We start from the raw sequence: 113,946 nt of genomic DNA, 5'->3' as shown, positions 1-113,946 counted from the left end.
GTCGGCTACGGGCAGCTCGCCTGGTCGCTCCAGTGCGACGACCGGGTCACCGTCAAGGACCGCACCAACGTCCGCGAACTGACGCCCGAAACCCTCGGCGGCGAACGCGTCGACCTGGTGGTGGGAGATCTGTCGTTCATCCCCCTCGGACTGGTGCTGCCCGCGCTGGTCCGCTGCACCGTGCCGGACGCCGATCTGGTGCTGATGGTCAAACCGCAGTTCGAGGTGGGCAAGGAGCGGCTCGGCAGCGGCGGTGTCGTCCGCAGCACCGAACTGCGCAAGGAGGCCGTGCGGACCGTGGCGGCACAGGCCGCGGCCCTCGGACTGGGCGTGCTGGGCGTCACCGCCAGCCCGCTGCCCGGACCCTCAGGGAACGTCGAGTACTTCCTCTGGCTGCGGGCCGGGGCGCCCGAGCTGGATCCGGCGGACGTCGAACGAGCAGTGGCGGAGGGACCTCGTTGACCACAACAGGGACGACCACAGCAGGGACGACCACAACGACCGCGGCAGGGACGGCCACGGCGGATGCGGCAGGACCGGCCGCACCGGGCGAACGGACCGTCTTCCTCCTGGCGCACACCGGACGGAAGGCCGCCGTCCGCAGCGCCGAACTCGTCGTCCAGGGCCTGCTCCGCAGCGGACTGCGGGTCCGGGTGCTGGAGGCCGAGGCGGCGGACCTGCCGTTGCCCGCGGCCGTCGAGACCGTGCCCGAGGCCACGCCCTGTGCCCTCGACGGCTGCGAACTGATCGTCGTCCTCGGCGGTGACGGCACCCTGCTGCGCGGCGCCGAGTTCGCGCGCGCCTCCGGAGTGCCGATGCTCGGGGTCAATCTGGGGCGGGTCGGCTTCCTCGCCGAGGCCGAGCGCGACGATCTCGACCGGGTCGTCAACCGGGTCGTCGACCGGGCCTACGAGGTCGAGGAGCGGATGACCATCGACGTGGTGGTGCACCGCAACGGCGATGTGGTGCACCGGGACTGGGCGCTCAACGAAGCCGCCGTTCAGAAGGTGTCGCCGGACCGGATGCTGGAGGTCGTCCTGGAGATCGACGGCCGCCCGGTGACCGCCTTCGGCTGCGACGGCATCGTCTGCGCCACGCCCACCGGCTCCACCGCCTACGCCTTCTCGGCCGGCGGCCCGGTGGTATGGCCGGAGGTGGAGGCGCTGCTGATGGTGCCGATCAGTGCCCACGCCCTGTTCGCCAAGCCGCTGGTCACCTCGCCGACCTCGGTGCTCGCGGTCGAGGTGCAGGAGCACACCCCGCACGGGGTGCTCTGGTGCGACGGGCGCCGCACGGTGGAGCTGCCGCCGGGGGCGAGGGTGGAGGTCCGCAGGGGAGCCGTTCCGGTACGGCTGGCGCGGCTGCACCACGCGTCGTTCACGGACCGGCTGGTGGCGAAGTTCGCCCTGCCGGTGGCGGGATGGCGGGGGGCGCCGCCGGCGCAGTAGAGCGAAATGGGGGTCAGCCTCCGACGGCTGTGCCGCCCACCAGCATCCCGACGGACGCCGCCAGCACGACCAGCCCGAGCACGACGGCGAAGGTCGCGAAGGACTCCTGGGGGCCGGTGACCGAGGCGAGAGCGGGCTCTTCCGGGTCGTAGACGACGAGGGTGGACCCGGGGAGCCGCTCCTTCTCCCACACGGTCCGGAGGGACACGACGCCCTGGAACTCCTGCCCGTCGGCCGTCGTGAAGTCGAGCAGGGGGAAGTACTGGGCGTCGAAGCGGACCGCGCGGTAGCCGCTGATCCGGCCCCCGACCGTGATGCCGCGGCGCCGCAGCCGCCGCAGGGAGCGGGTGCGGCGGGGACGGCTGCGGGCCGGTATCCCCGTGAAGAAGACCCGGCAGCCCAGCGGGGCGGTCCAGAGGGACTGGAAGGAGAGGACGGCGGTCGCCCAGGGGCTCTCCGTCCGAAGGGTCACCGTCAGGACGACCGAGAACCAGAGCAGCCAGGCCGCGGCGCACAGGACCCGGGTCCGGTCGACGGACCGGCGGATCCGCTCCGGCCCCGACGGCTGTACGACCACCGTGACCAGGATCTCCGCCGCGTCCACCACCGGGGCGGCGGCCACCGCCCCGGCCACCGCGGCCCGGAACGCCTCGGCGGCGTGCGCGTTCCGCGCCGGCAGAAAAAGAAGCGGAGAGCTTCCTTCCGGAAGGGATATGCCCGGCCGGAGGCGGATCGTGACGCCCGGACGCGGACCCGGTCCGCCCGTCTCCGCCGTCAGGATCGCCGTCGCCGGGACCTGCCAGGTCGTCCGGCCGTGTACGAATGTCAGACCGCGGCCGTGGAGACGCGCCGACGCTCCCGAAGCGGCGATCACCGGTTCCGGTGAAGTGTTTTCCGGCATCTGCGGAGCATAAGGGCGTACGGACCCGGTAGTACCAGGTGATGACGGTGATATCGGCACGGGGTCCGCGTCGCGCGCCGCCCGGGAAACCTCGTATGGTCGTGTCCGTGTTGGAGGAGATGAGGATACGGTCCCTCGGGGTCATCGACGACGCCGTCGTCGAGCTGTCCCCCGGGTTCACCGCGGTGACCGGCGAGACCGGAGCGGGCAAGACCATGGTCGTCACCAGCCTGGGGCTGCTGCTCGGCGGACGGGCCGACCCCGCGCTGGTGCGCATCGGCGCGAAGTCGGCCGTCGTCGAGGGGCGGATCGCCGTCGGCAAGGACGTCTCCGCGGCCCGGCGCGCCGAGGAGGCGGGAGCCGAGCTGGACGACGGGACCCTGCTGATCAGCCGGACCGTGTCCGCGGAGGGCCGTTCCCGGGCGCACCTGGGCGGCCGGTCCGTACCCGTCGGACTGCTGTCGGAACTCGCCGACGACCTCGTCGCCGTCCACGGCCAGACCGACCAGCAGGGACTGCTGCGGCCCGCCCGGCAGCGGGCGGCGCTCGACCGCTACGCGGGCACCGCCGTGTCCGGGCCGCTCGCCGACTACACCACCGCCTACCGCAGGCTGCGGGCGCTCACCGCCGAACTGGCCGAGCTGACCACCCGGGCCCGGGAGCGGGCCCAGGAAGCCGATCTCCTCCGGTTCGGACTGAACGAGATCGCGGGCGCCGGACCCCGCCCCGGCGAGGACACCGAACTCGCCGCCGAAGCGGAACGGCTCCGGCACGCCGAGGCCCTGGCCTCCGCCGCCGCGGCCGCACACGCCGCGCTCGCGGGCCACCCCGAGGACCCGGAGGGCGTCGACGCCACGACCCTCGTCGCGGGCGCGGGCCGGGCGCTGGACGCCGTACGCTCCCACGACCCGGCCCTGGCCGCACTCGCCGAGCGCATGGGCGAGATCTCCATCCTCCTCTCCGACGTCGCCGGGGAACTCGCCGGATACGCGGACCGGCTGGAGGCCGACCCGCTGCGGCTCGCGGCCGTGGAGGAACGTCGGGCCGCGCTCACCGCGCTCACCCGCAAATACGGCGAGGACATCGCAGCCGTCGTCGCCTGGGCCGAACAGGGCGCCGCCCGGCTCACCGAACTCGACGGCGACGACGACCGCATCGGTGAACTCACCGCCGAACGCGACACCCTCGGCACCGAGCTGGCCGGGCTCGCCCGGCGGCTCACCGACGCCCGTACCGAGGCCGCGGCCCGCTTCGCCGCCGCCGTCACGGAGGAACTGGCGTCGCTGGCGATGCCGCACGCCCGGGTCTCCTTCGCCGTCGGACAGCAGGACGACCCGGACGGCGTCGACATCGGCGGCCGGACCGTCGCCTACGGGCCGTACGGCGTCGACGAGGTCGAACTGCTGCTCGCCCCGCACCCCGGGGCCCCGCCGCGGCCGATCGCCAAGGGCGCGTCCGGCGGTGAACTGTCCCGGGTGATGCTCGCCGTCGAAGTCGTCTTCGCCGGTACGGACCCCGTCCCCACCTACCTCTTCGACGAGGTCGACGCGGGCGTCGGCGGAAAGGCCGCGGTCGAGATCGGCCGGCGCCTCGCCAAACTCGCCCGCTCGGCCCAGGTCGTCGTGGTCACCCATCTGCCGCAGGTGGCCGCCTTCGCCGACCGCCAGCTCCTCGTCGAGAAGACCAACGACGGCACCGTCACCCGCAGCGGCGTGACCGTCCTGGAAGGCGAGGACCGGGTCCGCGAACTGTCCCGGATGCTCGCGGGCCAGGAGGACTCCAGCACCGCCCGCGCCCACGCCGAAGAGCTGCTGGCGGCCGCCCGGAGCGACGGGTGAGGGCCCGGGCGTTCGGGACCGCCTTCGCGGTCGGAGCCGGGGTGTACGGGGCGCTGCGCCGCGGCGGCCCCGCCGCGCCCGGCGGTCTCGGCGCCCGCTTCCGGCGGGAGAACCGCGCGGGCCGGGCGGTCACCCTCTTCGCCGGGCCGGCCGTCGCCGCCGGGGCCGCGGCCGGGACCGGTGGCGTCACCGCCGTGACGGTCCTCGCGGCCGCCGCCTGCGGAGCCTTCGACGACCACGCCGCCGCGGACGACCCCCGGCGCGGCTTCCGCGCCCACCTCGGTGCGCTGCGGAACGGCGAACTCACCGGCGGCGGGGTGAAACTGCTCGGCATCGGGGCCGCCGGACTGGCCGCGGGCCTGCTCCTCAAGGAGCGTCCCGTCGACCGAATCCTCGCCGGAGTGGTGATCGCGGGCACCGCACACCTGGTCAACCTGGTCGACGTCGCCCCCGGCCGGGCCGTGCTCACGGTCCTCGGCGCCGGTGCGCCCGGACTGCTCCGCGGCGGCCCCGCCGGGGCTCTCACGGCCGCCGCGATGGGCGCGGCGGCCTCGGTCGCGGTCGCCGACCTCACCGAGGAGACCATGCTCGGCGATACCGGCGCGCATGCGCTGGGCGCCGCGCTCGGGACCGCGATCACGGCCGCCAACGGGCGTGCCGGACTCGTCCTGCACGCGGCGGGCGTCGTCGCGGCAGCCGTGTACGGGGAACGGATCGCCGCGGTTGCCCGGGACGAGGATGCGGCCGGGGACGTGGAGACTCACCCGGGCGGGTGAGGTACCGCCCCGGTGGTAGCGGCCCCGTACACACACATTGCCGTAACGGCCGTACGGGCTGGCATCCTTGGCGGGTGACACAGTTGCGTACGGTCCAGGTGCTGGGCGGCGGCAGCGCGGGGAGCGGCACGCACGTCCGGTCACTGGCCTCGGGGCTGGTCGCGCGGGGCGTGCGGGTGACCGTCTGCGCCCCGGCGGGACCGGCACACGCCTATGACTTCCCCGGTGCCGGTGCCGACTTCGCGCCCGTCCCGCGGCGCAGCGACCCCGTCGCGGTCGGCGCGCTCCGGGCGGTCTGCCGCGGCGCGGACCTGGTGCACGCGCACGGGCTGCACGCGGGGGTCCGGGCCGCGATGGCGCTCGGCGGGCTGCGGGTGCCGCTCGTCGTCACCTGGCATACCCGGGTCCGGGCGGACGGCGCCCGCGGCCGTGCGGTGAACCTGCTGGAACGCCGGGCCGCCCGGGCGGCGGCCGTCGTCCTCGGCACCTGCTCCGAACTCGTCGACCGGGCCCGCAGCCGGGGCGCCCGCGACGCCCGGCTGGCACCCGTCGCCGTACCCCTGCCCACGGCGCTCACCGGGGCGGAAGCCCTCTCGCCCGACAAGGCACGGGCCGAACTCGGCGCCGTCGGACGGCCCGTGGTGATGTCGGTGGGCAGTCTCGTACCGCATCAGGGGTACGGAATCCTCCTCGACGCGGCCGCCGGCCTGCGGGAGAGCGGTCCCGTGCCGGGGCCGCTGGTGCTGATCGCGGGGGAGGGCCGCGAGCGGGCCGCCCTCCAGCGGCGCATCGACACCGAGGAGCTGCCGGTGCGCCTGCTGGGGAACCGGGACGATATCGGCGATCTGCTGTGCGCCGCCGACGTGGCCGTTCTGCCCAGCCGCTGGGAGGCCCGCTCCGCCCTCGCCCAGGAAGCGCTGCGGCGCGGAGTGCCGCTGGTCGCCACGGCCGTCGGCGGTCTGCCCGAACTCGTCGGTGACGCGGCGGAACTCGTCCCGTACGGCGATGCCGCCGCGCTGGCGGAAGCGGTACGCGGCCTGCTCGCCGCGCCCGGCCGCCGGGCCGAACTGGCTGCGGCGGGCAGGGCGCAGGCGGCGACGTGGCAGACGGAGGACGAGACGGTCGCGCAGATCCTGAGCATCTACGACGAACTGGTCCCCCCGCTCCGCCGGGTCGCCTCCCGCTGAGGGGCCTCGCGCCGGGGTTCCCGGGGTGCCCGTTTCCCGCGGGCGCGCCTCCGGCGTCGGGCCCCGCGCCTACCCCACGGAGCGACGGGACTCGACCACGAGAGAACCCGCACACCGCACGGGCGGCAAGGACACGCACCTGGGGGCGCGAGGAACTGCGCGACCAGCCCCCACCGGCCCGCGGCCGGACACGCAACCCCAACCACCAACGGCGCACCCCACCCCCCGTCAGGGCAGGTGGCGGCGGGCGCGCAGGGCCAGGCTCAGCGTCAGTACCGACTGCGGGTCGTCCAGGTCCGTGCCCAGCAGGTCCGAGATCCGGGCCAGCCGGTTGTACAGCGTCTGGCGGTTCAGATGCAGCTCGCGCGCGGTCTCCGCCTTGCGGCCCGCGTGCGAGAGGTACGTCTCCAGCGTGGGCAGCAGCGGCGGGCGGGCCGTCGCGTCGTACGTCCGGAGCGGGCCGAGCGCCCGTTCCACGAACGCCGCCAGATCGGGATCGTCCCGCAGCCGCCACAGCAGCAGTTCGATATCGAGGCGGCGCGCGTCGTACCAGGGCCGGCCGGTCAGGCCCTGCGCGGCGGTCGCCGTCTCCGCGGCGTGCCGCAGACTCGCCGGGACCGCGCTCCAGCCGCCCGCGCGGCCCACGACCACCACGGGCGGACGGGCACCGGCCCGGTCCGCGCCGGCGCGGGCCACCCCGGCGCGCAGCGCGGCCGCGACCCGGTCGGCGACGGTCTCCCGCTCCTCTTCGGCGCGCAGCCCCACCAGCAGCGGTACCCGGCCCTCCACGGGACGCACCCCGAGCAGCACCGGCACCCCGGCGGCGGACAGTTCCTCCTGGAGCGCGTGGGCCAGCGGCGCCCAGGTGCAGCCACCGGGAGAGAGCCGCATGACGACCGGCAGCAGAGGTCCCGAACCGGGGCGGAAGCCGAGCACCTTCGCCTGGGCGGGGGCGTCCCCGGCCGCGATCCGGCCCTCCGCGAGGTCGGTGAGGAAGTCCCCCCGGCCGCGGGCGGCCAGCTCCTCCTCCTGGCGGGCCTGCATCAGGACCACCGCGAGCAGTCCGGCGGCCCGCTCCGCGGCCATCCGGTGGACCGTGTGCGGCGGAGTGCCGACCGGGGGCAGCACCAGTCTGGCCCGGACCGACGCGGCGCCCTGGCCACCTCCGGGCACGTCGACGAGGACCGTGCCCGCGGGCGGGGAGAGCCGGGTCTCCCGGGAGCCCCGCAGCCCTTCCCACACCTGGAGCGGATCGGCCGCGCTGTCCGCGGTGCCCGGCCCGGCCGCGTACAGCAGCTCCCCCTCGGCGGTCTCCAGAAAGACCGGCCCGGCCGCGAACTCGGCCAGGATCCCCAGCACCTGCGGGATGCCACCGCCCCCGAGGAGCACCTCCGTACAGCGGCGGTGGACCTCGTCGGCACGGCGCAGCAGGGCGTAGTGCCCGTTGACGATCTCGGTGTGGATCTCCTCCGTCACCGAGACGAAGGGCACCTCCCGGTGGAGCTGCACCAGCGGCAGCCCGCTGGAGCGGGCGGTGTCCACGATCGCCGACGGCAGCTTGCTGAACCGCGGCCCCAGCTCCACCACGAGGGCGGCGATGCCCCGCTCGGCGAGCTGCCGGACGAAGACGCGCTGCTCGGCGGGTCTGGTGCCGAGGCCCAGACCCGTCGTCAGCAGCAGCTCGCCGCCCTTGAGGAGCGACGCGATATTCGGCACCTCGCCCGCGTGGACCCAGCGCACGGTGCGGTTCAGCTTCTCGGCCCCGGCGACGACCTCCGGCAGGCCGGACCGCAGTCCGGGCAGTTCGAGCGCCCTGCGGACGGTGATCCCGCCCCGGGGCTCTCCTCGGATCTCCACGGACGTGCCGTCCCTATCCGCCGTAGGCGCCGGAGGCGGTCAGCCGCAGCGCAGTGTCGATCAGCGGGACATGGCTGAAGGCCTGGGGGAAGTTGCCCACCTGGCGGCCGTTCTTGGAGTCCCACTCCTCGGCGAGGAGCCCGAGGTCGTTGCGGAGGGCCAGCAGCTTCTCGAAGAGCTTCCGGGCCTCGTCGACCCGGCCGATCATCGCCAGATCGTCGGCCAGCCAGAACGAGCAGGCGAGGAACGCGCCCTCGTCGCCCTCCAGACCGTCGACCCCGGCGTCCTCCCCGGCCGTCGGATAGCGCAGGACGAAGCCGTCCTCGGTGGACAGCTCGCGCTGGATCGCCTCGATGGTGCCGATGACCCGCTTGTCGTCGGGCGGCAGGAAGCCCATCTGGGGGATCAGCAGCAGGGAGGCGTCCAGCTCCTTGGAGCCGTACGACTGGGTGAACGTGTTGCGCTCCCGGTCGTAGCCCTTCTCGCAGACGTCCCGGTGGATGTCGTCGCGCATCTGCCGCCAGCGCTCCAGCGGTCCGTCGACGTCACCGGCCTCGATGAGCTTGATGGTGCGGTCGACCGCGACCCAGGCCATGACCTTGGAGTGGACGAAGTGGCGGCGCGGTCCGCGGACCTCCCAGATGCCTTCGTCCGGCTCCATCCAGTGCTTCTCCAGGTATTCGATCAGCTTGAGCTGGAGGAGGGAGGCGTAGTCGTTGCGGGCGAGTCCGGTCATATGGGCCAGGTGCAGGGCCTCGGTGACCTCGCCGTAGACGTCGAGCTGGAGCTGGTGGGCGGCGCCGTTGCCGACGCGGACGGGGGTGGAGTTCTCGTACCCCGGCAGCCAGTCCAGCTCCGCCTCGCCGAGTTCCCGCTCCCCGGCGATGCCGTACATGATCTGAAGGTTCTCCGGGTCCCCGGCGACGGCCCGCAGCAGCCATTCGCGCCAGGCGCGGGCCTCGTCCCGGTAGCCGGTGCGCAGCAGGGAGGAGAGGGTGATCGCGGCGTCCCGCAGCCAGGTGTAGCGGTAGTCCCAGTTCCGTACGCCGCCGATCTCCTCCGGCAGGGAGGTGGTGGGCGCGGCGACGATACCGCCGGTGGGGGCGTAGGTGAGGGCCTTCAGCGTGATCAGCGAACGGACCACCGCCTCCCGGTAGGGGCCGTGGTACGTACAGTGTTCGACCCACTCGCGCCAGAAGTCCTCCGTGGCCTCCAGCGAGGCCTCCGGCTCGGGCAGCGCGGGCGGCCGGTGGTGCGAGGGCTGCCAGGAGATGGTGAAGGCGATCCGCTCACCGGGGGAGACGGTGAAGTCGGAGTAGGTGGTCAGATCCTTGCCGTAGGTGTCGGTGGGGGAGTCGAACCAGACCGAGTCGGGGCCGGCCACGGCGACCGTGCGGCCGTCGACCTTGTGGACCCACGGCACGATCCGGCCGTACGAGAACCTCATCCGCAGTGCGGAGCGCATCGGGACCCGCCCGCTGACGCCCTCCACGATCCGGATGAGCTGCGGGGCGCCGTCGCGCGGCGGCATGAAGTCCGTCACCCGGACCGTGCCGCGCGGGGTGTCCCACTCGGATTCCAGGATCAGGGAGTCGCCCCGGTAGCGGCGGCGGTCGGCGGCCGGGGGCTCGGCTCCGGCGGCGGGGGCGGGCCCCAGCCTCCAGAAGCCGTGCTCCTCGGTGCCGAGCAGTCCCGCGAAGACGGCATGCGAGTCGAAACGGGGCAGGCACAGCCAGTCCGCCGTGCCGTCCCGGCAGACCAGTGCTGCGGTCTGCATGTCCCCGATGAGTGCGTAATCCTCGATGCGCCCGGCCACGTGCATCTCCAGTCGAACGGCCACGTCCGCCCCGTAGGGCGCTTGCTGTGGTCGGGGCCGCGTACATCACCGGTACGGGGCCCGGACGAACTGCGGAAACACGGCTGTGAACCGTCCCGACGCCATCGTCGCCACCCTGCTCCGATGCGCTCCGCGCGCCCCTCGGCATCGCTCAGAAGAGCGAGTGTCCGAGCAGGATACGACGCGACACAGCCATCCGCGTGGCGCTCTCGACAACGTGAGTCATCCGAACGAGTGAGCCATGGGTGAACCGCTGGTGAGGGGTGGTGTCAGTGTGGTGTAAGCGCAGAAAAACGGGTGCTGCGGCAGCCGGGACGGAGGAGGCGGAGAGGGGTCCGGGGGATCAGAGGGAGGGACGGGAGCGCGTGTGGCCGGAAGCAGCCTCCCCCTGTCGCTGATACCCTGGTACCCCGTGGACCGGTGGCATGCCTGTCGAGAACAGGCGCCCCGAAACCGCAGCGACGGCACCCCCCCGAACCCCTTCCGGGCCTCGGTACGGGCTGTCGGAACGCACCTCACCTCGCGACCACGGGAGCCCCCTCTTGGCGATGCCGCCCAACACCATGACGACCAAGCACATCTTCGTCACCGGGGGTGTCGCCTCCTCCCTCGGAAAGGGCCTGACGGCCTCCAGCCTGGGTGCGCTGCTGAAGGCCCGGGGACTGCGGGTCACGATGCAGAAGCTCGACCCCTATCTGAACGTCGACCCCGGCACGATGAACCCCTTCCAGCACGGTGAGGTGTTCGTCACCAACGACGGCGCCGAGACCGACCTGGACATCGGCCACTACGAGCGTTTCCTCGACGTCGACCTCGACGGCTCGGCCAACGTCACCACCGGCCAGGTGTACTCGCAGGTCATCGCCAAGGAGCGGCGCGGCGAGTACCTGGGCGACACCGTGCAGGTCATCCCGCACATCACCAACGAGATCAAGAGCCGGATCCGCCGGATGGCGGCCGACGACGTCGACGTCGTCATCACCGAGGTCGGCGGTACGGTCGGCGACATCGAGTCGCTGCCGTTCCTGGAGACCGTCCGCCAGGTCCGCCACGAGGTCGGCCGGGACAACGTCTTCGTCGTCCACATCTCGCTGCTGCCCTACATCGGTCCGTCCGGCGAGCTGAAGACCAAGCCGACCCAGCACTCGGTGGCCGCGCTCCGCAATATCGGCATCCAGCCCGACGCGATCGTGCTCCGGGCCGACCGGGAGGTGCCGACCGCCATCAAGCGGAAGATCTCCCTGATGTGCGATGTCGACGAGGCCGCCGTAGTCGCCGCCATCGACGCCAAGTCGATCTACGACATCCCCAAGGTGCTGCACACCGAGGGCCTCGACGCCTATGTGGTGCGCAAGCTCGACCTGCCGTTCCGCGATGTCGACTGGACGACCTGGGACGATCTGCTGGACCGGGTCCACAACCCGGCCCACGAGGTCACCGTCGCCCTCGTCGGCAAGTACATCGACCTGCCCGACGCCTATCTCTCGGTGACCGAGGCGCTGCGCGCCGGCGGTTTCGCCAACCGGGCCCGGGTCAAGGTCAAGTGGGTCACCTCCGACGACTGCAAGACCCCGGCCGGGGCGAAGAAGCAGCTGGAGGACGTGGACGCGATCTGCATCCCCGGCGGCTTCGGCGACCGCGGTGTCAGCGGCAAGGTCGGCGCCATCCAGTACGCCCGGGAGAACCGCGTTCCGCTGCTGGGGCTCTGCCTCGGCCTCCAGTGCATCGTGATCGAGGCGGCCCGCAACCTGGCCGCGATCTCCGAGGCCAACTCCACCGAGTTCGACGCCGCCACCGCCCACCCGGTGATCTCCACCATGGAGGAGCAGCTGGCGTATGTGGAGGGCGCGGGCGACCTCGGCGGCACCATGCGGCTCGGGCTCTACCCGGCGAAGCTGGCCGAGGGCTCCATCGTGCGCGAGGTCTACGGCGACCAGCCCTACGTGGAGGAGCGCCACCGCCACCGCTACGAGGTGAACAACGCCTACCGCGCGGAGCTGGAGAAGAAGGCGGGCATCGTGTTCTCGGGCACCAGCCCGGACAACAAGCTCGTCGAGTACGTCGAGTACCCCCGCGAGGTGCACCCGTACCTGGTCGCCACCCAGGCGCACCCGGAGCTGCGGTCCCGTCCGACCCGCCCGCACCCCCTCTTCGCGGGTCTGGTGAAGGCCGCCGTCGAGCGGAAGTCCGGCGCCTGACGATCAAGGCGTTACGGTTGACCGGGGTACGGGCCCGAGAGGCGGCCCGTACCCCGATCGACTTTCTGCGGGAGGGCCGGGATGGGATACGAAGCGACCGGGACGGCGGCCGGAGCCGTCGCGGACACGCCGGAGGAGTGGCGGGTCACGGCGACGGTCACCCCCTTCCGGGGCGCCAAGACCAGTGTCCGCACCGACGATGTGGTGATGCCCGACGGTTCGGTGGCCCGCCGCGACTACCAGGTCCACCCGGGGTCGGTGGCGGTGCTCGCCCTCGACGCCGACGACCGGGTCGTGGTCCTCCGCCAGTACCGCCACCCCGTACGGCAGAAGCTGTGGGAGATCCCGGCCGGACTGCTGGACGTGCCGGGGGAGAACCCGCTGCACGCGGCCCAGCGGGAGCTGTACGAGGAGGCCCATGTCAAGGCCGAGGACTGGCGGGTGCTCACGGATGTGTACACCACCCCCGGCGGCTGCGACGAAGCGGTACGGATCTTCCTCGCCCGCGATCTCTCCACGGCCGAGGGGGAGCGGTACGAGGTCTCCGAGGAGGAGGCGGACATGGAGCTGGCCCGGGTGCCGCTGGCCGATCTGGTCCGGGGTGTGCTCGCCGGGGAACTCCACAACAACTGTCTGGTGGTGGGGGTGCTGTCGGCGGTCGCGGCCCGGGCGGGCGAGGGCTTCGACGCACTGCGTCCGGCCTCGGCGCCCTGGCCGGCCCGTCCCTTCGAGGCCTGAGGGTTCCCGCCGGACGTGCCGCCGCTCCCCGGTGGCACGTCCGGCTCCCGTTGCGGGGTTCCCGCGCCGTGGTGCCCCTCCACCGGAGCTATTCATCATCCAGTCTGATGATCTGTAGATATTACTGATCCGATCAGGTGATATATCGGGGCTGCGCGTACCGGATCGTCGCAGAGAGTGAACTACGCTCGGAACGCCCGTGCGGATTCCCTTGCGGGCTCGGCGAGTGCACGGACTGGACGGGAGCGTGGCCCGTGACGGATCAGGCGACGGATCAGGCGGTGGGCCGGGTCGGCCGGACCGGTGCGTCCAAGGGATCCGGAAGGTTGTTCTCCGGCCGTCAGCGGGAGCTGAAGACCCTGCTGGCCGATGTGGAACGGGCCGGACTCGACACCATCGCGGGCCGGGCCGCCGCCCGCGCCCGGGTGCTGCTCATCGCCGGCCGGCCCGGCGCCGGACGGAGCGCGCTCGCCGCCCGTCTCGTCGAAGGGCTCGCCGAGCGGTATCCCGGCGGAGTGCTGCGGGCCGCCCTCACCGAACCCGGCGGCCGGGCCGTTCCCACCGAGGAGACCGCCCGGGAGCTGCTCGACGCCCTCGGGGCGGCCTCGCCGCCCGGCGCGGACGGGGACGAACTGTCGCAGCTGCTCCGCGAGAGCCTCGCCGGGCGCCGCGTCCTGCTGCTGCTCGACGACGCCGCCGACGCGGAACAGGTCGATGCGCTCCTCCCCGACGACCCCGGATGTCTGCTGGTGGTCGTGGGCTCGGGCCCGCTGACCGGTATCCCCGGGGTCCGGCCGTGCACGGTCGGCGGCCTCGACCCCAAGGCCGCCATCGAACTGCTCACCGCCTTCACCGGCTCCGTCCGGATCACCGTCGACCCGCAGGCCGCGGAATCCGTTGCCGAGGAATGCGGCGGACAGCCCGCCGCGCTGGTCATGGTCGGCGGCTGGCTGGCCGCCCGGCCCCAGGCGTCGGTCGCCGACGCGGTCCGGCGGCTGCGGGCGCTGCCCGAGGACGAGGAGGTGCCGCAGGCGCTGCGGCCGGCCTCCCGGGCGTTCCGGCTGGTGCACGGCTCGCTGCCGACGGGCGCCGCCCGGCTGCTGCGGCTGCTGGCGCTGGCGCCCGCCGGGATCGTGGATCCGCAGACCGCTTCGGCGCTCGGGGCCTGCTCTCCGGACGAGGCGCACAGCGCCCTGGAGGGATATGTCGCCCTGGGGGTGCTGCACCGGCGGGGCGAAGGGCTGTACGCGGTGCCCGGAGTCCTGGTCCCGCTGATGCGGGCGCTCTCCGAGGCGCACGACAAGCCGGGCGAGGTGCAGCTGGCGCGGGCCCGGATGCTGGAGCGGGCCGTCCGCCGGCTCCAGTCCTGCCGGGCTGCCACCGAGCCGGAGGGGTCGCCCGCCCGGACCGCCGTGGAGTCGCTGCCGCGCTCGCTCCGCTTCCCGGACGCCCCGGCCGCGGCCGACTGGCTGCGGATCCACCGCCCCGGGCTGCTGGCCGCCGCCCGGCTCGCGGTCGGCGACGGCGATCTGGACACCCTGGCGAGACGCCTGGTCGCGGCGCTGGTCCGAGCGTTGGCGGCGCATCGGGGCACCGATGCGGCGGCCCCTGATCTCTACGGACTCCATCAGCTCGTCCTCGATGTCGCCGAACGCCGGGGGCTGCACCGGGAGGCCGCCGCGGCCCTGCTGAACCTCGGTGATCTGGACGCCGAGACGGGCCGTACCGAGGACGCGCTCGCCCGCTACCGGGCCGCGCTGGACGCCGGACGGGCCGCCGACGACCCCTATGCGATCAGCCGCGCGATGGAATCCGTAGGCGGTGCCTGGCAGGAGCTGGACGACTGGCAGCGGGCCGCCGACTGGTACGGCCGGGCGCTGGCCCGGCGGCAGACGAGGGGGGAGCGGGCGGACGAGGCCCGGCTCTACGGACGGCTGGGCACCGCCCACACCTATGCCGGGCGGTACGGAGAGGCTCTGCGCTGCTGGCGCGCCTCGGTCGCCGGATACCGGCGGGTGGGCGATCTGCCGGCGCAGGCGCGGGCCCTCAGCGAGGCGGCCCGGGTGCAGGAGTACGCGGGACGGCCCGAGGAGTCGCTGCGGACCTGCCGGGAGGCGGTGGAGTGGGCGCGGCAGGCCGGTGATGTACGGCTCCAGGCCGCGCTGCGGCTGCGGCTGGCCGACACCCTGGACCGGCTGGGCGATCCGGCGGCCGCCCGCTTGCAGCGGGCCGGCGCCGAGCGGCTGCTGGAGACCGCCGACGGCACCGGAGAGGGGGCCGGTCCGGACGGTACCGGGGGTCCGGCGGATACGGCAGAGCCGGGGGAGGCTCCCGGGAGCCCCCGCGGCCACGGTGAGGACGAAGGTAAGAAGCCGGGTTCCACCTACGAAATCCGTAGTGGTGCCAGACGAGAATAAAGGTTTGTAAGGCTAGACAGCGGGAAACCCTTCATTAATACTGGCTCCATCGCGTTATCTCGCGGTGTGTACCCCTGCGCCCTGTGTGTCCGGGTTTATCTGTCAATACCCTCCTTATCCCCTGAGCCAAGGACCGTGATCGACGTGAAGGTCGGCATCCCCCGCGAGGTCAAGAACAACGAGTTCCGGGTGGCGATCACCCCCGCCGGCGTGCACGAGCTGGTGCGCAACGGTCACCAGGTCTTCATCGAGCAGAGCGCCGGCCTCGGCTCCTCCATCACCGATGTGGAGTTCGCCGCCGCCGGGGCCGAGATCCTCGCCACCGCCGACGAGGTCTGGGCCGTCGCCGACCTGCTGCTCAAGGTCAAGGAGCCGGTTGCCGAGGAGTACCACCGCCTCCGCAAGGACCAGACCCTCTTCACGTACCTCCACCTGGCCGCCTCCCGCGAGTGCACCGACGCGCTCCTGGAGTCCGGCACCACGGCCATCGCCTACGAGACGGTCGAGACCGCGAGCCGCCAGCTCCCGCTGCTCGCCCCGATGTCCGAGGTCGCCGGGCGGCTCGCCCCGCAGGTCGGCGCCTACCACCTGATGCGCTCGGCGGGCGGCCGCGGTGTGCTGCCGGGCGGCGTCCCGGGCACCCGTGCGGGACGCGCGGTCGTGATCGGCGGCGGCGTCTCCGGCTGGAACGCCACCCAGATCGCCGTCGGCATGGGCTTCCACGTCACCCTGCTCGACCGCGACATCAACAAGCTGCGCGAGGCCGACAAGATCTTCGGCACCAAGGTGCAGACCGTCGTCTCCAACGCCTACGAGCTGGAGCAGGCCGTCGTCGAGGCCGACCTCGTCATCGGCGCCGTCCTCATCCCGGGCGCCAAGGCCCCGAAGCTGGTCACCAACGAGCTGGTCGCCAAAATGAAGCCCGGAAGTGTCCTTGTCGACATCGCCATCGACCAGGGCGGCTGCTTCGAGGACTCCCGGCCGACCACTCACGCGGAACCGACCTTCACGGTCCACGGTTCGGTCTTCTACTGCGTCGCCAACATGCCGGGCGCGGTGCCCAACACCTCGACGTACGCGCTCACCAACGCGACGCTGCCGTACATCGTCGAACTCGCCAACCGCGGCTGGGTCGAGGCGCTGCGCCGTGACCCCGCTCTCGCGCTCGGCCTCAACACCCATGACGGAGAGGTCGTCTACGGGCCCGTCGCCGAGGCCCACGGTCTGCCCCTCGCCGAGCTGAGCGCGCTCATCGGCTGACCCCCTCCCGACAGCCGCGGACCCGCGGACCCCTTGGCGCGCCCGGCCGCGACACACGGTCCCCGCGGGTCAACGGAGACCGTCAACTTCGCGCCCCCGGCCGGATCTTGCTCAGCAAGGTCCGGCCGGCGGCGTATCTCCCCGTGCCGCCGGCGGCCGTCCGGTACGTGGTCGTTCAACACGGCACCAACGCCGCTCGTCAGTGGACGCGCCCCTTCCGAAAACCAGTGGGGCGGATCACACTCCGGTGGCCGCGCGCTCTTGACACCGCGGTGTTCCGTTGCCGACACATCGGGCCGGGTCCGGTGGATTGTGTTGCTGCGGAGCGGTGACACGCCATAGAGTCGCCAACCGTCGGCATGATGCCACGCTGACCTAGTCGATAAAGACAGATGAAGCCCCGACCGCGGCCGAGGAGGTAAGACGACTTGTGAATGAGTCGACATTTACTCCCGGGGGCGGTTACTCGGGAACGCCTTCGACGCTCCCGGCCCCGCCCTTCGGGCGGGTGACTGTCGGCTTCGCCGGAACCTCCGGCACCGCCGGTCCCGTCGCTGCGCGGACCGCCACGGCACGCCGGGGCGCCCCGCACACCCCGCACATGACGACAGCCCACACGATGACGATGACGGACGGCCTACACGTGAACGCCACGGCAGGCGACGAGAGTGGCCGAGAGTCCACGCACTTCGCCGCCTACGAGGAACTCCCCGAGGGGCACTTCTACGACCCCGACGCCGAATACGAGCCCGACCCCGAGTACGCGGCCACGCTCGCGCCCGACGCGGCGCGCCAGCGCCGTGAGCGCATCGGCCCCACCGGCCGCCCGCTGCCGTACTTCCCGATCCCGGGCCCGCTGACCGACCACGGCCCCGCGAAGATCATCGCGATGTGCAACCAGAAGGGCGGCGTCGGCAAGACCACGTCGACCATCAACCTGGGCGCGGCACTCGCGGAGTACGGACGGCGTGTGCTGCTGGTCGACTTCGACCCGCAGGGCGCCCTCTCGGTCGGCCTCGGCGTCAACCCGATGGAGCTGGACCTGACGGTCTACAACCTGCTCATGGAGCGGGGCATGTCGGCCGACGAGGTACTGCTGAAGACGGCCGTGCCCAATATGGACCTGCTGCCGAGCAACATCGACCTGTCCGCCGCGGAAGTGCAGTTGGTCAGTGAGGTCGCCCGGGAGTCCACGCTCCAGCGGGCGCTGAAGCCGCTGCTCTCCGACTACGACTACATCGTGATCGACTGTCAGCCCTCCCTCGGTCTGCTCACCGTGAACGCGCTGACCGCGGCGCACAAGGTGATCGTCCCGCTGGAGTGCGAGTTCTTCGCGCTGCGCGGTGTCGCCCTGCTGACCGAGACCATCGAGAAGGTCCAGGAGCGGCTCAACCCCGAACTGGAGCTGGACGGCATCCTCGCCACGATGTACGACTCGCGGACCGTGCACAGCCGTGAGGTGCTCGCCCGGGTGGTCGAGGCCTTCGACGACCACGTCTACCACACCGTCATCGGGCGGACGGTCCGCTTCCCGGAGACCACGGTCGCCGGTGAGCCGATCACCACCTACGCGTCGAACTCGGTGGGCGCCGCCGCGTACCGGCAACTGGCCAGGGAGGTGCTCGCCCGGTGTCACGCCGAGTGAGTCTGCCCGGAGCCGACGAACTGTTCCGTACGACCGGGGGCATGGCGCTCCAGTCGTCCTCGCCGCGGCGTGCGGCGAACGGCGAACCGAGGGTCCCCGCCCCCGCCGGGGAGAGCGATCCGCTCGACGCCGCCGCTCTCCCGCCGTCCTCGTCGCAGGAGCACACTGCGGCCGAGGCCGAGGGCGGCACGGAAGGGCGCAGCCGGGCGGAGGCGCCCGATACGCCCGTCCCCGGGGTATCGGGCAGGTCCCGCCGTTCCCAGGCCGCCCAGGAGGCCCCCGGGGCCTCCGGCGCCGCGGCGCCGCGGCGCCGCGGCCGGGCCGCGAACCGCCGGCCCAGCGGCCGCGAGCGCCACGACGAGAAGATCACCGTCTATGTCTCCGCCGAGGAGCTGATGGACCTCGAACACGCGCGGCTGGTGCTGCGCGGCGAGCACGGGCTGGCCGTCGACCGCGGCCGGATCGTCCGCGAGGCGGTCGCGGTGGTCCTGGCCGACCTCGAACAACGCGGCGAGGCGAGCATCCTCGTCCGCCGGCTGCGCGGACGCTGAAGGTAGCCTCGCGCTGCCCTGCCCCCGTTCCGCACTCCTGGACCGCCCATGCCCCCGGCCGCTCCGCCGCCCCGTCCGTCCCGCCGCCCCCTGGGCCGCGGCCCGGCCACGCCCTCGCCGCCCTCGCCTCCGGTTCCGGACCACCATGCGGGGGAGGGGGTCCCCGACCGCTCCGGTGCCGGCCCGGACACGGAGGGGGTTTCCCCGGCCCCCGGAGGGGCGGACGGGCCGGAACTCCCGGCCTCCGGGGCCGTCCCGGGAGAGCGGGAAAGCGTTCCGGAGACAGGGACGACGGGTGCCTTGAGTGGCGCTGGGGGTCCCCCCACGCCGCAGGCGTGGGGGCGGAACTGCGCGACAAGCCAACGCCTCGGCGCGGACGCCGTATCACCGCACCTGGCCGGACGGGAGGCGTACGGACCTGTGCGGGGCGCCGCGGCGAATGCCGGAGTGCGGCCGGGGAACCGAGCGGATCCCGCGGAAGCCACGGACCCCGCGGAATCCGCTGAATCCGCCCGTACCGTGCGGGATCCGGCCGCCGCGGCCCCGGACTCCCCGCGGGACCGGGCCGCCGCCCCGGAGACCCCGCCGGGGGCCCCGCCCCCCGCCGACGGGCGGTTCACCGTGCGGCTCACCAACTTCGAGGGGCCCTTCGATCTGCTCCTCCAGCTGATCTCCCGGCACAAGATGGACGTGACCGAGGTCGCGCTCTCCAAGGTCACGAACGAGTTCATGGCCCATATCCGCGCCATGGGGGACGACTGGGACCTCGACCAGACGACCGAGTTCCTCGTCGTCGCCGCGACCCTGCTGGATCTGAAGGCCGCCCGGCTGCTGCCCGCCGCCGAAGTGGAGGACGAGGCGGATCTCGCCCTGCTGGAGGCGCGCGACCTGCTCTTCGCCCGCCTTCTCCAGTACCGGGCGTACAAGCGGATCGCGGAGATCTTCGGCGAGCGGATGGCGGCGGAGGCACTGTGCCGGCCCAGGACCGTGGGCCTGGAGGACCGCTACGCCGAACTGCTGCCCGATGTGATGATCGGTATCGGCGCCGAGGGCTTCGCGCGGCTCGCGGTGAAGGCGATGCAGCCCAGGCCAAGGCCGCAGGTGTACGTGGACCATATCCACGCGCCGCTGGTGAGCGTGCGGGAGCAGGCGGAGTACCTCGTCGCCGTGCTGCGGGAGCGCGGTGAGACCGGATTCCGGGAGCTGACCGCCGACACCACGGACACCCTGACCGTCGTCGCCCGCTTCCTCGCACTTCTGGAGCTGTACCGCGACAGGGCGGTCGCCCTGGAGCAGGAGGAGGCCCTCGGGGAGCTGCTGGTCCGCTGGACCGGCGGGGACGCGGCGCCGAAGGTCACCGACGAGTTCGACCGGCCGGCGCCGCAGGCGGACCGGCAGCACGGCAGGAAGACGGAGGTCACGGCGTGACAATCCCCGAGAACGGAGCGGAGGCCGGGGCCCCCGCCGCGGACCTGGCCCTCAAGCCCGCACTGGAGGCCGTGCTGATGGTGGTCGACGAACCGGCCGCCGAGGAGCATCTGGCCAAGGTGCTGGAACGGCCCCGGCGGGCCGTCGCCGACGCCCTGCGCGAGCTGGCCGACGAGTACACCGCACAGGGCCGTGGCTTCGAGCTGCGCCTGGTCGCCGGCGGCTGGCGGTTCTCCACCCGGGCCGCCTACTCCCCGGCCGTCGAGCGGTTCGTCCTCGACGGCCGGCAGGCCCGGCTCACCCAGGCGGCCCTGGAGACCCTCGCGGTGGTCGCGTACCGCCAGCCGGTCAGCCGTTCCCGGGTCTCCGCGGTCCGCGGGGTGAACTGCGACGGCGTGATGCGGACCCTGCTCCAGCGGGGTCTGGTCGATGAGGCGGGCGCGGAACCCGAAACAGGTGCGATCCTGTACAGGACGACGAACTACTTCCTGGAGCGGATGGGCCTGCGCGGCCTGGACGAGCTGCCGGAGCTGGCGCCCTTCCTCCCCGAGGCCGAGGCGATCGAAGCCGAGACGCAGGAGGGCGTGCCGTCGTTCGATCCGGACGCTCCGGAACCGGACTCACGGTCCGTACCGGACGAAGATGACAAGACGACGGAAACTTGATGCGAAGCAGCGGCAGCGGCAGGAACAGCAGCGGTAAGAGCGGCGGGCGCGGTAACTTCCGCGGCGCGGGCAACGGCCGCGACGACAGGCAGAAGCGCGCGGGCAAGCCCCGTCCCGAAGAGCGCCGCTACGACGTCGGCGGTTCCGGTGGCGGTGCCGGAGCGGGCGAGGGGCCGAAGCAGGGCCGCGGCAGTACGGCGCGCGGCGGCGCCAAGGGCGGTCCCCGGCAGTCCCCGAAGCAGGACCCCCGCGGCGGCCGTGGCGCGCCCGCCCGCTCGCGCGAGTACGACGCCAGGACCGAGGAGCGCAACCGCGAGCGGTATGCGAACAAGCCCGAGGTCCGCACCCCCAAGACCTTCCCCGGCGCCGAGCAGGAGGGCGAGCGGCTGCAGAAGGTGCTGGCCCGCGCCGGGATGGGTTCGCGGCGGGCCTGCGAAGAGCTGATCGACCAGGCCAGGGTCGAGGTCAACGGGAAGATCGTCGTCGAGCAGGGGCTCCGCGTCGATCCGCAGAAGGACGAGATCAAGGTCGACGGCCTGACCGTGGCCACCCAGTCGTACCTCTTCTTCGCGCTGAACAAGCCCGCCGGTGTGGTCTCCACCATGGAGGACCCGGACGGCCGCCAGTGCCTCGGGGACTATGTCACCAACCGGGAGACCCGGCTCTTCCACGTCGGCCGGCTGGACACCGAGACCGAGGGCATCATCCTGCTCACCAACCACGGCGAGCTGGCCCACCGTCTCACCCACCCCCGGTACGGCGTGAAGAAGACCTATCTGGCCGCCATCCAGGGGCCGCTCCCGCGCGAGCTGGGCAAGCGGCTCAAGGACGGTATCCCGCTGGAGGACGGCTACGCCCGCGCCGACCACTTCCGGGTCGTGGAGAACACCGGCAAGAACTACCTCGTCGAGGTCACCCTGCACGAGGGGCGCAAGCACATCGTCCGCAGGATGCTCGCCGAGGCGGGCTTCCCGGTCGACAAGCTGGTCCGTACGGCCTTCGGCCCGATCGCCCTCGGCGACCAGAAGTCCGGCTGGCTGCGGCGGCTGACCAATACGGAGGTCGGCATGCTGATGAACGAGGTGGGTCTGTAGTAGCCCCGGCTCCTCCTCGGAGGGGTCCCGTTGTACGGCTCCGAGGGGCCCGCGGCGCAGGTGCGCCGCGGGCCCCTCTCCGTTTCCGCGCCCTGGAGGCCTTGTGCCGTCCGTCACCCTCTGTTTATAGTCAGAGTGACTATTGGAGGGCGGGGGCTCGCGGTGTACGGGAACGAGGCAGCGGCAGCCGACCGGCGGGCCGGACCGGAGGACAGGGGCGGCCGCCCCGCCTCCCCACCGCCGCTGCCCGTCCGCCGTACCCGATTCCACGGAGCACCGCTGATGCCCCCCGCGCCTGAAGCCGCCGCCTACGACCCGCGCGCTTTTCCGCCCTTCGCGGTCACCGTCGATCTGGCCGTCTTCACCGTCCGCGACGCACAGCTGAACGTCCTGCTCGTGGAGCGCGGCGAAGACCCCTACCGCGGCGACTGGGCGCTGCCCGGGGGCTTCGTCCGGCCCGGCGAATCGGCGGGACAGGCCGCCCGGCGGGAGCTGGCCGAGGAGACCGGGCTCTCCCGCGAGACCGTCCACGGCCTCCACCTCGAACAGCTCCGCACCTACAGCGAACCGGACCGGGACCCGAGGATGCGGGTGGTCTCCGTCGCGTACACCGCGCTCCTGCCCGATCTGCCCGAACCGCGCGGCGGCGGCGACGCGGCCGCCGCCCGCTGGAAGCCCCGCGCGGACACCGGCCCGCTCGCCTTCGACCACGACCGCATCCTCGCCGACGCCGTCGACCGGATCCGCGGCAAGTTCGAGTACACCGGGCTCGCCACCGGCTTCTGCCCCGCCGCCTTCACCCTCGGAGAGCTTCAGGAGGTCTACGAGAGCGTCTGGGGCGTCCCGCTCGACCGGCCCAACTTCCGGCGCAAGGTCCTCGCCACCCCCGGCTTCGTGGAGCCGGCCGAGGGCCCCCCGCGCCGCACCGGCGGCCGGGGCAAACCCGCCGCCCTCTACCGCGCGGGCACCGCCGCGGTCCTCCACCCGCCCCTCCTGCGCCCGGAAGGACGCCAGCCATGACCATCCTCGGGACCACCCGGGCAGGCACGAACCGGACCCGTATCCGGCAGGCCGCCACCGGCTCGCTGATCGGACTCGCCCTCGGGGACGCCCTCGGCTTCCCCACGGAGTTCAACGACGTGCCGCAGATCCTCGCCAAATGCGGCCCCTGGCGCGAGATGCGCCTGCCCCGCCCGGCGTACATCACCGACGACACCCAGATGGCCCTCGCCGTCGCCCGCGCCCTGCGTGCCGCCATGGACCGCGGTGCCCTCGACGCTGCCCGCTTCGTCCCGCCGCTGCGCGCCGAGTTCGTCTCCTGGTACCACTCCCCGGAGAACAACCGCGCCCCCGGCCGCACCTGTCTGGACGCCTGCCGCCGCCTCGACGACCCCGGACTGCCCTGGCAGTACGCCGGAACCGTCGAATCCAAGGGCTGCGGGGCCAATATGCGGGTCACGCCCGTCGGGCTCGCCCCCGGCCTCAGCACCGAGCAGCGCGCGGGCGCCGCCCAGCTCCAGGCCGCCCTCACGCACGCCCACCCCACCGCGCTGGCCGCCGCCGACCTCACCGCCCACGCCGTCCACCTCCTCGCCGGCGGCGCCGAACCCCTGGGCCTCGTCGGCATGCTGCGCTCGTACGCCTACGAGAACCGCTCCCGCTACCACGACCGCTGGCTGGGCGATCTCTGGCAGCGCGCCGACGACCGCACACCCCAGGCCTATATCGCCCGCGGCTGGGACGAGTGCCAGGAGATCCTGCGGCGGCTCGCGGGCGTCCTGCCCACCGCCGACCCGGCGGACGACCCCTGTCCGACCACCGGCGACGGCTGGATCGCCGAAGAGGCCCTCGCCACCGCCCTCCAGTGCTTCCTGCTCTTCCCCGACGAGCCCCTGACCGCCCTGCGCCGCGCCGCCTGCACCCGGGGCGACTCCGACTCCATCGCCGCCCTCACCGGCGCCTTCGCCGGTGCCCGGCTCGGCGCCGCCGCCTGGCCCAGCAGCTGGGCCGACCATGTCGAACACCGCGGCGACCTGATGACCCTGGGGGCCCTCTGGGACGGCTGACCCGCCCGACCCGCCCGCCGGGCCCCGGTGGGCGCCTGCGATCCTTGGCGACCGTGGACCTCGAACAGTTCGATCTCGCCCCCGTCGTCGCGGAACAGCCCGACCCGCTGCTCTTCGCCACCGTCTCCGGTGCCCATCTGTACGGATTCCCGTCCCGCGACTCGGACGTGGACCTGCGCGGAGTGCATCTGCTGCCGGTGGCGGAGCTGATCGGCCTCGACGAACCGGAGCAGACCAGGACCCGGATATGGGACCGGGACGGGGTGGAGATGGACCTCGTCACCCACGATCTGCTGAAGTTCGCCGGACTGATGCTCCGCCCCAACGGCTATGTGCTGGAGCAGCTCCTCTCCCCGCTGGTCGTGCACACCACCGAGGTCCACGCCGAGCTGACCGCCCTCGCTCCCGGGGTGCTCACCGCCCGGCACGCCCACCACTACCGGGGGTTCGCGAAGACCCAGTGGGGGCTCTACGAGAAGACCGGGGAGCTGAAGCCGCTGCTGTACACCTTCCGTGCGCTGCTCACCGGTATCCATCTGATGCGCACCGGCCGGGTGCTGGCCTCGCTGCCGCAGCTCCTGGACGGGATACCGGCCCCCGCCTTCCTGCCCGAACTGATCGCCGCGAAGGCGGAGGCCGAGCACGGGACGGGCGCCGGGCTCGTCCCGGACTCCGCCGCCGACGAGGTCGCCGCGCTCCACGCCGTACTGGATCTGGCGCAGCGGGACACCGGTCTGCCGGAAACACCGTCGGCCCGTGCGGCCCTCGGGGATCTGGTCGTACGGGTCAGACTCGCCGGCTGAGCGGCGGGAGCGGCCGGAGCAGCGGGAGCGGGCCGAGCGGCTGAGCGGGCTCAGGCCCGCGGTCCGGGCGTACCGGCCGCGGCGCGGCGGGTCCGGACCAGGAAGTCCTCCACCCGGGCCCGGTCCGCGGCCTCCGGGAGCGGGGAGCGGGTCAGCGCCGCATCGGTCTCCGCCACCAGCTCCGCCAGCCGGGCCTCCACCCGCGGCCAGGGCACCTCGCCCCGCCGTACCGCCAGCAGCCCCTCCCGCTCCTCGCCGACATCGAGCACCAGCTCACCCGAGCGCAGCAGATCGCGGCAGCTCAGCAGCAGCCGCAGCAGATGCATCGCCGGTTTCCAGCGGGGCTCGTGGCCCGGCCGCAGACTGGCCGCCAGTTTCCGGTGCTGCCCGTGCGCGTACTGCACGAAGGTGCGGTGGACCTCCCGCGAGACAAAGGCGCCCCGCAGTGCCAGCAGCTCCCGGCCGGTGTCGTCGATCCGCTCCACCAGCGGGGAGTGCAGCACCTCCAAGATATTCGGATTGGCCCGCAGACCCAGTTCGCAGAAGCGTTCCAGCTCCCAGGAGAACTGCTCGGGCAGCGGGCCCTCGGCATGCGCGGGGGGCTTGTCGAACCGCCAGAACAGCGGGGTCGGGGCGAGGAAGACGCCCCGGCGGTCGGTATCGCTGTCGTCGGTCGCGAGCCCGAAGGCCCGCGATCCCATCACACAGGAGTAGACCGTGTGGTCACGGACGAGCTGTTCGGGTGCGGGGCCGCGGTACATGGCGGTAAGGCTAAGGGCCCGCCGCGGCGGGCGGAGGGGCACCCTCAGGAGAGCAGTACGGCGTCCCCGGTGACCGTGATCGAAGCCGGTGGCAGCGGGCGGGTGGCCGGTCCGTGTTCGACCGATCCGTCCGCGATCCGGAAGCGGCTGCCGTGGCAGGGGCAGTCGATCGTGCCGCCGGCGACCTTGTCCACCAGACAGCCCTGGTGGGGGCAGACCGCGGAGAACGCCTTGAACTCCCCGGCCGTCGGCTGGGTCACCACCACCTTCTCGGCGGTGAAGACCTTCCCGCCGCCGACCGGGATCCCGGCCTTCTTCGCCAGCTCCTTGCCGAGCGACGGGCTCCCGGACGGGACCGCGGTCGCGGTGCCCGTGGCGGAGCCGCTCTCCGGGGCGCTCGCGGCGGGCGCGGCCGGACCGCCGCCCCCGCCGGAGCAGCCCGCGGCCAGACCCGCGGCCGTCGCCGCCCCGGCCGCCAGCACCGTCCGCCGCGCTGTGCCCATCGCCGTACTCCTTCGAACGCTCTCGAACGCCCGGCACCCGGCCGGGACCGCGCGGCGTGCATTCTGTCACCGCGGCCACCTGGCGCGGCGGACCGGACACGCCGGTACGCCCCCGCCGACGGGCCCGCCCGCGGCCGGGCCCGTCTCGCCCACCGGCCGCCGTGCTGCCGTCCGCGCCGGGCTGACTAGGCTGGCGACCAGGAGCAGGCGCAGACGAGAGGCAGGAGCGGGGACGTGGCGGTACGAGCGGTCCGCGGGGCCGTCCAGCTGGAACGGGACGACGCGGAGCATATGGACGAGCAGGTCGGCGAGCTGCTCACCGCCGTACTGGAGCGCAATTCCCTCACCGCGGACGAGCTGATCAGCGTCTGGTTCACCGCGACCCCCGATCTGCGCAGTGCCTTCCCGGCCGCCGCCGCCCGCCGCCTCGGCATCACCGATGTCCCGCTCATATGCGCCCAGGAGATGGACGTCGAGGGCGCGATGCCCCGGGTCGTCCGGATCCTGGCCCATGTCGAGACCGGGCTCGGCCGGTCCGCCGTCACCCATGTGTACCTCGGCGGCGCCGCCGCCCTCCGCAAGGACATCGCCCAGTGAGAACCGCCGCCGTCATCGGAACCGGACTGATCGGCACGTCCGCCGCGCTCGCCCTCGCGGGCCGCGGCGTCGTGGTCCATCTGGTGGACCACGACGCCGAACGGGTCCGTACCGCCACCGCTCTCGGCGCGGGCACCGAGGAGCCCCCCGAGGGCCCGGTCGACCTCGCGATCGTCGCCGTACCCCCGGCCAGGGTCGCCGGGGCGCTGGCCGGGGCCATGGAGGCCGGGCTGGCCCGCGGCTACCTCGACGTCGCCAGCGTCAAGGGCGGGCCCCGCCGGGAACTGGAGGCCCTCGGCCTCGACCTCTCCGGCTACATCGGTACGCATCCGATGGCAGGCAAGGAGCGTTCCGGTCCGCTGGCCGCCAGCGCCGACCTCTTCGAGGGCCGCCCCTGGGTACTCACCCCCACGCCCGAAACCGATACCGAGGTCCTCAACCTCGCCCTCGAACTCGTCGCCCTCTGCCGGGCCGTCCCCGTCGTGATGGACGCCGACGCCCACGACCGGGCCGTCGCCCTGGTCTCCCACACCCCCCAGCTGGTGTCGTCGATGGTCGCCGCCCGGCTCCGGGAGGCCGACGAGACCGCGGTACGGCTCTGCGGGCAGGGCATCCGCGACGTCACCCGGATCGCCGCCTCCGACCCGCGGATGTGGGTGGACATCCTCTCCGCCAACCCCGGGCCGGTCGCCGAGGTGCTCGCGGCCATCGCCGCCGACCTCGACGAGACGGTCAGGGCGCTGCGGTCGCTGGAGTCCGCCGGGACCGCCGAGCGGCGCGACGGGGCCTCGGGCATCGAGGACGTCCTGCGGCGCGGCAACGCAGGCCGGGCCAGGGTCCCGGGCAAGCACGGCGCCGCCCCGGCCGCCTACGAGATCGTCGCCGTCCTGATCAGCGACCGGCCCGGCGAGCTGGCCCGGATCTTCGCCGACGCCGGCCGGGCGGGCGTCAATATCGAGGACGTCCGGATCGAACACGCGACCGGCCAGCAGGCGGGCCTGGTGCAGCTGATGGTGGAACCCGCCGCGGTCACCGTCCTCAGCGCCTCCCTGCGCGAACGCGGCTGGTCGGTCCGTCCCTGACCGGCCCGCGTCCCGGGCCGGCCGCCCCCGGTCCGGGCCGTCGGGGCGCGCCCCGGGCGGCGCCCCCGGCCCGCCCGGTCCCTTCGCAGGTCGGCGGGGAAAGGGCAGGGCCCGGCAGTCGGTAACCTGGTACGGGACTCCCGCCAGCGGAGTCCGCCGCCCCCGCCCCGCGGGAAAGCCGCCCCGCGCCCGCGGGAACCCCGGAACGAAAGGTGTCCGCCACCGTGGAATCCGCCGTGATCGTTGCCATCGACGGCCCCGCCGGCACCGGCAAGTCGAGCACGTCCAAGGCGGTGGCCGCCGCCCTGGGGCTGCGCTACCTCGACACCGGCGCGCAGTACCGCGCGATCACCTGGTGGATGATCACCAACGGAGTGGACACCGCCGACCCCGCCGCGATCGCCACGGCCTCGGGGAAGCCCGTGATCGTCTCCGGCACCGACCCGGCCGGCCCCACGATCACCGTGGACGGCGAGGACGTCTCCGCGCCCATCCGCACCCCCGAGGTGTCCGCCGAGGTCAGCGCCGTGAGCGCGGTGCCCGAGGTCCGGACCCGGATCACCGGCCTCCAGCAGGCGATCGCCGCCGCCGCTGAGACCGGCATCGTCGTCGAGGGCCGGGACATCGGTACGACGGTCCTTCCCGACGCCGATCTCAAGATCTTCCTCACCGCCTCCGCCGAGGCCCGCGCCGCCCGCCGGGCCGGCGAGCTGACGGGCGCCGACGTCGAGGCCACCCGGCAGGCGCTGGTCAAGCGGGACGCGGCCGACTCCGGCCGGGCCACCTCGCCGCTGGCGATGGCCGCCGACGCGGTCGAGGTCGACACCACCGAGCTGACCCTCCAGCAGGTCGTCGACCGGGTGGTGGCCCTCGTCGAGGAGCGCCGGACGGCCGCCCGGTGACCACCCTGCCCTCCGCCGCGGGCGCGGCCGTCGGCCGCCGGATCGGCATCGGTCTGATGTACGGGCTGTGGCACCCCCGGGTGCTCGGCGCCTGGCGGGTCCCCGCCGCCGGACCGGTGATCCTCGCCGTCAACCACTCCCACGCCGTCGACGGACCCATGCTGATGGGCACCGCGCCGCGACCCGTGCACTTCCTGATCAAAAAAGAGGCCTTCGTCGGCCCCCTGGACCCCTTTCTGCTGCGCATCGGCCAGCTGAAGGTCGACCGGTCGGGCACCGACCGCGCCGCCGTCACCAACGCCCTCGGGATCCTGGAGCGCGGCGACGTCCTCGGGATCTTCCCCGAGGGCACCCGGGGCGAGGGCGACTTCGCGTCCCTCCGCGCCGGTCTCGCGTACTTCGCGGTACGGTCCGGTGCCCCGGTGGTCCCGGTGGCGGTGCTGGGAAGCACCGGGCGCCGCGGACGGTTGATCAGTGCGCTGCCCCCGCTGCGCGGCCGGATGGACGTCGTCTTCGGCGACCCCTTCCAGGCGGGCGACGGATCGGGCCGCCGTACCCGCACCGCGCTGGACGAGGCCACGGTCCGGATTCAGCAGCGGCTCACCACCCATCTGGAAAACGCCAGGCGCCTCACCGGGCGCGCCGGGTAAGACTTGACCATCCGGACCACCCGAACCCGGGACAGGGTCCGGTCGAGACACGAGGAAACGGACTTCATGAACGACCAGCACGACCACGGAGCGCTCGGCGACGCCGAGTACGCGGAGTTCATGGAGCTTGCCGCAGTCGAGGGCTTCGACGCCGAGGACGTGGAGGAGGCCATCGACGAGGCCGGTCACGGCCCGCTGCCCGTCCTCGCCGTCGTCGGCCGCCCCAATGTCGGCAAGTCGACCCTGGTGAACCGGATCATCGGCCGCCGTGAGGCGGTCGTCGAGGACCGGCCCGGTGTCACCCGCGACCGCGTCACCTACGAAGCCGAATGGGCGGGCCGCCGCTTCAAGCTCGTCGACACCGGAGGCTGGGAGCAGGACGTCCTCGGGATCGACGCCTCCGTCGCGGCCCAGGCCGAGTTCGCCATCGAGGCCGCCGACGCGGTCGTCTTCGTCGTGGACGCCACCGTCGGCCCCACCGACACCGACGAGGCCGTGGTGAAGCTGCTGCGCCGGTCGGGGAAGCCGGTGGTGCTCTGCGCCAACAAGGTCGACGGACCCAGCGGCGAGGCCGACGCGGCCATGCTGTGGTCCCTCGGACTCGGCGAACCGCACCCGGTCTCCGCACTGCACGGCCGCGGCACCGGCGATATGCTCGACGCCGTCCTCGACGTCCTGCCCGACGCCCCCGCCCAGACCTTCGGCACGGCGGTCGGCGGGCCGCGCCGGATCGCCCTCATCGGCCGTCCGAACGTCGGCAAGTCGTCCCTGCTCAACAAGGTCGCGGGCGAGGAGCGGGTGGTCGTCAACGAGATGGCGGGCACCACCCGCGACCCGGTCGACGAGCTGATCGAGCTGGGTGGGGTGACCTGGAAGTTCGTCGACACCGCCGGTATCCGCCGCCGGGTCCACCTCCAGGAGGGCGCCGACTACTACGCCTCCCTGCGCACCGCCGCCGCCGTCGAGAAGGCGGAGGTCGCGGTGGTCCTGATCGACGCCAGTGAGTCCATCAGCGTCCAGGACCAGCGGATCATCACGATGGCCGTCGAAGCGGGCCGCGCGATGGTGATCGCGTACAACAAGTGGGACACCCTCGACGAGGAGCGCCGCTACTACCTGGAGCGCGAGATCGAGACCGAACTCGGTCAGATCGCCTGGGCGCCCCGGGTCAACGTCTCCGCAGCCACCGGCCGCCATATGGAGAAGCTGGTCCCGGCCATCGAGACCGCGCTCGCCGGCTGGGAGACCCGGGTCCCCACCGGCCGGCTGAACGCCTTCCTCGGTGAGATCGTCGCCTCCCACCCGCATCCGATCCGGGGCGGCAAGCAGCCGCGGATCCTCTTCGGCACCCAGGCGGGCACCAAGCCCCCGCGGTTCGTGCTCTTCTCCTCCGGCTTCCTGGAGCACGGCTACCGCCGTTTCGTGGAGCGCCGGCTGCGGGAGGAGTTCGGCTTCGAGGGCACCCCGCTGCACATCTCGGTCCGGGTCCGCGAGAAGCGCGGCCGCAAGAAGTAGGCCGGTACGCGAGCACCGGCGAAAAGCGCGCCGCCCCGGCCGGGATCATCCGGCCGGGGCGGCGCGCCCGTTCTCGTACCGCCGCTCGTCCCCCTCCGGGGTCAGGGGCTGCGGCGCGGTGCCGGAGGCAGGGCCGCCGGATGCTGCCGTACGGGATACGGCTGCCAGCCCGCGCCCGCGTACGGCAGCTGCCCCGCGCCCCGGGCCGTGGCCTGGGTGGAGAACGCGAGGAAGCCGAGGTGCTCCTCGCCCGACCGGTCCCCGGGCAGTGCCCGGAACGACCGGCGGTACTCCGAGTACAGCGCATCGAAGATGGGCGTCAGGGAGAAGCCCGAGGCTGCCTCGTACGCGGGGCGCATACCGGGGATCGGACTCGGATACGGCTGGCGGCTGGGCTCGTAGGTCTGCACGTACCTGCAACGATCCACAACCCGGCCCGTCACTGCCGGGCCGGGGGAACCACCCGGCCGTCCCGGCACGACCCGGGGGGAGAACGCCCGGACGGCGCTCTCCCCCCGGGGCCCACGGACTTCCGGAGGACCGGAGGTCACCCGGTGGCGGACCGGGTCAGGTGCCCGCCAGCGGCATCGCCGCGGCCACCAGACGGCCACCGGCCGCCGCCTTCTCCAGCGCGTCCCGCAGCAGGTCCTCCCGCGGCTGCTGGCCGATCGAACCGACCGGGGCGCAGAACACCAGCACCGTGTGGGACTTGTTGACCGCGGTCCGCCAGCCCTCCGTGACCTGGAGCGGCTGGTGCGCCTTCCACCAGGCCACCGCGCCCGGCTGGAGGATCGCGTGCAGCTGGCCCATGGCGAGCAGCACCGACCAGCCGTCGAGCGCACCCGGCCGGACGTTGACGTCGTGGACCGGAGCGAAGCCCTGCTCGATCAGCAGGGGCAGGAAATCGTCCCCGCCGTCCCCCGTGGTACCCGGGCGGGCGATCGGCGCGGTGGGCTCCACCACCAGGGCCGGGTGCAGATCGCCGTCCACCAGGATCAGACCGCTGGTGACGCCGAGCACCGCCTGACCGGGGGAGGCGTTCAGGGAGGTGGGGTCGGTGGTCATGGGCACAGCGGGCTCCTCGGTACCGGTGATGGATTCCACGGCTCCCGCGAGCTGGTCCTCGGCGAGCCGGACGACCTGCGAGGGGATGCAGGTCGCATGGGCGAAAGCGAGGACGGCCGTCTCCTCGCCGACGAACAGCAGAGTGCTGGTCCGCTCCTGCTCGGGGTCGCCCGGGGTGCGGCAGGAGGCGCAGGCGTAACTGGCCGGGGTCTCGGAGTCGCCGGCGACCAGCCGGTCGGCTTCTTCGTTGCCGAGCTCGGCGCGTACGTCCGCGCTGACGTCGAGCATGCGGGGCACGGATGGCTCCTCGTCCTGATATCGCTTGATGCGTGATCGCACTGGGCCGGGCTGATCCCGGCTCACCCTGGTTCAACGGACGATGCAGGCCGGGGTCACGCGCGGACGGCAACCGGAACGGCGGAGCCCCCGGGAAGCACAGCAACCCGGTCCTGTAAGGCATCTGACGGCCAGTAGAGTCTGGTCCGACCACTTCATGATCCGACCATTCATCACGAGAGACGCATGCGCATCTCCTTCCTGCTCCACAATGCGTACGGCATCGGGGGAACGATCCGTACCACCTTCACCCTGGCCGAGGCCCTCGCCGAACGGCACGAGGTCGAGATCGTCTCGGTGTTCCGGCACCGTGAGACACCCCGGATGGGAGCGCCGAAGGGCGTCGCCCTCCGCGCGCTCGTGGAACTCCGCAAGGACAGCCCGGAGTACGCGGCCGACGATCCCGAACACGCCAGGCCCGCACGGGTGTTCCCGCGCGGCGACGGCCGGCACCGGCAGTACAGCAGGCTCACCGACGCCCGGATCGGGGCCCATCTTCGATCCCTGGACGCGGATGTCGTCGTCGGCACCCGTCCCGGGCTGAATGTCCATATCGCCCGGCAGGCCCCCCGCGGCGCGGTCCGGGTCGGCCAGGAGCACCTCACGCTGGACGGCCACGGCTACCGCCTCCGCCGTGAACTGGGCTACCGCTACGGGCGGCTGGACGCGATCACCACCGTCACCGAGGCCGACGCCCACTCCTACCGGACCCGGCTCGGGCTGCCCGGGTTACGTATCGACGCGGTACCCAACGGAGTGCCGAAGCCCGTTGTGGCGCCCTCCGACGGCCGGGCCAAGTTCGTCGTCGCGGCCGGCCGGCTGACCCGGGTGAAGCGGTTCGACGTCTTGGTCGAAGCCTTCGCGAAGGTGGTCGCCGCCCGGCCCGACTGGCGGCTGCGGATCTACGGCGGCGGGGACGCCACCGGCGACGAACACGCCGCGCTGACCGAGCTGATCGCCGCCCGGGACCTGGCCGGCCACGTCTTTCTGATGGGCAACGTCCATCCGCTGGAGCCCGAGTGGGTGAAGGGGTCGATCGCCGCCGTGACCTCCGCCAAGGAGGCCTTCGGCATGACGATCGTGGAGGCCATGCGGTGCGGACTGCCGGTGGTCGCCACCGACTGCCCCAACGGGCCGCGGGAGATCATCGAGGACGGGGTGAACGGCAGGCTGGTGCCCGTCGGCGACGTGGACGCCGTGGCGGCCGGACTGCTGGAGCTGATCGGCGACGACGAACGCCGCCGCCGGGCCGGTGCCGCGGCCCTGGCCGCCTCCGAACGCTTCGATCCGGCGGCGATCGCCGCACGGCACGAAGCCGTCTTCACCGAACTGCTGGAGCGCGCGGCGGCCCGGGGGAGCGGCGGGGCCGTGCGGGACCTGGTGTACCGGATGCGCGGCGGGTGCTACGGGAGCTACTACGCGCTGCGCCATCTCGCCGCGGCGGTCGTCCGCCGGGCCCGGCGCCGCTGAGTCCCGGCCGGGCGGTCCGCCTCCGGGGCCGCCCGGCTCGTCACCCCGGCTCGTCACCCCGGCCGCTGCGCCGGGGCCCGGCGGCCCGTTCAGCGCCGGCCGGGGACCTTGCGGACCGGAACGGTCCGCAAGTCTTGCCAGACTGCGTGCCATGTTGGAGACCTCCGCACGACTGCTGCGCCTGCTCTCGCTGCTCCAGGCCCACCGCGAGTGGTCCGGCGCCGATCTGGCCCGGCGGCTCGGTGTCACCGCGCGCACGGTCCGCCGCGATGTGGACCGGCTGCGCGAGCTGGGCTACCCCGTCAACGCCAGCCGCGGGACCGGCGGCGGCTACCAGCTCGGGGCGGGCGCCGAGCTGCCGCCGCTGCTCCTCGACGACGACGAGGCGGTGGCGGTCGCGGTCGGGCTGCGCACCGCCGCCGGCCAGGGCATCGAGGGCATCGGGGAGAGTTCCGTACGCGCTCTCGCCAAACTGGAGCAGGTACTGCCCGGCAGGCTGCGGCGGCGGGTCGGTGCCCTCAACGCCTTCACGGTGCCGCTGCTGCGCACCTCCGGAGCCCGGCTCGACGCCTCGGTCCTCACGGAACTCGCCCATGCCTGCCGGGACGGCGAGACGCTGCGGTTCCGCTACGAGGACCACGGCGGCACCTCCACCCGGCGCACCGTCGAACCGCACCGGCTGGTGTGCACGGAGCGCCGCTGGTACCTCGTCGCCTGGGATGTCGACCGGGCGGACTGGCGCACCTTCCGGGCGGACCGGATCGCGCCCACCCCGCCCCACGGTCCGCGGTTCGCCCCACGCACCCCGCCCGCCGAGGATCTGGCGGCCTATGTGTCGCGCGGTCTGTCGACCCGTGCCTATGCCACCAAGGCCGTGATCAGGCTGCATATGTCCGCCGAGCGGGCCCGGGAGCGGATCTCGCCGTCGGACGGGGTGGTGGAGCCGGTCGGCGACGGCCACTGCCTGCTGCACACCGGAGCGACCAGCCTGGAGGTGATGGTGATCCATGTGATGCTGATGGGTGTGGACTTCGAGGTGGTCGAACCGGTGGAGCTGGTCGAACACATCAGGATGCTGCGGGACCGGCTCGGTCGCGCGGTCGGCTGAGTCCGGCCGGTTCCGGAAGGTGTGAGGGAAATGTGAACGCGGTGGGGGTCGGGGCAATTCGCCCCCGCCCGCCGTTCCGGTAATTCGGTGCCGAATTACCTGGGCCGGCCACCGCTGGGAATTGTCGCGGGGTGGTGTCGAACGTCGCGTTCGGAGGGCCGGGTTTCCCTCGAACACCTGTCGCGGGGAGGGGTGGAGACCGCCGTGAGCGCAGCCGGTGACGGGATCCGGGTAAGGCCCGTACAAGGTGCGTACAAGGCCTGTGCAAGGGTAGTTCAAGGTCTGCTCAAGGGCCGGGAACCATCGCTGCGAACACCCCGGAGCCGTAGCGGAGAAGTAGGGAAAAGGTGCGGCGGGGAAGCGGGGGAGCGGGTCGGCCCGGTATCGGAGGACGTTCGGCCCCGGGCTTTTGTTCTGGTCCGGCGCCTCTTACGGTGGGGGCATGGCACCTGTTCCGCATGCGTCCGATGAGCCGGACGATTCCACCGGGGCGTACGTCGGCCTGAGCGCGGACGCCGCCGAACGGCGCGCCCGGGTGAGGGGCTGGACCACCGTGAGATCGCTGCCGCCGGGCGCGATCATCACGCTGGAGTATCTGCGCGGCCGGATCAACTTCGAGGTCGAGCACGGCACGGTGATCCGCTGCTGGCGCGGCTGAGCCGGCACCCTCGGGGCCGAACCGGCACCGGTGGGGGGATGGCCGGGCCCTGTCCGGGCCCGGCGCGATCCGCACCATCCGCATGAACCGGGTAGAGAGCCCTAGGCCGTGTCTGACAAATAGCGTCGTCCGCCCGCAGGCCAGACGGGATTTGTCAGACACGGCCTAGCCGCCGGTCATCGTGCGGCTGCCGTGCGACGGCGCCGCCGTCTCCCGTCCGGACCGCCGTGCCGGTGCGGGTACGCCCTCCGGCTGCCCCGCGGGCTTCGCCGTCCGCGTCCGGGCGGGCGGCGAAAGCAGCGAGGCGCTCAGACCCACCACCGGGGGCCGGGGACCGTGCGTGCGCTTCGCCGCGGGTACGGGCCGGCTCCGGCCCGGGTTGGGCAGGGCATGGCTCGGCCGGGGGCCGCCCGCGGCCACCGGCAGTGACGGCGGCGGCAGCCGGCCGGCCCGCCACCGGTCGCGCAGATCGAGGATCCGGGCCTCGGCACGGGCGATGAGCGGTTCGCACCACGGCAGGGCCAGCAGGATCAGCAGCCCGGCCGCCCAGCCGAGGAGGACATCGCTCAGCCAGTGCGTGCCGAGGTAGACGGTGGTGAGGCCGACCCCCAGGGAGACCGTCGCCGACAGGGCCGACAGATTGCGGCGGGTCCTCGGGGTGGTCGCCATATAGGCGAGGATCCCCCAGGTCACCACCGCGTTCGCGGTGTGGCCGGACGGAAATATATCGCCGCCCGAGAACATCTCGGTCGAACCGATCTGGGTCGCGTAGTGGGGGCCGAGCCGGCCCAGGCCCAGCTTGACGGAGCCGACGGTCACATTGAGCAGCAGCAGCGCGGCGCCGAGCACCAGCATCGGCCGCAGGGTGTGCATGCGCCAGGAGCGCCAGCCGAGCCACGCGGCGACCATGACCGCCGTGGGACCCCGCTGGCCGAGGACGACGAAGTAGTCCAGCCATGCGTGCAGCTCCGGCCACTGCTGGTACGGCCGGAAGAGCATCACTTTCCAGTCGATGGTCACCAGCCAGGTGGGCACCAGCACGGCCACGACGATAGCCGTGTAGAAGGCAGCCGTTCCGCCGAAGAGGGCGAGACGGGTGCGGCTCATCCGCGGGATCTCTATCTTCGGTGGTTCCGGCTCCCGGTCCAGTCGGGCGAAGATGTCGGTACGCACCCTATCGACGTTACAGGGAGTGAGTGAGTGACCCGGCCGATCCGACGGGTTCGTGATGACCATGTGATGTGGACTATGTCTCCTGACGCCGAATTTAAGACGGCTCATTCGGGAAATCCCGGAACAGCCGTGGCGTAATGCCCGGGAGCTGTCCACCGTTTGCCCGCCGACCCGGACAGTTTTGCCCGGCCCCGGTCAACCGGAAAGCCCTTTCGCGACCGCCCGCCCCCAATTGCGTTCATCGCATAGCCGTATGAATTTTTTCTCATACGGGAACCGCGGGCGAGGGTGGCGCACGCCACACCCCGGCGTGCGCCCGGTTGAGAGCGGGACCACGCGCCGGTGACCTGAACTCGCGTACGCTTGCGGCTCACTCGTACGCCGATGCCGGAACGCCGCTGGGATCGTCCCCGTCTCCCGGGCGGCCGGGCCCGCCGGGTGCGAGGGAATCACTGGAGGTAGAAGGCATGGCAGGGACGACCGGTGCCGTGGCGCGACTGCGCACCGCGGACGGCGGAGCAGACCGCTGGGTCGTCCTGCTGGTCCTCTGCGTCAGCCTGCTGCTGGTCGCCGTGGACGCGACCGTGCTGCATGTCGCCGTACCCGCCGTCACCGAGGACCTCCGCCCCACCGGTGTCGAACTGCTGTGGATCGTGGACGCCTATCCGCTGGTCTGCGCCGCGCTCCTGATCCTCTTCGGTACCCTCGGCGACCGCGTCGGCCGGCGCCGGGTGCTGCTCATCGGCTACGGGATCTTCGGCGCGGCCTCCGCGCTCGCCGCCTGTGCCGACACCCCCGCCCTGCTGATCGGCGCCCGGGTCCTGCTGGGCGTCGGCGGCGCGATGATCATGCCGGCCACGCTCTCCGTGCTCCGGTCCGTCTTCCCCGACCGGCGGGAGCGGGCCACCGCCATCGGCATCTGGACGGCGGTCGCCGCCGTGGGCGCGGCGACCGGGCCCGTCCTCGGCGGCTTTCTGATCGAACACTTCTGGTGGGGTTCGGTCTTCCTGATCAACATCCCGCTGATGGTGCTGATCCTGCCGCTGGGTGCCAGGCTGCTGCCGGAGTCCCGGGGCGATCTCGGCGGCCCCTGGGACGTCCTGGGGGCGCTGACGGCCGCGGGCGGTGTGCTCGGTGTGGTCCTCGGAGTGAAGCGGCTCGGAGTCGGCCACGACCCCTTCGACCCCGCCACCGTCCTCCCGCTGCTGGCCGGTGCCGCCCTGCTGGCGCTCTTCACCCGGCGGCAGCGGCGGCTGCGCCATCCGCTGATCGACGTCCGGATGTTCGCCGCGCCCGCCTTCTCCACCTCCGTCGGCTGCATCGTGCTGTGCATGCTGGCGCTGGTCGGTCTGCAACTCATCGCCGTCCAGTACCTCCAGCTCGTGCTCGGGCTGAGCCCGCTCGAGACCGGGTTGCGGCTGCTGCCGCTGACCTTCGCGGCCATGGCGGCGGGTGCCACCGGCTCGTACACCCTCCGGCGGATCGGCCCGCGGCTGATGGCGGGCGGCGGTTTCGTGCTGACCGCCGGCGCGGTGCTGCTGCTGACGCTGATGGGCGAGCACGACCGGCCCGTCCTGCTCACCGCCGGATTCGTCCTGCTCGGATTCGGCCTCCAGACCACCCTCTTCGCTTCCTACGAGTCGATGCTGAGCGAAGCGCCCCAGGAGCATGCGGGCGGCGCGGCCGCCATCGGTGAGACCTCGTACCAGCTCGGCGCCGGAATGGGCATCGCCCTGCTGGGCAGCGTGATGAACGCCGCGTACGCCACCGGCTTCGGCGGGCTCCCCGGAGTGCCCCGGGCCGCCGCCGAGGACGCGGCGCACTCCCTCGGTGAGGCCCAGCAGGTCGCCGACCGGCTCGGCGGTGCCGCGGGGGAGCTGCTGCGGGCCACCGCCCGGGACTCCTTCGTCCGCGGACTGCATGTGACGCTCCTGGTCAGCGCCGCGCTGCTGCTGATGGGCGCGCTGGCGGCGCTCCGGCTGCCGAGGACCATGTGCGGCGCGGAGAGTGCGGAGCCCGCCTGCCCGCAGCCGGACCGCGGGCCCGGTGAGCACCCCACGACCGCAGACCGGACCCGTGCGGCGTCCGTACCGCCGAGCCGGGGTCCGGGCCGCGAGGTGGCGCACCGGAGCTGAGCCCGGACCCCCGGGGCCGGACTGCCGCCCCCTCCCGGCCTACCGCTGCTAGTTTTCGATACGGCGGCAGCCCGCCCCGGGCCGCCGCCCGCCGACGAGCGCCCGGAGGTTGCCGCCATGACCGTGCCCGCGAAGCCCGCTCCCTTCGACCCGGACGACCCCCTGGGCCTCGACGAACTGCTCGCCCCCGACGAACTGGGCGTCCGCGACGCCATGCGGGACTGGGCCGCCGCGCGGATCCTGCCGCATATCGCCGAGTGGTACGAACAGGGACGGCTGCCCGGCATCCGGGAGCTGGCCCGGGAGCTGGGGTCGATCGGCGCCCTCGGGATGACCCTCACCGGCTACGGCTGTACGGGTGCGAGCGCCGTGCAGTACGGACTCGCCTGCCTCGAACTGGAGGCCGCCGACTCCGGTATCCGCTCCCTCGTCTCCGTCCAGGGGTCGCTCGCCATGTACGCGATCCACCGCTACGGCTCCGAGGAGCAGCGGGAGCGCTGGCTGCCCGGAATGGCGGCCGGGGAGACCATCGGCTGCTTCGGGCTCACCGAACCCGACCACGGCTCCGATCCGGCGGGAATGCGCACCCGGGCCCGGCGGGACGGCTCCGACTGGGTGCTCGACGGCCGCAAGATGTGGATCACCAACGGCTCCGTCGCCGGGGTGGCCGTCGTCTGGGCGGGTACGGACGAGGGGATCCGCGGTTTCCTGGTGCCGGCCGGGACCCCGGGCTTCACCGCCCCGGAGATCCATCACAAATGGTCGCTGCGGGCCAGTGTCACCAGCGAGCTGGTGCTCGACGGGGTGCGACTGCCCGCCGATGCCGTCCTGCCCGGGGCGGACGGGCTGCGCGCGCCGCTGGGCTGTCTCCACCACGCCCGCTACGGCATCGTCTGGGGGGCGATGGGCGCGGCCCGGTCGAGTTTCGCCGCCGCGCTCGCGTACTCCCGTACCCGGGAGCAGTTCGGCCGGCCGATCGGCGGCTTCCAGCTCACCCAGGCCAAGCTGGCCGATATGGCGGTGGAGCTGCACAAGGGGCTGCTGCTCGCCCATCATCTGGGGCGCCGGATGGACGCCGGGCGGCTCCGTCCCGAGCAGGTCAGTTTCGGGAAGCTCAACAACGTCCGCGAGGCCATCGACATCTGCCGCACCGCGCGCACGATCCTCGGGGCGAACGGTATCTCGCTGGAGTACCCGGTGATGCGGCACGCGACCAATCTGGAGTCCGTGCTCACCTACGAGGGCACGGTGGAGATGCACCAGCTCGTGCTGGGGAAGGCGCTCACCGGACAGGACGCCTTCCGGTGACGGAGAAACGGAGAAACGGAGAAACAAGAAGGGGCAGGGGCAGGGGGCGGGGAGGGCGCTCGACGGGCTTCTCGGAGGAAGGGGCGGCCGACCGAGCGAGTGCGGCGGACCGATGGCGCGCCGCACCCGCTCAGCTCTGGTTGAAGAAGCCGTCCTGGGCCCGGCCCGGGCCCTCGCCGTTGACGACGCGGGTGTCCGAGGGGCTCAGCAGAAAGACCCGGGTCGCGATCCGGTCGATGGACCCCCGCAGCCCGAACGTCAGGCCGGCGGCGAAGTCCACCACGCGCTTGGCGTCGGCGGACTCCAGCGACGTCAGGTTGATGATCACGGGGACGCCGTCGCGGAACAGCTCGCCGATGCCCCGGGCGTCCCGGAAGCAGGTGGGGGAGACGGTCGCGATCCGGCGGCTGTCGTCCTGGGCAACGGATTCGGAGGCGACTCTGACCCGCGGGTCGGTGGCCCAGACCTCGCCGGTCTCGGCGCTCTCGGCGTACTCGCCGTCGTAGCCGTCGGCGTAGTAGCGGTCGTCGTGGTCCTCGACGAGGCCCAGCCAGGCGCTCGCCTTGCGAACAGATCCCATCGACGCCTCCTTTCTCCGTGGTCCGCCGTCTCGGCGGTCTGTTGTCGTCCCTGCCCCTATGGTCGTCCATCATGCGGACCGGGTGCCACGTGGATTGCCGCAGCACAGGGGATTCGTGACGTTACTGGTGCAGAACTTGTGGCGGTTCGTCAGGTTCCTTCCCGAATAAGGCGCATGATCTGCTCAAAATATGAAAGTCGAGCCGGATGGGTGACGCCGGGAACCATCCGAGGTCGTACAGGCGTGTGACCAGCATGCCCGGGCGGTATGACAACCGCCGCTGAACGGCCGCATGGGGGGATGTTTTGTTCGGGATTGTCAGGCCTTGTGCCCATCGTTTGACCGAGGGGCTCAGAGCCGAGTGGATGGCGCATCTGTGCGGCCTCTGCCTCGCGCTCCGCGCCGATCACGGGCAGCTCGCCCGGGTGGTGACCAACTACGACGGGTTGATCATCTCGGTTCTGACGGAGGCTCAGTCCGAACGTGCGCCCGGCGCGCGCCGTATCGCGGGACCCTGCCCGCTGCGCGGTATGCGCACCGCTCCGGTGGCCCGGGGCGAGGGGGCGAAGCTGGCCGCGGCCGTCTCCCTGGTGCTGGCATCGGCGAAGGTACGCGACCATGTCACCGACCGGGACGGCCTGCTGGCCCGCCGTCCGCTGGCCGCGGCCGCCCGCCGGGTGGCCGCGGGCTGGGACCGGGCCGGTACCCGTACCGGCTCCGCACTGGGTTTCGACACCGCAGTCCTGCTCGACGCCGTCGACCGGCAGACCGGGCTGGAGGCGTCCGCCGGGCCCGGGACATCCCTGCTCACCGTCACCGAGCCCACCGAGACGGCCACCGCGGCCGCCTTCGCCCACACCGCCGTCCTCGCCGGACGGCCGGGGAACACCGGGCCGCTGGCCGAGGCCGGGAAGTTCTTCGGCCGGCTCGCCCATCTCCTGGATGCCGTCGAGGACCAGGAGCAGGACGCGGCGTCGGGCGCCTGGAACCCGCTGACCGCGACCGGCACCTCACGGGCCGAGGCCCGCAGGCTCGCCGACGACGCGGTCCACGGTGTACGGCTGGCCCTGCGCGAAGCCGAGTTCACCGACCACCGGCTGGTCCATGTGCTGCTCGCCCATGAACTGGCGGTGGCGGTGGACCGGACTTTCGGGACGGCCTCCTGTACGCACCGCCACGAGGGACGGGCTTCGGCGCCCGGCTCCGGGCCGGGGGCCGGGAGTCCGGACGGCGGGGGTGGCCTGTACGGCGGGCGCCTGAGCGCGGGCTCCGGAGACGGCGGGGGGAGTCCGGACGGCGGGGGTGGCCTGTACGGCGGGCGCCTGAGCGCGGGCTCCGGAAACGGCGACGGCGGATGGGGGGACGGCGACCCACCGTCCGGATCGGGCGGCGGCCCGGGCCCCGGCGGCCGGCCCGGGCCCCGCAGCTTCCTCGGCGGCTGTGGGGCCGCCCTCCTGGTCTGCGGCACCTGTCAGCCCTGCTGCCGCGAGAGCTGGGAGGGCCCTTGGTCCCGCAGAAGGCGCAAGGGTCTCGACGGCGATTGCTGCGAACTCTGCGACTGCTGTGAATGCGAATGCTGCTGCCCCTGCGGCGGCTCATGACGACCGCCCGGCCCCTCGCCGTCCGGGCGGAGGCACGGAAGAGCCTCGGGCGCGCGCGGCACGGGGGCCGCCGGGGCGCGCGATACGCCCCGGTCCTGTGCCGACCCGCCCCCGCATGGCAAGGTGACCGGCATGGCCGGTCACGTACAGCACACCGGGACCGGTGACGGTCCGTCCGACGAGGCCCGCGCGGCGGCGGAGTGGCAGCTCTGGCACGAACGCCGCACCGCGGTCGTCTCCGGTCCCTACGGACCCCTCGCCCTCACCGGCACCCACTGGCTGGACGACCATCCGGACGGGCGGATCCCCGGTCTGCCCGGGCGGTGGACCGCCGAGGGCGATGCCGTACGGCTCGCGGCGGCCGGCGGCGACGGGCTGACCCTCGACGGCGCCCCGTTCACCGGGGAGGCACGGCTCACCGCCGACCACGGGCCCATCGGGGAAGCCCGCGCCGGCCACGGCGCCCGCCGGTTTCCGGTGCTGCACCGCGAAGGGCTCTGGGCGGTACGCGACTTCGATCCCGGCGCCCCCGCCCGGCGGGCCTTCGCCGGAATCGAGACGACCCCCTACCACCCCCGCTGGGTGCTGCCCGGACGCTACCTCCCCTATCCGGAGCGGACCGGGCTGCGGGTGCGGAACGCGGACGGTGCGGAGCGGGGCCTCGGCCTCGACGGGGAGATCGTCTTCGAACTCGGCGGCGCCGAGCGGACCCTGCGGGTCGCGGTCGAGGACGACGGCTCCCTGTGGGCCGTGTTCAGCGACCCCACCGGCACCGGTGATTCGGACGGCGGGAACAGCGGGAACACCAGCTACCGCTTCCGCTTCCTGCGCCCCCGCCCCCCGGCGGCGGACGGCACCGTCACGGTCGACTTCAACCGCGCCCTGCTTCCGCCCTGCGCCTTCGCCGACCACTTCATCTGCCCGTTTCCGCCGCCTGGCAACACCCTGCCGGTGCCGGTGACGGCGGGGGAGCGGCGCGCGCTGATCCGCTGACGGCCGCACCGCCCGGCCCCGCACCCCGACCGCGTACCGCCCGTCCCAAACCTGCGGCCGGGGGCGCTTCGTCGCCCCCGGCGGAGTCCGGCGGCGCCGAGGCGCCCGGCGCCGCCCCCGCCACGGCCGGTGCGCCCGTTCTCCCTCCGGACGGGGTCTCGACGCCGGGCCGTGTTCTGAGACCATGGCGGAGCGTAGAGAAGTCGCAGGACACGGGGGGTCGTACGGCAGTGGAGCGCATCGGTATCACCGGCCACCGCATCATCCCCCCGGAGGGACGTGCCCGGATCCGCGCGGGCCTCCTCGCCGCCCTCGGTCCGGGGGAGGAGGGGCTGGAGGCCTACTCCTGCCTGGCGATCGGCGCCGACCAGCTGTTCGCCGGCATTGCGCTGGAACGCGGTGCGGCGCTGACCGCCGTGATCCCCAGCGAGGACTACGAGGACGGCTTCGCCCCCGCCGACCTGGACTCCCTCCGCGACTACCGGCGCCGCGCGACCCGGGAGGTGCGGCTCGGGTTCCGGCACTCCACCGACGAGGCCTACTACGCGGCCGGGGCCTATATCGCCGACAACTGCGACCGGCTGCTGGCGGTCTGGGACGGCGGCCCGTCCCGCGGCCTCGGCGGGACGGCCGATATCGTCCACTACGCGCGCGACCTCGGGAAGCCGGTCACGGTGATCTGGCAGGACGGCCTCCGGCGCCCCTGAGCGGCTTCCGTACGGCCCCGGGACCCGTAACCCCGGAGGCCGCGTTCAACTGCGGTGCCGGACCAGCCAGTCGGTGTGCTGGGGGGACACGATCCGCTCGGTCTCGTACACCGCCGAAGGCCACTGCGCTTCCGTCACCGAGGTCTCCATCGCCGAATGCATCGCCGCGAGATCCTCCTCCACCAGCGAGTGCGCGGCGATCAGCGGCCGGCGGCGGCGGATCTCGCTCCAGGCCAGACAGGCCGCCGCAGCGGCGGAGAGGGTACCCAGCGCATCGACCGAACCGGCGGCGGAGAACGTCTGCAGCAGGGAGAGGCCGAGCGCCAGCAGCGTGAGAACCGCGAGCGTGCCCGACCACACCAGGGCCACCCGCCGCGAGGTCTCCGCACTGCGGTGGTACCAATTCCGCTGTTCGATCAGCCGGTCGCGGACGTAGGTCTCCCGGCGCAGCCCGAACGGCTGCTCCCGCAGCCTCCGCATGGCGGGGGTGACGAGTTCTCCCGCGGCCACCTCGGGAAGGTCCGCCCGGGGGTCCCGCCAGCCCACTTTGGACAGCTCCCGGAGTCCTTCTTCAAGACGCTGGGCGAACAATTCGTCCGGGTCGCCCGAGCGCGCGTCAAAAGGTGTTCCATGCACGGAATACCGCCAGCACATCGATTTGATGAACTCGGCGGCCGACCGGTTCAGCTGCCAGTCGGACTTCGCCCCGCTGCGCGATGCCCGGATGCCGGTCGCCAGCACCCCGGCGTACGCGAACGCACTGATCAAGCCCGCCAGTTGGATCGTGTCACCGAGCTTCCAGGCGGGTAACGCGGCGGCTGCCGCGCCCACCACGAGCAGCAGGAGCTGACGGCGTACGGAGCCGATCGCCGCGCGCTGGCGGGTGATGGCCACGGCGTCCGTGTGATGGAAAAGCGCAGGTAGATCGGTATTGCGGAACACGATGCCGGCCGCCGGGCCGGGATTGCCGGACATGCCTCCCCCTGTCTGCAGTTATGCCGTCACCCTCACCCGAGAGGTGGAATCGCTTCGTCCGCGTCTTCCTGACAGAATATGAAGCAACTCTAACTGTTAAGTGTTCACGTGCTGAGTTGCTGCGGGTGGACTTGAGAGTAGAGTCGTGCCGCCGGGCGCCGCAATGGCGCCTGGTTATCCGTGCTGTACAGCCAGATCGTGCGCGATCATGTACACAGATCAATAAGGACGGCCCCCATGACGATCTCCGCCTCCTTCGCCGCAGCGAAGCGCAACCGAGTCTCCCTGCCGCAGTCCGAGCGCGGCGCGGTGAAGAAGTCGACGGGGGCCGCTCAGGCCGCCGAACGTCCCGTGCGCATCGCCACGTTCAACTCCTCGCTCTAGGTCGTCCCCCCGGTCTGCTTGGTCTGTTTGGTCTGCGGTTCTGCCGCTTTGTCGCCCGTTCACCACTAGACTGGTGGAATGACAGGACCGCTGGTCCCATTCCGCGAGATCGTCCTCAAGGTGCACAGCCGCTGCGATCTCGCCTGCGACCACTGCTATATCTACGAACACGCTGATCAGAGCTGGCGGACCCGCCCGAAGGCAATCTCTGACGAAGCGATTACCTGGACAGCTCTGCGACTGGCCGAGCATGCCAAAAACCATGCCCTGCCCTCCGTGTCAGTGATCCTGCACGGAGGGGAGCCACTGCTGGCGGGGCCCGCGCGGCTGCGCCGCGTCTGCGAGGAACTGACCCGGACGCTGGACGGCATCGCCGAACTGGATCTCCGTATCCACACCAACGGCTTACAGCTGAGCCCCCGGTACCTCGACCTCTTCGCGGAGTACGGCCTCAAGGTCGGTATCTCCCTCGACGGCGACCGTGCCGCCAATGACCGGCACCGCCGTTTCGCCGACGGGCGCACCAGCCACCCCCTCGTGCTGAAGGCCGTCGAACTGCTCCGTCAGGACCGCTACCGCCATCTCTACCTCGGTCTGCTGTGCACCGTCGACGTGGCCAACGACCCCGTCGCCGTCTACGACGCGCTGGCCGAACTGGAGCCGCCGCGGATCGACTTCCTGCTGCCGCACGCGACCTGGGACCAGCCCCCGGCCCGGCCGGACGGCTCGCCCACCGCCTACGCCGACTGGCTGCTGACGGTCTTCGACCGCTGGGACGCCGGGGGCCGTCCGGTCCCCGTCCGGCTCTTCGAATCGGTGTTCTCCACCCTCGCGGGCGGTCCCAGCCTCACCGAGTCCCTCGGCCTGGCCCCCACCGATCTGGTGGTCGTGGAGACCGACGGAGCCCTGGAACAGGTCGACTCCCTCAAGAGCGCCTACGAAGGCGCCGCCGCGACCGGATTCGACGTACTGCACCACTCCTTCGACGAGGTCGCCGCCCATCCCGGCGTCCGGGCCCGCCAGCTCGGGCTCGCCTCGGTGAGCGACACCTGCCACGACTGTCCCGTGGTGCGCTCCTGCGGCGGCGGGCTCTACACCCACCGCTACCGCACGGCGAACGAGTTCGACAACACCTCTGTCTACTGCACCGACCTCGAAGCCCTGATCCGCGGGGTCGAACGGCGTATCGGCGGGGAGCTGGTCCCCCTCGCGACCACCGAACCCGGCGCCCTCCTCGCCGACGACCAGGACATCACCCGGATGCTCAGCGGAACCCTCACGGGCGAACTCGCCGGAGCCGGCGGACCCGGCTGGGACGAGGCCTGGGAGCTGCTGCTCGCGCTCGACGAGAGCGGCGACGTACTCGACCGGCTCTGGGGCCATCCGTACACCCGGAACTGGCTTGCGGACACCCTCGCCGCGCTGCGCGCGGAGCGGCCGGACGCCATGGCGCTCGCCGGGAGGCTGCCCGCCTACATCGCCGCCGCCTGCGTCCGCGACGGTTCCGGCCCCCCGGTACGGGTGCCTTGCGACGGCGGGGTGCTGCGCCTGCCCGCCCTCGGGGAGCTGACGCTCGACGGCACCGCCGAAGCGGTCGTACGCCCGGACGGCGACGGCTTCCTGGTCGAGACCGCGGACCGGCCGCCGGTACGGATCCCCCGGTACGGGGCCGAAGTCCCCGGCTGGCGGGCCGTGCGGACCGTCGGCGGACACGACGGCGTCCCCCTGCTGCTCCTGGACGACCTCGACCCCTACCGCGACTGCCACGAAGCCCCCGCCGCGGCCCGGCTCGGCGACGACGAGACCGAGGCCTGGGACCGGCTGCTCGCCGAAGCCTGGCCGCTGCTGCGCACCGCCGCGCCCCGGCAGGCCGCGGAGACGGCCGCCTCCCTCACCACCCTCACCCCCCTGACGGCCGCCGGGGTGCCGGGCCCCCGCCGGTCCGGTCACCCGGAGAGCGGTGGTCCGGCCTACGGAGCCATCGGCCTCGCCCTGCCGCCCACCGCGGCGGCCTTCGCGGCGGAGCTGCTGGCGGCGATGCGGCGTGCCAAACTCCGCGCCCTGCACCGGGTGGGCGGGCTGCTCGCCCAGGACGGCCAGTGGCTCCACCCCTCGCCGTGGGCCCCGGCTCCCGTACCCGCATCCGTCCTGCTGGAGGAGGTGTACGTACGCATCGGGCTCACCGCCCTCGACCCCGGCGCCGCGACCGGGACCGGGACCGCCCTGGAGACCCTGGAGCGGGCACCGGAGCCGACCGCGGCCGGGCACGCCCTGCTGGCCGGGCTCCGCGCCGAACGGCGGACAGCGCACCGGGACGGACGGGAACCGGCCGTGGGGGAGGGCGGCGGGCGTGGCTGACCCCGGGCTCACCGGGGAACTGGCCGCGCTCGGCGTCGAACCCGGGACGACCCTGCTGGTCCATGCCGCCCTCCGGAACACCGGCTTGGCCGCCGACGCCCTGCGGGACGCCCTCGTCGAGGCCCTCGGCCCGCGCGGAACGCTGGTCGTCCCCGCCTTCACCCCGGCGAACTCCAGCACCTCCCGGGCCCATCTGGACCGGATCGCCGGCCTGTCGGCCGACCAGGTAAGGGACTTCAGGGAGCGGATGCCCGCCTTCGATCCGGCCGTCACCCCCAGTGAGGGTATGGGCAGACTGGCCGAGTCCGTACGCACCGCACCCGGCGCGGTCCGCAGCGCCCATCCGCAGACCTCGTTCAGCGCACTCGGCGCCCGCGCCGCCGAACTCCTCGCCCACCATCCCCTCACGTCCCATCTGGGCTGGGACTCTCCTCTCGGCGCCCTGCACCGGGCCGGGGCCCGGGTATTGACGATCAACGTCGACTTCTCGGTATGCACCGCCTTCCATCTCGCCGAGTACCACCCGAGTGCCCCCCGCAGGCCCTACTCCTGTGTGGTTCGGCAGCCCGATGGGGGTAAGAAATGGACAACGTACGAAGATGTCGTCCTGGACGACACGGAATTTGACACGATCGGTGCTGATCTCCCTCCCCGACTGGTACGGACGGGGCGGCTGGGAGGGGCCCGGACCCGGTTGTTCCCGATCAAGGAAGCGGTTCGTCATGCGGACCGCTGGATGTCTGAAAAGCGGCGTTGATTGACTGAACTGCAGGGGGGAAGGAGTGTCCGGGCTCCGGAATGATTAATTCGCCCGCATCTCCCCTCGATGCCGGGCGCGAGGGCGGGCGTTCACACAGGACGGGGGTCGTGTGTCGGAAACAGCGCAACGTACGGCGGACCATCGGCCGTACTTCTTCTTGAGTTATGCCCATACACCGCGGTACGGGGCGGGGGGCCCCGACCCGGATATGTGGGTGGAGCGGCTCTTCCGCGAACTCTGCAGTCATGTGATGGCGATGACCGATCTGCCCGCCGGTGCTCCGGCGGGCTTCATGGACCGGGAGATCCGCTCGGGCGAGGGATGGTCCGAACGGCTGGGCGATGTACTGGCGAACTGCCGGGTGTTCGTTCCGCTCTTCTCGCCCCGCTATTTCGCCAGCGAGATGTGTGGAAAGGAGTGGTACGCATTTGCCCAGCGGGCGATCTACCACCAGACGAAGAGCAACCGCCCGGCGGAGGCGATCGTGCCCGCGCTCTGGGTTCCGGTGCCGCCCGAACAACTTCCGGGCCCCGCCGAACGGCTCCAGTTCAACCACCGTGCCTTCGGCGACCGCTATGTGAGCGACGGGCTCTACGGGCTGATCAAACTCAAGATACTCACCGAGGAGTACGAGGCCGCGGTCTATGAACTCGCCAAGCGTATTGTCGCCGTCGCCGCCTCCACCCGGGTCACTCCCGGCAGCCCCGTCGACTACCGCCACGCGCCCAGCGCCTTCGGCCGGCCCGGCGGACCGCGGCCCATGCACCTCACCGTGGCCGCCCCCACCCATCACGACCTTCCCGAGGGCCGCGCCCCCGACTACTACGGAAAACTGTCGCAGGACTGGAACCCGTACCATCCGGACTCCGCCCGGCCGCTCGCCTCCATGGCCCAGGAACTGGTCCGCTCCCTCGACTACCAGGCCACGGTCTCCTCCTTCGACCACGAGCCGCTGCCCGATGCGACGCAGCCGCCCGCCCGCCCGGAGATCCTGGTCGTCGACCGCTGGGCGCTGGTCGACGACCGGCGCTGCACCCGGCTGGCAGCCTTCGACGCCACCCCCCGCCCCTGGGTCACGGTGGTCGTCCCCTGGAACCGCGACGATCCCCAGAGCCGCCACTCCGAGGCGGAACTCGCCGAACGGCTGGAACGGACCATGCCCCATGCGATGAACCACGGCCGGCCCGCCTGCCGGGCGGCTGCCCGGGGCGTCTTCAGCATCGAAGCCTTCGGCCAGATCCTGCCCCAGGTCGTGGAGGCCTCGGCGCAGGAGTTTCTGCGCCATGCGGAGGTCTATCCACCCGCACCACCCCCCGGGGCCGCCCGCGGCGAACGCCCCAGACTCCGCGGCCCGATGGCCGACTACGGCACCACCCAGTACGTCCCGGACACGTTGCGTGGAACTGCCCACGATGCGGAGGACACGGATGACAGCCAGTCGTGACGGACGCATCGTCACCTTCTACTCGTACAAGGGCGGCACGGGCCGCACGATGGCCCTGGCCAACACGGCGTGGATCCTCGCGGCCAACGGCAAGCGGGTGCTCGCCGTCGACTGGGACCTCGAAGCGCCCGGACTCCACCGCTTCTTCCATCCCTTTCTCGACCCCTCCACCCTCGGAGCCACCACCGGTGTCATCGACCTGATCACGGAGTACGCCTGGGCCGCGATCACCCCCGACACCGCACGCCGCGACGACTGGCACCGCGACTACGCCCGGATCCAGCCGCACGCGGTCTCCCTCACCCCCGAGATCCTCGGCTGGGAGTTCCCCGACGACGGCACGCTCGACTTCGTCTCCGCGGGCCGGCAGAACCGGGAGTACTCGGCGACCGTCTCCACCTTCGACTGGGACAACTTCTACGACCGGCTCGGCGGCGGCCTCTTCTTCGACGCGCTGCGCGACGATATGAAGGCCAACTACGACTACGTCCTCATCGACAGCCGCACCGGCCTCTCCGATATCGCCGATATCTGCACCGTCCACCTCCCCGATATCCTCGTCGACTGCTTCACCCTCAGCGACCAGTCCATCGACGGCGCGGCATCCGTCGCCCGGCAGATCGACGAACGCTACGGCGGCCGGAACATCAAGATCTACCCGGTGCCGATGCGGATCGACGAGGGCGAGAAGGAGAAGGCCGATGCCGGACGGGCGCTGGCGCGGGTCAAGTTCGACCGGCTGCCCAGCGGCCTCGCCGGGGATGAACTGACCTCCTACTGGGGCGCGGTGGAGATCCCGTACCGCCCCTACTACGCCTACGAGGAGACCCTCGCCACCTTCGGCGACGAGGCAGGTCTGACCAATTCGCTGCTCTCCGCCTTCGAACGGCTCACCTCGGTGATCACCGAGCACGATGTCACCGCCATGCCGACCGTCGGTGAGGACATCCGGCTGCGCATCAAGGACGCCTTCACCCGCCGCCGCCCCGCGCTCCCCGCCGATCTCTTCCTCAGCTATGTGGCGGAGAACCGGATGTGGGCCGACTGGATCGAGTCGCTGCTCACCCGGGCCGGTTTCCGGGTGGTGCCGCGGGACGTCTCGGTGGAGCGCGAATCCGGCGAGACCGGGATCACCCCGGAGAACGCTGCGCGTACGGTGGTGCTGCTCTCCGCCGCGTATCTGAAGTCCAGCAGGGCGGTGGAGGTCTGGTCCCGGGCGGTGGCCGACGACCCCGGGGGCGGCCGGCAGTATCTGCTGCCCATCCGGGTCGGTGACGTCCGGCTGACCACCCCGTATATCGACCGCAACCCTGTCGACCTGTTCCGGCTCGACGAGGTGCAGGCCACCAGCTCCCTGCTGCGGGCGCTGGACCGCCCGGTGCAGCTGCCCGACACTTCGGCGCCCGGCCCGCGGTTCCCGGGCACCGTCCCCAAGATCTGGAACGCCCCGCCGCGCAACTCCGGCTTCACCGGGCGGGCCGTCGTTCTGGAGCGGATGCGGGACCAGCTCGGCGGCGGGATGTCGGTGGCGGCGGTGCTGCCCCAGCCGCAGACGATCTACGGTCTGGGCGGTGTCGGCAAGACCCAGGTGGCCATCGAGTACGTCCACCGGTTCATGGCCGACTACGACCTGGTGTGGTGGATCTCCGCGGAGCAGGTCGACGATGTCGTCGCCAGCCTCGCCGAACTCGCCGGGCGGCTCGGGGCGCAGTCCGGCGAGGACATGGCGGCCGCCTCCCGCGAGGCGATCGACCTGCTGCGGCGCGGGGTGCCGTCGACCCGCTGGCTGCTGGTCTTCGACAACGCGGACGACCCCGAGCAGCTGAAGCGGTTCTTCCCGCCCCAGGGCCCCGGGCACATCCTGGTCACCTCCCGGAATCAGACCTGGTCGCAGTACGGCGACGCGCTGCCCATCGACGTCTTCACCCGCGAGGAGTCCGTCGAACACCTCCAGCGCCGGGCCCGCGGACTGAGCATCGACGACGCCGACCAGGTCGCCATGGCCGTCGGCGATCTGCCGCTCGCCGTCGAACAGGCGGCGGCCTGGATCGCGGAGACCGTGGCCCCGGTGGCCGAATATCTGGAGCAGCTGAAGGAGCAGACCACCAGCGTGCTGGCGCTCAACCAGCCCCTGGACTATCCGCAGCCGGTCGCCGCGACCTGGAACGTCTCCATCGAACGGCTCAAGGAGCGGTCGCCCGCCGCGGTGCGCCTCCTCCAGCTCTGTGCCTTCTTCGCGCCCGAGCCCATCTCGGCGAACCTGCTGTACAGCAAGGAGATGATCGACGCGCTCAAGCCGTACGACGCCTCCCTCCAGGAGAAGCTGGTCCTGGGCCGGGTGATCCGGGAGATCGGACGGTTCGCCCTGGCCAAGGTGGACCAGGTCAACAACAGCATCCAGGTCCACCGGCTGGTGCAGGCCGTGATCAGGGCCCAGCTCAGCGACGAGGAGCAGCAGAAGGCGCGGCACGCCGTCCACCAGGTGCTGGCCGGTGCCCGCCCCGACGACGACGAGCCCATCGACAACCCCTCCACCTGGCCGCAGTTCGCCACCATCTGGCCGCATCTGGCCACGTCGGAGGCGCGGAACTGCCGGGAGCCGGAGACCCGCAGGCTGCTGATCGACCGGGTCCGCTACCTCTGGAAGCGCGGTGACTGGGAGTCGGCGCTGGCCATCGCCACCGAGGTCCGCGAGACCTGGCGCGAGATGCTGGGCAACAACGACTACCAGTACCTCTATCTCCGCTTCCACCTCTCCAACATCCTCCGTTCCCAGGGCCGTTATGTGGAGGCGAAGGAACTGGACGAGGTGACGCTGGAGCGGCAGCGCGAGGTGCTGGGCGAAACGCATCCGCATACGTACATGACCACCAGCGGCCTTGCGATGGACCTCGGCACGCTGGGGCAGTACGGGCAGGCGATGGAGCTGGCGACCGAGGCGCACGAGGGCTTCAGCCAGATCTTCCACGAATCCCACCCGAGGACCCTGGCGGCGGCGAACAACCTGGCGCTGAACCTGCGGATGGTCGGCCAGTACGCGCGGGCCCGGGAGCTGGACCAGGACGTGTTCGACCGGCGTACGGAGGTCCTCGGGCCGCTCCACCCGTACACCCTCTCCTCGGCCGCGTCGCTCGCCCGGGATCTGCGGGAGGTCGGCCGCTACGAGGATTCGGTGGTCCTGCTGGCCCGCACCTACGATCTGCTGAAGCAGCAGCTGGGGCGGACCTTCCCGGGCACCCTGGCGGCCGCGAAGTCCCTCGCGGTGTCGCTGCGGCGGGCCGGTCAGCTGGAGGATGCGCGGCGGCTGACCACGGCCACTCGCAACCGCTACCGCTCGCAGTACTCCTCGGCCAATCCGGACTCCCTCGCCTGCGACCTCAATCTGGCGGCGGACCTGTTCGCCGCCGGGGAGCCGGTGGCGGCCCGGGATCTGGCGCAGGAGGTCGTCGACCAGTACATGGTGGTGCCGGGGGAGAAGCATCCGTACACCCTGGCCGCCATCAACAACCTGGGCATCTTCCACTGGGGCTGCGGCGATCCCGAGACCGCGGAACAACTGCTGGTGCAGGTGGTACGGAGGATGAGCGCCGTCCTCGGGGACAGCCATCCGCACTCCCTGTTCAGCACCATCAACCTCGCCAACGCCCTGGCGGACCTCGGCAATCTGGAGGAGGCCCTCCAGATCGAACAGCGGACGGTGAGCCGGCTGCGGGAGGTCCTCGGACCGCACCACCCCGAGGTGCTGGCGGTCGCCTCCAACCTCGCGGTCACCCTCGGCATGCTGGGCCGCAAGGACGAATCCGCCGTACTGCGGGCCGAGACCGTGGAGGAGCTGGGCCGGCAGCTCGGGGACGACCATGCGCTGACCCGGATCGCCCGCGACGAGCGGCGGGTGCACCGCGATCTGGAGCCGCTCGCGGTCTGAGCGCGACGGGAACAGGGACAGGAGCGGAGACGGAAGCGGGGGGGGGGGGGGGGGGGGGGGGCGCCCGCCCCCCCCCGCCCCCCCCCCGGCCGCCCCCCCCCCCCCCACAACCCCGGGCCCCCCCGGCGGGGGGGGGGGGGGGCCCGCGGGCGGGGCGGGGGGGGGGGGGGGCCCCCCCCCCCCGGGGGGCGCGGCGGGGCGGGGCGGGGGGGGGGGGCGGGGGGGCCCCCCCCCCCCGCTTCCGTCCTACAGCTCCTCGGTCAGCCAGGTCAGAATGCCCGGCAGGGCATGGAGGGCGTCGAAGTGCGCGGCGGCCGGTTCGAGTACCGCCGTCGCCCCCGGGATCCGCTCGGCCAGCCAGCGCGAGTGCCCCACCGGCGAGAAGACGTCCTGCTCGCCGTGCCAGAGCAGCACCGGGCAGCCGATGTCCGCCGGATCGAAACCCCAGGGACTGGAGAAGGCGAGGGCGTCGTCGATCCACCCCCACGCCGACATCCGCAGCGCCTCCTGATAGTTGCGCAACAGCATCGAGCGGACACCCGCGTCCGCGACCACGGCCCGGTCCGAGTCCGGCAGCTCGCTGCGGAGGTCGTTGAGGAGCCTGATCGGATCCCGGCGGATCTCGTCCGAGCGCAGGGTGAACAGCTTGGTGAAGGCGACCGGGTCGTCCAGTGCGGAGGTGTAGGCGTCCACATTGGACGCGGCCATACCCTCGAACCAGTCGAGACCGACCGCGTCCCGCGGCGCCAGGGTCACCAGGGCCGCGGTCCGGTCGACCCGGTCGGGCATCAGCGCCGCGCAGGCCAGGGCGTGCGGTGCGCCGCCGGAGCGGCCGACCACCGAGAAACGTTCCAGCCCCAGATCGTCGGCGATGGCCAGGACGTCCTGGACGACATCGGCGACGCTGCGGCCTGCCAGCCGGTCCGATTCGCCGTAGCCGGGACGGTCGTAGGCGATGAGCTGCATCCCGCGCTGGTAGAGGACCATGCCCCGGGGGGCGGGCCCCAGTCTGCTGCCCGGAGTGCCGTGGAGCAGGAAGACCGGCCTGCCTCCCGGATCTCCCGAAAGTTCCGCGATCAGATGCCGCCCGTCGTTCGTGCGCACCCGACGTCGCACCCCGACCCCCTTAGGTTGTCTCCGGTGAATCCTGCCGGGCTCGCGTGCCCGGGCAACGCGCTCCCCCTGGGCTTCGCCCGGGTGGTGTCTCCGCACTGTTTCGTCGTCGGTCGCCTACGGCCCCCCGCACCGCCGGGGGTGTGACCCCCGGCCCCTGCGCCCCCGGGGCGTGGTGGGCGCCCCGCTCACCGCTCCGGCCGTCCGCTTCGGTCCGGCCGGATCCGGCCCGATCCACCGGAGACTTCCCGGTCCTTCGCCCCGGCAGGCGTGACGGCCGAACACTGTGCATTCCCCGCCCTCCTGATGATTACCCATCGCGGGCCCCGGCTCAGCCGGTTTTTCCATCCCTTGGCGGCAGATTCGAAAGAGGTCCGGGCGGGGATGCGCCGCTGTGCGCCGGTATTACGCCCCCGGGCCGGGCCCGTCGCCGGGCGCCGCAGTGGCGGCCGGGGCGGCTGCTCCGTGCGGCGACTCCCGTTCCGTGGCGCGCCGCCGCAGTACGGCGCAGACCATGGTCACGGCCGCCCCGCCGACCGCCCAGGCCGAGATCACCAGCATCGGGCCGAGGACGCCGTTGCCGCGGAAGTACGCGATGGACCGGGCCGCGTAGGTACCGGCGCCCGGTGGCAGGGCGGGCCCGACGGCCCGCCAGAACGGGGGCAGCAGGGGGTACGGATAGGCGCCGCCCGCACTGGGGTTGCCGAGCACCACCACCAGCAGGATCGCCAGACCGATACCGATGATCCCGGCCACCCCCTGGAGGGCCAGGGTGAGCGCCCCGACGGCGAACACCAGCAGAGTGCCCAGACCCCACAGGGCGGGCACGCTCCCCGGCAGCGCGTCGAGCACCGGACCGGCGATCACCGCCCCGAGCAGTCCGGTGACGATCGCGTACAGCAGCAGCACGGCGAGCCGGATCAGACCGCGGGCCGGATTGGCGGGCCGCGCGCCCGCGCTGATGGCCAGGACCGCCGCGCAGAGGTAGCCGCCGACGCACCAGCCGACGACCAGATAGAAGGAGGTGAGGCCGCGGGCGTCGCCGGGGGCGTCGGGGACCACGTCCACCACGTCGACGGTACGGCCCCGGGCCTTCTCGGCCCGGGTGACGACGGCCGTCAGGGCGTCGGCCAGGGAGGCTCCGGAGGCGCTGGCCACCAGCAGGCGGTCGGGGCCCGCGGGGGAGAGGAGCAGGGCGCCGTCGACATCGCGGCGGGCGATCCGGTCCCGGGCGGTCGCTTCGTCGGGGGCGGCGGAGGGGGCGAGCGGGTCGCCGGGCAGTGCGGCCAGTTCGCGTACGGCCCGTTCGGCGGCGGCCGTGGTGGGGGCGGTGACCGCGAGCGGGATCTCGGTGGGCTTCGGATGGTGGAAGGCGCCGATGTAGGAGGTGATGAACCCGAGCTGGAGCGCGAGCACCCCGATGATCAGCAGCGCGGCACGGAGGCTGACCGCGTCCCTGACCTCGTCGAGGAAGCCGGGGCGCGGAGGTTTCCCGGCCGGGGTGTGGGGGGTGGGCCGGTCGCCGTCCGTGGTCCGCGTCATGGCCCCACGCTCGACGGACGGCGGGTTCCGCGCAGGCGGAAGGGGGCCGAACGGGCGACGGGAGCGCGGCGGCACCGGTGCGGCCCGGGTGGTGCGCCGGGCGGAGGAGACGGGGGTGCCGCGGCGGCTCAGGGCGGGCGGCGCGGTGGCACCGCAGGGCCCGGCGGTGTGCCGGGCCGGGGCAGGTGGTCCCACGGTCGCCCCGGCCATCGGCAGCCGAGGCGCCCGTCTGACGCAAGCTCAGTTTTTACCGGCGCGTAACTTCCCCCTGCGGGCTACCCCTGCGTAACTTGTCGTGGGCACTACATTCGGATGATCTTCGGGTCCCGGTGCTCGGGCCGCCCGGCCCTCCCTCCCGGGCGGCCGCCCCCACCCTCCGAGCCGCGAGGAGAGCACCCGATGACGCTCCGGAAACGCCTTGTCCGACCCCTGGCCGCCGTGCTTCTGTCCGCTCTCGTCGTACTGGGACCCGGCACCCCGGTCGCCGCCGCCGGTTCCGCCTCGGCATCCTCCGCCGCGTCCTCCTCGGAGTCCGCCGCGTCCGCCGTGTCCTCCTCGCTGTCCGCCGCCCCCGACCGGGGCTGGAACAACTGGTCCTGCAAGCCGTCCGCCGCCCACCCCCGACCCGTGGTGCTGGTCCACGGCACCTTCGCGAACTCGGTCGACAACTGGCTCGGGCTCGCCCCGTACCTCGTCAACCGCGGCTACTGCGTCTACTCCCTGGACTACGGACAGCTGCCCGGGGTGCCGTTCTTCCACGGCCTCGGCCCGGTCGCCCGCTCCGCCGGACAGCTGGACGCCTTCGTCGACCGGGTGCTCGCCGCCACCGGCGCACCGAAGGCGGACCTCGTCGGCCATTCGCAGGGCGGCATGATGCCCCGCCACTATCTGAAGTTCCTCGGCGGCGCCGCCGAGGTCAACGCCCTCATCGGCATCGCGCCCAGCAACCGCGGCACCGACCTCCTCGGGCTCACCCGGCTGCTCCGGTACTTCCCCGGGGCCGAGGAGGCGATCGGCACCACAGCCCCCGCCCTCACCGACCAGATCGCCGGATCGGCCTTCCTCACCCGGCTGAACGCGGGCGGCGACACCGTGCCCGGGGTCCGCTACACGGTCATCGCCACCCGCTACGACCAGGTGGTGACCCCGTACCGCTCCCAGTTCCTGACCGGCCCCGGGGTCCGTAACGTCCTGCTCCAGGACCTCTGCCCGCTCGACTTCTCCGAGCATGTCGCCGTCGGCACGATCGACCGGATCGTCTTCCACGAGGTCGCGGCTGCGCTCGATCCGGCGAACGCCCGGAAAACGGACTGCGCGTCCGTCATCGGATGACGGACGCGCAGCCGGGGTGCCGCTCCGGACGCGGCAGGGGGCGGGGGACGGTCAGCGGCCGCCGGCCGTCGACCTGCGCCGTGCCGAGGCGAACACCACACCGGCGCCGACGGCGAGCACCAGGGCGCCGCCCGCCGCGATGTACGCGGTGCTGTTCTCGCCACCGGTCGCCGCGAGCGTCTCGGGAGCACCCTGGCCGGCGGCCGGGGCGGCACCGCCCAGCTGCGTCTTCGCACCCTCGGAACCCTTGTGGTCCGTGTGGTCCGCGTGCTCCGCGGCATAGGCGGCGTTGTTCTTCGTCTCGGCCGCGGAGTCGCCGCCGTGACCGCCGTGGTCGACGGAGGACTTCGCAGCGGTCTGCCGGATCTGCTTCTCCGAGGGGGCGGCGGCTGCCGGGGCACCGCCCGTACCGCCGCCGAACACCACGTCCGAGCAGGTGTAGAAGGCCTCCGGCGAGTCCGAACGCTGGAGGACGGAGTAGATCAGGTGGCGGCCCGACTTCTGCGGGACGGTCCCCTGGAAGACGAACGAGCCGTTGACCACCGGCGGGTTGGTCACGGAAGCAAAGGGCTGGGCCTCCAGGTCGGACCACTTCAGCGGCTTCGTGGGGTCGTAGCCGTCCTTGGTGATGAACAGGTCCAGCGTGCCCTTGTGGGGCGCAGTGGCACGCCACTGGAAGGTCTTCGAACCGGCGGCCATCGGCGACGACGGCCAGTCGGTGCGCGGGGCGTCGAGACCCTTGTACTTGTCCCGGCCGGCGCTGCACAGCTTCCCGTCGGGGATCCGGGCCTGGTGGGCACCGGCGGGGTCGGGCAGGTTGACCTCGTTCCAGTCGTACAGCGGCTGGGTGCCGCCGGCGGCGACGAGCGCCTTGCAGGCGGCCGAGTCGGGGCTCTCGGGACCCTCCGCATGACAGGCGGCGATCCTGCTGACCGGGTCCGTCATGGTGCCGTGGGCGGCGGCGGGGACGGCCGTCAGCCCGGCCAGTGCCAGCGGCGCGAGACCGAGCGCGGCGGCGATGGTGACCTTGCGGCGAGGGGTCATGATGACGTTCTCCTCAGGACAAACATTGGGGGGAGCCGGAGCGGCCCGGATGGGGTGCGCAGCCCGTCGTTCACCTCTTGCGCACTGGTCCGGACCGGCCCCGGCGAGCAGCAAGCTAGCCCCTCGGAGCGCCGGAGTTCCCTCTCGTGAAGGGAAGACGACGATCCTTATCCTTGTTTTAAGGAGGCGCTAAGCGCGGGCTGAGGAAGCGGCCCCGGTCGCCGCCTCGCCCGCTCGGCACCGGCAGCGCAGCTGACGACCCGAAGCGGAGGAAGAGCGTCCATGAGCGACAAAAGCACCGCCCTGAGCCGTGAGGAACGCGAGGAGTTCCTGTCCGAACCGCATATCGCGGCCCTTTCCGTGGCCTCCGGCGACGAGGGGCGGGCACCCCTGACCCTGCCCATCTGGTACCAGTACGAACCCGGCGGCGAGCTGTGGGTGATGACCGCGACGGCCTCCCGCAAGGCCGGTCTGCTCACCCGGGCCGGACGCTTCTCGCTGATGGTGGACCGGCTGGTGCCCACCGTGCGGTACGTCTCCGTGGAGGGCCCGATCGTCTCCGCCGAGCCGGCCACCCCGGAGCAGCTGGAAGAGATCACCCGGCGCTATCTGCCGCCGGAGAAGGCGGCGGCCTATGTGGAGACCGCCGCCGCTGCCTTCGGTGACCAGACGGTGTTCAGGATGAAGCCGCAGCGCTGGCTGACGGCCGATCTGGGGGCGTGAGCCCAGGGCCGGCAAGGCCGGCTCCGACCTGCTGAAACGGAGGTGCGGGCGGCCCGGGTCCCGGGCTCGGCGGAGGTTCAGTGGCGGCGCCCGGCGATCCGGTACCGCCGCTCGGGCCGACCCGTACCTCCGTAACGCAGAGTCACCTCGACTCGGCCCGTCTCCACGAAGTACTCCAGATACCGGCGGGCGCTGACCCGCGACAGGGACCCCGCCTCGGCGCACTCCGTCGCCGACAGATCGCCCGGATGCTCCCGCAGAATACGCTCCACCAGCTCGGCGGTGTGCGGCGCCAGCCCCTTCGGCAGTCCACGGGCCCCCGGCGGCCGGGTGCCGAAGATCTGGTCGACGTCCTCCTGCCGCGCCTGTCCGAGCCGGTCGAAGCGGGAGCGCAGCGACGCCACATGCCTCAGCTGCTCCTGGAGCGCGGACTGGGTGAAGGGTTTGATCAGATAGTGCAGGGCGCCCGCCCGCAGCGCCGCCCGGACCAGCTCCGCGTCCCGGGCGGCCGTGATGAACAGGGCGTCGACGGTCGCGCGACCGGGATCCCGCTCCTCGGCCGCCCGCAGTTCGCGGAGCACGTTCAGCCCGTCCATATCGGGCAGATAGATATCAAGCAATACGAGATCAGGCCTGAGCTTCTCGGCCGCGCGCAGCGCCTCCGCGCCGTTGTGGGCCACCCCCACGACCCGGAAGCCGTCGGTGGCCGACACAAAGCGGCTGTGGAGCTTGGCGACCATGAAGTCATCGTCCACCACCAGCACATTCGTCACGGGCTCACGCTAAGCCGGGACCACAATGACCACAACGTCCGTTGATTCCGGAAGAGAGACACTTTCTTAACGCGACGGCAACATGTGGGCCACCTCACACAACTCCTACCGAAAGGCGGCTCACGTGCAATTGCGCACTCCCCTCGCCCTGCTCGGGGCGGCGTTGCTGGTGCTCGTGGGGCCGCCCCTGCTGAATACGGGCGACACCTCCGACACCGGCACGAAGATCCCCGGGCTGCGGTTCATGGTCCCCAACACTCCGGGCGGGGGCTACGACATCACCGCGCGTACCGCGGCGAAGAACGCCGAGGACGCCAACCTGACCCACGACATCGAGGTCTTCAACCTCCCCGGTGCCGGTGGCACGGTCGGGCTGGCCCGGCTGGTCAGCGAGCACGGCAACGGCAAGCTCGCGATGTCCATGGGGCTCGGCGTCGTCGGCGCAGTCCACGCGAACAAGACCCCGAAGACGCTCTCCGACACCACGCCGATCGCGCGGCTCACCGAAGAGCAGGACATCGTCGTCGTCTCGAAGGACTCCCCCTACAAGACGATCCAGGACCTGCTGAAGGCCTGGAAGGAGAACCCCCGCAAGCTGGCGGTCGGCGGCGGCTCGTCCCCCGGCGGGCCCGACCACCTCGCCCCGATGCTGATGGCCCAGGCGGCGGGCATCAAGCCCAAGTCCGTCAACTACATCCCCTTCGACGGCGGCGGTGAACTGCTCGCCTCCATCCTGGGCGACAAGGTCGCCTTCGGTGTCTCCGGCGTCGGCGAGTACCTCGACCAGATCAAATCCGGCGAACTGCGGCTGCTGGCGGTGACCGGCCCCAAGCGGGTGCCCGGTCTCGACGCCCCCACCCTCCGCGAGGCGGGACTGGACACCGAGTTCACCAACTGGCGCGGCATCGTCGCACCGCCCGGCCTCTCCGACCAGGAGCGGGCGAAGCTGGTCAGCCTCGTCGAGCGGCTGCACGCATCGCCCCAGTGGAAGGAGTCGCTGCGCAAGCACGGCTGGGACGACGCCTTCCTCGCCGGTGACGAGTTCGGCGACTTCCTCGACGAGCAGAACAAGCGCGTCGACCAGGTGCTGAAGGAGCTGGGACTGTGAAGCCTCAGGAGACTCCCGCCGCGCGTCCGGCGGACGACGCGTCCGGCAAGGCCCCCGAGAGCCGGGGATCCTGGCTGCGCGACCACTCCGAACTCGGTGTCAGCGTGCTGCTGTTCGCCATCGGTGTGCTCGTCCTCGGCGACGCCCTCACCATGGACGTCGAGATAGCCCAGCGGGGCCCGGTCGGCCCCAAGACCGTGCCGATCGTCGTCGGCATCGGACTGCTGGTCATCGCCGTCCTGCTCGCCGTCGACGTCATGCGCGGCGGCCGCGGCGAGGCCGAGGGCGGCGAGGACATCGACCTCAGCGAGCCCAGCGACTGGCAGACCGTCCTTCTCCTCGCTGGCGTCTTCCTCGCCTTCGCCGTGCTCATCGGGCCGATCGGCTTCCCCATCGCCGGAACCCTGCTCTTCTGGGGCGCCGCGTTCGCCCTCGGCAGCAGGCACTTCCACCGCGATCCCCTGATCGCCGCCGTGCTCGCGCTCAGCACGTACTACCTCTTCAACAACCTGCTCGGTGTTCCACTGCCGGGTGGCCCGCTCATGGGGGTGCTGTAGCCCGATGGATTCGTTCAACTCACTGATCGACGGCTTCGGCACCGCGCTGACGCCGATCAACCTCCTCTGGGCGGCGATCGGCGTGCTCCTGGGCACCGCGATCGGTGTCCTGCCCGGCATCGGCCCCGCGATGGCCGTCGCCCTGCTCCTGCCCGTCACCTACGGTCTCGAACCGACCGGCGCGTTCATCATGTTCGCCGGTATCTACTACGGAGCCATGTTCGGCGGCTCCACCACCTCCATCCTGCTCAACACGCCCGGTGAGAGCGCGGCGGTGGTCGCCGCGATAGAAGGCAATCCGATGGCGAAAGCGGGGCGCGGCTCACAGGCCCTCGCCGCCGCCGCCATCGGCCACTTCGCCGGCGGCATGATCGGTACCGTCCTGCTGGTCGCCCTCGCGCCCAAGGTCGCCGAACTCGCCGTCGACATCGGCGCCCCCGACTACTTCGCGATCATGGTGCTGGCGTTCATCGCCGTCACCTCCGTCCTCGGTTCCTCCCGGATCCGCGGACTGGCGTCCCTGCTCATCGGTCTGACCATCGGACTCGTCGGTCTCGACTCGATGACCGGACAGCAGCGGCTCACCTTCGGCTCGCTCCAGCTGGCCGACGGTGTGGACGTGGTCATCGTGGCCGTCGGTCTCTTCGCCATCGGCGAGGCCCTCTGGGTCGCCGCCCATCTGCGCCGCGGCGGCGCCGCGCCGATCCCGGTCGGCCGCCCCTGGCTCGGCAAGGACGACGTCAAGCGCACCTGGAAGCCCTGGCTGCGCGGCCCGTTCATCGGATTCCCGTTCGGTGCGATCCCCGCGGGCGGCGCGGAGATCCCCACCTTCCTCTCGTACGTCACCGAGAAGCGGCTCTCCAAGAACAAGAACGAGTTCGGCAAGGGCGCCATCGAGGGCGTCGCGGGACCGGAGTCGGCGGCGTCCGCCTCGGCGGCGGGCACCCTGGTGTCGATGCTCACCCTCGGCCTGCCCACGACCGCGGTCGCGGCCGTGATGCTCGCCGCGTTCCAGCAGTACGGCATCCAGCCCGGACCCCTGCTCTTCGAGCGCGAGCCCGATCTGGTGTGGGGCCTGATCGCCTCCCTCTTCGTCGGCATGGTCCTGCTGCTGGCGCTGAACCTGCCGCTGGCCCCGGTCTGGGCGAAGCTCCTTCGGATCCCGCGTCCGTACCTCTACGCGGGCATCCTCTTCTTCGCCGGCGTCGGCGCCTACGCGGTCGGCGGCGAGGCCCTCGACCTGGTGATCCTGCTGATCATCGGTCTGCTCGGGTTCGGAATGCGCCGCTACGGGCTGCCGATCCTGCCCGCGGTCATCGGTGTCATCCTCGGCCCGGGTGCGGAGCAGCAGCTGCGCCGCGCCCTCCAGCTCAGCGACGGCAGCATCTCCGGTCTGGTGAACACGGGCTTCTCCGTCACCGTGTACGTGATCATCGCGATTCTGCTGGCCTGGCCGCTGCTGAAGAAGCTGGTCCTGCGCCGTCGTAACATCACGTCATGACCCCGGATGTGAGATAACCGTGGACACCCGCCCCGCCGTGCCCGCCGATGTACCCCTGGTGAAGACCGTGACCGATGCGGCCTACCACCACTACATCGAACGGATCGGAGTCGTGCCCGCCCCCATGAAGGCGGACCACGCCGCCGATGTGGCGGCGGGGCGGGTGTTCGTCACGGGGGACCCCGTCCGGGGCGTGATCGTCCTCGTCCCCCGCGACGACCACCTCTTCCTGGAGTCGATCGCGGTCCACCCCGAGGCGAAGGGCACCGGCCTCGGCCGGATCCTGCTCGAACTGGCCGAGAGCCGGGCGCGGGACCTCGGCCTGAAGGAGATCCGGCTCTACACCAACGCCCTGATGTGGGAGAACCAGAACCTCTACGCCCGCCACGGCTACGAGATGACGGAGCGCCGGATCGACGGCCCGTACGACCGCATCCACTACCGCAAACCCCTCGGCTGACCGCATCAACGCCCGGTCCGCTTACGGCCTACCCGAGCAGCAGGGGCGCGAGCCCGCCGGGAGCCCCGGCCAGCTCAGCGAGTTCCTCCAGCCCCCGCAGGGCCGCCTCGGCCGCCCGCGGATCCCGCTGTGCGAGACCGCTCGCCGCGAACTCGTCCTCGTCCAGCCGCAGCGCGGGCCCGCCGTCCGGCGGCACCCACAGGTCGAGGTCCAGATCCTCCACCGTCAGGACCGTACCGTCCGTCTCCACGGGCCGGGTGATATCGCAGTACCAGCCCTTGAGCCGGCCGTCCGCGGCCCGGACCTCTTTCACCGCGTACCAGCGGTCCCGCCAGTAGTACTCGGTGAACGAGTCCCCCGGCTCGAAGCGGACGAAGCCGAAGTCCCTCACCCCGGGCGCTGCCCAGGGGGCCCGGACCACCACCCGGACCCCGTCGTCCGCGATCCGCACCGCCGGATAAGTGATCTTGCTGCGGCCCGCCTTGGTGAGGCGTACCTCCACCGCCGTGCCCGCCGTCGCCGTCATCGTGCCTCCACCGGCCCCTGCCGGGCCGTCGTACGGATCGGAATGGGGGACAATCGGCCCCGTGACCCTCATGATCGCCATCGACACCGCATCCGGTGTCGCCCCCTTCGAACAACTGCGCGCCCGGATCGCCGAACAGGCCCGGTCCGGTGCGCTGCCGGCCGGCTACAAACTGCCGACCGTCCGGGGGCTCGCCGAACAGCTCGGGCTCGCCCCCAACACCGTGGCCAAGGCCTACCGGGCCCTGGAGGGCGACGGGGTCGTCGAGACCCGGGGCCGCAACGGCACCTTCGTCGCCGCCGCGGGCGACGCCGCAGCCCGTGAACTGGCGCGGGCGGCCGACGCCTTCGCCGAACGGGCCCACCGGCTCGGCGCGGCCCCCGAAGCGGCCGCTGCGGCCGTCCGGGACGCGCTGCGCGCCGCGTACGGCACCGGATCCTGACCGGACCCCCGCACTCCTGACCGGCTCACAGATACAGACCGGCGTCCGACGCCGTGGACTGGCCCGGGACCGTCGCCGGGGCGCTGCCCCGGCGCAGCGCGTACAGCTCGGCCAGGGTCGAACCGTCCCGGCCCACTCCCTCCGGCGTCCCCAGCCAGGCGACGGACTCCGCGTGCGACAGCGGGCCGACCTCGATCCGGGCCAGACAGCGCCCGGGGCGGACGACGGCCGGATGGAGCCGTTCGAGATCCTCGTTGGTGGTGACGCCGACGAGGATGTTGCGGCCCTGTCCGAGCAGGCCGTCGGTCAGATTCAGCAGGCGGGACAGTGCCTGTCCGGTGGCGTGTTTGGCCTCGCCGCGGATCAGTTCGTCGCAGTCCTCCAGCAGGAGCAGCCGCCAGCGCTTGGCCGCGCCGTTGCCGCCGTCCCCGTCCGCTTCCTCTGCGTCCTCCTCATCTTCTTCGTCCTCCCGGCCGATGGCGATGTCCATCAGATAGCCGACGTCGTTGAAGAGCCGTTCGGGGTCGAGGACGCAGTCGAACTGACACCAGTCCCGCCAGGACCGGGCGAGCGTCCGCAGTACGGACGTCTTTCCGGTGCCCGGCGGCCCGTGGAGCAGCAGCAGCCGGCCGCTGATGTCGTCGGGCGTGAGCTTCATCAGCCCGTCGAAGGCCTCGCCGACCGGCGCCGCATAGTTGCCGCGCACCTCCTGCCAGGAGCCCGCCGTGATCCGGCGGGTGGTCCGGCGCGGGCCGCGGGCCGGGGAGTGGTACCAGAAGCCCATCGTCACATTCTCCGGGGACGGCTCCGGTTTGTCCGCCGCGTCCCGGGTGGCCCGCTCCAGGACCTCGCGGGCGAGGGCCGCCGAGACTGCCGTCACCGTGATGTCCGCACCCTGCTGCCAGCGGGCGGCCAGCAGCGTCCAGCCGTCGCCCTCCGCGAGGACCGAGGTGCGGCGGTTGGTCCCGACGGACTGCCGCAGCACCCGCGCGCCCGGCGGCAGCAGCGGGGCGTCCGGGCGGACCGGGTCGATGGTGACGGAGTGTGCGAAGGGCTGGTCGCCCGAGGCGAACCGGCTGATGAACAAGGCGTCGATGACATCGGCGGGCGAGTCGTCGTCGGTGAGGTGGAGCCGGATCGGCAGGACGTCCTGGGGATGCGGGACTGGCATGCGGCTTATGATCCGTCACCGGCGCGCGCCGCGCACCGCCTTTTGCCGCCGCCGGGAGTGCTGTCCGGGCGGTCCTGTCCGGGCGGTCTTCGCAGGCCCGACAAGATCGCCCGGACCGGGCCGACGGGCCGGGGCCCCCGGCCCGTCGCAGGTCAGCGCGGCCCGGGGCCGCCCGTGGCCGCCTCCCGCAGCAGCGTCGCCGCCCGGCGGGTGCGGCGCACGGCCGCGTACCCCTTGGTGAGCACCCGGTCCCCGGCGAAGGTGCGGCCGATGCCCCGGCCCGCCACGATGCGGGTGAACTCGTCGATTCCGGTACGGCGGCGGACGGTCAGCCGCTCGACGGCGTACGGGCCCTGCGCGGGCCTGGCCAGTCCGTTGCCGACCGCGAAGGCCTGGGCGAAGCCCGCCGCGCGGACCGTCTCCCGGACCCGGCGGCTGGAGTAGCCGTAGGGGTACGCGAAGGACCGGGGCACCTCGCCCAGCTCACCCGCGACGACGTCCCGGCAGTGTTCGGTCTCGAACCGCAGCCGGGCATCGTCGATCTGGTCCATCTGGGGGTGGCTGTGGGTATGGCCGCCGATCTCGCAGCCCGCCGCTGCCAACTCCCGGACCTGGTCCCAGTCGAGCATGGTGTCGAGGGCGCCGCCCTCTTCATGGGCTCCGCGCAGCCAGCCGGTGGAGACGAAGAGGGTGGACGCGAAACCGTGCTCCGCCAGGACCGGCAGGGCGTGCCGGTGCACGCCCTCGTACCCGTCGTCGAAGGTGATCAGCACCGGGCGCCCGGGCAGCGGTCTGCGGTCGCCGGACCGCCAGGCCGCGCCCAGTTCGGCCGTGGTCACCGGGGTGAAACCGCGTTCGGCGAGGACGGCCATCTGTTCGGCGAAGGCCGCCGGGGTGACGGAGAGCCCGTAGGTCTCCTTCGCCGGGTCGTCGGCCACCGCGTGGTACATCAGTACGGGAACGGGCGTGTTCATACGGTACGGGTCTCCCCGGTCGTGTCGGTCCGGCCCGCGGTGGCCTCGTGGCCGCCCGGCAGGGGCGCGATCGGACCGGACGAGAAGGTGACCCCGCCCCGGCGGGCGCGGAGCGTCCCGAGGGCGTAGCCCCCGGCGGCGGCCGCGACCCCGGCGACGATCGCCCCGGCACGGCCCGCGCCGCCCCGGCGGCCCCGGGCCGCGTCCCGCAGCCCCCGGACCACCCCGGCGGGCAGCACGCGCGTGGTGTAGCGCCGCTCGGACTCCAGCCCCTTGCCCGCGCCCACGCTTCTGGCGACCAGCGCCTTCGAAAGGCCTTCGGCATAGGTGCGGGTACGGAAGTAGGCGAACCGCTCCCGGACCGCGGGCACCTTGTGGTGGATGACCGCCCGGTCGTCGATCAGCAGTACCGCATCGGGCAGCGCCTTCGACAGCCGGATGCACAGCTCGGTCTCCTCGCAGCCCAGCGGCCGCTTGTCGCCGTCGCGGCCGATGCCGGTGGCGAACCCTCCGGCGGCGTCGAAGGCCGTACGCCGGAAGGAGGCGTTGCCGCCGAGGACGTTGCGGACCCGTACCTTCCCCGGGGGCAGGCCCCGGTAGGTGCAGCCGACGACCCAGTCGAACTCATCGGGGAACCAGTCCGGGCGGCGGCCGGAGGCCCAGGCCGCGTCGGTCCGCCCGCCGACGGCCGCCACCGCCGGGTCGTCGTAGCCCTCGGCGAAGACCCGCAGCCAGTCGGGCTCGGCGACCGCGTCGTCGTCGAGGAACGCGATGAACTCGCCGCGGGCCGCCGCGATGCCGGTGTTGCGCCCGGCGGACAGACCGCGGGGCCCCGCGTTGGGGAGCACTCGGACCGCCGCGCCCTCCGGAAGGCCCGGCGCACCGGGCACGTACTCCTTGTACTCCCGGGCGAGCCGGTCGAGGAGCGCCGGATTGTGGTCGACGACCAGCAGCGTTTCCAGGGCGGGCAGCGACTGGGCGCGGACCGATGCGACGGCTTCGAGGATGTCGTCCCAGCGGTCCTCGGTGTAGACGCAGACGACTACCGAGAAGCGGCGGCCGTCGTCCGTGCGGGGCGCCCGCGGGCTGTCCGATGCCGTGAGGCCGGGTGCCGGGCCGGCTCCCTCGCTCACGAAGCGTCCCCGCGCGCGGCCCGGCCCCCGGGCGCGCCCGCGGCGCGGCGGCGGTCCGCGCGGGTGACGCCCTTCTCCTTCAGGATGACCCGCAGCACCCGCAGTCCGTCGCGGACCGCGCTGAGGTTGCTGACGCCGTGGATCCGGACGTACTCGTGGCTCGGAACCTCCTGCACCCGCAGTCCGGCCTTGACGACCCGGATGTTCATCAGGGTCTCTATCTCGAAGCCGGTGCAGTCCAGGCTGATGTCGTCCAGGCAGTGCTTCCAGAAGGCGTTGTAGCCGTAGCACAGGTCGGTGTAGCGGGCGCCGAATTTGGCGTTGACCGTGGCGCACAGCACCCGGTTGCCCAGCTTGCGGATGAAGGTCATATCGTCGGTGCCGCCGCCGTTGGCGAAGCGGGAGCCCTTGGCGAAGTCGGCGCCGGAGACCAGGGCGGAGACATAGGAGACGATCTCGTTGCCGTCGGCCGAGCCGTCGGCGTCGACCATCACGATGATGTCGCCGGTGCAGGCGGCGAACCCGCTGATCAGCGCGTCCCCCTTGCCCTTGCCCTCCTGGGTGACGACCTTCACGTCCGGCCACAGCTGCCGGGCGACCTCGACGGTGTCGTCGGTGGAGTTGCCGTCGACGAGCACGACCTCGTGAATCCAGTCGGGCAGCGTCTTGAAGACGTGCGGGAGGTTCTGCGCCTCGTTCATCGCCGGGATCACCACGCTCACGGGCGGGGCGATCGCCAGATGGGAGGAGACCGGGCGGTAGCGTCTGGCCGCGCTGCCGTCGAAGTCGCCGGCCGGATCCCCGCCCGCCCCCGGCTCCGTACGCAGGCCGGTACCGCCGTCGGGGCCGGGACCCTGTTCGGCAGTCGTCGGAACGTGCCCCGGGTCGGCCGGGCGCAGAACTGAACTCATTGGATTGTTTCCCTCTCCACCGGTTGGACCGCCCGCGCCCGGGCGGCCCGGGGACGCATGTCCGGTTTAAAGGGGGGTCATTTTCCGCTCGGCCACGACGGCAGCGGCACTCCGCTCCATGGGACGAGTTGCAGAACCGGCCGCGCGGTACGCCTCGGTACGCAGTCGATGACGAGCACGCAAACGAGTACGTGAACCGGGCACGGCACCCCCCTACCGCGCCCACCCGCTCCGAGCCGTCGCGGCGCGCGAGCCCTCCCCTTGAGCCGCTTCGTGATGACTGAAAGCGAGTGGTTGTCTGACGGTATTGATGTTGGCGACTGTATGACAAGCCCAGGAACGTGAACTTGGTTTTTGCATTCTTGAGACCAATTGAACGGTCAGCGGTGCATCTGTTCCGGCGTGGACCGTTCGTTCCTCCGGTCCGCTGCCGTCCGGAGGAACAGCAGTGCGGTGACAGTCACGATAACCGCCACGGATGAACGGGCCGACAGCACCTCCAGCCAGGACAGCACCGCCGCGGCTCCGAGGTCGATCGCGCCCGCTCCGGCGGCGGCGGTCGCCGCGCGTGCTCCGGGCTCCAGTCCGCGCAGCAGCGCGAAGAGCCCGGCGGCCGGAGCGGCGAAGAGGAGGAAGAGAACGAAGGGGGCGCGAAGGGGTGAATCGCTGCCCAATACGGCCAGTACGGCGCCGGTTCCGGCCAGCGCGCACGCCGCTCCGGCGAGGATCGGCGGAAGGTCGTTCCCGATCGTCGAGGGTGTGTGGTCGTGGTCCCGCATGGGCGGTTGTGCTCCCGGGCAGCCTGGGGTGGAGCCCTACATGCTGAACCGCGGTTGATCCCGCGTCAAGAAAGCGGCGAGAGTGACCCATCTCTCTTGTCATGAACATTTTCATTTGATCGGACCGGTACCACGGTTGGCGCAGCGATCCTGCCCAAGGGGAGATTTCATGAGACTGACCCGTATCGCGAAGCTTTCGTCCACTCTTCTGCTCGGCGCCCTGCTCGCCGCGGCGGGAGCCGCCCCGGCGCAGGCCGGAACGGCGGCCGCGCCCGTCGACTACGTGGCGCTCGGCGACTCCTACTCATCGGGGGTCGGTGCGGGCGAGTACGACGGCGCCAGCGGCGACTGCAAGCGCAGCAATCGCGCGTACCCGAAGCTCTGGGCGGCCGCGAACGCACCCTCCTCGTTCGCCTTCACCGCCTGCTCCGGAGCCCGGACCACCGATGTCACGGCGAACCAGCTCGCCCCGCTGAACTCCGGCACCGATCTGGTCTCCCTCACCGTCGGCGGCAACGACGCGGGCTTCTCGGACGTGATGACGACCTGTGTCCTCCAGTCCGAGTCCGCGTGCATCAACCGGGTCAACCAGGCCAAGGCGTACGTCGACTCCACCCTGCCCGGCCGGCTCGACAGTGTGTACGGGGCGATCCGCGCCAAGGCGCCGGCCGCCCGGGTCGTCGTTCTCGGCTACCCCCGCTTCTACAAGCTCGGCGGCGGCTGTCTGCTCGGGCTGAGCGAGAACGAGCGGGCCGCGATCAACAGCGCGGCCGACCACCTCAACACCGCCGTCGCCAAACGCGCCGCCGACCACGGCTACACCTTCGGCAGCGTGGTCCCCGCCTTCACCGGGCACGAGATCTGCTCGCCCGCGCCGTGGCTGCACAGTGTCAACTGGACCAATATCGGCGACTCGTACCACCCGACCGCGGCCGGGCAGTCGGGCGGCTATCTGCCCGTCTTCCGCTCGAACGCCTGAGCCTGAGCCTGACCCCGGGGGTGCGGTGCGCGGGGGCGGTGAACGGTCCGGGCCCGCAGGCCCGGCCCCGTATCATCGCCCCGCCCGTATCACCGACATCTGCGCCACCTGCCGCATCACCGGCCGCCGGTGACGACTACCGCATCACCGGTGGCGGGTGACTGCTACCGCATCGCTGGTCGCGGGTGACGCTTTCGGTGTCACCCGCCGCCGGTATCGCCGCCCGTTCCGACCGCCGCGGTGCTCGCCGAGGATCCGGCGGACGACGGCGGCGGCGTCCGTTCACACGTCACCGTGAACGCGACCCACTCGGAACGCGCCGTGACCGGGTTCCGGACCTCGACCCGGATCCGGTCGCGGAGCGTCTCGCCGTCGCGGTGGACGGACACCGTGAACTCCGCCGTCCGCTCCCGTGACCCGTCCCGCGCGAAGGGCAGGGTCCGCCACCGGTCGTCCCCGGCGGTGCCGCTCTCGGCGGCCCAGCGGTACTCGACCACGGTCGGAGTCCGTCCGACCGTGATCCGTGCCCGGAAGGCCGGGGCGTCCGAGCCCGGCGGAGGGCAGCCGCCGGTCCAGCGGTCCCGTACCGCTTCGACGGCGACCGTCACCGTCTGCCGGGTCTCCCGGGACGGTGCCGTCCCGCCGGTGGGGCCGTCCTCGGTGGCGCCGGCCGCGGGCCGCGCCGTACCTGCTGTGGCCGGTGACCCCGGTGCACGGGCCGCGGACATCGACGTACCGCCGGACCGGCCGTCACCGCCGCCGTCCCCCGTGAGGCCGTCGACGAGGAGCCACGCCGTCCCGGCCGCGGCGATCACCGCGAGCGCCGCCCCCGCCGCGAGCACGGCGGGCGACCGCCGGTCCCGGCCGGGTCCGGCCCCGCCGGACAGCGGTACGGGGGTGGTGGCCGCCGGGGAACCCGCGGGCCCGGGGGCGGGGGACGCCACCGGCACCGGCGCCGGACCCCGTACCGGAGTCGCCGTGGTGACGGTCGGCGCGTACGGCCCCGACCGCGCCGTCCGGGGCGCCGCGCCCCCGGCGCCCACCACCCGCAGCGCCCTCGCGGCCTCGGCCGCCCCCGGCCGGTCCGCCGGATCCTTCCGCAGCAGCCCGGCGAGCACCGGCGCCAACTCCCCGGCCCGCCGGGGCGGCGGCAGCTCGTCCTCCACCACGGACCGCAGGGTGTCCAGCGCCCCGTCCCGCCGGAACGGCGACACGCCCTCCACCGCCGCGTACAGCAACACCCCCAGCGACCACAGGTCGGACGCCGGGCCCGGGGTCCGCCCCAGGGCGCGTTCGGGCGCCAGGAACTCGGGGGAGCCGACGAGTTCACCCGTCATGGTGAGCTGAGGGGTCCCCTCCAGGGTCGCGATGCCGAAATCGGAGAGCACCACCCGCCCGTCGTTGCCGATCAGGACGTTCCCCGGTTTCACATCGCGGTGCAGCACCCCGGCGTCATGGGCGGCCATGAGCGCCGCGAGCACATCGGCGCCGATCAGCGCGGCCCGCTGCGGGGTGAGCGGGCCCTCGGCGGCGAGCACATCGGCGAGCGACAGGCCCCGCACCAGCTCCATCACGATCCACGGCCGTTCGCCGTCGTCCCCGCCGCCCCTGCCGTCTCCCCGGCCGTCGGGGCCGTCCGTGCCGCCGCGGTCGAACACGACGTCGTACACCGTCACCGCATTGCGGTGCGTGATCCGGCCCGCGGCCCGTGCCTCGCGCTCCAGCCGGGCGTACAGCCGCCGGATCTCCGCGGTGCCGAGCCCGGCCGGGGCACGTACCTCCTTGACGGCCACATCCCGGCCCAGCACCTCGTCCCGGGCGCGCCACACCACGCCCATACCCCCTTCGCCCAGCGGGGCGTCCAGCCGGTACCGGTCGGCGACGAGTCGGCTTCCGTGCATCAGGACTCCCATCCGTAATGGCGGAGGTGCGGTGGCGCACGGCATCCCGGAACCTCGCCGGAACCCCGGGGGAAACCCTTCCAAGTTAGCCGGAATCCGGCCCGCTGCCGCCCCCTCGGAACGCACTTCGCGACCGCTCCGCCGTCATCCCCTCACCGCATCCGGACCCGGTGCGGAGCTGGGACGAGCCTGCTGTGAGGGCGATCACTTCCTGTCTCTGCCGAGGCTGCTGTGACGGCTGGGGCGTGACGGCAGCGATGCCGTAATCTATCCAACTCGCCGGGGAATCGACCCAATTGGCAACCCTGCCGACAGGGGGCGTCAACTCGCGTACGGGCGTGGTGAATCGCCCGGGCGGGATACACGAGTGTCACCTGGGGACGATAGGGTTAACGTGCCCGGGCCGGGTGCGTCGTTACGGGTGGGGAGTGTCATGGAACAGATAACAGTGCGGAGCAGGCCGCGAGTGCCTGCGATCACCTGCGGGAACAGCGCGACCAGCTCGCGTCTCGACCGACATCTCTCGGTGCTGGGCGGCCCCGCCGTCCCGCAGCGCGAGACGGTCGAGGCGACGTCCCTGATGCTGGAACTCACCTCGCGCGACGTCGCGCACGAGCGCAGCCGCAACAGGAGCGGACGGGTGTCCCTCTTCGCCCCGCTGCGCAGGCTGCGCCGTACGCTCCTCGGCAGCCGCCACTGACCTTCGGCTGTCGGGCGGCCGAAGGTCGAGCCGCCGTCGCGCACTCCGCGTCACGTGTCACCGCCCGGGCGGCCCCGCAACCGGGCGGTGACCACACCCCCTCCGGGATTCCGGCTCTCCCCGCCGCCCCGTGGTCCGCCGGTGGTCCCTCCCGGCTTCCGGACAACCGTGCCGTACCGGCGCGGCGCCGCCCGCTCGTCCGCCTCCCACCCCGGCGAGCAGCGCGTTCCCCGGCTCACCCGGCCGGCCCCCGTCCGCCCGCGCCGGCCTTCGCGGGCCGCCCGGCGGCGTGAACCGGAGCGGCCGGGCCCTACGGCGCGTCGACCGTGACCGAGAAGGAGAACCGGTCGCCCCGGTAACGGATCCGGGCCACATCGACGACCCGCCCCTCCGTGTCATGGGTGACCCCGGTGTAGTGCAGGATCGGGCTCAGCAGCGGCACCTGGAGGAGTTCGGCGGTCGGCGGGTCCGCCAGCCGCGCCTCGACCGTGTCGGTGATCCGGCCGATCCGTACTCCCACCGCGTCCCGCAGCACCTTCGTCATCGGCCACCGCTCCAGATCGGCCACGTCGAGCAGGGCCGCGACATCGGGCCGGACCGCGTTCTCCGCCCAGTTCGTCGGCTCACCGGTCTCCCCGTCCCGGCGCAGCCTGCGGTACGTCACCACCTCGGCGAGCCCCGGGAAGTGCTCGGCCAGTTCGACCGGTACCGGCTCCCGGCCGTGGCCCAGGACCGTCGTCCGCTCGCCCGACTGCTGGGCCACGATCGCGTCGATCGACCCCAGCAGCCGCCGGGGGGCGCCCCGGCGGGCCCCCGGTTCGATAAAGGTCCCGCGCCGCCGGTGCCGGCTGATCAGGCCCTCCTCCTCCAGCTCCTTCAGCGCCTGCCGCATGGTCAGCACGCTGACGCCGTAGTGCGCGGCGAGCTGTTCCTCGGTCGGCAGCCGCAGGGACGCCTCCGGCGCCCGGCCCAGTATGGAGGCGCGCAGCGACTGCGAGACCTGGTACCACAGGGGCAGTTTGCGGTTGAGGACCAGCGAATCCGGGGCGAAGGAGGAGGTCACGGGGGGCTCCGTATCTCCGGGTCGGGCGAGACCGTGGGGTCAGGACGGGAAGTGTCGCTCCAGACCCTGCCACACGCTGTCGTACTCCTTCTGGCGGTGCCGGGCCTCGGCGGCCTGCCGGGTGACCACCACGGGCCGCCGGGTCTCGAACATGAAGGCGAGCCCGTCGTCCAGTCTCTGCGGCTTCAGCTCCGCCGCGCTCGCCCGCTCGAAGGTCTCCCGGTCGGGTCCGTGCGCCGACATCATCGGGTGCAGCGAGCCGCCGCCCGGTACGAAACCGCCCTCGCCCGCGGTCTTCGCGTCGTACGCGCCCTGGATCAGGCCCATGTACTCGCTCATCGCATTGCGGTGGAAGTACGGCGGACGGAACGTGTCCTCGCCGACCAGCCAGCGCGGGGCGAAGACGACGAAGTCGACGTCCGCGAGGCCGGGGGTGTCGGTGGGGGAGGTGAGGACCGTGAAGATCGACGGGTCCGGGTGATCGTAGGAGATCGTGCCGATGACATTGAAGCGGTTCAGGTCGTAGACGTACGGCACATGGTTGCCGTGCCAGGCGACGACGTCGAGCGGCGAGTGGTCGTAGGTCGCGGCCCACAGATGGCCGCAGTACTTCGTGACGACCTCGACCGGGCGCTCGATGTCCTCGTACGCGGCGACGGGGGCGAGGAAGTCCCTGGGGTTGGCCAGACCGTTGGCGCCGATCGGGCCGAGATCGGGCAGCCGGAACGGCCGGCCGTAGTTCTCGCAGACGTAGCCGCGGGCCCGCTCGTCCAGCAGCTCGACCCGGAACCGGACCCCGCGGGGGATCAGCGCGACCTCTCCGGGGCGCGCCGCGAGCCTGCCCAGCTCGGTCAGCAGCAGCAGCCCACCGGACTCCGGGACGATCAGCAGCTCGCCGTCGGAGTCGCCGAACACCCGGTCCGTCATGGGCGCGTTCGCGTGGTACAGGTGCACGGCCATGCCGGAACGCTCGGCCGGATCGCCGTTGCCGCCCAGGGTCCAGAGCCCGGCCAGCCAGTCCGTGCCCGGCGCCGGCTCGGGCAGGGGGTTCCAGCGCAGCCGGTTCGGGTCGGGGATCGCCTCGGTGAACGGGCCGCTGCGCACCTTCCCGTTGTCGACCCGGCGCAGCGGCGGATGCGCGGCCGACGGCCGGATCCGGTAGAGCCACGAACGCCGGTTGACCGCCCGCGGCTCGGTGAAGGCGGAGCCGCTGAGCTGCTCGGCGTAGAGGCCGTGCGGTGCGCGCTGGGGCGAGTTCCGCCCGACCGGCAGCGCCCCGGGCAGCGCCTCGGACGCGTGCTCGTTGCCGAATCCCCCGCTGTACTCCAGCGCCCCCGCGATCTCCCGCGCCCGCTCGACCGCCCCGCCGCCTGCCGCCCCCTCGGGCCGCCGCGCCGTCTGCCCGCTTCCGCTCATCGCCACTCCCGGTGCCGGAGGAAGGTCCTTCATGGATGCCCTCGTCAATCCTATGGACCACCGTAGGATTGCCGGGCGACCCCGTCAACGGCGACGCCCCGGCCGGCTGTGCGGGATATGTGCAGGCGCGGTGCGGGCAGCCGGTCCCGGGGCCGCGGTGCGGAGCGGGCGGCCCCCGGGGATGCCCGTAGCGGCCCGGCGCCCCGCGTCCGCCGAACGTGGACTTCCCGGGTGAAAAGTCCGTTCGCCTGCGTCCGATGCAGCATGATGGAGCGCGTGCCCCATCCCCATCTACGCCGGGAACCCGTCCAGGCCCGCAGCGCGGAGCGGCTCACGCGGATTCTCGACGCCTGTGCCGAGCTTCTCGACGAGTCGGGGTACGAGGAGCTGTCCACCCGGACGGTCGCCGTCCGGGCGGGGGTGCCGATCGGGTCCGTCTACCGGTTCTTCGGCAACAAGCGCGCCCTGGTGGACGCGCTCGCCGCCCGCAACCTCGACCGGTACGACGGACGGGTCGCCGCACGCGTGGCATCCCTGCCCCCGGGCGACTGGCGCGGACTGCTGGACGCGGTGCTCGACGAGTACATCCTGATGAAGCGCACGGCCCCGGGGTTCTCCCTGGTCGACTTCGGGTACCGGATTCCCGTCGGCGCCCCGCCCACGGGTGCCGAGCACGCGCTCGCCGACCGGCTCACCGGCTTTCTCGCCGACCGCACCGGCCGGGAACCGGACTCCGGGCTGCGCCGGACCGTCCTGGTCGCCGTCGAAGCGGCGGACGCGGTGCTCCAGCTCGCCTTCCGGATCGCGGACGAGGGGGACCCGGCCGTCATCGCGGAGGCGCGGCTGCTGCTGCGGGCCTATCTGGCCGGCGCCCTCGACCCCGAGGCGGCCGGTGAACCGGTGGCCGGTCAGGCGGCCGGTGAGCCGGCGGGCCGGCCGGCCCGGGTACCGCCCGGACGTACCCCGCGGGGTACGGCGGAGAGCGGCCCGTCGGCCCCCGCTGCCCGGCCACGGCCATGAAACCGCGTTCACCTGGGGTTTTGCTCGTATTGCTCACACGTCAACATCTTGTTAACGCTGTTTGACGCGACCTAACGTCATCCGGACCGCCGACTCGGTGGGAGTTCAAGGATGAACGTTAGGTAGCCCCCCATGCTGACAATCCTCGGCTTCGCGATGATCGCGACCTTCCTGGTCCTGATCATGATGAAGAAGATGTCGCCCATCGCGGCGCTGGTCCTGATCCCCGCGCTCTTCTGCGTCCTCGTCGGCGACGGCGCCAAGCTGGGGGACTACGTCATCGAAGGCGTCGGCAATCTCGCGCCGACCGCCGCGATGCTGATGTTCGCCATCGTCTACTTCGGCGTGATGATCGACGTCGGTCTCTTCGACCCGATCGTCCGCGGCATCCTGCGGTTCTGCAAGGCCGACCCGATGCGGGTCGTGGTCGGTACGGCGGTGCTCGCCGCGATCGTCTCCCTCGACGGCGACGGCTCCACCACCTTCATGATCACCGTCTCGGCGATGTACCCGCTCTACAAGCGCCTGAAGATGAGCCTGGTCGTGATGACCGGTATCGCCGCGACGGCCAACGGCGTGATGAACACCCTCCCCTGGGGCGGCCCGACCGCCCGCGCCGCGACCGCGCTGAAGCTCGACGCCGCCGACATCTTCGTCCCGATGATCCCCGCGCTGTTGGTGGGTCTGCTCTTCGTCTTCATCCTCGCGTACTTCCTGGGACTGCGGGAGCGCAAGCGTCTGGGCTACCTCTCCCTCGACGAGGCGCTGGAGACCGAGAAGGACTCCGGGACGGTCCTGGTGAAGGCCGGTTCGGGCACCGGCAAGGCCGCCGCCGGTTCTTCCGGTTCCTCCTCCGGTTCCGCCGCCTCCGTCAGCGGTCCCGGCGGCGACGCCTCCGCCTCCGCGGACGCCCCCGGCGACGACGAGACGGACGGCTTCCAGGGCCTCGACCCCAACCGGCCCACCCTGCGCCCCAAGCTCTACTGGTTCAACGCCGGTCTCACCATCGCCCTGCTCACGGCGATGATCATGGAGCTGCTCCCCATCCCGGTGCTGTTCCTGCTCGGTGCCGCCCTCGCGCTCACGGTCAACTACCCCAACATGGCCGAGCAGAAGGCCCGGATCGGCGCCCACGCCGAGAACGTCCTCAACGTCTCCGGAATGGTCTTCGCCGCCGCCGTCTTCACCGGTGTCCTGACCGGTACCGGAATGGTCAAGAGCATGGCGGACTGGCTGGTCGAGGCCATCCCCCAGGGCATGGGCCCGCATATGGCCATCGTCACCGGTCTGCTGAGCCTGCCGCTCACGTACTTCATGTCCAACGACGGCTTCTACTTCGGCGTCCTGCCCGTGCTCGCCGAGGCCGGTGCCGCCCACGGGGTGTCCCCGCTGGAGATCGCCCGCGCCTCCCTCGTCGGCCAGGCGCTGCACATGTCCAGCCCGCTGGTGCCCGCGGTCTACGTCCTGGTCGGCATGGCCAAGGTGGAGTTCGGCGACCACACCCGGTTCACCGTCAAATGGGCGGCGCTCACCTCGCTCGTGGTCCTCGCCGCCGGAGTGCTCTTCGGCATCATCTGACCACCGCACCACTCCCTCCCCCCACAGCGCCCCGGCGACCTCCACGGTCGCCGGGGCGCGGGCCGTTCGAGCGGTCCGCCGGGGCCGTCCGGTCCGTCGGGGGAGGTTATCGGCCCAGGGCCGCGTACTGGACGGCGAGGCCGTCGATGATCGCCCGCAGGCCCGTCTCGAACGCGCCTTCGTCGACCTGTTCCCGGTGCTCCGCCAGCAGATGCGCGCGGCCCAGATGCGGGTAGACGGCGGGGTCGTACGCCGTCGCGTCGTCCACGAACCCCCGGGCGAAGGAGCCCAGCGCGGAGCCGGTGATGAAGTAGCGCATCAGTGCGCCGATCCGGGTGGCCTGGGCGGGCGGCCAGCCCGCGCGCACCATCGCGCCGAACACCGCGTCGGCGACCCGCAGTCCGGCCGGACGGCGGCCCGGTCCGCGGGCGAAGACCGGCACGATGTTCGGATGGGCCCGCAGGGCTGCGCGGTACGAGTGCGCCCAGTCGTGCAGCGCCGTCGTCCAGTCGCGCCCGTCGTCCGGGTCGAACATCGAGAGGTCGATCCGGTCGCTGACCGCGTCCGCGACCACTTCGAGGATCTCGTCCTTCGTCCGGAAGTGGTTGTAGAGCGAAGGGCCGCTGACGCCCAGCTCCGCGGCGAGACGGCGGGTGGAGACCGCGTCCAGCCCCTCGGCGTCCACCAGCGCGCTCGCCGCGGCGACGATGCGGTCGCGGCTGAGGAGGGGCTTGCGGGGTCGGGCCATGGGGCTCATAGTAGGGCCCGTCCATAAAAACTATCAGCGCTAGTTAAATGCTGGCCGAAGGGTCGGGAACCGTGGATCTGGAGCCGAACGCCGAACAGTCGGCGGTACGCCGGCTGGCCGAGGACTTCGTACGCCGTGAGGTCGCCCCGTACGCCACGGCCTGGGACCGGGCCGAGGCCGTCGACCGGGACATCGTCGGAAAGCTGGGCGCCCTCGGCTTCCTCGGGCTGGCCGTCGACCCGGAGTACGGCGGCTCGGGCGGCGACCATCTGACGTACTGCCTGGTCACCGAGGAGCTGGGGCGCGGTGACTCCTCCGTGCGGGGTATCGTCTCCGTCTCCCTCGGGCTGGTCGCCAAGACCATCGCGGCCTGGGGCGACGAGGAGCAGAAGCGCTCCTGGCTGCCGGGGCTCACCTCCGGCGAGGCGCTCGGCTGCTTCGGGCTGACGGAGCCCGGCACCGGCTCCGACGCCGGGAACCTGACCACCCGGGCGGACCGGGACGGCGGCGACTACCTCCTGACCGGCACCAAGATGTTCATCACCAACGGCACCTGGGCCGATCTGGCCCTGGTCTTCGCCCGGACCGGAGGCGCCCCGGGTCATCGCGGAATCTCCGCCTTCCTGGTCCCCGCGGACAGCCCGGGGCTGACCCGCACCCCGGTCCACGGCAAGCTCGGACTCCGCGGTCAGGCCACCGCCGAGCTGGTGCTCGACCGGGTGCGCGTCCCGGCATCGGCGATGCTCGGGCCGGAGGGCAAGGGGTTCTCGGTGGCGATGTCCGCGCTCACCCGGGGCCGGATCTCCGTCGCCGCGGGCTGTGTCGGGATCGCGCAGGCCGCACTGGACGCGGCCGTGGGCTATGCAGGTGAGCGGGAGCAGTTCGGCCGGCCCATCGCGGGCCATCAGCTCGTTCAGGAGCTGATCAGCGATATCTCCGTGGACGTGGCCGCTGCCCGGCTGCTGACCTGGCGGGCCGCGGACCTGGCCGACCGGGGGGAGGATTTCGCCACCGCCGCGTCGCAGGCGAAGCTGTACGCCTCCGAGGCGGCCGTCCGGGCGGCCAACAACGCGCTCCAGGTCTACGGTGGCTATGGCTATATCGACGAGTATCCCGTCGGGAAGCTGGTCCGGGACGCCCGGGTGATGACACTCTACGAAGGCACCAGCCAGATTCAGAAGCTGATCATCGGCAGGGCCCTGACCGGCGTCTCCGCCTTCTGAGGACGGACCCCGACCGGTCCCGGCGCCGCGCGGCCGAGCCCGGCGGGATCCTGAGGAGATGGCCTAAGCGCTTGCTCACCTTCGGGGTAGGGTGAGGTCCCGAACAGCAGAAGGAGAGCCGATGACCGCGGCCGACGACACGACGCCCGACTGCGGGGGCGAGGACGTCCCGTGGGGCGAGGTGGCGCCCGAAGCGGCACGCAGGCTGCTCGTCGCCGCGGTCGCGGCCTTCGCCGAGCGGGGCTACCACGCCACCACCACCCGCGATATCGCAAGCCGCGCCGGAATGAGCCCCGCCGCCCTCTATATCCACTACAAGACCAAGGAGGAACTGCTCCACCGGATCAGCAGCATCGGCCACACCCGGGCGCTGGAGGTGCTGTCGACCGCCGCGGAGCGCGGCGGCACCCCGGGCGAGAAGCTGGCCGGTGCGGTCTCCTCCTTCGTACGCTGGCACGCCGGACGCCATGACACGGCCCGGGTGGTCCAGTACGAGCTGGACGCGCTGACCCCCGGGCACCGCACCGAGATCGTGGCCCTCCGGCGCCGCAGCGACGCCGTGGTCCGGGAGATCCTCCACGAGGGGGTGGAGTCGGGCGAGTTCGACGTCCCGGACGTGCCCGGAACCACAATCGCCGTGCTCTCCCTCTGTATCGACGTCGCCCGCTGGTTCAACGTCAACGGCAGGCGTACACCGGAAGAGGTCGGCACGCTCTACGCGGATCTGGTGCTGCGGATGGTCTCGGCCCGGCGCTGACCGGCGGGCGGGATGCCCCACGGCCGTGCCGCCGCGGCCCGGCCCTGTCTCAGAAGTAGTAGCGCGATACGGATTCCGCCACGCACACCGGCTTCTCGCCGCCTTCGCGTTCCACCGTGACCAGGGCGGTCACCTGCACCCCGCCGTCGCCCGCCGTCTCGACGCGCGTCAGGGTGACGGCGGCGCGCAGCCGCGAGCCCACCGGTACGGGGGCGGGGAAGCGGACCTTGTCCGTCCCGTAGTTCAGCCCCATCTTCATGCCCTCGACCCGCAGTACCTGCGGAACCAGCAGGGGCAGCAGCGACAGCGTCAGATAGCCGTGGGCGACGGTCGTTCCGAACGGGCCGTCCGCTGCCCGCACGGGGTCGACATGGATCCACTGGTGGTCGCCGGTGGCCTCGGCGAAGAGGTCGATCCGCTCCTGGCCGACCTCCAGCCAGTCGCTCCGCCCCAGCGGTTCGCCGACCCCGGAGCGCAGTTCGGCGGCGGAGGTGAAGACCCTCGGCTCGGCCATGTCCCCGGTACCTGCCTCTCGGTGGGCGATGCTGTCCCCGTCGTACGGTGCGGTGGTACGACCCCGGACCACGACGGTCCGTGCAACACCTCACCGACGGGTGCCTGAGCGTTTGCTCAGCATCCTCGGGCAGGGCCGCGGTGTCAACGGACCACCCAGTAGTGTTCGAAGGGTGCCTCCACGTACCGACACCATCAGCGAACTCACGGTCGGCCAGCTCTCGCAGCGCAGTGGCGCGGCCGTGTCCGCCCTGCACTTCTACGAGTCCAAGGGGCTGATCCACAGCCGCCGGACCAGCGGCAACCAGCGCCGCTACAGCCGGGACACCCTGCGCCGGGTGGCGTTCGTACGGGCGGCGCAGCGCGTCGGCATCCCGCTCGCCACGATCCGCGGCGCCCTCGCGGAGCTGCCGGAGGAGCGGACCCCCGACCGGGAGGACTGGGCCAGGCTCTCCCGGAACTGGCGCCGTGAACTCGACGAGCGCATCAAGCAGCTCGGGCGGTTGCGGGACACCCTGACCGAGTGCATCGGCTGCGGCTGTCTGTCCCTGGAGACCTGCGCGCTGTCCAACCCCGAGGACGCCTTCGGCCGCCGGAGGCCCGGCTCCCGGCTCATGCCCGGCCCCCTGTGGGCGGCCGAGGGCGGAGAGGAAGCCTCGGGACCCTGTGGTGGAGGGGCGGCTGCGGACGGCGTACCGGGGCCGTGCGATGCGGCGGAGGCGCAGAGCGCACCGGAGGGACAGGACGGCGCCGGATGACGGACGGTCCGGCGCCGCTCCGTGGCCGGTGCGGGTGCCCGTGCCGTGCTGCGCCGTGCGGCGTCGGGTCGCGGTTCGTTCGAGGCGGGCCCGCACCCCCGTATCAGGCCCGCCTCACGCGAGCGCCGCCGGTCCGGCGGCGCCCCTGCGTGGGTTCCACTCTCCGCGGGTCAAACGAGTGGGGCGAACCATTTTCCGTCTGCTAAAGGACCCGGCGCGACCACCGGACGGTACGGCGCACACCCCTGAGCGCCCGCCCGTCCCGGCCACCGTCCGCGCCCGCCGTGGGCGTGCCGGCCCGGAACACCGCCGGTTTCGAAGGCCACCGCTGTCGAACGTGCCCGCCGAGGGCCGTTCCGCCGCGGCCGCGGCGGAACGGTGAGTGCGTGCCGCCGTCGACCGTGCCGCCCTTGACCTGTCCGCGAGGCTCAGGCCATGGAGCGGCTCAGGCCACGGAGGCGAGTACCGTGCGCCGCGCCGCCTGCTGGGCCGCCGCGACCGCGTCGTCCGTCAGCACCGGGCGGGGGAGGAGGATGCCGCAGTCCGTGCAGACGGGACCGGCCCAAGGGGCGTTCTTCAGCACCTGGCGCCAGACGATCGCCGAGGTCCCGCAGACGGGGCAGTGGGTGCCCGGCGCCCCCGCCAACGCCGTGACCAGCCTCCGCATCACCTCGTCGAGCGGCGCGGAAGGATGTTCCCGGGGGCTGTCGCAGCGCGCCACCCCGTTGCCGCCCCAGACGTTCCGGTGCCATTCGTCGCCGGACGGCGGACGTCGCAGCCCGTCGTGCTTCTCGCGCTTGCGGCGGTCGGCGAACTCTTCCTCGTACGCCAGCCAGATATCGCGCGCCCGCTCCAGTTCGTCCAGGGCGGCCATCAGCTTCGCCGGGTCGGGGGATCGGTCCTCGGGACCGAATCCGTGCCGCGCGCACAGATGGTCCCAGGTCGCACGGTGCCCGTAAGGGGCGAATCGTTCAAGGCACTTGCGCAAGGAGTAGCGCCTCAGTGCCAGATCGCACCGCGGATCGCGCACCTGTCTCGCAAGACTCCGGAATCCGGCCATCGTCACCGCCACCTCCGTCGCTGGTACATCGGCGTCGAGAAGTGGGACGTACGAGCGCCCGATCCGGCTCCATCGGAATTCCGATGGCGGCCATCAGCCGAGCGTCCACCGGGCCGGGGAATCCGCTCCCGGCCCGACACGCCCCTCCTCGTCCTCCCGCCTGCCCCGAAAGGCCCGCGCTGAACGCCCTCTTCCCCTGAACGAACACCCCGGCGGCAAGGTTCCACACCCGGCCGGGCGCCGTTGTCCGGCCCGGAGCCCGTACGGCCGCCGTACCCGCGGGAGGCCGGCTCGGCCCGGCCGGCCCCGGACCGGCGGTCGAACGCCCCTGCGCCCCCGCTCAGTCGCCCAGCCGGCCCGCCGTCACCACCAGACGGCCCAGCTCCGGGTGGCAGACATCGGCGTGCGCGCCCGACGGCGGGGCGCCCTCGCGGACCACCGAGGAGGCGTCCACGCTCACACAGCCCGACCGGGGCAGCCCCTCGGCGACGGCTTTGTCCAGCGCGAGGCGGACCGTCCCGTCGACGCCGTGGATACCGCTGTACCCCATGGCCCGCCAGCGGGGGTCCCCGGCTCCCAGGCGCGCGGGGGAATGGCCGTCGTACGCCGGGGCGGAGGCGACCGGATAGAGCGCCCCGAGCGCGCTGTCGTACCGCGAATGGCAGGCCACCACCGGTCCGTCCACCCGGTGTTCCATCGCCCGCAGCGCGCCGGACCGCCCGGGGGCATGCGGCAGCGCGGTCGCGAACGCGTAGTGCGAGAAGGCGCCCTGGAGCAGCGTCACCGACTTCACGGTCCGTACGCCGTCGGGGAGACCGCGCAGCGCGAACGCGACCAGCCGGGCGCCCTGTCCGTGGCCCACCAGATGGACCCGGAGCGCCGGGCGGCTGCGGGCGAGCTGTCCGAGGAGCGGGCCGAGCCCCAGCTCGCCGACCGCGCCCGCACGGCGCTTGAGCGCGTAGTAGGTGGTCTGCCGCAGCAGTTCCCGGGCACCGCGCCAGACCTCCGGCGACCCTGGGCCCCAAGAAACCCCCGCCGGACCCGCACCTCCCGAACCCGCACCCGCGCCCCCACCCCCCGGACCCGTGCCTCCGGAATCCGGCGCACGGCGGAATCCCGGCCCGGCGGCCTCCGACTCGACGCGTGCCAGCACCCCGGCGAACCTCCGGCAGAGCGACAGCGGGTCCTCGAACAGCAGCGCGGGCGGCCCCTGCTCGTCCCCGGGCAGATCGTCCGTGAAGCAGGCGGACTCCAGCCCGCCCGCCGGTGCCTCGGCCAGCCGCCGCGCGAGCCGTCCGAACTCGGTGACCGCCGCGCCCGAGCCGGGCCGCTCCGCCAGCAGCACCCCCAGCCGGGCCACGGTCTCCAGCTGCCCCGGGAAGAGGGCGACGAGGGACTGCTGGATTTCGGGGTGCAGGCCCTCGTACCAGGGCCCCACCGGGCCGGCGGCCGCCCGGCCGGCCGGCCCGCACCCGCCCGGTGCGCCCGGCGGCGACTCGTCCCGAAACGGCCCGCCCCGAAACGGCCCGCCGGTCCCCGGCCGACCCGCCGGCTCGTCCGGGAACGTCATCGACGGCCACCCCACCCCCGCGAACCCCGGCCGCACCCCCCGCCCCACCAGCTTGGGCAGGGCGGCGAAGAAACCCTCGTACATCTCCCGGGCCGCCGCGGGGGAGTGGTTCCGGCCATGGGCGAACATCACAAGGTCGGTGACCTCCAGCCCCAGCAGCCGGTGCCGCTGCTCGGGATCGACGTCGCCGTCCCGGTCGAATCCGATGTCCTGATAGGGTCCCACGTCCCAGCGCGGCATGATCGCCCCCTCCCCCCGGCAGGCCCGCCGGAGGTGCGGACCCGTCAGCAGGATCCTGCGCAAGACGAGCCCCGGCCATACCCGGGACGGGATCCGCTCAGATCCGGTCCGCCGCGGTGATCCGGGGGAGGTGGATCAGTACGTCGTAGGACGACAGCAGATCCGTGTCGAGCGGCTCGTCCGGCCAGGAGTTGCCGATGCTCCTGGTGGGGCGGGTGCGGCCCAGCCAGCGCCGTGCGGACGGAGCCGCCGTACGCATGTCGATGTAGTAGTTCCCCGGCCGGACCCGTTCGAGCGTTTCCTCGTTGCTGCCCGGTCCGGCGGGCCCCACCGAGAAGCGGCGGATCGGCTCCGCGGGATCGTCGAGGTCCATGGCGTTGAACGAGCCCCGGCCGAAGGTGAAACCGGCGCACAGGTAGGCGCTGCCCACCAGGTCCCGGATGAAGGCGCCCTGGAGCCGGGGGTACTCGGGCCGCGCGGACTCGTATCCCACATGCCCGTTGTGCGCCGACAGCAGCACCTTCTCGCCCGTGAGCCGGTGCCACCGGACCGTGTTCTCGGCCATGATCCGGTCGCGGTAGAGCATCATGTCCGCCCGGGCTTCGGCCGATGCGAAGTAGTCATGGGTGTAGAACTCGCCGACCTGGGCGATCGCCCGCGCGTGCTGCACGGCCCAGGCGTGCTCCCGGGCGGCGGCCCCCGTCCCCGCCGGTACGGACTCCACCAGCTCCAGCGCCTCGGCCACCTCCGCCGCCATCGCCGTCCGCTCCGGTATCGGCCGGGTCAGGCTCAGCTCCGTCCACTCGCGGAGGGTGCCGACCGGCCGGGAGGCCGCGTACAGCGTCCGCAGCCGGGGCAGCAGCTCCGGCCGGCGGCCCGCGATATGAGCGGTCACCGTGTCGAACAGCCCGGGCCCCGCGTAGGAGCAGTCGTTGCCCGCGAACCGCACCGGCCGGTCCGGACGGCGGAGGTTGTACTGCCGCATCCAGCGCAGCAGGTCCAGATACTCCTGCGTCCGCCACAGCAGATACGAACTCTGGAACTCCTCCTCCATGATCTGCCGCAGATCGCCCTCGCCGCGCAGCACATAGGCGTTGAGCCGCACCCCGCTGCTCCACGGAGTCTCCAGCATGAACGTGGTGAAGCCGCGGTGCTCCACCAGATACCGGAAGACGCGGTTCTTGGTCCGGAAGAACTCCCGTGAGCTGTGCGTGGCCTCCCCGAGGCCGACGATCGCCGCCGCGCCCACCATGTCCTCCAGCGGGCGCAGATCGGCGAGCGGCCGGGCCGCCCGGCGCAGCGCGGGCAGGGGATCGGTGCCGGGGCCGGGAGGTCCGGCGGCGGCCGGGGGCACGGCAGCGGCGGTGTCCGGTGCGGCGGCTACCAGCCCGCCGACGGCGACGGCGGACGCGGTGCGCAGCACGGTACGGCGGGGCGTGGTCGGATCGGAGATCGTCATGGCACCAGCCTGACGCCCGTGATCACCGGCGGACCATCCGGCAGCCCTCCGTCCGGAGTTGGGGAAACCCCCCGGTCCACCCCTGCGGGTAACGCCAGTGCCACGAGGGCGCGCGGGCCCGCCCGCCGCCCGCGCTCAGTAGCGCAGATACCGCCTCCGTACGGAACGGAACGCCCCCAGCCCCTCCTGCCATGCGCCTGTGATCTCGTCCGTCCCGGCCCCCGCGTCCACCATGGTGCGGACGGCCGCCGTGCCGCTGAGCGTATCCAGCCAGGTCGGGTTGGACCGGAGCCACGCGAACTCGCGCCAGCTCCGCTTCGCCGTCACCAGCAGGCCGATCCCGGTCCGTACCGGATCGAAGGCGGCCCGGTCGTGGACGTGGAGCTGCACCCCGCCGACGGTCTTTCCCACGTGTTTGCCGAACGTCGGTGTGAAGTAGGCCTCCCGGAACCGCACACCGGGCAGACCGAGGGCGTTCGCGGCCTCCGCCCACCGCCCGTCGATCCCCGGCGCCCCCAGCAGTTCGAACGGGCGGGTCGTACCCCGTCCCTCCGACAGTTCGGTGCCTTCGAAGAGGCAGGTGCCCGGATAGACCAGCGCGGTCTCCGGGGTCGGCATATTGGGGCTCGGCGGCACCCAGGGCAGGCCGGTGGTGTCGAAGAAGTCGGAGCGGCGCCAGCCCGACATCCGTACGGTCTCCAGACGTACCGTACGGTCCTTCAGGAACTCGGCGTTGAACAGGGCCGCCAGTTCGGCGACCGTCATCCCGTGCGCCTGGGCGATGGGACGGCGGCCGACGAACGAGGTGTACCGCATCTCCAGCACCGGCCCCAGCGCGGCCCGGCCCGTGATCGGATTCGGCCGGTCAAGAACGACGAATCGTTTCCCCGCGATGGCCGCCGACTCCATACAGTCGAACAGCGTCCAGATATAGGTGTAGAAGCGTGCGCCCGCGTCCTGGATGTCGAAGACGACCGTGTCCACACCCGATGCCGTGAAGACGTCCGCGAGGGGCTGCCCGGATTTGCGGTACGTGTCGTAGACCGGCAGCCCGGTCGCCGGATCGTCGTACCGCCCCTCGGAGCCGCCCGCCTGGGCCGTACCGCGGAAACCGTGCTCCGGACCGAAGACGGCCACGAGGTTCACCCGGTCGTCGGCGTGCATCACATCGACGATATGGCGTACGGAGGAGGTCACTCCGGTCGGATTGGTGACCACACCGACGCGCTCGCCGGCGAGCAGGGCGTAGCCGTCCGCGGCGAGGCGGTCGAAGCCCGTACGGACCCGGGGGCCGTGCCGCCCGTGACCGTGTCCCCCGCCGGGCCGCCCGCCGCCGTCGTCGTCCGCGCGGGCCGTGGATCCGGTGGCGGCGAACGCCCCGGCCGCGCCGCCCGCGGCCAGCAGTCCCCGTCTGGACAGGCTCATACGACTCCTTCGGTGCTTCCCGGTGTATCCGGTGCCTCTGTTCGGCGGTGTACTCGGGTGGCTCGGGTGTCTCGGGTGTCTTCGGCGGCCTCCCGCCGTTTCTTCCGGCCGGTGCCGGTGCCGGTGCCGGTGCTGATCATCCTTCGTGTGGTGCGCACGCTAGCGCGGCCCGGTGGGGCGAGGGAACGACGCGGTCGTACGATCCTCTTCCCGGTTGATGACCAACCGCTTAGTCTGACCACCGGCCGGGTGGGGCCGCCGGTCCGCGGCGGACCCGGCCCGGGGCGCGGTCCCCGGGCGGGAACCCCGGAGGGAAGGCGGTGGCCGCATGACCAGGACGACGGACGGGGACGGTGCCCGCGTACCGCGGAAGCTGCTGTCCGCCGCCACCCGGCTCTTCGCCGAACACGGCTACGACAAGACGTCCGTCCAGGAGATCGTGGAGGCGGCGGGCGTCACCAAGGGCGCCCTCTACCACTACTTCGGCTCCAAGGAGGATCTGCTCCAGGAGGTGTACGGGCGGATGCTCCGGCTCCAGCAGGAGCGGCTCGACGCCTTCGCCCGCTCCGATGCGCCGGTCGACGTCCGGCTGCGGGCCGCCGCCGCCGACGTCGTCGTCACGACCATCGAGAACCTCCAGGACGCGACCATCTTCTTCCGCTCCATGCACCACCTCTCGCCCGATAAGAACAAGCAGGTACGGGCGGAACGGCGGCGCTACCACGAGCGGTTCCGGGCGCTGGTGGAGGAGGGGCAGTCGAACGGGGTCTTCTCCACGGCCACCCCCGCCGATCTGGTGGTGGACTACCACTTCGGCTCCGTCCACCATCTGTCGACCTGGTACCGGCCGGACGGCCCGCTGACCAAGGAGCAGGTCGCGGACCATCTCGCGGACCTGCTGATGCGGGCGCTGCGGCCCTGAGGCCCGGGGCCTCGGTGCCTTGAGACCATCCGGCCCACAGCGCCGCGCCCCTGGACCATCCGGCCCGGTAGCGCCGAGCCCCCGAGGACCCCCGCTCCGGAAGCGGCGTCCCTGGACCATCCGGCCCGGAAGTGCGGCGCCCCTGCCCGCGAGAGCCCGCGGCTCAGGTGTGCCGCCGCAGCTCCCGGCGGGCGAGCGACCGCTGATGGACCTCGTCCGGCCCGTCGGCCAGCCGCAGCGTCCGCGCCGCGGCCCACAGCTCCGCCAGCGGAGTGTCCTGCCCCACCCCGGCCCCGCCGTGCAGCTGGACCGCCCGGTCGATGATGTCCACGACCGCCCGCGGTGTCGCGATCTTGATCGCCTGGATCTCGGTATGCGCGCCCCGATTGCCCACGGTGTCCATCAGCCAGGCCGTTTTGAGGACGAGCAGCCGCAGCTGCTCGACGGTGACCCGGGCATCGGCGATCCAGTTGCCGACGACCCCCTGCTGCGCCAGCGGCCCGCCGAAGGCCGTACGCGACAGCGCCCGCTCACACATCAGCGCGATCGCCCGCTCGGCCATACCGATCAGCCGCATGCAGTGGTGGATCCGGCCCGGACCCAGCCGCGCCTGGGCGATCGCGAAACCGCCGCCCTCCTCGCCGATCAGCTGCGCCACCGGCACCCGGACGTTCTCGAACACCACCTCGGCATGGCCGCCGTGGGCGTGGTCCTCGTAGCCGTACACCTTCATCGCCCGGACGATCCGCACCCCCGGGGCGTCCCGCGGCACCAGCACCATCGACTGCCGGCGCCGGACGTCGGCACCGTCCGGATCGGTCGCTCCCATGACGACGAAGACCGCGCAGGCGGGGTTCATCGCCCCGGAGATGTACCACTTCCGGCCGTTGACGACATAGGTGTCTCCGTCGCGTTCGATCCGGGTCCGGATATTGGTGGCATCCGACGACGCCACCTCCGGCTCGGTCATGGCGAACGCGGACCGGATCCGGCCCGCGAGCAGCGGCTCCAGCCAGCGCTCACGCTGCTCCGCGGTGCCGAACTCCGCGAGCACCTCCATATTCCCCGTATCGGGCGCGGCGCAGTTGACCGCGGTCGGGCCCAGCTGCGGGCTGTGGCCGGTCAGCTCCGCCAGCGGCGCGTACTGGAGATTGGTCAGCCCGGCACCGTACCTCCGGTCGGGCAGGAAGAGGTTCCACAGCCCCCGGCGGCGGGCCTCGGCCTTCAGCTCCTCGACGATCGGCGGGGTCTCCCACGGCGATCCGAGCCCGGCGCGCTGCTCCCCGGCCACCGGCTCGGCGGGCAGCACGCACTCCGTCATAAACGCCCCGAGCCGCCCCCGTAGCTCCTCGGTCCGCGCGTCGAACGCGAAGTCCACGGCTCAGCCTCTCCGCAGGGTGGTCAGTCCGTGCTCGACGAGGAGCGGGACGAGTGGGCCGATCCGGTCGAAACCGGTGCCGACGGTCTGTCCGAGCACGAAGCGGTAGTGGATGCCCTCCAGGATCACGGCGAGTTTGAACCAGGCGAAGGCGGTGTACCAGTCGATGGCGTGGATCTTGCGGCCGGACCGTTCGGCGTACCGCTCGACCAGTTCGGCGGCCGGGGGGTGTCCGGGCGCGGCGGCGGTGCTGGTCACCGGTGAGTCGGGGAGTCCGAGCGGAGTGCTGTACATCGCCAGCAGCCCGAGATCGGTCAGCGGATCGCCGACGGTGGACATCTCCCAGTCCAGGACGGCGGTGATCCGGTCGTCGGGTCCGACGAGAACGTTGTCGAGACGGTAGTCGCCGTGGACGACGGCGGGGGCCGGGGACTCCGGCAGCGTACGGCCCAGCTCCGCGTGCAGCTCGTCGATCCCTTCGAGGTCGCGGCTGCGGGAGGCGGCGAGCTGTTTGCCCCAGCGCCGCAGCTGCCGGTCCAGATAGCCGCCGGGCCGGCCGAAGTCGCCGAGCCCGACCGCCTCGGGGGCCACCGCATGCAGATCGACCAGGGTGTCCAGCAGCCCGAGGAGAAGAGCCCGGGTGCGCTCGGGCCCGAGGGCGGCGAGCTGTCCCGCGGTGCGGTACGGGGTCCCCGGCGCGTACTCCATCACATAGAAGGGCGCGCCGGTCACCGAGGTGTCCTCGCAGAACAGGACCGGCCGGGGGACCGGGACGGGGGTCGGATGCAGGGCGCTGATGACGCGGTGTTCGCGCCGCATGTCGTGCGCGGTCGCGAGGACGTGGCCGAGCGGGGGACGGCGGACGACCCACCGTTCGCGGCCGTCGGTGACGGAGTACGTGAGGTTGGAGCGGCCGCCTTCGATCAGCTCGGCGGTCAGCGGGCCGTGCACCAGCCCGGGGCGTTCGCGGTCGAGGAGGTCGCGCAGGCGTGCCGGGTCGAGGCCGGGCGGGGGTTCGGGACGCATCGTGGACGACCTCCGGGGGCGACGGGACCGACCACCCGATGATGACCGACCAGTCGGTATGCAGTCCAGGGGGAGGGCGGGGGGCCCGTGGGCAGTTCTGGGCCCGGGACGGCCGTGCGGGGCGGGGCGGTTCGGCCCCGGCGACCGGCTCCGACCACGGGTTTCGGCCGTCGGGCCCGGCCACGGGCTGCGGTCGCCGGGCTCGGCCGTCCGCCCGGATACCGGCCCGGTCACCGGGCGCGTCAGCAGGCCCGGTCATCTGCCCGTTACCCGCCGCTCACCGGGTCCGTACACCGGCCCGCCGCTCACCGGTCGCATACACCGGCCGCGGCTCCTGCCACCGGGCTCAGCGCAGCAGGGTCAACGCCGAGACCGCCAAGGCCACCGTGCACGCCACCGCCGCCAGCGCGGCACGGGCCGGCAGTGCCTCCGGACGGGTGCTGTCCAGGGCCCGGGTCCGGTGGCGCGCGACACCCAGGAACATCAGCCAGACGAACACGGCGGCCGTCCAGCCGGCCAGTGCGGTGGTGTCGGTCGTTCCGTCGCCGGCCGCCTGACGGGCCGCCAGCACCGTCACCACCGTGAACGCCAGGGCCGTCCGCCGCCAGGCGAGCCGGGTCCGCTCCGGCTGGAGCCCCGGATCCCGGTTCTCCCCCCGGCCTCCGACGGGCGCCGCCGTCATCGGTTGCCCTCCCAGCCCAGCAGCACCACGGCCACCATCACCAGGGCCACCAGCGCGACGACCAGACTCAGTACGGCGGGGAGCCGGGAGACCGGCAGATCGTCGCCGCGCCGCATCGCCTGCTCGCACCGCACCCAGTGGTTGACGGCCCGCAGTGCGCACAGCACCCCGGCCACCAGCAGCCCCAGGGCCATCGCGGCCCGCACCGCCCAGCGCAGTTCGGGCAGGAACTGGTCCACCGCGAAACCGCCCCCTATCAACGCGAGCGCCGTCCGCAGCCAGGCCAGAAAGGTCCGCTCATTGGCCAGCGAGAAGCGGTAGTCGGGGGTCCGTCCCTCTGCCCGCACCCGTTCGGGTGAGAACCAGAGCCGCAGGCTCCGCACCCAGCCCGTCATCCACTCACCCGTCATCGGCACCGGCCCGTCACCCGCAGTGGTACCCGCATCGGCTTTCGCTTCCGTATCGGCAGCCCCATGCGGCGCACGATACTCGCGGTGTGATCATCATGGCTGGTGGCGGGCGGTCTCCGTGTCGGCGCGGCGGGCACGCAGCAGTTCGTAGGCGGCCAGTCCGTCCGGCGTCCACTGCCAGGTCCGCAGCCGTCGTTCGACCTCCTCCTCGGGCAGAAAGTCCCACCAGGCGATCTCCTCGGCCTGCGGGCGCACCGGCAGGGTGCAGCGCACCTCGTACACCGCCGAGTTCCAGGAGCCGAGGGCGGTGCCGGAGTCGTACGGGAAGGTGAACAGCGGGACCGGGCGGGGGAGTCCGCTCACCCCCAGCTCCTCCTCGGCCTCGCGCAGCGCCGCCGCGTCGTAGGTCTCGCCCGCGCCGACGACCCCGCCGACGAACATGTCGTACAACGACGGGAAGACTCGTTTCGCCGCCGTTCTGCGGTGGACGAAGATCCGGTCGTCCGCGTTGCGGACCAGGACGAACGCCACCCGGTGCCGCAGTCCGCGGGCGTACGCCTCGCCCCGCGTCGCCCGGCCGGTCACCCGGTCGGCCTCGTCCACGATGTCGATCAGCTCCCCGTCGGATCCCATGGCAGCCATTCCACCACCCCGGCACCCGACCGGGCCTGTTGACATGCCCCTGGCCCGTACCGAGGATCGTCCCGACACCGCACCGGCACGGAGACGGGGACCCATGGCGTACGACGCGGACGTGATCGTGATCGGGGCCGGCCTCGCCGGGCTGGTGGCCACCGCCGAACTCGTCTCGGCCGGGCGTACCGTCATCCTGGTCGACCAGGAGCCCGAGCAGTCGATCGGCGGTCAGGCGCACTGGTCCTTCGGCGGGCTGTTCCTCGTCGACTCCCCGGAGCAGCGGCGGATGCGGATCCGGGACGGCGTGGATCTCGCCCGTCAGGACTGGCTGGGCACGGCCGGGTTCGACCGCGAGGACGAGGACCGCTGGCCGCGCCGGTGGGCCGACGCCTATGTCGAGTTCGCCGCCGGCGAGAAGCGGTCCTGGCTGCGGCAGCACGGCATCCGCTTCTTCCCCGTCGTCGGCTGGGCCGAACGCGGCGGATACTCCGCCACCGGCCACGGCAATTCGGTGCCGCGCTTCCACATCACCTGGGGCACCGGGCCGGGGCTGGTCGCCCCCTTCGAACAGCGGGTGCGCGAGGGCGTGGCCCGGGGGCTCGTCCGGCTCTGCTTCCGCCATCGCGTCACCGGGCTCGGCCGCACCGGCGGCACCCTCGACACCGTCAGCGGCGAGGTGCTGGAGCCGTCCCCGGCCGAACGCGGCACCGCCAGCAGCCGGGAGGTGGCCGGGGCCTTCGAACTCCGGGCCCAGGCCGTGATCGTCGCCTCGGGCGGGATCGGCGGCAACCATGAACTGGTCCGCGCCCAGTGGCCCGGCCGGCTGGGCGCGCCGCCGCGCACGATGCTCTCGGGGGTTCCGGCACATGTCGACGGGCTGATGCTGGGGATCGCCGAACGCGCCGGAGCCAGCCATGTCAACCAGGACCGGATGTGGCACTACACCGAGGGCATCGAGAACTGGAACCCGGTCTGGGCCCGGCACGGGATCCGGATCCTGCCCGGCCCCTCGTCGCTCTGGGTCGATGCGCGCGGCCGCCGGCTGCCGGTGCCCCTCTTCCCCGGCTTCGACACCCTCGGAACCCTGGAACACATCGTGACCTCGGGTTACGACCACACCTGGTTCGTACTCGACCAAAAGATCATCGGTAAGGAGTTCGCGCTCTCCGGCTCCGAGCAGAACCCGGATCTGACGGGGCGCTCGGTGCGCGGGGTGATCGGGCGGGCGCGGGCCGACGTCCCGGGTCCGGTGCGTGCGTTTATGGATCACGGAGCGGACTTCGTGGTGGAGGAGGATCTGGCGGCCCTGGTGCGCGGCATGAACGCGCTCACCGGCGACGAGCTGATCGACGAGGCGGTGCTGCGGCGGGAGATCGTCGCCCGGGACCGGGAGATCCGCAACCCCTTCACCAAGGACCTCCAGATCACGGCGGTGCGCGGGGCGCGGAGGTATCTCGGCGACAAGCTGATCCGGACCGCGGCACCGCACCGGATCCTGGACCCGGCGGCCGGTCCGCTGATCGCCGTACGGCTGCGGGTGCTGACCCGCAAATCGCTGGGCGGACTGGAGACGGATCTGTCGTCCCGGGTTCTGGGCACGGACGGCACCCCGCTGGCCGGGCTGTACGCGGCGGGGGAGGCCGCCGGATTCGGCGGTGGCGGGGTCCACGGCTACCGGTCCCTGGAGGGCACGTTCCTCGGCGGCTGTCTCTTCTCGGGCCGTGCGGCGGGCCGGGCGGCGGCGGAGGCGGTGCGCTGAACCGGCCGGCCGGTCGGCCGGCATACGGGGAGCGGCGGCGGTACGGCTCCGGGAACGCGTACGTCCCGCGGCGGGCGAAGCCACCGCGGGACGTACGGCTGTACGGGATCCGGCCGGATGTACGGATGCCGTACCGGCGCTACAGCACCAGCGACAGCAGCAGGACGAAGACGAGACCGACGACCGAGATGATCGTCTCCATCACCGACCAGGTCTTGATGGTCTGGCCGACGTCCATGCCGAAGTACTCCTTCACCAGCCAGAAACCGGCGTCGTTGACATGGCTGAAGAAGAGCGAACCACAGCCGATCGCCAGCACCAGCAGCGCGGACTCCGTGCTCGACATCCCGACCGCCAGCGGGGCCACCAGACCGGCGGCGGAGATCGTCGCCACCGTCGCCGAACCGGTCGCCAGCCGGATCGCCACCGCGATCAGCCAGGCCAGCAGCAGCGTCGGGATCGACCAGTTCTCGGAGAAGTCCAGGATCATCTGGCCCACGCCGACGTCGATCAGGGTCTGCTTGAAGCCGCCGCCCGCGCCGACGATCATCAGCACGCCCGCGATCGGGGCGAGGGACTTCTCGACGGTGGAGGAGATCCGGTCCTTGGTGAAGCCGGCCGCGCGGCCCAGCGTGAAGAGTCCGACGAGGACCGCGGCCAGCAGCGCGATCAGCGGGGAGCCGATGACGTCGGTGACCTTCTGGACCGGGTTCTCCGGGTCGTCGATCACGATCTCGACGAGCGCGTTCGAGAGCATCAGAACAACCGGCAGCAGCACCGTGAAGACGGTCGCGCCGAAGCCCGGACGCTTGTCGAGGTCCTCGGACGGACGGGCCGGGATCATGTTCTCCGGCGCCGGGACGTCCACCCAGCGGGCCGCGTACTTCGCGAAGACCGGGCCGGCGATGATCACGGTCGGGATGGAGACCAGGACACCGAGGGCCAGCGTGACACCCAGATTGGCGTCGAGGGCGTCGATCGCCACCAGCGGGCCGGGGTGCGGCGGAATCAGCCCGTGCATCACGGACAGACCGGCCAGCGCCGGGATGCCGATCCGCATCAGCGAGTAGTTGCCGCGCTTGGCCACCATCAGCACGACCGGGATCAGCAGCACGATGCCGACCTCGAAGAAGAGCGGCAGACCGATCACCGAGGCGATCAGCACCATCGCCCAGGGCATCGTCGAACCCTTGGCCCTGGCGAGGATCGTGTCGACTATCTGGTCACCACCGCCCGAGTCGGCGAGCAGCTTGCCGAGGATGGCGCCGAGGGCGATCAGCACACCGACACCGGCGACGGTGGAACCGAGCCCCTTGGAGAAGGACTCGATGGCCTTGCCGAGCGGCGCTCCGGCGAACGCGCCCAGCGCCAGCGACCCGATGGTCAGCGCCAGGAAGGCGTGCATTTTGTACTTGGTGATGAGCAGCACGATGACGGCGATGCCCGCGAGTACGGCGATACCGAGCTGGGCGTTGCCGGCCGAGGTGATCGGCGCCAGCGGATCCGCTGCCAGCGTCTCGACGCTGAGACTGGTCACGGTGGTTCCTTACGAGGACGAGGGGTCGGGGACGGGGTGTGGGGGGCTGCGCGCACGGCGGTGACCGGCGTGCGGCGGGAGGTACGGAGGCCGGCGGTCAGCCTGCGTCCTGCGGGGCCGAGGCCCCCAGGGCGGCCACCGCCCGGGCGGTGATCTCCTCCGGGGAGCCGGAGACGTCGACGGCGACGCCCGCCTCGTCGGCTTCCAGTGGCTCCAGCGTGGCGAACTGCGAATCCAGCAGTGCCGTGGGCATGAAGTGGCCCCGGCGTGCCGTCATCCGGTGCTCGATGAGCTGCCGGTCACCACTGAGGTGCAGAAAGACGGCGTCCGGCGCGGCGGCCCGCAGCCGGTCGCGGTAGACCCGCTTGAGGGCGGAGCTGGACACCACACCGCCGAGCCCGGCCCGGCCCTGCGCCCAGGTGCCGATGGCATGCAGCCAGGGCCACCGGTCCGTGTCGTCGAGCGGCGTCCCGGCGGACATCTTCGCGATGTTGGCCGGGGGGTGGAAGTCGTCGCCCTCGGCGTACGGAACGCCCAGGGCGGCCGCGAGCAGGGGGCCGACGGTGGTCTTGCCGGTCCCTGCCACGCCCATCACCACGACGACCTGCGGGGTGCGCGGGGTGCTCATCTACTGCCTCACTGTCTGACGTCGACTCCGGTGTCGACATCGGTCCGTCGCGCTACTGAAACCCATTAGGTACGACTTATTCAAGACTTCGAGATATAAACGTCATACTTTTGAGGTGTGATCCTCGCCCCTTAGGCTGGGGCCATGACCACAGCGGGCCATGGCCTCCATACGCACGTGCTGGACACCCTTGGCCTCGCCATCACCGCGGGCGACTATCCGCGGGGCAGTGTGCTGCGCACCGACGAGATCGCCCAGCGGTTCGACGTCTCGCGCACCGTGGTCCGCGAGGTGGTCCGGGTCCTGGAGTCGATGCGGCTGGTCGAGTCCCGCCGCCGGGTCGGTGTGACGGTCCGTCCCATCGACGAGTGGAACGTCTACGACCCGCAGGTCATCCGCTGGCGGCTGGCGGGTTCGGACCGGCCGCGCCAGCTGCGCTCCCTGACCGTGCTCCGGTCCGCGATCGAGCCGGTCGCCGCCGGGCTGGCCGCCCTCAACGCCACCCCCGGGCAGTGTGCCGAGCTGACCGCCTGCGCCCTCGGCATGGTGGAGACCTCGCGCGGCCAGCAGCTGGAGGCGTACCTCCGGCACGACGTCGCCTTCCACCGGATCGTGCTCACCGCGTCGGGCAACGAGATGTTCGCCCGCCTCGGGGACGTGGTCGCGGCCATCCTGACCGGCCGTACGCACCACCAGGTGATGTTCGAGGACCCGGATCCGGCGGCGGTCACCCTCCATGTGCAGGTGGCCGAGGCGGTACGGGAGGGGGACGCGGAGCGGGCCGAGCGGGTCACCCGGGAGATCGCGGTGGGCGCGCTTGCGGAGCTGGACGTGCTGGCCCCGGACCCGGCGCCGCCTGCCGTGCCCACCCTGCCGTCCTAGCCGTCCTGGCCGTCCTGGCCGTCCTGGCCGGGCGGCCGGGCCCCCTGCCCGCGCGGAGCGCCCCGGCGGCCGTACGGGCCCCTGGTGTCATCGGCGACGTACGGCTCCGGCGGTCGTCCCGTCCGCGCCTGCCCGCGCCTGTTCGTGATCGGCCACGGCTTCCCTCCCGTACATCCCCCTGGCCTCCACCCAGGCTCCGGTACGACCCCGTAAACGGGGCTACCCCTTACGCCCGTCCAGTCGCCCCGGCGCAAGTGAGAGGGGTGCCTCCGGTTCATGGTTTACTGCCACCTTGGTTTATATGTCGGCAACCTCAGAAACACCTCAGATCTCTTTCCCGGTGACCTGGAACACTGCCAACATCGCAGGACCGCTCGATGGTGTGCCGTCGGGCCGCGTTCCGGCCGCCCCGGTGAACACCTTCCACCGGCAGCCCCGGGCCCGGCGTGCACCCATCACCCCCATGCACCCACACGAAGGCGAACCACCCCCCTATGAGTGACCGCACCACCGCGTCCGACAGCGCGGTCGCCGGGGCTCCGGCGACCGGCTCCCGCCCCACCACCCCCCACGTGGACGCCGGTGACGCCGGTTACAGCAAGGACCTCAAGTCCCGCCATATCAACATGATCGCCATCGGCGGCGCGATCGGTACCGGGCTCTTCCTCGGGGCGGGCGGCAGGCTCGCGGACGCCGGACCCTCACTCGCCATCGCCTACGCGGTCTGCGGTGTCTTCGCCTTCTTCGTGGTCCGGGCCCTCGGCGAGCTGGTGCTCTACCGCCCGTCCTCCGGTGCCTTCGTCTCGTACGCCCGCGAGTTCATGGGCGAGAAGGGCGCCTTCACGGCAGGCTGGCTGTACTTCCTGAACTGGTCCACCACCACCGTGGCGGACATCACGGCCGCCGCCATGTTCGCCCACTACTGGTCGCTCTTCAGCGATATCCCCCAGTGGGTGCTGGCGCTCATCGCCCTCGCCGGTGTGCTGGCCATCAACCTGATCTCGGTGAAGTACTTCGGCGAGATGGAGTTCTGGTTCGCGATCATCAAGGTCGCCGCCCTGGTCTCCTTCATGCTCGTCGGCATCTTCCTGCTGGTCACCCAGCAGGACGTGGGCGGCCACACCCCGGGCCTCTCCACCATCACCGAGAACGACGGGATCTTCCCGGTCGGCCTGCTGCCGATGCTCGTGGTCGTCCAGGGCGTCGTCTTCGCCTACGCCTCCGTCGAACTCTGCGGCGTCGCGGCCGGTGAGACCAAGAACCCCGAGAAGGTCATGCCCCGCGCGATCAACTCGATCATGTGGCGGGTCGGCCTCTTCTACGTCGGCTCCGTGGTCCTGCTGGCGCTGCTGCTCCCGTACACCGCCTACTCCGCGGACGAGAGCCCCTTCGTCACCGTGATGGACAAACTGGGTGTGCCGGGCGCCGCCGGAGTGATGAACCTCGTCGTCCTCACCGCCGCGCTCTCCAGCCTCAACGCCGGTCTCTACTCCACCGCCCGCATCCTGCGCTCCATGGCGACGGCGGGCTCCGCGCCCCGCTTCACCGCCCGGATGAACAAGGGCCAGGTTCCGTACGGCGGAGTGCTGCTGACCGCGTCCTTCGGCGTCGCGGGCGTCGGCCTGAACTTCGTCGTCCCCGGCCAGGCCTTCGAGATCGTCCTCAACCTCGCCTCCCTCGGCATCCTCGGCACCTGGGGCATGATCATGCTCTGCTCCCTGCTGTTCTGGCAGCGGGCCAAGGAAGGCGGAGTCACCCGACCCGCGTACCGGCTGCCGTGGGCGCCGTACACGCAGCTCGTCACCCTGGTCTTCCTCGCCGGAGTCCTCGTCCTCATGTGGTGGGGCGGCGGCGTCGGCCGGACCACGGTCAATCTGCTGCCGCTGATCGTCGCGGCCCTCGTCGGAGGCTGGTTCGCCGTCAGGCGCCGGGTGAACGCCATCGCGGCGGAGCGCGAGACGCTCTGATCCCGGTTCTCCGGGACAGCCGGGGTCCGGGGAGTCGGCCGACTCCCCGCACCCCGTTGCCGTACGCGGACGAGGCACCGCGCCCGTCCCGCGCCCTTGCCGCCGCCCGGCGGAGAGCGGCCCTGCGACGTCCGGTTGTGGGGTTGTCCACAGGCTGTCGCGGTCCGCAGCCCGACGGTCCATAGTGGTGGTTCCGAATCAATGATGATCTCGGCGGTGACGGCCTTCCCAGGGACGGTCCCGCCCCCGTGGTCGCAGCCGCAGCACGAGAGAGGGCGGAACCGATGTCCCAGCAGGTCCGCGGAGTGGTCGCACCGGGCAGGAACGAGCCGGTGCGGGTCGAGACGATCATCGTCCCCGACCCCGGTCCGGGAGAGGCCGTGGTGCAGGTGCAGGCCTGCGGGGTCTGCCATACCGACCTGCACTACAAGCAGGGCGGGATCAACGACGACTTCCCGTTCCTGCTGGGCCACGAGGCCGCCGGAATCGTCGAATCCGTGGGCCCCGGCGTCACCGATGTCACCCCCGGCGACTTCGTGATCCTCAACTGGCGCGCGGTCTGCGGAAACTGCCGGGCCTGCCGCCGCGGCCGCCCGTGGTACTGCTTCGACACGCACAACGCCCGGCAGCGGATGACCCTCACCGACGGCACCGAGCTGACCCCTGCGCTCGGCATCGGAGCCTTCGCGGAGAAGACCCTGGTCGCCGCCGGACAGTGCACCAAGGTCGACCCGGCCGTCGCCCCCTCCGTCGCCGGACTCCTCGGCTGCGGCGTCATGGCGGGTATCGGCGCCGCGGTCAACACCGGCGCGGTCACCCGCGGTGACACCGTCGCCGTCATCGGCTGCGGAGGCGTCGGCGACGCGGCGATCGTGGGCGCCCGGCTCGCCGGAGCCGCCACGGTCATCGGCGTCGACATCGACGACCGCAAGCTGGAGACCGCCCGCTCCATGGGCGCCACCCACACGGTCAACTCCCGCACCACGGACCCCGTCGAGGCCGTCCGCGAACTGACCGGCGGCTTCGGCGCCGACGTCGTCATCGAGGCCGTCGGCCGACCCGAGACCTACCGGCAGGCGTTCTACGCCCGCGATCTCGCGGGCACCGTCGTCCTGGTCGGCGTCCCGACCCCCGAGATGACCCTCGAACTGCCCCTGCTGGACGTCTTCGGCCGCGGCGGCTCCCTCAAATCGTCGTGGTACGGCGACTGTCTGCCCTCCCGCGACTTCCCGATGCTGATCGACCTCCACCAGCAGGGCCGGATCGACCTCGGCGCTTTCGTCACCGAGACCATCGGCCTCGACGATATCGAGCAGGCCTTCGCCCGGATGCACGAGGGCGACGTCCTCCGCTCGGTGGTGACCCTGTGACCACCCGCATCGACCGGCTGATCACCTCCGGCACCTTCGCCCTCGACGGCGGCGTCTGGGACGTCGACAACAACGTCTGGATCGTCGGCGACGACTCCGAGGCGATCGTCATCGACGCCGCCCACGACGCCGCCGCCATCGAGACCGCCCTCGGCGGCCGTTCGCTCAGGGCGATCGTCTGCACCCACGCCCACAACGACCACATCGACGCCGCCCCGGCGCTCGCCGCGGCCACCGGCGCCCCCGTCCTGCTCCACCCGGACGATCTGCCGCTGTGGCGGCAGACGCACCCCGACCATGAGCCGGACGGCCCGCTCACCGACGGCCTGACCCTCACCGTCGGCGGTACCGAGCTGACCGTGCTGCACACCCCGGGCCACGCCCCCGGGGCGGTCTGTCTGTATGCCCCCGCCCTCTCGGCCGTCTTCACCGGCGACACCCTCTTCTCGGGCGGCCCCGGCGCCACCGGCCGCTCCTTCAGCCACTTCCCCACGATCATCGACTCGATCCGGGAGCGGCTGCTGACGCTCCCGCCCGACACCGCGGTCCTCACCGGCCACGGCGATGCGACGACCATCGGCGCCGAGGCACCCGCTCTCGACGAGTGGATTCAGCGGGGCCACTGAGCGAGCCGCAGCCCGCTCTCGAAGCGGCGGTGCTCACCGGTCAGCGGATCGGTGAACTCCAGCACCTTCGCCAGCAGTTGGAGCGGCCTGGACCAGTCCTCGGCCGCGGCCTCCTGGACGACCGGATACAGCGGGTCGTCCAGGAGCGGCAGCCCCAGCGCGTTCATATGGACCCGCAGCTGATGGGTCCGCCCGGTCACCGGAAGCAGGCGGTACCGTCCCAGCCCCGCCCGGTGCTCCACCAGCTCCACCCGGCTCTCGCTGTTGGGCTCTCCGGCCTCCTCACGGGCCGCGAGCACCCCCCGCTCCTTCACGATCCGGCTCCGCAGGGTCCGCGGCAGCACCACCCCCGGGTCGTACGGAGCCACCCCCTCGTACTCCTTGCGCACCCGCCGGTCCCGGAACAGCGTCTGGTACGCCCCCCGGTCCCCGGCCCGGACGATGCAGAGCACCAGCCCCGCCGTCAGCCGGTCGAGCCGGTGCGCGGGCTGGAGCTCCGGCAGCCCCAGCTCACGCCGGAGCCTCGACTGCACGGTCTCGGTGATATGCCGGCCACGGGGCGTGGTGGCGAGGAAGTGCGGTTTGTCGGCGACGACGATCCGCTCGTCCCGGTACACGATCCCGGTCCCGAACGGCACCGGCTCCTCCGGAGCGAAATCCCGGTGGAACCAGAGCAGCAGCCCCGCCGCATACGGTTCGCCCGCCGTGACGGCGCCCTCGCGCGAGACGATCCGGCCCGCGCCGAGCAGCGCATCGGCCCGCTCGGCGCCGTACCGCTCGGCCAGATGGTCCCGGACGGTCGCCCACCGCCCGCCGGGGTCGTCGGGCAGCCTGAGCCGTACGGGATCGACCCCGTCGCGCTGGGGCAGGGGCGAGACGGGCGCCCGTCGTCCACGGCTCACCGCGGCTCCTCTCCTGCTGCCGTCCCCACCCGTGGGGGAGCCCGGATACGGGAAAAGCCCCTCCGAAGAGGGGCCTTTCCGCTGGTGTCCGAGGGGGGACTTGAACCCCCACGCCCGATAAAGGGCACTAGCACCTCAAGCTAGCGCGTCTGCCATTCCGCCACCCGGACCAGGTGTCCGCCGTTCGGCCTGGGCCGTTCCGACGTGGAAAACCATAGCAAACATTCGGGGGTCTCCGATCACCCCTTTCCCCTCCACCGGACTCCACGGGGATCCGCCGGGCTTCTCTTGGGACCCGGCGCCCGGGCGCGGGAGGATGGGCGGGAAGCACCAGCGACTGCGGGAGGAACCAGCGTGAGCGAGCCGACGAGGGCCCGGACTGTCCGGGGCGAGGACGAGGTCGTGGATCTGTGCCGGGAACTGATCCGCATCGACACCAGCAACTACGGCGACCACTCCGGGCCGGGGGAGCGTGCCGCGGCCGAGTACGTCGCGGAGAAGCTGGCCGACGTGGGGCTGGAACCGAAGATCATCGAATCGCACCGGGGCCGGGCCTCCACGGTGGCCCGGATCGAGGGCGAGGACCCCTCACGTCCCGCGCTCCTGATCCACGGGCACACCGACGTCGTCCCGGCCAACGCCCATGACTGGACCCACCACCCCTTCTCCGGGGAGATCGCCGACGGCTGCGTCTGGGGCCGGGGCGCGGTCGACATGAAGGACATGGATGCCATGACCCTCGCCGTCGTACGGGACCGGCTGCGCAGCGGACGCAAGCCCCCGCGCGATGTCGTCCTGGCCTTCCTCGCCGACGAGGAGGCCGGCGGCACCTACGGCGCCCGCCATCTCGTCGACAAGCACCCGGATCTCTTCGAGGGCGTCACGGAGGCGATCGGCGAGGTCGGCGGCTTCTCCTTCACCGTCAACGAGAACCTGCGGCTCTACCTCGTCGAGACCGCCCAGAAGGGCATGCACTGGATGCGGCTGACCGTGGACGGCACGGCCGGCCACGGCTCCATGACCAACAACGACAACGCGATCACCGAACTGTGCGAGGCCGTCGGACGGCTCGGCCGGCACCGCTGGCCGGTGCGGATGACCCCCACCGTACGGTCCTTCCTCGACGAGCTGTCCGACGCGCTCGGCACTCCGCTCGACCCCGAGGACATGGATGCCACCATGGCCAAGCTCGGCGGCATCGCCAAGATGATCGGCGCCACCCTGCGCAACTCCGCCGCCCCCACCATGCTGGGCGCCGGCTACAAGGTGAACGTCATCCCCGGGCAGGCCACGGCCCATGTCGACGGCCGCTTTCTGCCGGGCCACGAGGAGGAGTTCCTGGCCGACCTCGACCGGCTGCTGGGCCCGCGGGTACGGCGCGAGGACGTCCACGCCGACAAGGCGCTGGAGACCGGTTTCGACGGCGATCTGGTGGACGCCATGCAGTCCGCGCTGCGCGCCGAGGACCCGATCGCGCGGGCCGTGCCGTACATGCTCTCCGGCGGTACCGACGCCAAGTCCTTCGACGACCTCGGCATCCGCTGCTTCGGCTTCGCCCCGCTGCAACTGCCGCCCGAGCTGGACTTCGCCGGAATGTTCCACGGCGTCGACGAGCGGGTCCCCGTCGACGGACTCAAGTTCGGCGTCCGGGTCCTGGACCGCTTCCTCGACGCCTGCTGAGCCCCGTCCCGGCGCGCGGCAGCACCGGTGCGACTCTCCGACAATCGTCTCTGTGTGCGTGACTGACTGAAAAGAGTGAAAGCCTCCTCCGCCTCGTAGCTCCCTCGAACCCTCCTCGTTACAGGTGGTGCGGTCCGCGGCTGGGACCGCACTGCCTACTAGGAGGAATAATGATCAAGAAGGTCGTCGCCGCCGCGGCTGTCACCGGTGGTCTGGTGCTGGCCGGCGCGGGTGCCGCCGTTGCCAGCTCGGGCGCCCAGGGTGCCGCTGTGAACTCCCCCGGTGTGCTGTCCGGCAATGTCGTCCAGATTCCGGTCCACGTGCCGGTCAACGTCTGCGGCAACACGATCAACGTGGTCGGGCTGCTGAACCCCGCCTTCGGCAACACCTGCATCAACGGCTGAATGCCGCATCACATGCCCCGGGCCCCGAGGGCCCGGGCATGAAAGCGGGCGGTCCCGGAGCGCAACCACGCACTCCGGGACCGCCCGGCATTTCCGCCCCGGGCGCCCGTGCCCGGAGGAATTCCTGACGATTCAAGAAGGCAGGGAATCACCTATGCGACAGGTGACGCGTAAGGGCCTGATCACCATGGCCGCGGCGGCGGGCGGGGCACTCGCTCTGAGCGGGGGATACGCACAAGCGGACTCCGGAGCGAACGGGGCGGCGGTCAACTCCCCGGGCGTCGGCTCGGGGAACACGGTCCAGGTCCCGGTCAACGTCCCGGTCAACGCCTGCGGCAACACGGTGGACGTGGTCGGACTCCTGAACCCCGCGTTCGGCAACAACTGCGCCAACACCTCCTCCCCGGCCAAGGCGGGACCGGCGAAGCCCTCGCAGGCCAAGCCCGCCCCCGCGCCCGCCCCGGCCGCACCCGGCTCCGGCACCGGCGTTCCCGCCGCCAATCTGCCCGCCGCCGATCTGCCCGCAGGCAACCTGCCCGCGGCCACGAACGGCTCCGGCACCACCACCACCGGCGGCGGTGCCCACGCGGGCGGCGGAACGGCCAACTCCCCAGGTGTCGGCTCCGGCAACACGGTCCAGGCCCCCGTCGACGTCCCGGTCAACGCCTGCGGCAACACCGTCGACATCATCAGCCTGCTGAACCCCGCGTTCGGCAACAGCTGCGTCAACGACAGTTCGATCGCCCAGCCGCCGCTCCCCGAGCAGCCGGTCAAGCCCGGACAGCCGGTCGAGCCGCCGACCGCCGTCAAGCCGGTCAACCGCGCGCCGGAGGCGCCCGTGAGCCGCTCCGCCGAACGCCCGGCCCAGGACGACGACGTTCTCGCCCACACCGGAGCCGGTTCGCTCGGCCTGATCGCCCCGGCCGGGGCGGGCCTGCTGCTGGCCGGTGCCGTCCTCTACCGGCGGTCGCGCGCCTCCGCCTGACCGGCCGAAACCCTCCCGTACTCCCGAGCCCGGCGCCGTACGCACGGCGCCCATGGGACGGCCGGGGTACGCGGACGACAGAGCGGGCCCCGCCGCGGCGCGGCCCCATTTCGCGCTGATCGCACCGGGTGACCGGCGGACAGCGCGCCGATCACCCGGTCCCGCCCCGGGGCCGCCCACCGGCCGACGGGGCGTGATCACCAGGGATCACCAGGTGGCGCGGAGCTGGCGGATGATCCGCCGCCGCAGCCGCACTCTCCGGCTGCCGTCCCGGTGCAGTGTCAGTCGGTCCAACTCCCAGTGTCCGTACTCGGCATGGTCGGTGAGCAGACGGGTCGCCTCCTTGCGGGAGACCCCGCGGGGGACGTACACGTCGACAAATTCGTATTCCGGCATCGCATCTATTGTGCGGGCACAGCCCCGGTACGGATAGCGTCTGCACTATGTCTGATGCTGCGCAGCCCACCGCTGCCGAGGTACGTGCCGCCGCGGAGGCGGTCAAAGCCGCACTGGACCGTCACCTCGCGGCGGTCGAGAACCGCACGGGAGAGGACGACCCGGCCGTCTACGACGCGTTCAACGCCCTGGCCGTGGCGGCCGAGGCGTACGACGAACGGCTCTACGACCGCTACGACGAGGTCACGCCCTTCGAGATCCCGGGGGCGGAGGACGCGCTGCCGCCCTATGCGGGACCCGAAGCACCGAAGGCCCTCAGCGTGCTGATCCGCCGTGATTACGCGGTGGTCGAGCCGCAGCGGCTGCTCGCGCAGGCCCAGCGCATCGCCGATATCGAGGCCGTGGACGACTCGGGCCCGGGGGCCGGACGGCCCGCCGGGGCGAGTGTGCACACGGCGCTCGGGGTGCTCTTCGGAGAGTACGAGCCCGACGAGATCGCCACCCGGCACAAGGAGTTCGGCCTGGAGGAAGGCGACTCCACGCTCTGGGTCTCCGCCGGCGACGAGCTTCCCGAGCCGGGCGAATGGCTGGCCGCTCCCTTCGAAGCGGATGCCCAGCGGGTGATCTGCCGCTTCGATGTGAGCGCCGTCTTCGACGAGGACGACCTCGGCGAGGAGCTCGACGAACTGCGCCGCTGACCGGCGGCCGCCGCGCAGGCGGTAGGGGCCGGGCCCGCTCCCCGCATCCGGGGGAGCGGGCCCGGCCCCCGGCCGTACCGGAGCGTGGCTCCTCGGACCCGGCCCGGGGCCGTGGTTCCCCGGCCCTTCCCCGGCCCGTCTTACCGCCGGTGGTCCAGCAGTGTCCTGGCGATGGCGACCTGGGCCGGCTCCAGCCTGTCCTTCCCGTCCTCGACGTCCCAGAGTCCGTTCTGGAGCACCCGGCCCAGCGTCCAGCCGACGGCCCGGCGGCGGTCCGCGCCGACCGCCTCGGTCAGACGGTCGAAGCGGTGGAGCACGGCCCGGCCGATATCGCCGGACGAGGTCACCGCCTCCCACCGGTCGTCGATGGCGGGCAGCAGATCGAAACCGGGATCCCCGGCCAGCGGCTCCGGGTCGATCGCCAGCCAGGGCTCGCGCTCACCGGCGAGCACATTGCCCGCGTGCAGATCCCAGTGGAGCAGCCGGTTCCCCGCCTCGCCGGTCAGCTCGGCGACGGCGGCGGCACAGGTCTCCAGCAGCTTCCGCTCGTCCGGGTCGCGCAGCGCCGGCACGGCTGCCGGGGTCTCCTCCACCATCGCGGCGGCGATATCGGACAGGCCCCGCAGCCCGGCGGGTGCGGGGACTGCGGTCAGCCGGGCGAGCAGACCGGCGAGTACTCCGAGAGCCGTCTCCTCATCGGTCACCGAGGACAACGGCCGGGATGCGTCCAGCCGTTCCAGCAGCTGGGCCGCGCTGCTCTCGTCGTGTTCGAGCAGCCGTACGATGCCGTTGCTCCGCCAGGCGCGCAGCCCGTCGGCCGCCCCGGCGGTCTCCTCGCGCAACCGCTGGAGTTTGAGCGCGGCGGGCTCGCCGCCCGGCCGGCGCACGGGCAGGACCAGCGAGGCCATGCCCCAGCGGGCCGGGCCGTCGGGCCGCAGCTCCCACCGGTCCAGCAGCTCTCCGCCGAGCCTCGGCAGTCCGGCGAGCCACGTACGCGCCTCGGCGCCCTGGGCACCGTACGACGCGGCGAAGGCGCCGGGGACGTCGATCGGGGTCGATATGGTCATGGAAATGTCACTCCTTCGTGGACAGCGGATGCCGTGGGCGTACGAAGGAGTGGAGCGGCGGTGCCCGGCTGCCGGGCAGATGTCACAGCATGCGGCCACCTTAACGCGGTGTGATCGCCGGGCCGCGGGATTTTCGGCCGGGGCCGTCACCGCCGGATCCGGCCGCCCGGCGGTGCGGGCCGGGCGGCCGGATCCCCGGTCAGGCCTCCTGGCCGCCGGAGGCGGCGAGCAGGGCCGTGAGCAGGCTGCGCAGGCGGGTGGTGCGCGGTACGGAGGGGATCGTGGCCACCGCCGCGGGCAGCGCCGCCTCGGCGCCGTGGACCACCGACAGATGGCGTTCGGCGCGGCCGAAGGCCGTGTACACCCAGGGGCGGCTCAGCGCGTCCACGGCATCGCCGGGCAGCACCACGACCGCTGCGGGCCAGCGCAGCGCCGCCGCCTGATGGGCGGTCAGGGCCCAGCCGTGCCGCAGGGTCGCGCCGACCCGGTCCCTGGCCACCGTCACCGCCGTACCCTCGCAGTCGAGCCGGAGGCCCGCTGCGTCGGCCGAGACGACGGTGCCGGGCAGGGTGCGTCCCGGGGCCGGGGTGTACGCGATCCGGTCGCCGGGGTCGTAGCCGCCGAAGCGGCCGGGGCCGGGGTTCAGCCGGGCCTTGAGCGCCGTGTTGAGCGCGCGGGTGCCCGCGGAACCGTGATGGGCGACGGTGATCACCTGGGTACGGTCGGCGGGGACGCCGATCGCCCGGGGAATCGAGTCGGCGACCAGCTGGACCGTACGGTGGACGGCCTCGCCCGCATCCCGCACCGGGACGATCACGACCTCCTTGCCCGGGGCTTCGACCTGGTTGAGTTCGCCGACGCCGATCCCGGAGACCAGTTCGCCGAGCAGGCCGGGGTCCGGAACCCGGGAGGCGATCCGGGGGCAGACCCCGGAGGCCAGCAGATCGGTGAAGACATCACCGGCACCCGCCGGGCCCAGCTGTCCCGGATCGCCGCCGAGCACCAGCCGGGCGCCGTCGGGGAGGGATTCCACGAGCACCGCCGCGGGTTCCACGCCGAGCCGGGGTGCGTCCAGGACGACCAGCAGATCGAGCGCCCAGGCGCCGTCCTCGTCCCGGCCCGGTCCGGCCGCGCCGGCGAGCAGCGCGGCGACCGTGACCGCGTCCGGGCCCAGGGCGCGGGCCGCCTGCTCGCTGTGGACGGCGACGACCGCCGTCAGCCCGAGGGACCGGGCGGCCCCGGCGAGACCGGCCGGCTCGGCGCGGGCGGCCTCGCCGCCCGTATGGAGGACCAGACCGTGGGCGGCGAGGGCCCGGGTCAGCTCCGTTGGCTCCGCCACCGACTCCCAGCGGGGGTCCGGACCGCTTCGGGCCAGTCTGGCGAGACCGTCGGCGAGGCTCTCCTCGGCGAGGGCGTACCGGTCGACGGCGAGCAGTACGGGCCCCGCCGGAGCCTCCTCGCCGCTGCCCGGATCCTCCGTTCCTTCCCCGGCCGGCCCGGCGTCGGTCTCCTGCGCGGGCTCGGTGCGGCCGTCGGCGCCGGTGGGGAAGGCCAGCACCGTACCGTCCGCGACCGCCTGCCCCAGTGCCTCGCCGGGATCGGGCACCGCGCGCCCGGCGAGCGCGGCCAGGACGGCGGACGACGGCACCGCGGTGTCCCCCCGCAGCGCCGCCCGCTCCAGCTCCCGGACGATCAGGGCGGCGGTGCGCCTCGGGTCCCCGGGACCGCAGTCGCCCGCCAGCAGCGTCTGGGCGAAGGAATCGGCCTGCTCGGGGCCGACCCCGGGCACGGCGAGCAGCCGCCAGGGGTCGTCCTGGAGTACGGCGGCGGCCCGCTCCCCGAGGGCCTCCACCACCGCGGGGGCCGACTCCTCGGGAGCCCGCCCCCGGGCCAGCACGGCCCGCGCGGCGGCCACAGCTCCCGGGGCGGGCCCTGCCACCGTCGCGGGGGCCTGCGGAGCCGTTCGGGGGGCGGTGATCCGCGGCGGGGCGGTCCCGGCGGGGCGGGCCGCCGCGGCCGCCGCCGGGTAGAACGTGCTGCCGGACTTCTCGCCGCGCTCCACGGCCCGGACGGCCGCGAGCAGTTCGGCCGCCGAACCGCTCAGCCCGTCACCGGCGGCCACCGGCCCGGTGCGCTCGGCCTTGCGCCGCGCGATCTTCGCCCGCAGCGCGCGCTGCGCGGCCAGCTCCGCCTGCGCCTCCGACAACTGCCCGGTTTCCCGGTTGCCGTCCCCGCTGTCTGTGCCGTCTGCGGTGTTTGCGGGTTCGCCTTCGGCGGCTGCGGTGTCCTCCGGCGGGCCGTCCCGTTCCGCTTCCGAACCGGAAGCCGACGGCTGATCCTCCAGAGCCTCCGGGCCCTCCGATGCGCTGCCGGACGCACCGGATGCGCCGGATGCCGGTTCCTCGCGGGCGCCGTCCGGGCCCGTGGCCCGTACCTCCCCGTCCTGTTCCGCCGCCGGAGTCCCGCCGGGCGCACCGGTCCCGGCTGCGGGGCGGTCTTCGGCGGCCTCGGACTCACGGCCCTCGGCCTCGGCCGGGGGTTCGGGGTGCGGCCCCCGGGAAGGCGCGGTCACAGCGTGCTCCAGTCCTGGTCGGGATAGTGGTGCACGGGAGCCGACACATCGTCGAGCGCCCGGCGGATCTCGTCAGGAAGACTAAGCGTCTCCACCGACAACGCGGCCGTGAGCTGCTGCGCGTTGCGCGCGCCGACGATCGGGGCCACCACTCCGGGGCGGTCCCGGACCCAGGCGAGCGCCACCTGAAGCGGTGTGACGGCGAGCCCGTCCGCTGCGGTGGTCACCGCATCCACGATGCGGTCGGCCGTCTCGTCCAGATACGGCTCGACGAAGGCACCGAGCCGCTCCGACGCGCCCCGCGAGTCCGCCGGGATCCCACTGCGGTACTTGCCGGTGAGCACCCCGCGCCCCAGCGGCGAGGACGGCAGCAGACCGACGCCCAGATCCAGTGCGGCGGGCAGCACCTCGCGCTCCACACCCCGCTGCAGCAGGGAGTACTCCATCTGAGTGCTGGCGATCCGGGTGCGTACCCCGGGCGCGGCGAGCTGCCAGGTCGCGGCCTTGGCGAGCTGCCAGCCGCAGAAGTTCGACACTCCCGCATACCGGGCGCGACCGCTGGTGACGGCGGTGTCCACGGCCTGGAGGGTCTCCTCCAGCGGGGTCAGCGGGTCGAAGGCGTGGACCTGCCACAGGTCGACATGGTCGGTGCCCAGCCGCTGGAGGGAGTCGTCGAGCGCGGCGAGCAGATGCCCCCGCGAGCCGTCGAAGCGGCGGTCGGGATCGGGCACACTGCCGGCCTTGGTCGCTATGACCAGATCGCGCCGGGGCACAAGCCGCTCCACGAGCTGCCCCAGCACGTACTCGGCATCCCCGCCCCCGTACACATCGGCGGTGTCGACGAGCGTCCCGCCCGCCTCCCAGAACACCTTGAGTTGGTCGGCGGCGTCGTGCTCATCGGTGTCCCGGCCCCAGGTCAGGGTGCCGAGCCCGATCCGGGACACGCGCAGGCCGGTGCTGCCGAGATGCCTCTGCTCCATGAGCGCTGAGGGTACTGGCCGAGGGACGGCACCGAGAGAGCCTGTGGACAACCGGGCAACGGCCCGGACCGCGGTACGGGGTGGTGACGACGACCCTGACGGATCCGGTCCGGGCGCGCTAGAGTCCCGCCACAGGGATGTTACTGATTGGTAAGGGGAGTGGGTATGCGGCTCGGCATCAATCTCGGCTACTGGGGCGCCGGCATGGACGGCGACAATCTGGCCGTCGCCCGGGAGGCCGACCGCCTCGGCTACGACGTCTGCTGGGCGGCCGAGGCCTACGGCTCCGACGCGCCGACCGTCCTGAGCTGGGTCGCGGCGCAGACCGAGCGCATCGACGTCGGCTCCGCCATCATGCAGATCCCGGCCCGCCAGCCCGCCATGACGGCCATGACGGCCGCCACTCTCGACTCCCTCTCCGGCGGACGCTTCCGGCTCGGCCTCGGCGTGTCCGGCCCTCAGGTCTCGGAGGGCTGGTACGGGGTGAAATTCGACAAGCCGCTCTCCCGTACCCGGGAGTACGTCGAGATCGTCCGCAAGGCGATGTCCCGTCAGCGGCTCACCCACGACGGGGAACACTGGACCCTCCCGCTGCCCGGCGGCCCCGGCAAGCCCATCAAGCTCACCGTCCACCCCGAGCGCGAGCACATCCCCCTCTACATCGCCGCCATAGGCCCCAAGAACCTCGAACAGACCGGTGAGATCGCCGACGGCGCTCTGCTGATCTTCCCGTCCGCCGCGCATCTTGAGGAGACCGCGATCCGGCCGCTGCGCGCGGGCCGCGAGAAGGCCGGAAAGACCATGGAGGGCTTCGACGTCTGCCCGACCGTGCCGCTCGCGCTCGGGGACGACGTCACCGCGCTCGCCGACGTCTTCCGCCCCTACACCGCCCTGTACGTCGGCGGTATGGGCAGCCGCAAGCAGAACTTCTACAACCAGCTCGCCCGTCGCATGGGGTACGAGAAGGAGGCCGCCGAGATCCAGGACCGCTACCTGGACGGGGACAAGGACGGCGCCGCCGCCGCCGTACCGCACGAGCTGATCGACTCCACCACCCTCCTCGGCTCCGTCGAGCGGATCGCCGACCGGATGCGTGCCTACGCGGACGCCGGGGTCACCACCCTCACGCTTGCCCCGGCGGGATTCACCCTCGACGAGCGCCTCTCCGCCCTGCGCGCCGGTACGGAGGCCCTGGAGCACGCCGGACTGGCCTGAGCACGGCTGCCCGGGGCGGCCGAACGGCGCGGCGCAGTACGGGACGCCGCGCCGTTCTGCCCCGGGCGCGGCGGGCTCCGGCCGCCGTACCCGGCCGGCCAACGCGCCCCACCCACCGCACCGGCATCGTCCGGAGCAGTACCGTGCCCTGTTCGGCGCAGTGGTCCGTCCGAGCTGTTGCCACCTGTGCCCCACCGCATTTGACTCGTCCTTTGCGGATGCTTTCAGGAGGTGCAGCCATGCTCTCGGCCCGAAGCCTGTTCCAGGAAATCCTCGACAACGACGGCTCCTACCAGCTCTTCTGCTCCATCGCCGCGAGCGGTGAGGCACAGGGCGGCTGGGAGAACGCGCGCATCGCCGCCCTGGTACCCGCGGGCCTGCGCGACCTCGCCCCCAGGATCACCCGGCACGGCGCCGACGAGGACAAGCACGGCAGGATCTTCAACGCCCTGCTGAGGAAGCGCGGGCTCGACCCCGTCCCGGTCCCGCCCGAGGCCGATTACACGATGCTCCTCGAACGCCGCGGTATCGGCCTCGCACACGAGAAGCTCGGCCGCGAGGAGACCCTCACCGAGCAGGACATCGTCGTCTACCTCTCCCACAGCCGCGTCACCGAGCAGCGTGCCGCCGACCAGATGATCATGCTGGTCAGGTACTTCGGCGACCACCCCGAGGTCGGCAGGGCCATCAGGATGATCTCCCACGACGAGGACAACCACCTCGCCTACTGCCACGAGGAACTCCTGCGGCTCACCGCCGCGGGGCACGGCCCGGCCATCCACCGGATCCTGCGCTCGTGCGCTCTCGCCGAGATCAGGATCTACCGCGATGTCAGCCTCGCCGTGATGGAGCGCATGGGCGGTCTGCTGGGCTGGTCGCGGACGAAGGCGGCGGTGCTGACCGCCGGGGTCCACGCGATGTACCTCTACGAACGGCTCGGCGGCTGGCGCCGCATGGTCCGGCTGCGGATGCCGGAGCGCCGCGGGGCCCTCGACGGGCCCGCGGCACCCGCTCCGGCGTTCTGAG

101 protein-coding genes, 1 tRNA gene and 1 pseudogene (1 of these 103 only partly in view) are annotated in these 113,946 nt (G+C 72.5%); 61 read left to right on the top strand and 42 right to left on the bottom strand.

Features of this window, described 5'->3' with window-relative positions; genetic code table 11:
- Together ACIQ9E_RS14830 and ACIQ9E_RS14825 are read left to right on the top strand one after the other, a co-directional pair.
- Positions 1-462, top strand: the 3' portion of a protein-coding gene (locus ACIQ9E_RS14830; protein WP_403706801.1) for a TlyA family RNA methyltransferase. It extends 354 nt beyond the left edge of the window; only the last 462 of its 816 coding nucleotides appear in the window; the start codon falls outside the window, past its left edge; it ends in the stop codon at positions 460-462.
- The gene (locus ACIQ9E_RS14825) at positions 459-1,448 is read left to right on the top strand and encodes an NAD kinase (protein ID WP_403706799.1); all 990 of its coding nucleotides are present in this window, start codon (positions 459-461) and stop codon (positions 1,446-1,448) included. The genes ACIQ9E_RS14830 and ACIQ9E_RS14825 overlap by 4 nt, the downstream gene beginning before the upstream one ends.
- Before the next feature lie 13 nt (positions 1,449-1,461).
- Here the strand turns inward: ACIQ9E_RS14825 and ACIQ9E_RS14820 are convergent, their stop codons facing one another.
- Complete coding sequence (locus ACIQ9E_RS14820) at positions 1,462-2,349, bottom strand: hypothetical protein (protein ID WP_403706797.1); 888 nt, start codon at positions 2,347-2,349, stop codon at positions 1,462-1,464.
- 95 nt (positions 2,350-2,444) lie between these two features.
- Here ACIQ9E_RS14820 and recN point away from each other — a divergent pair, with 95 nt between their 5' ends.
- The 3 genes from recN to ACIQ9E_RS14805 all read left to right on the top strand — a co-directional run bounded on the left by recN (position 2,445) and on the right by ACIQ9E_RS14805 (position 6,150).
- Complete coding sequence (gene recN, locus ACIQ9E_RS14815; RefSeq protein WP_403706796.1) at positions 2,445-4,187, top strand: DNA repair protein RecN; 1,743 nt, start codon at positions 2,445-2,447, stop codon at positions 4,185-4,187.
- Entirely contained in the window at positions 4,184-4,963 is a 780-nt protein-coding gene (locus tag ACIQ9E_RS14810; RefSeq protein WP_403706794.1) for a hypothetical protein, read from the top strand. Before recN ends, ACIQ9E_RS14810 begins: the two co-directional genes overlap by 4 nt.
- Before the next feature lie 74 nt (positions 4,964-5,037).
- Positions 5,038-6,150, top strand: a complete 1,113-nt coding sequence (locus ACIQ9E_RS14805) for a glycosyltransferase family 4 protein (protein ID WP_403706792.1) — start codon at positions 5,038-5,040, stop codon at positions 6,148-6,150.
- A 228-nt stretch (positions 6,151-6,378) separates the two neighbouring features.
- On the opposite strand, the gene ACIQ9E_RS14800 is transcribed toward ACIQ9E_RS14805, so the two are convergent.
- The gene (locus tag ACIQ9E_RS14800) at positions 6,379-8,007 is read right to left on the bottom strand and encodes a PucR family transcriptional regulator (RefSeq protein ID WP_403706790.1); all 1,629 of its coding nucleotides are present in this window, start codon (positions 8,005-8,007) and stop codon (positions 6,379-6,381) included.
- Between the two features lie 13 nt (positions 8,008-8,020).
- Complete coding sequence (locus ACIQ9E_RS14795) at positions 8,021-9,823, bottom strand: glycoside hydrolase family 15 protein (RefSeq protein ID WP_403706853.1); 1,803 nt, start codon at positions 9,821-9,823, stop codon at positions 8,021-8,023.
- Between the two features lie 569 nt (positions 9,824-10,392).
- Between ACIQ9E_RS14795 and ACIQ9E_RS14790 the strand changes: the two genes are divergently transcribed.
- From ACIQ9E_RS14790 to ACIQ9E_RS14735, 12 genes are all read left to right on the top strand, one after another.
- Positions 10,393-12,042 (top strand): CTP synthase, encoded by a 1,650-nt coding sequence (locus tag ACIQ9E_RS14790; protein ID WP_403706852.1) that lies wholly within the window; start codon positions 10,393-10,395, stop codon positions 12,040-12,042.
- Positions 12,043-12,123: 81 nt separating this feature from the next.
- The gene (locus ACIQ9E_RS14785; protein WP_403706789.1) at positions 12,124-12,780 is read left to right on the top strand and encodes an NUDIX domain-containing protein; all 657 of its coding nucleotides are present in this window, start codon (positions 12,124-12,126) and stop codon (positions 12,778-12,780) included.
- 254 nt (positions 12,781-13,034) lie between these two features.
- A complete protein-coding gene (locus ACIQ9E_RS14780; protein WP_403706787.1) occupies positions 13,035-15,197 on the top strand; it encodes a tetratricopeptide repeat protein in 2,163 nt (720 codons plus the stop codon).
- Between the two features lie 144 nt (positions 15,198-15,341).
- Entirely contained in the window at positions 15,342-16,457 is a 1,116-nt protein-coding gene (gene ald, locus ACIQ9E_RS14775; RefSeq protein WP_403706850.1) for an alanine dehydrogenase, read from the top strand.
- 601 nt (positions 16,458-17,058) lie between these two features.
- Complete coding sequence (locus tag ACIQ9E_RS14770; RefSeq protein WP_403706785.1) at positions 17,059-18,102, top strand: ParA family protein; 1,044 nt, start codon at positions 17,059-17,061, stop codon at positions 18,100-18,102.
- Entirely contained in the window at positions 18,099-18,653 is a 555-nt protein-coding gene (locus tag ACIQ9E_RS14765; RefSeq protein WP_403706848.1) for a hypothetical protein, read from the top strand. The genes ACIQ9E_RS14770 and ACIQ9E_RS14765 overlap by 4 nt, the downstream gene beginning before the upstream one ends.
- Before the next feature lie 48 nt (positions 18,654-18,701).
- Positions 18,702-20,081, top strand: coding sequence for a segregation/condensation protein A (locus tag ACIQ9E_RS14760; RefSeq protein ID WP_403706783.1), 1,380 nt, complete (start codon positions 18,702-18,704; stop codon positions 20,079-20,081).
- Positions 20,078-20,746, top strand: a complete 669-nt coding sequence (scpB, locus tag ACIQ9E_RS14755) for an SMC-Scp complex subunit ScpB (protein ID WP_403706781.1) — start codon at positions 20,078-20,080, stop codon at positions 20,744-20,746. The genes ACIQ9E_RS14760 and scpB overlap by 4 nt, the downstream gene beginning before the upstream one ends.
- Positions 20,746-21,840, top strand: a complete 1,095-nt coding sequence (locus ACIQ9E_RS14750) for a pseudouridine synthase (RefSeq protein ID WP_403706779.1) — start codon at positions 20,746-20,748, stop codon at positions 21,838-21,840. The genes scpB and ACIQ9E_RS14750 overlap by 1 nt, the downstream gene beginning before the upstream one ends.
- Before the next feature lie 282 nt (positions 21,841-22,122).
- A complete protein-coding gene (locus tag ACIQ9E_RS14745; protein ID WP_403706777.1) occupies positions 22,123-22,860 on the top strand; it encodes an NUDIX hydrolase in 738 nt (245 codons plus the stop codon).
- Positions 22,857-23,906 (top strand): ADP-ribosylglycohydrolase family protein, encoded by a 1,050-nt coding sequence (locus ACIQ9E_RS14740; protein ID WP_403706775.1) that lies wholly within the window; start codon positions 22,857-22,859, stop codon positions 23,904-23,906. The genes ACIQ9E_RS14745 and ACIQ9E_RS14740 overlap by 4 nt, the downstream gene beginning before the upstream one ends.
- 53 nt (positions 23,907-23,959) lie before the next feature.
- Positions 23,960-24,709 (top strand): DNA polymerase beta superfamily protein, encoded by a 750-nt coding sequence (locus ACIQ9E_RS14735; protein WP_403706773.1) that lies wholly within the window; start codon positions 23,960-23,962, stop codon positions 24,707-24,709.
- A 50-nt stretch (positions 24,710-24,759) separates the two neighbouring features.
- On the opposite strand, the gene ACIQ9E_RS14730 is transcribed toward ACIQ9E_RS14735, so the two are convergent.
- Positions 24,760-25,470, bottom strand: coding sequence for a DNA polymerase beta superfamily protein (locus ACIQ9E_RS14730; RefSeq protein WP_403706771.1), 711 nt, complete (start codon positions 25,468-25,470; stop codon positions 24,760-24,762).
- A gap of 44 nt (positions 25,471-25,514) precedes the next feature.
- Entirely contained in the window at positions 25,515-25,973 is a 459-nt protein-coding gene (locus ACIQ9E_RS14725; protein WP_403706770.1) for a Rieske (2Fe-2S) protein, read from the bottom strand.
- A gap of 234 nt (positions 25,974-26,207) precedes the next feature.
- Between ACIQ9E_RS14725 and aroH the strand changes: the two genes are divergently transcribed.
- The 5 genes from aroH to der all read left to right on the top strand — a co-directional run bounded on the left by aroH (position 26,208) and on the right by der (position 30,719).
- Positions 26,208-26,570, top strand: a complete 363-nt coding sequence (gene aroH / locus ACIQ9E_RS14720; protein WP_403706769.1) for a chorismate mutase — start codon at positions 26,208-26,210, stop codon at positions 26,568-26,570.
- A complete protein-coding gene (locus tag ACIQ9E_RS14715; RefSeq protein WP_403706767.1) occupies positions 26,567-27,652 on the top strand; it encodes a prephenate dehydrogenase in 1,086 nt (361 codons plus the stop codon). Before aroH ends, ACIQ9E_RS14715 begins: the two co-directional genes overlap by 4 nt.
- 212 nt (positions 27,653-27,864) lie before the next feature.
- Positions 27,865-28,554: a (d)CMP kinase gene (cmk, locus tag ACIQ9E_RS14710; RefSeq protein ID WP_403706765.1), complete on the top strand. Its 690-nt coding sequence runs from the start codon at positions 27,865-27,867 to the stop codon at positions 28,552-28,554.
- 56 nt (positions 28,555-28,610) lie between these two features.
- Positions 28,611-29,204, top strand: a complete 594-nt coding sequence (locus ACIQ9E_RS14705) for a lysophospholipid acyltransferase family protein (protein ID WP_403706846.1) — start codon at positions 28,611-28,613, stop codon at positions 29,202-29,204.
- A 66-nt stretch (positions 29,205-29,270) separates the two neighbouring features.
- Positions 29,271-30,719, top strand: coding sequence for a ribosome biogenesis GTPase Der (gene der, locus ACIQ9E_RS14700; protein ID WP_403706763.1), 1,449 nt, complete (start codon positions 29,271-29,273; stop codon positions 30,717-30,719).
- A 101-nt stretch (positions 30,720-30,820) separates the two neighbouring features.
- Here der and ACIQ9E_RS14695 read toward each other — a convergent pair whose 3' ends face one another.
- Positions 30,821-31,129: a hypothetical protein gene (locus ACIQ9E_RS14695; protein WP_403706761.1), complete on the bottom strand. Its 309-nt coding sequence runs from the start codon at positions 31,127-31,129 to the stop codon at positions 30,821-30,823.
- Positions 31,130-31,286: 157 nt separating this feature from the next.
- Positions 31,287-32,072, bottom strand: a complete 786-nt coding sequence (locus ACIQ9E_RS14690) for a hypothetical protein (RefSeq protein ID WP_403706844.1) — start codon at positions 32,070-32,072, stop codon at positions 31,287-31,289.
- Between the two features lie 234 nt (positions 32,073-32,306).
- On the opposite strand from ACIQ9E_RS14690, the gene ACIQ9E_RS14685 reads away from it, so the two are divergent.
- From ACIQ9E_RS14685 to ACIQ9E_RS14675, 3 genes are all read left to right on the top strand, one after another.
- On the top strand, positions 32,307-33,590 hold the full coding sequence (locus ACIQ9E_RS14685; RefSeq protein ID WP_403706760.1) for a glycosyltransferase: 1,284 nt from the start codon (positions 32,307-32,309) through the stop codon (positions 33,588-33,590).
- Positions 33,591-33,741: 151 nt separating this feature from the next.
- Entirely contained in the window at positions 33,742-34,698 is a 957-nt protein-coding gene (locus ACIQ9E_RS14680) for a helix-turn-helix transcriptional regulator (protein ID WP_403706758.1), read from the top strand.
- A 442-nt stretch (positions 34,699-35,140) separates the two neighbouring features.
- On the top strand, positions 35,141-35,356 hold the full coding sequence (locus tag ACIQ9E_RS14675; protein ID WP_403706756.1) for an I78 family peptidase inhibitor: 216 nt from the start codon (positions 35,141-35,143) through the stop codon (positions 35,354-35,356).
- A 165-nt stretch (positions 35,357-35,521) separates the two neighbouring features.
- Here the strand turns inward: ACIQ9E_RS14675 and ACIQ9E_RS14670 are convergent, their stop codons facing one another.
- The gene (locus tag ACIQ9E_RS14670) at positions 35,522-36,529 is read right to left on the bottom strand and encodes a phosphatase PAP2 family protein (RefSeq protein WP_403706754.1); all 1,008 of its coding nucleotides are present in this window, start codon (positions 36,527-36,529) and stop codon (positions 35,522-35,524) included.
- A gap of 467 nt (positions 36,530-36,996) precedes the next feature.
- Here ACIQ9E_RS14670 and ACIQ9E_RS14665 point away from each other — a divergent pair, with 467 nt between their 5' ends.
- Both ACIQ9E_RS14665 and ACIQ9E_RS14660 read left to right on the top strand, forming a co-directional pair.
- The gene (locus ACIQ9E_RS14665) at positions 36,997-38,664 is read left to right on the top strand and encodes an MFS transporter (protein ID WP_403706752.1); all 1,668 of its coding nucleotides are present in this window, start codon (positions 36,997-36,999) and stop codon (positions 38,662-38,664) included.
- Between the two features lie 117 nt (positions 38,665-38,781).
- Complete coding sequence (locus tag ACIQ9E_RS14660) at positions 38,782-39,972, top strand: acyl-CoA dehydrogenase family protein (RefSeq protein WP_403706750.1); 1,191 nt, start codon at positions 38,782-38,784, stop codon at positions 39,970-39,972.
- A gap of 130 nt (positions 39,973-40,102) precedes the next feature.
- On the opposite strand, the gene ACIQ9E_RS14655 is transcribed toward ACIQ9E_RS14660, so the two are convergent.
- Entirely contained in the window at positions 40,103-40,552 is a 450-nt protein-coding gene (locus tag ACIQ9E_RS14655; RefSeq protein ID WP_403706747.1) for a cell division protein SepF, read from the bottom strand.
- A gap of 305 nt (positions 40,553-40,857) precedes the next feature.
- Between ACIQ9E_RS14655 and ACIQ9E_RS14650 the strand changes: the two genes are divergently transcribed.
- The 3 genes from ACIQ9E_RS14650 (at position 40,858) to ACIQ9E_RS14640 (ending at position 43,853) form a co-directional block, all read left to right on the top strand.
- Positions 40,858-42,153: a DUF5685 family protein gene (locus ACIQ9E_RS14650; protein ID WP_403706744.1), complete on the top strand. Its 1,296-nt coding sequence runs from the start codon at positions 40,858-40,860 to the stop codon at positions 42,151-42,153.
- A gap of 132 nt (positions 42,154-42,285) precedes the next feature.
- Complete coding sequence (locus tag ACIQ9E_RS14645) at positions 42,286-43,146, top strand: DUF1684 domain-containing protein (protein ID WP_403706742.1); 861 nt, start codon at positions 42,286-42,288, stop codon at positions 43,144-43,146.
- Between the two features lie 230 nt (positions 43,147-43,376).
- A complete protein-coding gene (locus ACIQ9E_RS14640; RefSeq protein WP_403706740.1) occupies positions 43,377-43,853 on the top strand; it encodes a hypothetical protein in 477 nt (158 codons plus the stop codon).
- A 45-nt stretch (positions 43,854-43,898) separates the two neighbouring features.
- Here ACIQ9E_RS14640 and ACIQ9E_RS14635 read toward each other — a convergent pair whose 3' ends face one another.
- Entirely contained in the window at positions 43,899-44,828 is a 930-nt protein-coding gene (locus ACIQ9E_RS14635) for a DUF4231 domain-containing protein (protein WP_403706738.1), read from the bottom strand.
- A gap of 237 nt (positions 44,829-45,065) precedes the next feature.
- On the opposite strand from ACIQ9E_RS14635, the gene ACIQ9E_RS14630 reads away from it, so the two are divergent.
- From ACIQ9E_RS14630 to fxsT, 5 genes are all read left to right on the top strand, one after another.
- On the top strand, positions 45,066-45,212 hold the full coding sequence (locus ACIQ9E_RS14630; RefSeq protein ID WP_403706736.1) for a hypothetical protein: 147 nt from the start codon (positions 45,066-45,068) through the stop codon (positions 45,210-45,212).
- Between the two features lie 78 nt (positions 45,213-45,290).
- On the top strand, positions 45,291-47,570 hold the full coding sequence (fxsBH, locus tag ACIQ9E_RS14625; protein ID WP_403706734.1) for a radical SAM/SPASM protein FxsBH, inactivated beta-hydroxylase extension form: 2,280 nt from the start codon (positions 45,291-45,293) through the stop codon (positions 47,568-47,570).
- Positions 47,563-48,327: an aminoglycoside N(3)-acetyltransferase gene (locus ACIQ9E_RS14620; protein ID WP_403706732.1), complete on the top strand. Its 765-nt coding sequence runs from the start codon at positions 47,563-47,565 to the stop codon at positions 48,325-48,327. The genes fxsBH and ACIQ9E_RS14620 overlap by 8 nt, the downstream gene beginning before the upstream one ends.
- A gap of 112 nt (positions 48,328-48,439) precedes the next feature.
- Positions 48,440-49,774 carry a TIR-like protein FxsC gene (locus ACIQ9E_RS14615; protein WP_403706730.1) on the top strand — a complete coding sequence of 445 codons (1,335 nt, stop codon included), beginning with the start codon at positions 48,440-48,442 and terminating at the stop codon, positions 49,772-49,774.
- Complete coding sequence (fxsT, locus tag ACIQ9E_RS14610; RefSeq protein WP_403706727.1) at positions 49,758-53,699, top strand: FxSxx-COOH system tetratricopeptide repeat protein; 3,942 nt, start codon at positions 49,758-49,760, stop codon at positions 53,697-53,699. The genes ACIQ9E_RS14615 and fxsT overlap by 17 nt, the downstream gene beginning before the upstream one ends.
- A 246-nt stretch (positions 53,700-53,945) precedes the next feature.
- Here the strand turns inward: fxsT and ACIQ9E_RS14605 are convergent, their stop codons facing one another.
- A complete protein-coding gene (locus ACIQ9E_RS14605; RefSeq protein ID WP_403706725.1) occupies positions 53,946-54,803 on the bottom strand; it encodes an alpha/beta fold hydrolase in 858 nt (285 codons plus the stop codon).
- 414 nt (positions 54,804-55,217) lie between these two features.
- Positions 55,218-56,354 (bottom strand): DUF3533 domain-containing protein, encoded by a 1,137-nt coding sequence (locus ACIQ9E_RS14600; RefSeq protein ID WP_403706724.1) that lies wholly within the window; start codon positions 56,352-56,354, stop codon positions 55,218-55,220.
- 399 nt (positions 56,355-56,753) lie between these two features.
- Between ACIQ9E_RS14600 and ACIQ9E_RS14595 the strand changes: the two genes are divergently transcribed.
- Positions 56,754-57,686, top strand: coding sequence for an esterase/lipase family protein (locus ACIQ9E_RS14595; protein ID WP_403706722.1), 933 nt, complete (start codon positions 56,754-56,756; stop codon positions 57,684-57,686).
- 51 nt (positions 57,687-57,737) lie between these two features.
- Here the strand turns inward: ACIQ9E_RS14595 and ACIQ9E_RS14590 are convergent, their stop codons facing one another.
- Positions 57,738-58,730 carry a lytic polysaccharide monooxygenase gene (locus tag ACIQ9E_RS14590; RefSeq protein ID WP_403706720.1) on the bottom strand — a complete coding sequence of 331 codons (993 nt, stop codon included), beginning with the start codon at positions 58,728-58,730 and terminating at the stop codon, positions 57,738-57,740.
- Positions 58,731-59,012: 282 nt separating this feature from the next.
- On the opposite strand from ACIQ9E_RS14590, the gene ACIQ9E_RS14585 reads away from it, so the two are divergent.
- Positions 59,013-59,453, top strand: a complete 441-nt coding sequence (locus ACIQ9E_RS14585; RefSeq protein ID WP_403706718.1) for a pyridoxamine 5'-phosphate oxidase family protein — start codon at positions 59,013-59,015, stop codon at positions 59,451-59,453.
- Between the two features lie 77 nt (positions 59,454-59,530).
- Here the strand turns inward: ACIQ9E_RS14585 and ACIQ9E_RS14580 are convergent, their stop codons facing one another.
- Positions 59,531-60,217, bottom strand: coding sequence for a response regulator (locus ACIQ9E_RS14580; protein WP_403706843.1), 687 nt, complete (start codon positions 60,215-60,217; stop codon positions 59,531-59,533).
- Positions 60,218-60,350: 133 nt separating this feature from the next.
- Here ACIQ9E_RS14580 and ACIQ9E_RS14575 point away from each other — a divergent pair, with 133 nt between their 5' ends.
- From ACIQ9E_RS14575 to ACIQ9E_RS14560, 4 genes are read left to right on the top strand one after another with little or no spacing between them, the layout of a single operon-like run.
- Positions 60,351-61,334 (top strand): Bug family tripartite tricarboxylate transporter substrate binding protein, encoded by a 984-nt coding sequence (locus ACIQ9E_RS14575; RefSeq protein ID WP_403706716.1) that lies wholly within the window; start codon positions 60,351-60,353, stop codon positions 61,332-61,334.
- Positions 61,331-61,891: a tripartite tricarboxylate transporter TctB family protein gene (locus tag ACIQ9E_RS14570; protein WP_403706715.1), complete on the top strand. Its 561-nt coding sequence runs from the start codon at positions 61,331-61,333 to the stop codon at positions 61,889-61,891. The genes ACIQ9E_RS14575 and ACIQ9E_RS14570 overlap by 4 nt, the downstream gene beginning before the upstream one ends.
- Before the next feature lie 4 nt (positions 61,892-61,895).
- Positions 61,896-63,392: a tripartite tricarboxylate transporter permease gene (locus ACIQ9E_RS14565; RefSeq protein ID WP_403706713.1), complete on the top strand. Its 1,497-nt coding sequence runs from the start codon at positions 61,896-61,898 to the stop codon at positions 63,390-63,392.
- 19 nt (positions 63,393-63,411) lie between these two features.
- Positions 63,412-63,852, top strand: coding sequence for a GNAT family N-acetyltransferase (locus ACIQ9E_RS14560; protein ID WP_403706711.1), 441 nt, complete (start codon positions 63,412-63,414; stop codon positions 63,850-63,852).
- A gap of 28 nt (positions 63,853-63,880) precedes the next feature.
- Here the strand turns inward: ACIQ9E_RS14560 and ACIQ9E_RS14555 are convergent, their stop codons facing one another.
- Positions 63,881-64,378 (bottom strand): DUF402 domain-containing protein, encoded by a 498-nt coding sequence (locus ACIQ9E_RS14555; protein WP_403706709.1) that lies wholly within the window; start codon positions 64,376-64,378, stop codon positions 63,881-63,883.
- A gap of 61 nt (positions 64,379-64,439) precedes the next feature.
- Between ACIQ9E_RS14555 and ACIQ9E_RS14550 the strand changes: the two genes are divergently transcribed.
- Complete coding sequence (locus ACIQ9E_RS14550; protein ID WP_403706707.1) at positions 64,440-64,820, top strand: GntR family transcriptional regulator; 381 nt, start codon at positions 64,440-64,442, stop codon at positions 64,818-64,820.
- 25 nt (positions 64,821-64,845) lie between these two features.
- On the opposite strand, the gene ACIQ9E_RS14545 is transcribed toward ACIQ9E_RS14550, so the two are convergent.
- The 5 genes from ACIQ9E_RS14545 to ACIQ9E_RS14525 all read right to left on the bottom strand — a co-directional run bounded on the left by ACIQ9E_RS14545 (position 64,846) and on the right by ACIQ9E_RS14525 (position 69,788).
- Positions 64,846-65,991, bottom strand: coding sequence for a DUF5925 domain-containing protein (locus tag ACIQ9E_RS14545; RefSeq protein ID WP_403706705.1), 1,146 nt, complete (start codon positions 65,989-65,991; stop codon positions 64,846-64,848).
- Positions 65,992-66,143: 152 nt separating this feature from the next.
- The gene (locus ACIQ9E_RS14540; protein ID WP_403706703.1) at positions 66,144-66,965 is read right to left on the bottom strand and encodes a polysaccharide deacetylase family protein; all 822 of its coding nucleotides are present in this window, start codon (positions 66,963-66,965) and stop codon (positions 66,144-66,146) included.
- On the bottom strand, positions 66,962-67,972 hold the full coding sequence (locus tag ACIQ9E_RS14535; RefSeq protein WP_403706841.1) for a glycosyltransferase family 2 protein: 1,011 nt from the start codon (positions 67,970-67,972) through the stop codon (positions 66,962-66,964). The genes ACIQ9E_RS14540 and ACIQ9E_RS14535 overlap by 4 nt, the downstream gene beginning before the upstream one ends.
- A 122-nt stretch (positions 67,973-68,094) precedes the next feature.
- Entirely contained in the window at positions 68,095-69,009 is a 915-nt protein-coding gene (locus ACIQ9E_RS14530) for a glycosyltransferase family 2 protein (RefSeq protein WP_403706701.1), read from the bottom strand.
- A gap of 380 nt (positions 69,010-69,389) precedes the next feature.
- Positions 69,390-69,788, bottom strand: coding sequence for a hypothetical protein (locus ACIQ9E_RS14525; RefSeq protein ID WP_403706700.1), 399 nt, complete (start codon positions 69,786-69,788; stop codon positions 69,390-69,392).
- Positions 69,789-69,957: 169 nt separating this feature from the next.
- Here ACIQ9E_RS14525 and ACIQ9E_RS14520 point away from each other — a divergent pair, with 169 nt between their 5' ends.
- Positions 69,958-70,767: an SGNH/GDSL hydrolase family protein gene (locus tag ACIQ9E_RS14520; RefSeq protein WP_403706698.1), complete on the top strand. Its 810-nt coding sequence runs from the start codon at positions 69,958-69,960 to the stop codon at positions 70,765-70,767.
- Positions 70,768-70,967: 200 nt separating this feature from the next.
- Here the strand turns inward: ACIQ9E_RS14520 and ACIQ9E_RS14515 are convergent, their stop codons facing one another.
- On the bottom strand, positions 70,968-72,668 hold the full coding sequence (locus ACIQ9E_RS14515; RefSeq protein ID WP_403706697.1) for a protein kinase: 1,701 nt from the start codon (positions 72,666-72,668) through the stop codon (positions 70,968-70,970).
- Between the two features lie 433 nt (positions 72,669-73,101).
- On the opposite strand from ACIQ9E_RS14515, the gene ACIQ9E_RS14510 reads away from it, so the two are divergent.
- Positions 73,102-73,368, top strand: a complete 267-nt coding sequence (locus ACIQ9E_RS14510; RefSeq protein WP_366260351.1) for a hypothetical protein — start codon at positions 73,102-73,104, stop codon at positions 73,366-73,368.
- Between the two features lie 310 nt (positions 73,369-73,678).
- Here ACIQ9E_RS14510 and ACIQ9E_RS14505 read toward each other — a convergent pair whose 3' ends face one another.
- A complete protein-coding gene (locus ACIQ9E_RS14505; RefSeq protein WP_403706695.1) occupies positions 73,679-74,431 on the bottom strand; it encodes a GntR family transcriptional regulator in 753 nt (250 codons plus the stop codon).
- A gap of 39 nt (positions 74,432-74,470) precedes the next feature.
- Positions 74,471-75,847 (bottom strand): homogentisate 1,2-dioxygenase, encoded by a 1,377-nt coding sequence (gene hmgA / locus ACIQ9E_RS14500; RefSeq protein WP_403706693.1) that lies wholly within the window; start codon positions 75,845-75,847, stop codon positions 74,471-74,473.
- 267 nt (positions 75,848-76,114) lie between these two features.
- Between hmgA and ACIQ9E_RS14495 the strand changes: the two are divergent.
- Together ACIQ9E_RS14495 and ACIQ9E_RS14490 are read left to right on the top strand one after the other, a co-directional pair.
- Positions 76,115-76,726 (top strand): annotated as a pseudogene (locus tag ACIQ9E_RS14495) (TetR family transcriptional regulator); the annotation flags it as partial.
- A gap of 273 nt (positions 76,727-76,999) precedes the next feature.
- Positions 77,000-78,445 carry a CitMHS family transporter gene (locus ACIQ9E_RS14490; protein ID WP_403706691.1) on the top strand — a complete coding sequence of 482 codons (1,446 nt, stop codon included), beginning with the start codon at positions 77,000-77,002 and terminating at the stop codon, positions 78,443-78,445.
- Between the two features lie 106 nt (positions 78,446-78,551).
- Here ACIQ9E_RS14490 and ACIQ9E_RS14485 read toward each other — a convergent pair whose 3' ends face one another.
- Positions 78,552-79,193 (bottom strand): TetR/AcrR family transcriptional regulator, encoded by a 642-nt coding sequence (locus ACIQ9E_RS14485; RefSeq protein ID WP_403706689.1) that lies wholly within the window; start codon positions 79,191-79,193, stop codon positions 78,552-78,554.
- A gap of 47 nt (positions 79,194-79,240) precedes the next feature.
- Here ACIQ9E_RS14485 and ACIQ9E_RS14480 point away from each other — a divergent pair, with 47 nt between their 5' ends.
- Together ACIQ9E_RS14480 and ACIQ9E_RS14475 are read left to right on the top strand one after the other, a co-directional pair.
- Positions 79,241-80,416, top strand: a complete 1,176-nt coding sequence (locus tag ACIQ9E_RS14480; protein ID WP_403706687.1) for an acyl-CoA dehydrogenase family protein — start codon at positions 79,241-79,243, stop codon at positions 80,414-80,416.
- Positions 80,417-80,537: 121 nt separating this feature from the next.
- Positions 80,538-81,173, top strand: coding sequence for a TetR/AcrR family transcriptional regulator (locus tag ACIQ9E_RS14475; protein ID WP_403706685.1), 636 nt, complete (start codon positions 80,538-80,540; stop codon positions 81,171-81,173).
- A gap of 49 nt (positions 81,174-81,222) precedes the next feature.
- Here the strand turns inward: ACIQ9E_RS14475 and ACIQ9E_RS14470 are convergent, their stop codons facing one another.
- Complete coding sequence (locus ACIQ9E_RS14470) at positions 81,223-81,687, bottom strand: MaoC family dehydratase (protein ID WP_403706684.1); 465 nt, start codon at positions 81,685-81,687, stop codon at positions 81,223-81,225.
- Positions 81,688-81,859: 172 nt separating this feature from the next.
- Between ACIQ9E_RS14470 and soxR the strand changes: the two genes are divergently transcribed.
- Positions 81,860-82,444 carry a redox-sensitive transcriptional activator SoxR gene (gene soxR, locus ACIQ9E_RS14465; protein ID WP_403706683.1) on the top strand — a complete coding sequence of 195 codons (585 nt, stop codon included), beginning with the start codon at positions 81,860-81,862 and terminating at the stop codon, positions 82,442-82,444.
- A gap of 445 nt (positions 82,445-82,889) precedes the next feature.
- Here soxR and ACIQ9E_RS14460 read toward each other — a convergent pair whose 3' ends face one another.
- From ACIQ9E_RS14460 to ACIQ9E_RS14445, 4 genes are all read right to left on the bottom strand, one after another.
- Entirely contained in the window at positions 82,890-83,504 is a 615-nt protein-coding gene (locus ACIQ9E_RS14460) for a hypothetical protein (protein ID WP_403706681.1), read from the bottom strand.
- Between the two features lie 340 nt (positions 83,505-83,844).
- Positions 83,845-85,314 carry a serine-threonine protein kinase gene (locus tag ACIQ9E_RS14455; RefSeq protein ID WP_403706679.1) on the bottom strand — a complete coding sequence of 490 codons (1,470 nt, stop codon included), beginning with the start codon at positions 85,312-85,314 and terminating at the stop codon, positions 83,845-83,847.
- Between the two features lie 97 nt (positions 85,315-85,411).
- Positions 85,412-86,773, bottom strand: a complete 1,362-nt coding sequence (locus ACIQ9E_RS14450; RefSeq protein ID WP_403706678.1) for an erythromycin esterase family protein — start codon at positions 86,771-86,773, stop codon at positions 85,412-85,414.
- Positions 86,774-86,908: 135 nt separating this feature from the next.
- On the bottom strand, positions 86,909-88,198 hold the full coding sequence (locus ACIQ9E_RS14445) for an exo-beta-N-acetylmuramidase NamZ domain-containing protein (RefSeq protein ID WP_403706677.1): 1,290 nt from the start codon (positions 88,196-88,198) through the stop codon (positions 86,909-86,911).
- 328 nt (positions 88,199-88,526) lie between these two features.
- On the opposite strand from ACIQ9E_RS14445, the gene ACIQ9E_RS14440 reads away from it, so the two are divergent.
- Positions 88,527-89,120, top strand: coding sequence for a TetR/AcrR family transcriptional regulator (locus tag ACIQ9E_RS14440; protein ID WP_403706675.1), 594 nt, complete (start codon positions 88,527-88,529; stop codon positions 89,118-89,120).
- Between the two features lie 163 nt (positions 89,121-89,283).
- On the opposite strand, the gene ACIQ9E_RS14435 is transcribed toward ACIQ9E_RS14440, so the two are convergent.
- The 5 genes from ACIQ9E_RS14435 to ACIQ9E_RS14415 all read right to left on the bottom strand — a co-directional run bounded on the left by ACIQ9E_RS14435 (position 89,284) and on the right by ACIQ9E_RS14415 (position 93,249).
- Positions 89,284-90,498 carry an acyl-CoA dehydrogenase family protein gene (locus ACIQ9E_RS14435; protein WP_403706673.1) on the bottom strand — a complete coding sequence of 405 codons (1,215 nt, stop codon included), beginning with the start codon at positions 90,496-90,498 and terminating at the stop codon, positions 89,284-89,286.
- 3 nt (positions 90,499-90,501) lie between these two features.
- A complete protein-coding gene (locus ACIQ9E_RS14430) occupies positions 90,502-91,524 on the bottom strand; it encodes a phosphotransferase family protein (RefSeq protein ID WP_403706671.1) in 1,023 nt (340 codons plus the stop codon).
- Positions 91,525-91,870: 346 nt separating this feature from the next.
- A complete protein-coding gene (locus ACIQ9E_RS14425; protein ID WP_403706669.1) occupies positions 91,871-92,206 on the bottom strand; it encodes a DUF202 domain-containing protein in 336 nt (111 codons plus the stop codon).
- Positions 92,203-92,601 (bottom strand): YidH family protein, encoded by a 399-nt coding sequence (locus tag ACIQ9E_RS14420; RefSeq protein WP_403706839.1) that lies wholly within the window; start codon positions 92,599-92,601, stop codon positions 92,203-92,205. Before ACIQ9E_RS14420 ends, ACIQ9E_RS14425 begins: the two co-directional genes overlap by 4 nt.
- 108 nt (positions 92,602-92,709) lie before the next feature.
- Positions 92,710-93,249, bottom strand: coding sequence for an NUDIX domain-containing protein (locus ACIQ9E_RS14415; RefSeq protein ID WP_403706668.1), 540 nt, complete (start codon positions 93,247-93,249; stop codon positions 92,710-92,712).
- A 103-nt stretch (positions 93,250-93,352) separates the two neighbouring features.
- On the opposite strand from ACIQ9E_RS14415, the gene ACIQ9E_RS14410 reads away from it, so the two are divergent.
- Positions 93,353-95,011 (top strand): FAD-binding dehydrogenase, encoded by a 1,659-nt coding sequence (locus tag ACIQ9E_RS14410; protein ID WP_403706666.1) that lies wholly within the window; start codon positions 93,353-93,355, stop codon positions 95,009-95,011.
- A gap of 139 nt (positions 95,012-95,150) precedes the next feature.
- Here the strand turns inward: ACIQ9E_RS14410 and ACIQ9E_RS14405 are convergent, their stop codons facing one another.
- Together ACIQ9E_RS14405 and ACIQ9E_RS14400 are read right to left on the bottom strand one after the other, a co-directional pair.
- Positions 95,151-96,548 carry a gluconate:H+ symporter gene (locus tag ACIQ9E_RS14405; protein WP_403706665.1) on the bottom strand — a complete coding sequence of 466 codons (1,398 nt, stop codon included), beginning with the start codon at positions 96,546-96,548 and terminating at the stop codon, positions 95,151-95,153.
- 97 nt (positions 96,549-96,645) lie between these two features.
- A complete protein-coding gene (locus ACIQ9E_RS14400) occupies positions 96,646-97,176 on the bottom strand; it encodes a gluconokinase (protein ID WP_403706663.1) in 531 nt (176 codons plus the stop codon).
- A gap of 144 nt (positions 97,177-97,320) precedes the next feature.
- On the opposite strand from ACIQ9E_RS14400, the gene ACIQ9E_RS14395 reads away from it, so the two are divergent.
- From ACIQ9E_RS14395 to ACIQ9E_RS14380, 4 genes are all read left to right on the top strand, one after another.
- Complete coding sequence (locus ACIQ9E_RS14395; RefSeq protein WP_403706661.1) at positions 97,321-98,058, top strand: FadR/GntR family transcriptional regulator; 738 nt, start codon at positions 97,321-97,323, stop codon at positions 98,056-98,058.
- Between the two features lie 494 nt (positions 98,059-98,552).
- Entirely contained in the window at positions 98,553-100,025 is a 1,473-nt protein-coding gene (locus ACIQ9E_RS14390; RefSeq protein ID WP_403706659.1) for an amino acid permease, read from the top strand.
- Positions 100,026-100,309: 284 nt separating this feature from the next.
- Positions 100,310-101,395 (top strand): S-(hydroxymethyl)mycothiol dehydrogenase, encoded by a 1,086-nt coding sequence (locus ACIQ9E_RS14385; RefSeq protein WP_403706658.1) that lies wholly within the window; start codon positions 100,310-100,312, stop codon positions 101,393-101,395.
- On the top strand, positions 101,392-102,021 hold the full coding sequence (locus ACIQ9E_RS14380; RefSeq protein WP_403706656.1) for an MBL fold metallo-hydrolase: 630 nt from the start codon (positions 101,392-101,394) through the stop codon (positions 102,019-102,021). Before ACIQ9E_RS14385 ends, ACIQ9E_RS14380 begins: the two co-directional genes overlap by 4 nt.
- Here ACIQ9E_RS14380 and ACIQ9E_RS14375 read toward each other — a convergent pair.
- The gene (locus ACIQ9E_RS14375; protein WP_403706654.1) at positions 102,006-102,923 is read right to left on the bottom strand and encodes a pseudouridine synthase; all 918 of its coding nucleotides are present in this window, start codon (positions 102,921-102,923) and stop codon (positions 102,006-102,008) included. The two genes, ACIQ9E_RS14380 and ACIQ9E_RS14375, sit on opposite strands and share 16 nt — an antisense overlap.
- Before the next feature lie 82 nt (positions 102,924-103,005).
- Positions 103,006-103,093, bottom strand: a tRNA-Leu gene (locus ACIQ9E_RS14370).
- A gap of 184 nt (positions 103,094-103,277) precedes the next feature.
- On the opposite strand from ACIQ9E_RS14370, the gene ACIQ9E_RS14365 reads away from it, so the two are divergent.
- The 3 genes from ACIQ9E_RS14365 to ACIQ9E_RS14355 all read left to right on the top strand — a co-directional run bounded on the left by ACIQ9E_RS14365 (position 103,278) and on the right by ACIQ9E_RS14355 (position 105,992).
- Positions 103,278-104,603 carry a M20/M25/M40 family metallo-hydrolase gene (locus ACIQ9E_RS14365; RefSeq protein ID WP_403706652.1) on the top strand — a complete coding sequence of 442 codons (1,326 nt, stop codon included), beginning with the start codon at positions 103,278-103,280 and terminating at the stop codon, positions 104,601-104,603.
- A gap of 170 nt (positions 104,604-104,773) precedes the next feature.
- Entirely contained in the window at positions 104,774-105,007 is a 234-nt protein-coding gene (gene chpH, locus ACIQ9E_RS14360) for a chaplin ChpH (RefSeq protein WP_403706650.1), read from the top strand.
- Positions 105,008-105,161: 154 nt separating this feature from the next.
- Positions 105,162-105,992: a chaplin gene (locus ACIQ9E_RS14355; protein ID WP_403706648.1), complete on the top strand. Its 831-nt coding sequence runs from the start codon at positions 105,162-105,164 to the stop codon at positions 105,990-105,992.
- A gap of 207 nt (positions 105,993-106,199) precedes the next feature.
- Here ACIQ9E_RS14355 and ACIQ9E_RS14350 read toward each other — a convergent pair whose 3' ends face one another.
- Positions 106,200-106,388: a DUF5703 family protein gene (locus tag ACIQ9E_RS14350; protein WP_006350169.1), complete on the bottom strand. Its 189-nt coding sequence runs from the start codon at positions 106,386-106,388 to the stop codon at positions 106,200-106,202.
- 47 nt (positions 106,389-106,435) lie between these two features.
- On the opposite strand from ACIQ9E_RS14350, the gene ACIQ9E_RS14345 reads away from it, so the two are divergent.
- Entirely contained in the window at positions 106,436-107,086 is a 651-nt protein-coding gene (locus tag ACIQ9E_RS14345; protein ID WP_403706646.1) for a hypothetical protein, read from the top strand.
- A 140-nt stretch (positions 107,087-107,226) separates the two neighbouring features.
- On the opposite strand, the gene ACIQ9E_RS14340 is transcribed toward ACIQ9E_RS14345, so the two are convergent.
- The 3 genes from ACIQ9E_RS14340 to ACIQ9E_RS14330 all read right to left on the bottom strand — a co-directional run bounded on the left by ACIQ9E_RS14340 (position 107,227) and on the right by ACIQ9E_RS14330 (position 111,705).
- Positions 107,227-108,153: an aminoglycoside phosphotransferase family protein gene (locus tag ACIQ9E_RS14340; RefSeq protein WP_403706644.1), complete on the bottom strand. Its 927-nt coding sequence runs from the start codon at positions 108,151-108,153 to the stop codon at positions 107,227-107,229.
- A gap of 199 nt (positions 108,154-108,352) precedes the next feature.
- Positions 108,353-110,725: a helix-hairpin-helix domain-containing protein gene (locus tag ACIQ9E_RS14335; RefSeq protein WP_403706642.1), complete on the bottom strand. Its 2,373-nt coding sequence runs from the start codon at positions 110,723-110,725 to the stop codon at positions 108,353-108,355.
- Positions 110,722-111,705, bottom strand: coding sequence for an aldo/keto reductase (locus ACIQ9E_RS14330; protein WP_403706640.1), 984 nt, complete (start codon positions 111,703-111,705; stop codon positions 110,722-110,724). The genes ACIQ9E_RS14335 and ACIQ9E_RS14330 overlap by 4 nt, the downstream gene beginning before the upstream one ends.
- A 165-nt stretch (positions 111,706-111,870) precedes the next feature.
- Here ACIQ9E_RS14330 and ACIQ9E_RS14325 point away from each other — a divergent pair, with 165 nt between their 5' ends.
- Together ACIQ9E_RS14325 and ACIQ9E_RS14320 are read left to right on the top strand one after the other, a co-directional pair.
- Positions 111,871-112,920 (top strand): LLM class F420-dependent oxidoreductase, encoded by a 1,050-nt coding sequence (locus ACIQ9E_RS14325; protein WP_403706639.1) that lies wholly within the window; start codon positions 111,871-111,873, stop codon positions 112,918-112,920.
- 239 nt (positions 112,921-113,159) lie between these two features.
- Positions 113,160-113,945 carry a ferritin-like domain-containing protein gene (locus ACIQ9E_RS14320; RefSeq protein ID WP_403706637.1) on the top strand — a complete coding sequence of 262 codons (786 nt, stop codon included), beginning with the start codon at positions 113,160-113,162 and terminating at the stop codon, positions 113,943-113,945.
- Position 113,946 lies beyond the last annotated feature (1 nt).

This window comes from Streptomyces sp. NPDC094448 (genome assembly GCF_044763775.1).
In the GTDB taxonomy this organism is placed as follows: domain Bacteria; phylum Actinomycetota; class Actinomycetes; order Streptomycetales; family Streptomycetaceae; genus Streptomyces.
The sequence above is the reverse complement of the archived record's forward strand: the minus strand, read 5'-3'. Positions and strand labels throughout refer to the sequence as shown.

Coding starts and splice junctions, on each gene's coding strand:
- ACIQ9E_RS14820 (WP_403706797.1), bottom strand. CDS start 2,349: ATGCCGGAAAACACTTCACCGGAACCGGTGATCGCCGCTTCGGGAGCG.
- recN (WP_403706796.1), top strand. CDS start 2,445: ATGGTCGTGTCCGTGTTGGAGGAGATGAGGATACGGTCCCTCGGGGTC.
- ACIQ9E_RS14790 (WP_403706852.1), top strand. CDS start 10,393: ATGCCGCCCAACACCATGACGACCAAGCACATCTTCGTCACCGGGGGT.
- ACIQ9E_RS14785 (WP_403706789.1), top strand. CDS start 12,124: ATGGGATACGAAGCGACCGGGACGGCGGCCGGAGCCGTCGCGGACACG.
- ACIQ9E_RS14770 (WP_403706785.1), top strand. CDS start 17,059: ATGACGACAGCCCACACGATGACGATGACGGACGGCCTACACGTGAAC.
- ACIQ9E_RS14760 (WP_403706783.1), top strand. CDS start 18,702: ATGCCCCCGGCCGCTCCGCCGCCCCGTCCGTCCCGCCGCCCCCTGGGC.
- ACIQ9E_RS14750 (WP_403706779.1), top strand. CDS start 20,746: ATGCGAAGCAGCGGCAGCGGCAGGAACAGCAGCGGTAAGAGCGGCGGG.
- ACIQ9E_RS14745 (WP_403706777.1), top strand. CDS start 22,123: ATGCCCCCCGCGCCTGAAGCCGCCGCCTACGACCCGCGCGCTTTTCCG.
- ACIQ9E_RS14740 (WP_403706775.1), top strand. CDS start 22,857: ATGACCATCCTCGGGACCACCCGGGCAGGCACGAACCGGACCCGTATC.
- ACIQ9E_RS14730 (WP_403706771.1), bottom strand. CDS start 25,470: ATGTACCGCGGCCCCGCACCCGAACAGCTCGTCCGTGACCACACGGTC.
- ACIQ9E_RS14725 (WP_403706770.1), bottom strand. CDS start 25,973: ATGGGCACAGCGCGGCGGACGGTGCTGGCGGCCGGGGCGGCGACGGCC.
- ACIQ9E_RS14705 (WP_403706846.1), top strand. CDS start 28,611: ATGTACGGGCTGTGGCACCCCCGGGTGCTCGGCGCCTGGCGGGTCCCC.
- der (WP_403706763.1), top strand. CDS start 29,271: ATGAACGACCAGCACGACCACGGAGCGCTCGGCGACGCCGAGTACGCG.
- ACIQ9E_RS14690 (WP_403706844.1), bottom strand. CDS start 32,072: ATGCTCGACGTCAGCGCGGACGTACGCGCCGAGCTCGGCAACGAAGAA.
- ACIQ9E_RS14685 (WP_403706760.1), top strand. CDS start 32,307: ATGCGCATCTCCTTCCTGCTCCACAATGCGTACGGCATCGGGGGAACG.
- ACIQ9E_RS14680 (WP_403706758.1), top strand. CDS start 33,742: ATGTTGGAGACCTCCGCACGACTGCTGCGCCTGCTCTCGCTGCTCCAG.
- ACIQ9E_RS14675 (WP_403706756.1), top strand. CDS start 35,141: ATGGCACCTGTTCCGCATGCGTCCGATGAGCCGGACGATTCCACCGGG.
- ACIQ9E_RS14665 (WP_403706752.1), top strand. CDS start 36,997: ATGGCAGGGACGACCGGTGCCGTGGCGCGACTGCGCACCGCGGACGGC.
- ACIQ9E_RS14660 (WP_403706750.1), top strand. CDS start 38,782: ATGACCGTGCCCGCGAAGCCCGCTCCCTTCGACCCGGACGACCCCCTG.
- ACIQ9E_RS14655 (WP_403706747.1), bottom strand. CDS start 40,552: ATGGGATCTGTTCGCAAGGCGAGCGCCTGGCTGGGCCTCGTCGAGGAC.
- ACIQ9E_RS14645 (WP_403706742.1), top strand. CDS start 42,286: ATGGCCGGTCACGTACAGCACACCGGGACCGGTGACGGTCCGTCCGAC.
- ACIQ9E_RS14635 (WP_403706738.1), bottom strand. CDS start 44,828: ATGTCCGGCAATCCCGGCCCGGCGGCCGGCATCGTGTTCCGCAATACC.
- ACIQ9E_RS14630 (WP_403706736.1), top strand. CDS start 45,066: ATGACGATCTCCGCCTCCTTCGCCGCAGCGAAGCGCAACCGAGTCTCC.
- fxsBH (WP_403706734.1), top strand. CDS start 45,291: ATGACAGGACCGCTGGTCCCATTCCGCGAGATCGTCCTCAAGGTGCAC.
- fxsT (WP_403706727.1), top strand. CDS start 49,758: ATGACAGCCAGTCGTGACGGACGCATCGTCACCTTCTACTCGTACAAG.
- ACIQ9E_RS14600 (WP_403706724.1), bottom strand. CDS start 56,354: ATGACGCGGACCACGGACGGCGACCGGCCCACCCCCCACACCCCGGCC.
- ACIQ9E_RS14595 (WP_403706722.1), top strand. CDS start 56,754: ATGACGCTCCGGAAACGCCTTGTCCGACCCCTGGCCGCCGTGCTTCTG.
- ACIQ9E_RS14590 (WP_403706720.1), bottom strand. CDS start 58,730: ATGACCCCTCGCCGCAAGGTCACCATCGCCGCCGCGCTCGGTCTCGCG.
- ACIQ9E_RS14585 (WP_403706718.1), top strand. CDS start 59,013: ATGAGCGACAAAAGCACCGCCCTGAGCCGTGAGGAACGCGAGGAGTTC.
- ACIQ9E_RS14565 (WP_403706713.1), top strand. CDS start 61,896: ATGGATTCGTTCAACTCACTGATCGACGGCTTCGGCACCGCGCTGACG.
- ACIQ9E_RS14555 (WP_403706709.1), bottom strand. CDS start 64,378: ATGACGGCGACGGCGGGCACGGCGGTGGAGGTACGCCTCACCAAGGCG.
- ACIQ9E_RS14545 (WP_403706705.1), bottom strand. CDS start 65,991: ATGCCAGTCCCGCATCCCCAGGACGTCCTGCCGATCCGGCTCCACCTC.
- ACIQ9E_RS14540 (WP_403706703.1), bottom strand. CDS start 66,965: ATGAACACGCCCGTTCCCGTACTGATGTACCACGCGGTGGCCGACGAC.
- ACIQ9E_RS14530 (WP_403706701.1), bottom strand. CDS start 69,009: ATGAGTTCAGTTCTGCGCCCGGCCGACCCGGGGCACGTTCCGACGACT.
- ACIQ9E_RS14525 (WP_403706700.1), bottom strand. CDS start 69,788: ATGCGGGACCACGACCACACACCCTCGACGATCGGGAACGACCTTCCG.
- ACIQ9E_RS14520 (WP_403706698.1), top strand. CDS start 69,958: ATGAGACTGACCCGTATCGCGAAGCTTTCGTCCACTCTTCTGCTCGGC.
- ACIQ9E_RS14515 (WP_403706697.1), bottom strand. CDS start 72,668: ATGCACGGAAGCCGACTCGTCGCCGACCGGTACCGGCTGGACGCCCCG.
- ACIQ9E_RS14510 (WP_366260351.1), top strand. CDS start 73,102: ATGGAACAGATAACAGTGCGGAGCAGGCCGCGAGTGCCTGCGATCACC.
- hmgA (WP_403706693.1), bottom strand. CDS start 75,847: ATGAGCGGAAGCGGGCAGACGGCGCGGCGGCCCGAGGGGGCGGCAGGC.
- ACIQ9E_RS14490 (WP_403706691.1), top strand. CDS start 77,000: ATGCTGACAATCCTCGGCTTCGCGATGATCGCGACCTTCCTGGTCCTG.
- ACIQ9E_RS14485 (WP_403706689.1), bottom strand. CDS start 79,193: ATGGCCCGACCCCGCAAGCCCCTCCTCAGCCGCGACCGCATCGTCGCC.
- ACIQ9E_RS14480 (WP_403706687.1), top strand. CDS start 79,241: ATGCTGGCCGAAGGGTCGGGAACCGTGGATCTGGAGCCGAACGCCGAA.
- ACIQ9E_RS14475 (WP_403706685.1), top strand. CDS start 80,538: ATGACCGCGGCCGACGACACGACGCCCGACTGCGGGGGCGAGGACGTC.
- ACIQ9E_RS14470 (WP_403706684.1), bottom strand. CDS start 81,687: ATGGCCGAGCCGAGGGTCTTCACCTCCGCCGCCGAACTGCGCTCCGGG.
- ACIQ9E_RS14460 (WP_403706681.1), bottom strand. CDS start 83,504: ATGGCCGGATTCCGGAGTCTTGCGAGACAGGTGCGCGATCCGCGGTGC.
- ACIQ9E_RS14455 (WP_403706679.1), bottom strand. CDS start 85,314: ATGCCGCGCTGGGACGTGGGACCCTATCAGGACATCGGATTCGACCGG.
- ACIQ9E_RS14450 (WP_403706678.1), bottom strand. CDS start 86,773: ATGACGATCTCCGATCCGACCACGCCCCGCCGTACCGTGCTGCGCACC.
- ACIQ9E_RS14445 (WP_403706677.1), bottom strand. CDS start 88,198: ATGAGCCTGTCCAGACGGGGACTGCTGGCCGCGGGCGGCGCGGCCGGG.
- ACIQ9E_RS14440 (WP_403706675.1), top strand. CDS start 88,527: ATGACCAGGACGACGGACGGGGACGGTGCCCGCGTACCGCGGAAGCTG.
- ACIQ9E_RS14430 (WP_403706671.1), bottom strand. CDS start 91,524: ATGCGTCCCGAACCCCCGCCCGGCCTCGACCCGGCACGCCTGCGCGAC.
- ACIQ9E_RS14425 (WP_403706669.1), bottom strand. CDS start 92,206: ATGACGGCGGCGCCCGTCGGAGGCCGGGGGGAGAACCGGGATCCGGGG.
- ACIQ9E_RS14420 (WP_403706839.1), bottom strand. CDS start 92,601: ATGACGGGCTGGGTGCGGAGCCTGCGGCTCTGGTTCTCACCCGAACGG.
- ACIQ9E_RS14415 (WP_403706668.1), bottom strand. CDS start 93,249: ATGGGATCCGACGGGGAGCTGATCGACATCGTGGACGAGGCCGACCGG.
- ACIQ9E_RS14410 (WP_403706666.1), top strand. CDS start 93,353: ATGGCGTACGACGCGGACGTGATCGTGATCGGGGCCGGCCTCGCCGGG.
- ACIQ9E_RS14400 (WP_403706663.1), bottom strand. CDS start 97,176: ATGAGCACCCCGCGCACCCCGCAGGTCGTCGTGGTGATGGGCGTGGCA.
- ACIQ9E_RS14395 (WP_403706661.1), top strand. CDS start 97,321: ATGACCACAGCGGGCCATGGCCTCCATACGCACGTGCTGGACACCCTT.
- ACIQ9E_RS14390 (WP_403706659.1), top strand. CDS start 98,553: ATGAGTGACCGCACCACCGCGTCCGACAGCGCGGTCGCCGGGGCTCCG.
- ACIQ9E_RS14385 (WP_403706658.1), top strand. CDS start 100,310: ATGTCCCAGCAGGTCCGCGGAGTGGTCGCACCGGGCAGGAACGAGCCG.
- chpH (WP_403706650.1), top strand. CDS start 104,774: ATGATCAAGAAGGTCGTCGCCGCCGCGGCTGTCACCGGTGGTCTGGTG.
- ACIQ9E_RS14355 (WP_403706648.1), top strand. CDS start 105,162: ATGCGACAGGTGACGCGTAAGGGCCTGATCACCATGGCCGCGGCGGCG.
- ACIQ9E_RS14350 (WP_006350169.1), bottom strand. CDS start 106,388: ATGCCGGAATACGAATTTGTCGACGTGTACGTCCCCCGCGGGGTCTCC.
- ACIQ9E_RS14345 (WP_403706646.1), top strand. CDS start 106,436: ATGTCTGATGCTGCGCAGCCCACCGCTGCCGAGGTACGTGCCGCCGCG.
- ACIQ9E_RS14340 (WP_403706644.1), bottom strand. CDS start 108,153: ATGACCATATCGACCCCGATCGACGTCCCCGGCGCCTTCGCCGCGTCG.
- ACIQ9E_RS14330 (WP_403706640.1), bottom strand. CDS start 111,705: ATGGAGCAGAGGCATCTCGGCAGCACCGGCCTGCGCGTGTCCCGGATC.
- ACIQ9E_RS14325 (WP_403706639.1), top strand. CDS start 111,871: ATGCGGCTCGGCATCAATCTCGGCTACTGGGGCGCCGGCATGGACGGC.
- ACIQ9E_RS14320 (WP_403706637.1), top strand. CDS start 113,160: ATGCTCTCGGCCCGAAGCCTGTTCCAGGAAATCCTCGACAACGACGGC.